This window comes from Bacillus sp. SJZ110 (assembly GCF_006715455.1).
GTDB lineage: Bacteria > Bacillota > Bacilli > Bacillales > Bacillaceae > Bacillus > Bacillus subtilis.
This window is the reverse complement of record NZ_VFNF01000003.1, coordinates 229,492-344,834: the sequence shown is the minus strand read 5'-3', so window position 1 is coordinate 344,834 and position 115,343 is coordinate 229,492. Positions and strand designations below refer to the sequence as shown.

100 protein-coding genes and 1 pseudogene (2 of these 101 only partly in view) are annotated in these 115,343 nt (G+C 45.9%); 67 read left to right on the top strand and 34 right to left on the bottom strand.

Annotation, left to right across the window (positions count from 1 at the left end; genetic code table 11):
- Both FB592_RS11750 and FB592_RS11745 read left to right on the top strand, forming a co-directional pair.
- Nucleotides 1-529, top strand: partial view of an ABC transporter ATP-binding protein gene (locus FB592_RS11750; protein ID WP_103803525.1) — the 3' portion only. 395 nt of this gene lie to the left of the window's left edge; 529 of the gene's 924 nt are visible here — the last part of the coding sequence; the start codon falls outside the window, past its left edge; its stop codon occupies nt 527-529.
- Nucleotides 530-547: 18 nt separating this feature from the next.
- Nucleotides 548-1,234: an ABC transporter permease gene (locus tag FB592_RS11745; RefSeq protein WP_072173741.1), complete on the top strand. Its 687-nt coding sequence runs from the start codon at nt 548-550 to the stop codon at nt 1,232-1,234.
- Here FB592_RS11745 and FB592_RS11740 read toward each other — a convergent pair.
- Together FB592_RS11740 and FB592_RS11735 are read right to left on the bottom strand one after the other, a co-directional pair.
- Complete coding sequence (locus FB592_RS11740; protein WP_119122840.1) at nt 1,195-1,329, bottom strand: hypothetical protein; 135 nt, start codon at nt 1,327-1,329, stop codon at nt 1,195-1,197. The two genes, FB592_RS11745 and FB592_RS11740, sit on opposite strands and share 40 nt — an antisense overlap.
- Nucleotides 1,289-1,675, bottom strand: coding sequence for a YndM family protein (locus FB592_RS11735; RefSeq protein ID WP_003246313.1), 387 nt, complete (start codon nt 1,673-1,675; stop codon nt 1,289-1,291). The genes FB592_RS11740 and FB592_RS11735 overlap by 41 nt, the downstream gene beginning before the upstream one ends.
- A gap of 313 nt (nt 1,676-1,988) precedes the next feature.
- Between FB592_RS11735 and cwlJ the strand changes: the two genes are divergently transcribed.
- The 6 genes from cwlJ (at nt 1,989) to tatC (ending at nt 6,295) form a co-directional block, all read left to right on the top strand.
- Complete coding sequence (cwlJ, locus tag FB592_RS11730) at nt 1,989-2,417, top strand: cell wall hydrolase CwlJ (RefSeq protein ID WP_015715185.1); 429 nt, start codon at nt 1,989-1,991, stop codon at nt 2,415-2,417.
- Nucleotides 2,418-2,522: 105 nt separating this feature from the next.
- Nucleotides 2,523-3,254 (top strand): vWA domain-containing protein, encoded by a 732-nt coding sequence (locus FB592_RS11725; RefSeq protein ID WP_031315684.1) that lies wholly within the window; start codon nt 2,523-2,525, stop codon nt 3,252-3,254.
- A 79-nt stretch (nt 3,255-3,333) separates the two neighbouring features.
- Nucleotides 3,334-3,510, top strand: coding sequence for a hypothetical protein (locus tag FB592_RS11720; protein ID WP_003234785.1), 177 nt, complete (start codon nt 3,334-3,336; stop codon nt 3,508-3,510).
- An 18-nt stretch (nt 3,511-3,528) separates the two neighbouring features.
- Entirely contained in the window at nt 3,529-5,280 is a 1,752-nt protein-coding gene (phoD, locus tag FB592_RS11715) for an alkaline phosphatase PhoD (RefSeq protein ID WP_032724845.1), read from the top strand.
- 13 nt (nt 5,281-5,293) lie between these two features.
- Nucleotides 5,294-5,506, top strand: coding sequence for a sec-independent protein translocase protein TatAD (gene tatAD, locus FB592_RS11710; RefSeq protein ID WP_003223835.1), 213 nt, complete (start codon nt 5,294-5,296; stop codon nt 5,504-5,506).
- A 60-nt stretch (nt 5,507-5,566) separates the two neighbouring features.
- The gene (tatC, locus tag FB592_RS11705) at nt 5,567-6,295 is read left to right on the top strand and encodes a twin-arginine translocase subunit TatC (RefSeq protein ID WP_014475692.1); all 729 of its coding nucleotides are present in this window, start codon (nt 5,567-5,569) and stop codon (nt 6,293-6,295) included.
- Here tatC and pcp read toward each other — a convergent pair.
- Nucleotides 6,292-6,939 (bottom strand): pyroglutamyl-peptidase I, encoded by a 648-nt coding sequence (pcp, locus tag FB592_RS11700; protein ID WP_070548470.1) that lies wholly within the window; start codon nt 6,937-6,939, stop codon nt 6,292-6,294. The two genes, tatC and pcp, sit on opposite strands and share 4 nt — an antisense overlap.
- Nucleotides 6,940-7,017: 78 nt before the next feature.
- On the opposite strand from pcp, the gene FB592_RS11695 reads away from it, so the two are divergent.
- Complete coding sequence (locus FB592_RS11695; protein WP_141949528.1) at nt 7,018-8,130, top strand: aminotransferase class V-fold PLP-dependent enzyme; 1,113 nt, start codon at nt 7,018-7,020, stop codon at nt 8,128-8,130.
- A 41-nt stretch (nt 8,131-8,171) separates the two neighbouring features.
- Here the strand turns inward: FB592_RS11695 and lmr(B) are convergent, their stop codons facing one another.
- Together lmr(B) and lmrA are read right to left on the bottom strand one after the other, a co-directional pair.
- Nucleotides 8,172-9,611 carry a lincomycin efflux MFS transporter Lmr(B) gene (gene lmr(B) / locus FB592_RS11690; protein WP_141949527.1) on the bottom strand — a complete coding sequence of 480 codons (1,440 nt, stop codon included), beginning with the start codon at nt 9,609-9,611 and terminating at the stop codon, nt 8,172-8,174.
- A 38-nt stretch (nt 9,612-9,649) separates the two neighbouring features.
- The gene (lmrA, locus tag FB592_RS11685) at nt 9,650-10,216 is read right to left on the bottom strand and encodes a transcriptional regulator LmrA (protein ID WP_141949526.1); all 567 of its coding nucleotides are present in this window, start codon (nt 10,214-10,216) and stop codon (nt 9,650-9,652) included.
- Nucleotides 10,217-10,432: 216 nt separating this feature from the next.
- On the opposite strand from lmrA, the gene ansZ reads away from it, so the two are divergent.
- Entirely contained in the window at nt 10,433-11,560 is a 1,128-nt protein-coding gene (ansZ, locus tag FB592_RS11680; RefSeq protein ID WP_003234769.1) for an asparaginase AnsZ, read from the top strand.
- A gap of 161 nt (nt 11,561-11,721) precedes the next feature.
- Nucleotides 11,722-12,360, top strand: a complete 639-nt coding sequence (gene estA, locus FB592_RS11675; RefSeq protein ID WP_015715191.1) for a lipase EstA — start codon at nt 11,722-11,724, stop codon at nt 12,358-12,360.
- Nucleotides 12,361-12,397: 37 nt separating this feature from the next.
- On the opposite strand, the gene FB592_RS11670 is transcribed toward estA, so the two are convergent.
- The gene (locus tag FB592_RS11670; protein WP_103803522.1) at nt 12,398-12,781 is read right to left on the bottom strand and encodes an RDD family protein; all 384 of its coding nucleotides are present in this window, start codon (nt 12,779-12,781) and stop codon (nt 12,398-12,400) included.
- Nucleotides 12,782-13,015: 234 nt separating this feature from the next.
- Here FB592_RS11670 and FB592_RS11665 point away from each other — a divergent pair, with 234 nt between their 5' ends.
- On the top strand, nt 13,016-14,092 hold the full coding sequence (locus FB592_RS11665) for a helix-turn-helix domain-containing protein (RefSeq protein WP_003234762.1): 1,077 nt from the start codon (nt 13,016-13,018) through the stop codon (nt 14,090-14,092).
- Between the two features lie 38 nt (nt 14,093-14,130).
- Here FB592_RS11665 and natK read toward each other — a convergent pair whose 3' ends face one another.
- On the bottom strand, nt 14,131-15,087 hold the full coding sequence (gene natK, locus FB592_RS11660; RefSeq protein WP_141949525.1) for a two-component system sensor histidine kinase NatK: 957 nt from the start codon (nt 15,085-15,087) through the stop codon (nt 14,131-14,133).
- A gap of 12 nt (nt 15,088-15,099) precedes the next feature.
- Nucleotides 15,100-15,801: a two-component system response regulator NatR gene (gene natR, locus FB592_RS11655; protein ID WP_038828543.1), complete on the bottom strand. Its 702-nt coding sequence runs from the start codon at nt 15,799-15,801 to the stop codon at nt 15,100-15,102.
- A gap of 143 nt (nt 15,802-15,944) precedes the next feature.
- On the opposite strand from natR, the gene natA reads away from it, so the two are divergent.
- From natA to FB592_RS11640, 3 genes are all read left to right on the top strand, one after another.
- Nucleotides 15,945-16,685, top strand: a complete 741-nt coding sequence (gene natA / locus FB592_RS11650; RefSeq protein ID WP_103803520.1) for a sodium ABC transporter ATP-binding protein NatA — start codon at nt 15,945-15,947, stop codon at nt 16,683-16,685.
- Nucleotides 16,686-17,846, top strand: coding sequence for a sodium ABC transporter permease NatB (natB, locus tag FB592_RS11645; RefSeq protein ID WP_038828542.1), 1,161 nt, complete (start codon nt 16,686-16,688; stop codon nt 17,844-17,846).
- Nucleotides 17,847-17,981: 135 nt separating this feature from the next.
- Nucleotides 17,982-18,914 carry an aldo/keto reductase gene (locus FB592_RS11640; protein WP_021481866.1) on the top strand — a complete coding sequence of 311 codons (933 nt, stop codon included), beginning with the start codon at nt 17,982-17,984 and terminating at the stop codon, nt 18,912-18,914.
- A gap of 39 nt (nt 18,915-18,953) precedes the next feature.
- Here the strand turns inward: FB592_RS11640 and FB592_RS11635 are convergent, their stop codons facing one another.
- Nucleotides 18,954-20,018, bottom strand: coding sequence for a DUF4352 domain-containing protein (locus FB592_RS11635; protein ID WP_003234750.1), 1,065 nt, complete (start codon nt 20,016-20,018; stop codon nt 18,954-18,956).
- Nucleotides 20,019-20,171: a hypothetical protein gene (locus FB592_RS11630; RefSeq protein WP_021481864.1), complete on the bottom strand. Its 153-nt coding sequence runs from the start codon at nt 20,169-20,171 to the stop codon at nt 20,019-20,021.
- 173 nt (nt 20,172-20,344) lie between these two features.
- Between FB592_RS11630 and FB592_RS11625 the strand changes: the two genes are divergently transcribed.
- Nucleotides 20,345-21,766, top strand: a complete 1,422-nt coding sequence (locus tag FB592_RS11625) for a YcdB/YcdC domain-containing protein (protein ID WP_103803519.1) — start codon at nt 20,345-20,347, stop codon at nt 21,764-21,766.
- Between the two features lie 186 nt (nt 21,767-21,952).
- Nucleotides 21,953-23,314, top strand: coding sequence for a YcdB/YcdC domain-containing protein (locus tag FB592_RS11620; protein WP_077671232.1), 1,362 nt, complete (start codon nt 21,953-21,955; stop codon nt 23,312-23,314).
- A gap of 7 nt (nt 23,315-23,321) precedes the next feature.
- Here the strand turns inward: FB592_RS11620 and cwlK are convergent, their stop codons facing one another.
- Nucleotides 23,322-23,825: a peptidoglycan L-alanyl-D-glutamate endopeptidase CwlK gene (gene cwlK, locus FB592_RS11615; RefSeq protein WP_041053078.1), complete on the bottom strand. Its 504-nt coding sequence runs from the start codon at nt 23,823-23,825 to the stop codon at nt 23,322-23,324.
- A gap of 122 nt (nt 23,826-23,947) precedes the next feature.
- Here cwlK and rapJ point away from each other — a divergent pair, with 122 nt between their 5' ends.
- From rapJ to znuB, 6 genes are all read left to right on the top strand, one after another.
- Entirely contained in the window at nt 23,948-25,069 is a 1,122-nt protein-coding gene (gene rapJ, locus FB592_RS11610; protein ID WP_049140271.1) for a response regulator aspartate phosphatase RapJ, read from the top strand.
- A gap of 108 nt (nt 25,070-25,177) precedes the next feature.
- The gene (locus tag FB592_RS11605; RefSeq protein ID WP_049140269.1) at nt 25,178-25,954 is read left to right on the top strand and encodes an SDR family oxidoreductase; all 777 of its coding nucleotides are present in this window, start codon (nt 25,178-25,180) and stop codon (nt 25,952-25,954) included.
- 24 nt (nt 25,955-25,978) lie between these two features.
- On the top strand, nt 25,979-27,664 hold the full coding sequence (locus FB592_RS11600; protein ID WP_046160023.1) for a glycoside hydrolase family 13 protein: 1,686 nt from the start codon (nt 25,979-25,981) through the stop codon (nt 27,662-27,664).
- 187 nt (nt 27,665-27,851) lie between these two features.
- Nucleotides 27,852-28,811 (top strand): metal ABC transporter substrate-binding protein, encoded by a 960-nt coding sequence (locus FB592_RS11595; protein WP_003234733.1) that lies wholly within the window; start codon nt 27,852-27,854, stop codon nt 28,809-28,811.
- Between the two features lie 54 nt (nt 28,812-28,865).
- Nucleotides 28,866-29,561: a zinc ABC transporter ATP-binding protein ZnuC gene (gene znuC / locus FB592_RS11590; RefSeq protein WP_014475714.1), complete on the top strand. Its 696-nt coding sequence runs from the start codon at nt 28,866-28,868 to the stop codon at nt 29,559-29,561.
- Nucleotides 29,519-30,361, top strand: a complete 843-nt coding sequence (gene znuB / locus FB592_RS11585; RefSeq protein WP_003246340.1) for a zinc ABC transporter permease ZnuB — start codon at nt 29,519-29,521, stop codon at nt 30,359-30,361. The genes znuC and znuB overlap by 43 nt, the downstream gene beginning before the upstream one ends.
- 37 nt (nt 30,362-30,398) lie before the next feature.
- Here the strand turns inward: znuB and FB592_RS11580 are convergent, their stop codons facing one another.
- Nucleotides 30,399-31,394, bottom strand: a complete 996-nt coding sequence (locus FB592_RS11580) for an LLM class flavin-dependent oxidoreductase (RefSeq protein WP_124048549.1) — start codon at nt 31,392-31,394, stop codon at nt 30,399-30,401.
- Nucleotides 31,395-31,677: 283 nt separating this feature from the next.
- On the opposite strand from FB592_RS11580, the gene FB592_RS11575 reads away from it, so the two are divergent.
- The 7 genes from FB592_RS11575 (at nt 31,678) to niaP (ending at nt 38,445) form a co-directional block, all read left to right on the top strand.
- On the top strand, nt 31,678-32,277 hold the full coding sequence (locus FB592_RS11575) for a TerD family protein (protein WP_003234725.1): 600 nt from the start codon (nt 31,678-31,680) through the stop codon (nt 32,275-32,277).
- A 21-nt stretch (nt 32,278-32,298) separates the two neighbouring features.
- The gene (locus FB592_RS11570) at nt 32,299-32,880 is read left to right on the top strand and encodes a TerD family protein (RefSeq protein ID WP_003234723.1); all 582 of its coding nucleotides are present in this window, start codon (nt 32,299-32,301) and stop codon (nt 32,878-32,880) included.
- Nucleotides 32,881-32,914: 34 nt separating this feature from the next.
- Nucleotides 32,915-33,493 carry a TerD family protein gene (locus tag FB592_RS11565; RefSeq protein WP_003241242.1) on the top strand — a complete coding sequence of 193 codons (579 nt, stop codon included), beginning with the start codon at nt 32,915-32,917 and terminating at the stop codon, nt 33,491-33,493.
- Nucleotides 33,494-33,543: 50 nt separating this feature from the next.
- Nucleotides 33,544-34,317 carry a TerC family protein gene (locus FB592_RS11560; RefSeq protein ID WP_003246458.1) on the top strand — a complete coding sequence of 258 codons (774 nt, stop codon included), beginning with the start codon at nt 33,544-33,546 and terminating at the stop codon, nt 34,315-34,317.
- A gap of 83 nt (nt 34,318-34,400) precedes the next feature.
- Nucleotides 34,401-36,014: a YceG family protein gene (locus FB592_RS11555; RefSeq protein ID WP_043858180.1), complete on the top strand. Its 1,614-nt coding sequence runs from the start codon at nt 34,401-34,403 to the stop codon at nt 36,012-36,014.
- 15 nt (nt 36,015-36,029) lie between these two features.
- Nucleotides 36,030-37,121, top strand: coding sequence for a toxic anion resistance protein (locus FB592_RS11550; protein ID WP_141949524.1), 1,092 nt, complete (start codon nt 36,030-36,032; stop codon nt 37,119-37,121).
- A gap of 121 nt (nt 37,122-37,242) precedes the next feature.
- The gene (niaP, locus tag FB592_RS11545) at nt 37,243-38,445 is read left to right on the top strand and encodes a niacin permease NiaP (protein WP_015715206.1); all 1,203 of its coding nucleotides are present in this window, start codon (nt 37,243-37,245) and stop codon (nt 38,443-38,445) included.
- 286 nt (nt 38,446-38,731) lie between these two features.
- Here the strand turns inward: niaP and FB592_RS11535 are convergent, their stop codons facing one another.
- Entirely contained in the window at nt 38,732-39,904 is a 1,173-nt protein-coding gene (locus FB592_RS11535) for an MFS transporter (protein WP_141949523.1), read from the bottom strand.
- A 68-nt stretch (nt 39,905-39,972) separates the two neighbouring features.
- On the bottom strand, nt 39,973-40,275 hold the full coding sequence (locus FB592_RS11530; RefSeq protein ID WP_010886398.1) for an ArsR/SmtB family transcription factor: 303 nt from the start codon (nt 40,273-40,275) through the stop codon (nt 39,973-39,975).
- Nucleotides 40,276-40,564: 289 nt separating this feature from the next.
- Here FB592_RS11530 and opuAA point away from each other — a divergent pair, with 289 nt between their 5' ends.
- Genes opuAA through opuAC form a run of 3 tightly spaced genes read left to right on the top strand, consistent with a single transcriptional unit; the run spans nt 40,565 to nt 43,552 of the window.
- Nucleotides 40,565-41,821, top strand: a complete 1,257-nt coding sequence (gene opuAA, locus FB592_RS11525) for a glycine/proline betaine ABC transporter ATP-binding protein OpuAA (RefSeq protein ID WP_003246301.1) — start codon at nt 40,565-40,567, stop codon at nt 41,819-41,821.
- A 1-nt stretch (nt 41,822) separates the two neighbouring features.
- Nucleotides 41,823-42,671 (top strand): glycine/proline betaine ABC transporter permease subunit OpuAB, encoded by an 849-nt coding sequence (opuAB, locus tag FB592_RS11520; RefSeq protein WP_003234703.1) that lies wholly within the window; start codon nt 41,823-41,825, stop codon nt 42,669-42,671.
- The gene (gene opuAC / locus FB592_RS11515) at nt 42,671-43,552 is read left to right on the top strand and encodes a glycine/proline betaine ABC transporter substrate-binding protein OpuAC (RefSeq protein ID WP_003246462.1); all 882 of its coding nucleotides are present in this window, start codon (nt 42,671-42,673) and stop codon (nt 43,550-43,552) included. The genes opuAB and opuAC overlap by 1 nt, the downstream gene beginning before the upstream one ends.
- 38 nt (nt 43,553-43,590) lie before the next feature.
- Here the strand turns inward: opuAC and FB592_RS11510 are convergent, their stop codons facing one another.
- A complete protein-coding gene (locus FB592_RS11510) occupies nt 43,591-44,742 on the bottom strand; it encodes a M20 peptidase aminoacylase family protein (RefSeq protein WP_041850665.1) in 1,152 nt (383 codons plus the stop codon).
- 148 nt (nt 44,743-44,890) lie between these two features.
- Here FB592_RS11510 and FB592_RS11505 point away from each other — a divergent pair, with 148 nt between their 5' ends.
- The 5 genes and pseudogenes from FB592_RS11505 to FB592_RS11485 all read left to right on the top strand — a co-directional run bounded on the left by FB592_RS11505 (nt 44,891) and on the right by FB592_RS11485 (nt 51,967).
- The gene (locus FB592_RS11505; protein ID WP_021481852.1) at nt 44,891-46,324 is read left to right on the top strand and encodes a YfcC family protein; all 1,434 of its coding nucleotides are present in this window, start codon (nt 44,891-44,893) and stop codon (nt 46,322-46,324) included.
- A 115-nt stretch (nt 46,325-46,439) separates the two neighbouring features.
- Nucleotides 46,440-47,041: pseudogene (locus tag FB592_RS11500) on the top strand (DUF6773 family protein).
- A gap of 148 nt (nt 47,042-47,189) precedes the next feature.
- Nucleotides 47,190-49,169, top strand: a complete 1,980-nt coding sequence (gene amyE, locus FB592_RS11495; protein WP_141949522.1) for an alpha-amylase — start codon at nt 47,190-47,192, stop codon at nt 49,167-49,169.
- A 175-nt stretch (nt 49,170-49,344) separates the two neighbouring features.
- Nucleotides 49,345-50,310 (top strand): L-lactate dehydrogenase, encoded by a 966-nt coding sequence (locus FB592_RS11490; RefSeq protein WP_072173905.1) that lies wholly within the window; start codon nt 49,345-49,347, stop codon nt 50,308-50,310.
- Between the two features lie 31 nt (nt 50,311-50,341).
- Nucleotides 50,342-51,967: an L-lactate permease gene (locus FB592_RS11485; RefSeq protein WP_101501840.1), complete on the top strand. Its 1,626-nt coding sequence runs from the start codon at nt 50,342-50,344 to the stop codon at nt 51,965-51,967.
- Between the two features lie 43 nt (nt 51,968-52,010).
- Here FB592_RS11485 and bmr3 read toward each other — a convergent pair whose 3' ends face one another.
- A complete protein-coding gene (gene bmr3, locus FB592_RS11480; protein WP_003234681.1) occupies nt 52,011-53,549 on the bottom strand; it encodes a multidrug efflux MFS transporter Bmr3 in 1,539 nt (512 codons plus the stop codon).
- A 112-nt stretch (nt 53,550-53,661) separates the two neighbouring features.
- On the opposite strand from bmr3, the gene FB592_RS11475 reads away from it, so the two are divergent.
- The 3 genes from FB592_RS11475 (at nt 53,662) to FB592_RS11465 (ending at nt 55,658) form a co-directional block, all read left to right on the top strand.
- Nucleotides 53,662-54,126 (top strand): MarR family transcriptional regulator, encoded by a 465-nt coding sequence (locus FB592_RS11475; protein WP_003246360.1) that lies wholly within the window; start codon nt 53,662-53,664, stop codon nt 54,124-54,126.
- A 71-nt stretch (nt 54,127-54,197) separates the two neighbouring features.
- Nucleotides 54,198-54,827, top strand: coding sequence for a LysE family translocator (locus FB592_RS11470; protein ID WP_003246469.1), 630 nt, complete (start codon nt 54,198-54,200; stop codon nt 54,825-54,827).
- 69 nt (nt 54,828-54,896) lie between these two features.
- Nucleotides 54,897-55,658, top strand: coding sequence for a YqcI/YcgG family protein (locus tag FB592_RS11465; RefSeq protein ID WP_038828520.1), 762 nt, complete (start codon nt 54,897-54,899; stop codon nt 55,656-55,658).
- A 1-nt stretch (nt 55,659) separates the two neighbouring features.
- Here FB592_RS11465 and FB592_RS11460 read toward each other — a convergent pair whose 3' ends face one another.
- The gene (locus FB592_RS11460; protein ID WP_003246486.1) at nt 55,660-57,000 is read right to left on the bottom strand and encodes an amino acid permease; all 1,341 of its coding nucleotides are present in this window, start codon (nt 56,998-57,000) and stop codon (nt 55,660-55,662) included.
- 129 nt (nt 57,001-57,129) lie between these two features.
- On the opposite strand from FB592_RS11460, the gene FB592_RS11455 reads away from it, so the two are divergent.
- Nucleotides 57,130-57,726 (top strand): DUF1989 domain-containing protein, encoded by a 597-nt coding sequence (locus FB592_RS11455; RefSeq protein ID WP_003246345.1) that lies wholly within the window; start codon nt 57,130-57,132, stop codon nt 57,724-57,726.
- Nucleotides 57,727-57,855: 129 nt separating this feature from the next.
- Nucleotides 57,856-58,674, top strand: coding sequence for an ammonia-dependent NAD(+) synthetase (gene nadE / locus FB592_RS11450; RefSeq protein WP_049140243.1), 819 nt, complete (start codon nt 57,856-57,858; stop codon nt 58,672-58,674).
- A 49-nt stretch (nt 58,675-58,723) separates the two neighbouring features.
- On the opposite strand, the gene tmrB is transcribed toward nadE, so the two are convergent.
- Entirely contained in the window at nt 58,724-59,317 is a 594-nt protein-coding gene (gene tmrB, locus FB592_RS11445) for a tunicamycin resistance ATP-binding TmrB (RefSeq protein ID WP_124073433.1), read from the bottom strand.
- Between the two features lie 277 nt (nt 59,318-59,594).
- Here tmrB and FB592_RS11440 point away from each other — a divergent pair, with 277 nt between their 5' ends.
- On the top strand, nt 59,595-60,155 hold the full coding sequence (locus FB592_RS11440) for a shikimate kinase (protein ID WP_003246473.1): 561 nt from the start codon (nt 59,595-59,597) through the stop codon (nt 60,153-60,155).
- Between the two features lie 27 nt (nt 60,156-60,182).
- Here FB592_RS11440 and FB592_RS11435 read toward each other — a convergent pair whose 3' ends face one another.
- On the bottom strand, nt 60,183-60,944 hold the full coding sequence (locus FB592_RS11435; RefSeq protein WP_021481844.1) for a class I SAM-dependent methyltransferase: 762 nt from the start codon (nt 60,942-60,944) through the stop codon (nt 60,183-60,185).
- Between the two features lie 117 nt (nt 60,945-61,061).
- On the opposite strand from FB592_RS11435, the gene FB592_RS11430 reads away from it, so the two are divergent.
- From FB592_RS11430 to putR, 7 genes are all read left to right on the top strand, one after another.
- Nucleotides 61,062-62,036, top strand: coding sequence for a LysR family transcriptional regulator (locus FB592_RS11430; RefSeq protein WP_021481843.1), 975 nt, complete (start codon nt 61,062-61,064; stop codon nt 62,034-62,036).
- Between the two features lie 71 nt (nt 62,037-62,107).
- The gene (cah, locus tag FB592_RS11425; protein ID WP_021481842.1) at nt 62,108-63,064 is read left to right on the top strand and encodes a cephalosporin C deacetylase; all 957 of its coding nucleotides are present in this window, start codon (nt 62,108-62,110) and stop codon (nt 63,062-63,064) included.
- Between the two features lie 85 nt (nt 63,065-63,149).
- Nucleotides 63,150-63,932 (top strand): nucleotidyltransferase domain-containing protein, encoded by a 783-nt coding sequence (locus FB592_RS11420; protein WP_031315677.1) that lies wholly within the window; start codon nt 63,150-63,152, stop codon nt 63,930-63,932.
- 189 nt (nt 63,933-64,121) lie between these two features.
- Nucleotides 64,122-65,033, top strand: a complete 912-nt coding sequence (putB, locus tag FB592_RS11415) for a proline dehydrogenase PutB (protein WP_003246421.1) — start codon at nt 64,122-64,124, stop codon at nt 65,031-65,033.
- Between the two features lie 16 nt (nt 65,034-65,049).
- Nucleotides 65,050-66,597, top strand: a complete 1,548-nt coding sequence (pruA, locus tag FB592_RS11410; RefSeq protein ID WP_003234655.1) for an L-glutamate gamma-semialdehyde dehydrogenase — start codon at nt 65,050-65,052, stop codon at nt 66,595-66,597.
- Between the two features lie 90 nt (nt 66,598-66,687).
- Nucleotides 66,688-68,142 (top strand): sodium/proline symporter PutP, encoded by a 1,455-nt coding sequence (gene putP, locus FB592_RS11405; protein WP_072175235.1) that lies wholly within the window; start codon nt 66,688-66,690, stop codon nt 68,140-68,142.
- 152 nt (nt 68,143-68,294) lie between these two features.
- Nucleotides 68,295-69,530, top strand: a complete 1,236-nt coding sequence (gene putR / locus FB592_RS11400) for a proline utilization transcriptional regulator PutR (protein ID WP_003234651.1) — start codon at nt 68,295-68,297, stop codon at nt 69,528-69,530.
- A 36-nt stretch (nt 69,531-69,566) separates the two neighbouring features.
- On the opposite strand, the gene FB592_RS11395 is transcribed toward putR, so the two are convergent.
- The 3 genes from FB592_RS11395 to FB592_RS11385 all read right to left on the bottom strand — a co-directional run bounded on the left by FB592_RS11395 (nt 69,567) and on the right by FB592_RS11385 (nt 72,267).
- Nucleotides 69,567-70,424: a TIGR03943 family putative permease subunit gene (locus FB592_RS11395; RefSeq protein ID WP_003234649.1), complete on the bottom strand. Its 858-nt coding sequence runs from the start codon at nt 70,422-70,424 to the stop codon at nt 69,567-69,569.
- A gap of 4 nt (nt 70,425-70,428) precedes the next feature.
- Entirely contained in the window at nt 70,429-71,313 is an 885-nt protein-coding gene (locus tag FB592_RS11390; protein ID WP_072175269.1) for a permease, read from the bottom strand.
- A 99-nt stretch (nt 71,314-71,412) separates the two neighbouring features.
- The gene (locus FB592_RS11385) at nt 71,413-72,267 is read right to left on the bottom strand and encodes an alpha/beta fold hydrolase (protein ID WP_015715216.1); all 855 of its coding nucleotides are present in this window, start codon (nt 72,265-72,267) and stop codon (nt 71,413-71,415) included.
- Between the two features lie 160 nt (nt 72,268-72,427).
- On the opposite strand from FB592_RS11385, the gene ffoR reads away from it, so the two are divergent.
- Nucleotides 72,428-73,438, top strand: a complete 1,011-nt coding sequence (ffoR, locus tag FB592_RS11380; RefSeq protein ID WP_141949521.1) for a ferredoxin--NADP(+) reductase — start codon at nt 72,428-72,430, stop codon at nt 73,436-73,438.
- 31 nt (nt 73,439-73,469) lie between these two features.
- On the opposite strand, the gene cobA is transcribed toward ffoR, so the two are convergent.
- The 5 genes from cobA to nasB form a co-directional block, all read right to left on the bottom strand.
- Nucleotides 73,470-74,921, bottom strand: a complete 1,452-nt coding sequence (cobA, locus tag FB592_RS11375) for a uroporphyrinogen-III C-methyltransferase (protein WP_101501848.1) — start codon at nt 74,919-74,921, stop codon at nt 73,470-73,472.
- Between the two features lie 60 nt (nt 74,922-74,981).
- Nucleotides 74,982-75,302 carry a nitrite reductase small subunit NirD gene (gene nirD / locus FB592_RS11370; RefSeq protein ID WP_003246252.1) on the bottom strand — a complete coding sequence of 107 codons (321 nt, stop codon included), beginning with the start codon at nt 75,300-75,302 and terminating at the stop codon, nt 74,982-74,984.
- 31 nt (nt 75,303-75,333) lie between these two features.
- Nucleotides 75,334-77,751 (bottom strand): NADPH-nitrite reductase, encoded by a 2,418-nt coding sequence (gene nasD, locus FB592_RS11365; protein ID WP_049140227.1) that lies wholly within the window; start codon nt 77,749-77,751, stop codon nt 75,334-75,336.
- 120 nt (nt 77,752-77,871) lie between these two features.
- On the bottom strand, nt 77,872-80,004 hold the full coding sequence (gene nasC / locus FB592_RS11360) for an assimilatory nitrate reductase catalytic subunit NasC (protein ID WP_141949520.1): 2,133 nt from the start codon (nt 80,002-80,004) through the stop codon (nt 77,872-77,874).
- A gap of 6 nt (nt 80,005-80,010) precedes the next feature.
- Complete coding sequence (nasB, locus tag FB592_RS11355) at nt 80,011-82,326, bottom strand: assimilatory nitrate reductase electron transfer subunit NasB (RefSeq protein WP_049140220.1); 2,316 nt, start codon at nt 82,324-82,326, stop codon at nt 80,011-80,013.
- Nucleotides 82,327-82,505: 179 nt separating this feature from the next.
- On the opposite strand from nasB, the gene FB592_RS11350 reads away from it, so the two are divergent.
- The 5 genes from FB592_RS11350 (at nt 82,506) to zinU (ending at nt 86,948) form a co-directional block, all read left to right on the top strand.
- Nucleotides 82,506-83,711, top strand: coding sequence for an MFS transporter (locus FB592_RS11350; protein WP_015252853.1), 1,206 nt, complete (start codon nt 82,506-82,508; stop codon nt 83,709-83,711).
- A 116-nt stretch (nt 83,712-83,827) separates the two neighbouring features.
- A complete protein-coding gene (gene folE2, locus FB592_RS11345; RefSeq protein ID WP_032724902.1) occupies nt 83,828-84,742 on the top strand; it encodes a GTP cyclohydrolase FolE2 in 915 nt (304 codons plus the stop codon).
- Complete coding sequence (locus FB592_RS11340; protein ID WP_049140217.1) at nt 84,739-85,323, top strand: L,D-transpeptidase; 585 nt, start codon at nt 84,739-84,741, stop codon at nt 85,321-85,323. The genes folE2 and FB592_RS11340 overlap by 4 nt, the downstream gene beginning before the upstream one ends.
- 230 nt (nt 85,324-85,553) lie before the next feature.
- Nucleotides 85,554-85,727 (top strand): hypothetical protein, encoded by a 174-nt coding sequence (locus FB592_RS21105; protein ID WP_249849597.1) that lies wholly within the window; start codon nt 85,554-85,556, stop codon nt 85,725-85,727.
- A 27-nt stretch (nt 85,728-85,754) separates the two neighbouring features.
- Nucleotides 85,755-86,948, top strand: coding sequence for a zinc metallochaperone ZinU (gene zinU / locus FB592_RS11335; protein ID WP_032724904.1), 1,194 nt, complete (start codon nt 85,755-85,757; stop codon nt 86,946-86,948).
- A 48-nt stretch (nt 86,949-86,996) separates the two neighbouring features.
- Here zinU and FB592_RS11330 read toward each other — a convergent pair whose 3' ends face one another.
- Nucleotides 86,997-87,677: an amino acid ABC transporter permease gene (locus tag FB592_RS11330; RefSeq protein WP_003234624.1), complete on the bottom strand. Its 681-nt coding sequence runs from the start codon at nt 87,675-87,677 to the stop codon at nt 86,997-86,999.
- Between the two features lie 9 nt (nt 87,678-87,686).
- Nucleotides 87,687-88,550, bottom strand: a complete 864-nt coding sequence (locus FB592_RS11325; RefSeq protein ID WP_072173917.1) for a transporter substrate-binding domain-containing protein — start codon at nt 88,548-88,550, stop codon at nt 87,687-87,689.
- Between the two features lie 161 nt (nt 88,551-88,711).
- Between FB592_RS11325 and FB592_RS11320 the strand changes: the two genes are divergently transcribed.
- From FB592_RS11320 to bglC, 7 genes are all read left to right on the top strand, one after another.
- A complete protein-coding gene (locus FB592_RS11320; RefSeq protein WP_122060560.1) occupies nt 88,712-88,909 on the top strand; it encodes a hypothetical protein in 198 nt (65 codons plus the stop codon).
- 19 nt (nt 88,910-88,928) lie between these two features.
- Entirely contained in the window at nt 88,929-89,384 is a 456-nt protein-coding gene (locus FB592_RS11315) for an RDD family protein (protein ID WP_049140212.1), read from the top strand.
- A gap of 80 nt (nt 89,385-89,464) precedes the next feature.
- Nucleotides 89,465-89,797 (top strand): YckD family protein, encoded by a 333-nt coding sequence (locus FB592_RS11310; RefSeq protein ID WP_032724908.1) that lies wholly within the window; start codon nt 89,465-89,467, stop codon nt 89,795-89,797.
- A 127-nt stretch (nt 89,798-89,924) separates the two neighbouring features.
- Nucleotides 89,925-90,347: a MarR family winged helix-turn-helix transcriptional regulator gene (locus tag FB592_RS11305; protein ID WP_170939093.1), complete on the top strand. Its 423-nt coding sequence runs from the start codon at nt 89,925-89,927 to the stop codon at nt 90,345-90,347.
- Complete coding sequence (locus FB592_RS11300; RefSeq protein ID WP_032724911.1) at nt 90,335-90,676, top strand: DUF3147 family protein; 342 nt, start codon at nt 90,335-90,337, stop codon at nt 90,674-90,676. Before FB592_RS11305 ends, FB592_RS11300 begins: the two co-directional genes overlap by 13 nt.
- A gap of 18 nt (nt 90,677-90,694) precedes the next feature.
- Nucleotides 90,695-91,423, top strand: coding sequence for an AAA family ATPase (locus FB592_RS11295; RefSeq protein WP_021481826.1), 729 nt, complete (start codon nt 90,695-90,697; stop codon nt 91,421-91,423).
- A gap of 72 nt (nt 91,424-91,495) precedes the next feature.
- Complete coding sequence (gene bglC / locus FB592_RS11290; RefSeq protein WP_072175231.1) at nt 91,496-92,929, top strand: 6-phospho-beta-glucosidase; 1,434 nt, start codon at nt 91,496-91,498, stop codon at nt 92,927-92,929.
- Between the two features lie 36 nt (nt 92,930-92,965).
- Here bglC and nin read toward each other — a convergent pair whose 3' ends face one another.
- The 5 genes from nin to hxlA all read right to left on the bottom strand — a co-directional run bounded on the left by nin (nt 92,966) and on the right by hxlA (nt 97,034).
- A complete protein-coding gene (gene nin, locus FB592_RS11285) occupies nt 92,966-93,364 on the bottom strand; it encodes a DNA-entry nuclease inhibitor (protein WP_021481824.1) in 399 nt (132 codons plus the stop codon).
- A 26-nt stretch (nt 93,365-93,390) separates the two neighbouring features.
- Nucleotides 93,391-93,840, bottom strand: coding sequence for a DNA-entry nuclease (gene nucA / locus FB592_RS11280; RefSeq protein WP_014475770.1), 450 nt, complete (start codon nt 93,838-93,840; stop codon nt 93,391-93,393).
- Nucleotides 93,841-94,007: 167 nt separating this feature from the next.
- Nucleotides 94,008-95,729: a methyl-accepting chemotaxis protein TlpC gene (tlpC, locus tag FB592_RS11275; RefSeq protein WP_021481821.1), complete on the bottom strand. Its 1,722-nt coding sequence runs from the start codon at nt 95,727-95,729 to the stop codon at nt 94,008-94,010.
- A 109-nt stretch (nt 95,730-95,838) separates the two neighbouring features.
- Nucleotides 95,839-96,396, bottom strand: coding sequence for a 6-phospho-3-hexuloisomerase (gene hxlB / locus FB592_RS11270; protein WP_021481820.1), 558 nt, complete (start codon nt 96,394-96,396; stop codon nt 95,839-95,841).
- Between the two features lie 5 nt (nt 96,397-96,401).
- Nucleotides 96,402-97,034, bottom strand: a complete 633-nt coding sequence (gene hxlA / locus FB592_RS11265; protein WP_021481819.1) for a 3-hexulose-6-phosphate synthase — start codon at nt 97,032-97,034, stop codon at nt 96,402-96,404.
- A gap of 231 nt (nt 97,035-97,265) precedes the next feature.
- On the opposite strand from hxlA, the gene hxlR reads away from it, so the two are divergent.
- The 3 genes from hxlR to srfAB all read left to right on the top strand — a co-directional run.
- A complete protein-coding gene (hxlR, locus tag FB592_RS11260; protein ID WP_003246265.1) occupies nt 97,266-97,628 on the top strand; it encodes a transcriptional activator HxlR in 363 nt (120 codons plus the stop codon).
- 575 nt (nt 97,629-98,203) lie between these two features.
- Nucleotides 98,204-108,967 (top strand): surfactin non-ribosomal peptide synthetase SrfAA, encoded by a 10,764-nt coding sequence (gene srfAA / locus FB592_RS11255; RefSeq protein WP_141949519.1) that lies wholly within the window; start codon nt 98,204-98,206, stop codon nt 108,965-108,967.
- A gap of 12 nt (nt 108,968-108,979) precedes the next feature.
- Nucleotides 108,980-115,343 carry the 5' portion of a surfactin non-ribosomal peptide synthetase SrfAB gene (gene srfAB, locus FB592_RS21315; RefSeq protein WP_141949518.1) on the top strand. Its footprint extends 4,391 nt past the window's final position, so only the first 6,364 of its 10,755 coding nucleotides appear in the window; the start codon lies at nt 108,980-108,982; its stop codon lies off the right edge, out of view.

Sequence of the window (115,343 nt, the reverse complement as noted above, 5' to 3'; positions counted from 1 at the left end):
CTTTTCCCTCGGGATGAAGCAGCGCCTTGGAATTGCGCGTGCCATCCTCACGAAGCCGGACCTGCTCATTCTGGATGAGCCGGTGAATGGTCTTGACCCTCTCGGCATTAAAAAGATCAGGCAATTGTTTCAAGTGCTGAGCAAAGAGTACGGGATGACACTGCTGATCTCAAGCCACCTGCTGGGTGAAATCGAACAAATCGCGGACACAATCGGCGTCATTCGGGACGGCAGGCTGCTTGAAGAGGTATCAATGGAGGATGTCAGGGGCCAGAACACTGAATACATCGAGCTTGTTACATCGAATCAGACAAAGGCCTGCTTTGTTCTTGAGAAAGAGCTGCAATTAACCAACTTTAAAATTTTAAATGAGAAAACAATCCGAATTTACGAAGCCGAAGCCTCACAGGCTGCTATATCCAAAGCGCTGATTTTAAATGATGTAGACATTGAATCAATGAACAAAAAGTATACGTCGCTGGAGGATTATTTTATCAAATTGATCAACGGCAATAGCATCAGTGCGTAAAGGAGGAGAGAAACGTTGATGAATTTGATCAGAATCGAATTAAGAAAAATGAAAATAGGCTGGTATGTCAGAGGCGCCATCATTGCCAACGTGATCATTATGGGTTTTATGTGGCTGATCAGTTATTCCGAAAAAGCCGATGGCGGGGTTTCGTTCCAAAGTACGGATGAAGCATTCCTCATCATCGGTACCTTCGTCAGAGCGGTATTTATCGTATTTGGCGCTGTGCTGATCGTAAAATTGGTGATTTCGGAATATAAAAACAAAACCATTCTTGTGATGTTCACGTACCCGATCAGCCGTAAAAAGCTGCTCACCGCTAAGCTCATGATCGCGGGCGGACTGACGTTTATCACGATTTTACTTTCAAATATACTCATAGCCGCCGGTTTCTTTTGGCTGAACTCGATCTACCATTTCATACCGGGAGAGCTTACTTCCGAGATCATTTCTCAACAGGCGGTCAAAATGGCGGTTTTCGCTTTTGGCGCCGCTGGAACCAGTTTAGTTCCCATCTTTTTTGGGATGCGTAGACACTCGGTTCCGGCGACCATCATTTCATCTGTAGTAATTGTGATGCTCATCAGCTCAACAAGTCCGGGCTTCTCGATTTCATCTGTTGTGTATATCCCGTTATCGTTAGCGGCATTCGGATTGTTCTTTTCCTACATGGCGATCAGGAATGCGGACAAGCAGGATGCGTAAACAAAGGCGCCCAATATGTATAAAAGGCCGATGCTGTCAGCACCGGCCTTTCCATTATGAGTCTGTTCTTGTTTCAAGATAATGCTTCTTGCCAATCTCTTTGCTCATCATATAGAAATGGAAGCAATATTCACCGATTGCCATGACAATCGCGCCGAATAAAGCCGCCAATGCAACTTCACCGCCAGTCATCCCCATAGAAAGCGGCATGCCCATCAGCCAGATCACGAGAAAGGCCAAACCAAAATCAGCCAAAGTTGCAATCATATTATTCCATTTCGGCAATACATAAAGATCGCCCAGTAAATAAGAAATAACCCCTAACACAATCGTCATTAGCAGCGTATCACCAAACGTGAACCCAAAGCCCAGACCAAGCACCAGATACAACACAATAATCGTCATAATACCTTTAATAGCGAGCGCTTTCACATGTGTCATTACAATTCCTCCTTTTGTCATTTGATTTGTTATGTATAATTCCTCAAATGTAAAAAGTTAAACCTTATTTTTTTTCGGAGGCGGGTGCAAATCTGCTGGGGAGGGGTCAATGATGTGAATCCAGGAATTGAGGCTGCGGCGCTTCGACAGCGGAAATGTGAAGCTTGTACTGCACCGGACGCTGCTTTGATGCCCAACAGCCCATTATGTTTGCTGTTTTTAGATGAATAAATTTAAAAACTTCTCCTGTCCCTCCGTCATCACTTCAGAAGTAATGAAATATGATGAAAAGAGATCAAGGGGAGGTGACGTGATGGCGGTCGTGAGAGCAACGAGTGCGGATGTCGATTTGATGGCAAGGCTGCTCAGAGCGGAAGCGGAAGGTGAAGGCAAGCAGGGGATGCTGCTTGTCGGCAACGTTGGAATTAATCGGCTGCGGGCGAATTGCTCAGATTTTAAAGGCCTCCGCACCATCAGGCAGATGATTTATCAGCCACACGCGTTTGAGGCTGTGACTCATGGATATTTTTATCAAAGAGCGCGGGATAGCGAGCGTGCCCTTGCACGCCGGTCGATTAATGGTGAAAGGCGCTGGCCTGCAAAATTTAGTTTATGGTATTTCAGGCCGGAGGGGGACTGTCCAGCCCAGTGGTATAACCAGCCGTTTGTGGCCAGATTTAAGTCACACTGCTTTTATCAGCCGACGGCGGAGACGTGTGAAAATGTATATAACACATTTTAGAGACAGGACACCGTTCAAGTTGAACGGTGTTTTTCTTTGAAAAGATGCAATGGAAAATATTCCTGTGAGATAATCGAAGAAAAAAGAGCTGACGGAGATGACAGAATGGCAACAATTGACCTGCAAAAGAAAAGTGTAAAGATCGTACTGGAGAAAAAGCAGTTAACGAAGGTGACGGCTCGTGTCGGACTGGTTCTTGATATTACGGGATCGATGAGACCGCTCTACAAAAACGGGACGGTTCAAAATGTGGTGGAGCGGATTTTGGCAGTGGCTGATCAGTTTGATGATAACGGTTTGCTGGATGTATGGGTGTATGATAATGAATTTTCCCGATTAAAGCCAGTTTCAGAAAAGGATTTTTCGGGCTATGTCGATCGTGAAATTTTAAATAATGACCGCTTGCATAAATTCGGCAGAAATGATGAGCCGCCAGTCATGAAGGACGTGCTGCGCAAATATGTTGCGGAGGAACCGAGCTCGTATCCTGCTTTCATTGTTTTTATCAATGACGGGGGCTGTAAAAAGTCAATCAAACCGATAATTGAAGCTTCTTCTGATAAACCGGTGTTCTGGCAGTTTGTCGGCATCGGAAACGGAAACTTTGATTTTCTCAATAAACTGGATACGTTAGAAGGGCGTGTCATTGATAACACGAATTTCCTGCATATCGAAGAGATTGACCGCATTTCTGATGATGAGCTTTATGATGCTCTGCTTGCTGAATTTCCATTTTGGCTGAAAGAAGCGAAGGAAAAAGGGATTGTAAGAGAACAAGAGCCTCCTGCTGAAAAGCCGAAAAAGAAGGGCTTTTTCAGCAGATTGTTTTCGAAATAACTGATAAGGCACTGAGCCATTCTGCGAAATGGCTCGGTGTTTTTGTTTTTTTAAGATCATGTGAAGAAAAATAGTCCGAATGGGCGGCTTGCAAACGACAGGATATGCAGAAAACGCGTCATTCAGCCAGCTTTCGGCATGTTTCAGCGGCAGGCTTGTGAGGGAAGACCTGTTTTTAATGTTCAGCGCTTACAATCGGTTCACACTTCTTCACAGTCGTTTAACAATGATTTCCTATAATGGAGACGATCAATGAGGAGAGAGGGGATCTTGAATGGCATACGACAGTCGTTTTGATGAATGGGTACAGAAACTGAAAGAGGAAAGCTTTCAAAACAATACGTTTGACCGCCGTAAATTTATTCAAGGAGCGGGGAAGATTGCAGGACTTTCTCTTGGATTAACGATTGCCCAGTCGGTTGGGGCCTTTGAAGTAAATGCTGCGCCTAAATTCTCAAGCTATCCGTTTACATTAGGGGTAGCGTCAGGTGATCCGCTTTCTGACAGTGTCGTGCTTTGGACGCGCCTGGCACCAGATCCGCTGAACGGCGGAGGAATGCCGAAGCAAGCGGTGCCTGTCAAATGGGAGGTCGCAAAGGATGAGCATTTCCGCAAAATCGTAAGAAAAGGCACTGAAATGGCTAAACCGAGTCTTGCCCATTCCGTTCATGTGGAAGCGGACGGGCTTGAGCCAAACAAAGTGTACTATTACCGTTTCAAAACCGGCCATGAACTAAGCCCTGTCGGAAAAACAAAAACACTGCCTGCCCCTGGCGCCAATGTGCCGCAAATGACCTTTGCATTTGCTTCCTGCCAGCAATATGAGCACGGATATTATACGGCCTACAAGCATATGGCAAAGGAAAAGCTTGATCTTGTTTTCCATCTCGGTGATTACATATATGAATACGGCCCAAATGAATATGTATCAAAAACAGGCAATGTCCGCACGCACAACAGTGCGGAAATCATTACGCTGCAAGACTATCGGAACCGTCACGCTCAATACCGTTCTGACGCCAATCTTAAAGCTGCACATGCGGCATTCCCTTGGGTTGTAACTTGGGATGACCATGAAGTTGAAAACAACTATGCCAATAAAATACCTGAAAAAGGACAGTCGGTTGAAGCATTCGTGCTCCGCCGCGCGGCAGCATACCAGGCATACTATGAACATATGCCGCTCCGCATTTCCTCTTTGCCGAATGGCCCAGATATGCAGCTGTACCGGCACTTTACGTACGGAAACCTAGCGTCCTTCAATGTGCTTGATACCCGCCAGTACAGGGACGACCAAGCCAATAACGACGGCAATAAGCCGCCTTCTGATGAATCGCGCAATCCGAATCGGACCCTGCTTGGAAAAGAACAGGAGCAGTGGCTCTTCAACAATTTGGGCAGTTCGACAGCCCACTGGAATGTGCTGGCGCAGCAGATTTTCTTTGCCAAGTGGAATTTCGGGACAAGCGCAAGCCCGATCTACAGCATGGATTCGTGGGACGGCTACCCGGCTCAGCGCGAACGGGTTATCAATTTCATTAAAAGCAAAAATCTGAATAATATTGTCGTACTGACAGGTGATGTACACGCAAGCTGGGCATCGAATTTGCATGTCGATTTCGAGAAGACAAGTTCAAAAATATTCGGAGCCGAATTTGTCGGAACCTCGATCACTTCCGGAGGAAACGGAGCCGATAAGCGAGCGGATACGGACCAAATTTTAAAAGAAAATCCGCACATCAAGTTCTTTAACGACTATCGCGGATATGTCCGCTGTACAGTGACGCCTCACCAGTGGAAAGCCGATTATCGGGTGATGCCGTTTGTGACCGAGCCGGGCGCAGCCATTTCCACGAGGGCTTCATTCGTTTACCAGAAAGACCAAACTGGGTTGAGAAAGGTATCATCCACAACAATCCAAGGCGGGGTGAAGCAATCCGATGAGGTCGAAGAGGATCGTTTCTTTGCGCACAACAAAGCCCACGAAAAACAAATGATTAAGAAGCGGGCAAAAATCACGAATTAAGGAGTGAAAAAACATGTTTTCAAACATTGGTATACCGGGCTTGATTCTGATCTTTGTCATCGCCCTCATTATTTTTGGCCCTTCCAAGCTGCCGGAAATCGGGCGTGCTGCCGGACGGACACTGCTGGAATTTAAAAGCGCCACAAAATCACTTGTGTCTGGTGATGAAAAAGAAGAGAAATCAGCTGAGCTGACAGCGGTAAAGCAGGACAAAAACGCGGGCTGAATGCTGATGAGGCAGACACCGGGTCTGCCTCTTTTTTTATGAAAGGGAGGGCTTTTTTGAATGGATAAAAAAGAAACCCATCTGATCGGGCATTTAGAAGAGCTTCGCCGCCGGATTATCGTCACCCTTGCGGCATTTTTTCTATTTCTCATCACGGCTTTTTTGTTCGTACAGGACATTTATGACTGGCTGATCAGGGATTTGGATGGAAAGCTGGCTGTGCTTGGGCCGAGTGAAATCCTCTGGGTGTATATGATGCTTTCCGGCATTTGTGCCATTGCGGCTTCTATCCCTGTTGCCGCGTACCAGCTGTGGCGTTTCGTTGCACCGGCGCTGACGAAAACGGAGCGCAAGGTGACGCTCATGTACATACCAGGTTTATTTGCGTTGTTTTTGGCGGGCATCTCCTTCGGATACTTTGTCTTGTTTCCGATCGTGCTCAGCTTTTTGACTCATTTATCCTCCGGCCACTTTGAAACGATGTTTACGGCTGACCGCTACTTTAGGTTTATGGTGAATTTGAGCCTGCCGTTCGGCTTCTTGTTTGAGATGCCCTTGGTGGTGATGTTTTTAACAAGGCTGGGCATCTTAAATCCTTACAGATTGGCCAAAGCGAGAAAGCTGTCCTATTTTCTGCTGATTGTCGTGTCCATATTGATTACACCGCCTGATTTTATTTCTGATTTTCTCGTGATGATCCCGCTTCTTGTCCTGTTTGAAGTGAGTGTCACCCTATCGGCGTTTGTCTATAAAAAGAGGCTGAGGGAAGAAACAGCGGCGGCCGCTTAGTGCAGTGTACCGCCCGGTGACTTCACATCCTCATCATATTGTGCGGCCGTAACAGCGGCGATTCTCAATGCCCGGACAATCGTGTCCAGGCTGAGGCTCGGCGCTGTTTTGTCGATTGTTTGCTGCGGAATGTAAGGAATATGAATAAAACCGCCGCGAATGTGCGGGGATGTCCGGCTAATGTGATCCATTAACCCGTAGAACAAATAGTTGCATACAAAGGTCCCCGCTGTGTAGGAAACCGCAGCTGGAATGCCGTGTTCCTTCATCTTAGCAGTCATTCGTTTCACGGGAAGCCCTGTCCAGTAAGCGGCGGGCCCATCTGGAGAAATCTCTTCATCAATCGGCTGATGTCCTTCGTTATCGGGGATTCGCGCATCTGCAAGGTTGATCGCCACCCGTTCCGGTGTAATCTGCATCCGTCCTCCTGCTTGGCCGACACAAATTACGATATCCGGCTGATGTGTTTGAATGGCTTGGCGCAGAGTGCCCAGAGCGGATCTAAAGACGGTTGGAATTTGTTCCGCTGTAATTATGGCTTCTTCCGTCTCGAAGCCATTAAGCCGTTTCGCCGCTTCCCATGATGGATTGACGGTTTCTTTGTCAAAAGGGTCAAAGCCAGTGATCAGCACTTTTTTTCTCATTCTCCCATCTCCTTTTTCTTTTATTCTATTGTTTATTTATGGGTTTTTCATCAAAATAATGTAAAGGAGTGAATCATAATGGAGCATTTGCCGCAGCAGTATCGTCATTTATTCCCAACCTTGCAGACGCATACGATGCTTGCCAGCTGTTCTCAGAGCGCATTGGCAGAGCCTGTATCAAGGGCGATCCAGGATTATCATGATAGCCTGCTGTATATGGGGACGAACTGGAAAGAAGCGATCGAAAAAACAGAGTTTGCGAGAAACGAGTTTGCAAAGCTGATCGGGGCTGAACCGGATGAAGTGGCGATTGTGCCGTCAGTTTCTGATGCACTGGTTTCTGTAGCATCGTCCTTAACTGCATTTGGAAAGAAGCACGTTGTATATACAGATATGGATTTTCCGGCGGTGCCTCATGTTTGGCAGGCACACTCCGATTATACCGTATCCGTCATTCCATCAATAGACGGCGTGCTGCCGCTTGAACAATATGAAACGCATATTTCGGATGAAACAGTACTGACGTGTGTTCCTCACGTTCATTATCGTGACGGCTATGTTCAGGATATAAAAGCGATTGCCGAGATTTCTCAGAGAAAGAGCTCTTTATTGTTTGTAGATGCTTATCAATCAGCCGGGCATATTCCCATTGATGTGAAGGAATGGGGCGTAGATATGCTGGCAGCAGGCACCCGGAAGTATTTGCTCGGCATACCGGGTGTGGCTTTTCTTTATGTGAGAAAGGAGCTGGCTGACGCACTGAAACCGAAAGCATCAGCTTGGTTCGGCAGAGAGAACGGATTTGATGGGGCTTATGCGAAAGGCGCGCGTCGTTTTCAAACGGGCACCCCAGCTTTTATCAGCGTATACGCAGCTGCAGCGGCTTTATCGCTGCTGAATCATATTGGGGTTTCTCATATCAGGGATCATGTGAAAACGATCTGTGCCGATGCAGTTCAATATGCCGCTGAAAAAGGCCTGAAGCTGGCGGCGGGACAAGAGGGGATTCAGCCGGGCATGGTTGCGATCCGGGATGAGCGGGCATCGGAAACGGCGGCGTTGCTGAAGAAGAAAAAAGTGATTTGCGCGCCGCGGGAAAAAGTTATCCGTCTCGCTCCCCATTTTTATAATACGAAGGAGGAAATGCGGCACGCGATTGATGAAATCGCGGCGAAAACGATCCACAAGTAAACATGAAAAATCCCCTGAACATTAGTCAGGGGCTTTTCATATTAATGATCTACCTTCACGCGCTTCATAAAGAAAGCGCCAATCAAACCGATAATGGCAACAATCATTGCAAACACAAATGCGTGCTGTACACCCGCTGTCAAAGCTTGTGGGATGACTGCCGGATCGGTAGGGTTTTTAACTGTACTCATATAATCATGCTGGCCTGCAGCCATAATGCTGACCGCAACCGCTGTTCCGATAGCGCCAGCCATTTGCTGCAGCGTGTTCATAATGGCGGTGCCGTCTGGATAAAATTCACGCGGCAGTTGGTTTAAACCGTTTGTCTGTGCAGGCATCATGATCATAGAAATCCCGATCATCAAGCAGGTGTGCAGGATGATAATCAGCACAGCTGTTGAAGTGGTCGTTACATTTGAGAAGAACCATAGTACAACTGTGACAATCACAAATCCCGGAATGACAAGCCATTTCGGCCCGTATTTATCGAACAAGCGGCCTGTAACAGGGGACATAAATCCATTTAAAATACCGCCCGGCAAGAGAACAAGACCAGATGCAAATGCAGTCAGGACTAAGCCGCCTTGCAGATACATCGGCAGAAGCAGCATAGATGACAGAATGACCATCATACAAATGAACACCATGATCACACCCAAAATAAACATCGGGTATTTGAACGCACGGAGGTTCATCATCGGCTGCTTCATTGTCAGCTGGCGGATTGAAAATAGGATAAGGCCGACAACGCCGACAATCAGTGACACGATAACAGTCGGGCTGGACCATCCCCCGGAGCCTTCACCCGCGTTGCTGAATCCGAACACAATGCCGCCGAAGCCAATCGTCGACAGGATGATAGACAATACATCGATTTTCGGCTTTGTCGTTTCAGATACATTCTGCATATATGCGATACCGAACACAAGCGCCAGCACAAGGAATGGAAGAGAGATCCAGAAAATCCAGTGCCAGTTGAGGTGCTCCAGAACCAATCCTGAGAAAGTTGGGCCGATGGCGGGCGCGAACATAATGACAAGACCGATCGTTCCCATTGCGGCGCCCCGTTTATGAGGCGGGAAAATCACCAAGATTGTGTTAAACATTAGGGGCAGTAAAAGACCGGTTCCAAGTGCCTGAACGATCCTTGCCGCCAATAAAAACGAGAAGCTCGGCGCAAGCGCCGCGATCAAGGTTCCTATAATTGAAAAGATTAGTGACACGGTAAAAAGCTGTCTTGTTGTGAACCACTGTAACAGCAGTCCTGAAACAGGAACAAGGATACCGAGTACAAGCAGGTAGCCCGTCGTTAACCATTGGACGGTTGCCGCTGTAATGTTCAATTCCTTCATAAGGTCGGTTAACGCAATATTCAGTGCTGTTTCACTGAACATGCCGATAAAACCGGCCAACAGCAAGGAAATCATAATCGGCATCACTTTGTATTGCTGAGATGCTTTAGCTGTTGTTTCCAAAATCATTTCCCCTCTCTATCAACTGCATGTAGGATGTCGTTTTTTTATCTCTTCAGCAGGTCAGGAATGCAGCTGGAGATATGATGGAGCGGCGTACTGTTTTTTGCCGTCAAAGATAAAAGAATACCGCCTTCAATCATCGCGTTAACCACAGTGCTGGCTTCTTTTGCACGGCTCTCGCTGCAGCCAGTCTGCCGCAGTTTTTCCTCATATACAGAGGCCCATTCTTTGTAGGCTTCATGACAGGCTTCGCGCAACGGTTCGCTTTTCAATGACGTCTCAGCCGCTAGCAAGCCCACAGGCAAGCCTTCAATGTCTTCCGTACATGAAAACTGGCAGGAGAGCTCCTTCAAAAAGGCTTGAATGCCTTCCGCTGGATCGGTGCAGGCTTCCATGCAGTCCGCGATTTTCTGACGGATATACTCCTTCATCTCATTCACGGCTTCGATCGCAAGCTGTTCTTTACCCCCGGGAAAGTGGTAGTAAAGAGAGCCTTTAGGCGCGCCGCTTTCCTTTATAATCTGGTTCAGCCCCGTGCCGTAATACCCTTGCAGCTGAAAAAGCCGGGTAGCTGCCGAAAGGATTTTCTCACGGGAATCTCCATAACTCATAACATTCCCACCTTACTGAATTGCAATCAAAAATATAGTGACTGGTCTATTATCTTGATTCAATCATCAATTGTCAAGAAAAATTCATTGTATGAAAAGACAAAAAAAGAAGGATATGACAACAAAAAATACTGAGAGAAAAGCTGACTGATCTTTTGACTGAATAGATAAAATGTTCAATGATTAATCATCATATGGATGTAAGGAGAGAAATAGATGAAAAAACAACGAATGCTCGTACTTTTTACCGCACTATTGTTTGTTTTTACCGGATGTTCACATTCTCCTGAAACAAAAGAATCCCCGAAAGAAAAAACGCAGACACAAAAAGTCTCTTCGGCTTCTGCCTCTGAAAAAAAAGGTCTGCCAAACATTAGAATTTTAGCGACAGGAGGCACGATAGCTGGTGCCGATCAATCGAAAACCTCAACGACTGAATATAAAGCAGGTGTTGTCGGCGTTGAATCACTGATCGAGGCAGTTCCAGAAATGAAAGACATTGCAAACGTCAGCGGCGAGCAGATTGTTAACGTCGGCAGCACAAATATTGATAATAAAATATTGCTGAAGCTGGCGAAACGCATCAACCACTTGCTCGCTTCAGATGATGTAGACGGAATCGTCGTGACTCATGGAACAGATACATTGGAGGAAACCGCTTATTTTTTGAATCTTACCGTGAAAAGTGATAAACCGGTTGTTATTGTCGGTTCGATGAGACCTTCCACAGCCATCAGCGCTGATGGGCCTTCTAACCTGTACAATGCAGTGAAAGTGGCAGGTGCCCCTGAGGCAAAAGGGAAAGGGACGCTTGTTGTTCTTAACGACCGGATTGCCTCAGCCCGATATGTCACCAAAACAAACACAACCACAACAGATACATTTAAATCAGAAGAAATGGGCTTCGTCGGAACAATTGCAGATGATATCTATTTTAATAATGAGATTACCCGTAAGCATACGAAGGACACGGATTTCTCGGTTTCTAATCTTGATGAGCTGCCGCAGGTTGACATTATCTATGGATACCAAAATGACGGAAGCTACCTGTTTGACGCTGCTGTAAAAGCCGGAGCAAAGGGGATTGTATTTGCCGGTTCTGGGAACGGGTCTTTATCTGATGCAGCCGAAAAAGGGGCGGACAGCGCAGTCAAAAAAGGCGTTACAGTGGTGCGCTCTACCCGCACGGGAAATGGTGTCGTCACACCAAACCAAGACTATGCGGAAAAGGACTTGCTGGCATCGAACTCTTTAAACCCCCAAAAAGCACGGATGTTGCTGATGCTTGCGCTTACCAAAACAAATGATCCTCAAAAAATCCAAGCTTATTTCAATGAGTATTGAAGAAAAGAAGGCAATAAGCCTTCTTTTTTTTGGCTTTTTAGGACCAATAATGACCTCTGAATCTTAAAATTTCTTTAAAAATAAGCCAAAATTACCCTTTACTTAATTAATTTGGTAACGTAATATAATTGGAGAATTTGTTACAAAAAAAGGAGGATATTATGAAATTTGTAAAAAGAAGGATCATTGCACTTGTAACAATTTTGATGCTGTCTGTTACATCGCTGTTTGCGTTGCAGCCGTCAGCAAAAGCCGCTGAACACAATCCAGTCGTTATGGTTCACGGCATTGGAGGGGCATCATTCAATTTTGCGGGAATTAAGAGCTATCTCGTATCTCAGGGCTGGTCGCGGGACAAGCTGTATGCAGTTGATTTTTGGGACAAGACAGGCACAAATTATAACAATGGCCCGGTATTATCACGATTTGTGCAAAAGGTTTTAGATGAAACGGGTGCGAAAAAAGTGGATATTGTCGCTCACAGCATGGGGGGCGCGAACACACTTTACTACATAAAAAATCTGGACGGCGGAAATAAAGTTGAAAACGTCGTGACGCTTGGCGGCGCCAACCGTTTGACGACAGGCAAGGCGCTTCCGGGAACAGATCCAAATCAAAAGATTTTATACACATCCATTTACAGCAGTGCCGATATGATTGTCATGAATTATTTATCAAGATTAGACGGTGCGAGAAACGTTCAAATCCATGGCGTTGGACACATCGGCCTTCTGTACAGCAGCCAAGTCAACAGCCTGATTAAAGAAGGGCTGAACGGCGGGGGCCAGAATACAAACTAATGAGATAAATAACCTTGAAGAGTCCTATTCTTCAAGGTTATTCTACTTTTAGCACAATGGTTTTCGCCGCCATATCATGAACGGTTTGTTTTTTCTTCGTAAATGCGGCTGTCAAATAGATCAGGCGGGAGAATACATGCACCCACGCTATGATGTAACGGACAATCGCCTGTAGGAAAGAAATTTTCTCGTGTGTTTCGTCCCTCACGATTTGCAGCCCGATGATTTTTTTGCCCAGTGTGCCCTTCCAATTTGTCAGCGGCATCAGCAAAGGATACACAATCAGCATCAATATGGCGACAATAATGACACCGGCGGACCCATCGCCAAACGTAAATCCGGCTGCCAAAATCACTGCTGCGGCAATGATTACATCAAGTACAAGCGCGCAGGCGCGCAGCATGAAACCAGCTAGTTCCAATAGAAACACTCCTTAAAATGTTAAATAAATACCTAATGATTGTAAAAAAGAAGGGCCTAAAGTGGGAATAGGTGATAAGCCTTAAATCACAAAAGTTGGTGAAAATGTCATAGGTAAATTGGCATAATCAGCCAGCTTATCACATTACCAAATTCTTTTTTAGCCCGAAACCAAGCCCTCAGAAGTTATTTTTGTTAAAATAGAAAAGTTACAACAGAATTCGGAGGGTTTATTGTGGGAAAAGTGAAACGAAATGCCCCTTGCCCATGCGGCAGCGGCAAGAAATATAAAAAATGCTGCGGAAGTAAAGTTGTCGACTTCCCGGCGGAACTAGCGGCAAAAGAAGCGAAACAAATTCAGGAAGACTTAGTGGAGTATGCCTTCACAGTACATAGAGAAAGCATTTCAGGCTTTATCAACCAGCATGATTTTCTTTCTGCTATGGACAGACAGACGAAAGACATCAGCGTATTTAACTTAGGAATCTGGGGAATCTTCTTCCACCCGCTTGCTGGTGAGAAGACAATCTTCGAAGAGTACCTTCAGAAAAAAGGCGATTCGATCACTCGTCCGAAAACGCGTGAGATCGTAGAATCATGGCAGAGCATGACGCCTGCTTTATTGCTGCTGAAGGACCTGAAGGAAGGCATCATTCACTTTGAAGATGTCATTACGGCAAAACAATTCGAAGTGGAAATGGACGCCAGCAATCAAGACCTTCCTCCAGTGGGAAGCCTGATTCTTGGATACCCAATCCACGAAGCGGAAAAAGCAGAATTCTTCATGCAGTTCACGATCTTCCCGGTGAAGAGAACAGAAGCGCTGATCAGCAAGGTGAAGAAATATGCGGATGCCGCTGTGAAGGAAGGCAAAACGCCGGAGGACTTCATGAAGCAGGAATTCAACAACGTTCTGTTCGCGTTGTTAGCTGAGAAAGATGAAGAGCCACAAGCAGAGAAAGCGGAAGTAAGCACTGTTGAGTGGGCAAACGACTTGGAGAAAGAAACCGCTGCGGCTATTGAAGAAGGCATGAGCGGGGAAGAGTATCCGACTGAATTGATCCCAGCTGTTATTGACATCTGGAAAACATTCTGCGAGAAAAAATCACCTGTCATCAGAAAGCCGGAAGCTTTTGCTGCGGCAGTTGAATATTATGTAAACGCGATTTCTCTTAACGGCGCGTCCGTTTCTCAAGCTAAACTGGCGAAAAAATACGGCGTCAGTGCATCAACGATTTCCAGCCGTTACAAAGAAATTGAAAGCACGCTGCAAGATGAAGCAGATCGTTTTGCCCAAGCGTTATCCTCATAATGAAAAAAACCTTGAAAAGCCTGGCTTTTCAAGGTTTTTTATTTCTGAAACGGAATTTTGATTTCTAACCGGAAGACGGGGTGGCGGTAGGTAAAATCCAGCCTGCCAAAAGCGCTCTTCACCAGTTTTTGAATGATATATGTGCCCATGCCTTCATGAGCGCCGTTTTTCGTTGAGCGGCCAAACGATTGATAGATTGTATCGAGCACTTTTGGGTCCATCCCGGGAGTGCTGTTTTCACAAGTCAGTACATAAAGTCCGCTGCGCAGTGAAGTCTCGAGTTTAATCTCTGCTTTTTCTCGGGCCTCCTCCGCGCTGTCGAGCGCATTTTCTAATATGTTGCCGACCAAGCTGACCTGATCAGCAGGCGAAAACGGAAGGGAAGAAAGCGGTGTATGCATATGCAGCGAAACACTCACATTCGAGGCGCGGGCTTTTTCTAAAAAATCATAAAGCACCCCTGCAACGTACGCGTTCTCTCCCTTCAAAAATCGGTCATATTGACTGTATTGATCCGCCCAGTTTTGAATATATGCTTGTGTATCTGCCTTGGGCTGAGCTGATTTGATTGCAGTGATATGTTTCATTGTGTCATGATTCCGGCTTCTCACATCAATCAGCATTTGATTGGCGTGCTGTTCAGCTTGAGTCAGCTTATCAATTTGATCAGAAAGCCTTGCCTGCAAAGCAGACTGTCCGATACGGAGCCCTTCACACCCTGCAAATATTACGATTACACATAATGCCTGCATGATGTCTGTGCCGATCAGCACCACTCCCGCCGACATCACTTGAATCACGGCAATCCATGCACAAAGCCCTGAGGAACAGTGTTTCCACACCCGCTTCGTATTCCAAATGTACAATCCTGCAGCAGCTGCGCCTAAAACAGCGGTGAGCCAAGAGACTGCTGTGCTGTGTGAAAGAGCAGCAGCTCCCTGATAACATATGAAACTAAATAAAACCAGATAAAGACATTGAAAAAGGGTAATCACGTTCCGAACTCCTCAAAAATAGTAGTTTTGAAAATAATCAAGCTGCTGCTTAGTGATCATCGCTTTTTTAGACGTTCCCTCAAAGGAAACAGTGAATGAATGCTTGGTATAAGCGGAAAAATGCTTTATGTAATGAATGTTGATAATAAAGGAACGATGCGAACGAAGAAAATCCTTTTCGGGCAGGTCGCCTTTAATATCATTTAATGTTTGATACGTTTGCACCTCTTCGGCGGTTGTCACAATCGTCGTCGAACGTCCCGTCCGTTCTGCGAAAATAATATCCTTCTTTTGCAGGACGTGCATTTCAGACTTTTGCTTTATCAATATACGCCCATTCAAACTCGTTTCCGTTTTCTTTTTCAAGTACCGGTCGAAGGAAGCGGCCAGACGGTCGGCATAGTACGGCTTCATAATATAATCATGGACGTTCAGGTCAAAGGCGTGAACCGCATAACCGCCGTGGCCGGTAACAAAAATCACATCCACATCAAGTGAATGGGATTTGATCAAATCAGCAAGCTCGTAGCCAGATATATGGGGCATCTCGATATCGGCAAGCAGCAGATCAATGTCTCCATTCTTTACCCGCCTGTAGGCTTCCTCCGCTGAATCGGTGGAAAAGACAATTTCGACGTCCTGCATTCTGGTCACGATCGCTTCCAGCTTCTCTAAATCTACTCGATAATCATCTACAAGTCCGACTTTTACCATTATCATTCCCCTAGTTACATAGAATCATCTTTATTCTATCCCATTTCGCGACATAAAAAGAACTCTTCGCGACAACTTTATCCAACTAATCCAGCTTTTCTTATATAGTCATTACTAGAAATAAAGATAAGGGAGATTGTGACATGATTACACTGACCGATTGCAGCCGCAGGTTTCAGGATAAGAAAAAAGTAGTTAAAGCGGTGCGAGATGTAAGCTTAACAATTGAAAAAGGAGAAGTCGTCGGCATTCTCGGAGAAAACGGTGCCGGCAAAACCACGATGCTGAGAATGATTGCTTCCTTGCTTGAACCATCACAGGGTGTAATCACAGTAGACGGCTTTGACACGGTCAAGCAGCCGGCTGAGGTCAAAAAAAGAATCGGTGTCTTATTCGGAGGAGAAACCGGGCTTTACGACAGGATGACCGCTAAAGAAAATCTCCAATACTTCGGCAGGCTGTATGGGCTGAACCGCCACGAGATCAAAGCAAGAATAGAAGATTTATCGCAACGGTTCGGCATGCGCGATTATATGAACCGGAGAGTGGGCGGGTTTTCGAAAGGCATGAGGCAGAAAGTCGCCATTGCCAGAGCGCTGATTCACGATCCGGACATCATTTTATTTGATGAGCCGACAACTGGGCTTGATATTACGTCAAGCAACATCTTCCGCGAATTTATACAGCAGCTGAAAAGAGAACAAAAAACGATTCTTTTCTCCAGCCACATTATGGAGGAAGTGCAGGCGCTCTGTGACAGTGTCATCATGATTCACAGCGGAGAGGTGATTTACCGGGGGGCGCTTGAATCACTATACGAGAGCGAGCGCAGTGAGGATTTGAATTACATCTTTATGTCTAAGCTTGTCAGGGGGATTTCTTAAATGCTGAGCCATATTTATAAAAAAGAAATGATCGACGCTTTGCGCGACAGAAAAACGATTTTACTCACAATCTTAGTGCCGATGATTATGATGCTTGGACTTGTCTTCTTTTATGAAAGCATGCTGTCCGACAAAGGGGAGCAGTACACGCTGGCTGTCGGCCATTCGCTTCCGCCCGCACTGGAAAGCAAGCTTAATGAGATTGACGAAATCAGCGTAAAAACATTTGCAAAGCCTGAAGAGGCAGTTGATGAAGGAAAAGCAGATGCCTATCTGAACGTCCCGAAAGAGTTCGACTCATATGTCAACAGCATGACACCTTTTAAGATTGATGTTTACGGTAATTCAATCGATCAAGGGTCGTCAAATGCCATGCAGCTTGTGCAGTCTGCCTTAGATCAGTACAAAAATGAAATTGTGCAGCAACGTTTAACAAATAAGCATATTGATCAATCGGTGATCCAGCCGTTTACGATTCAGCAAAAGGAAGCGGATGAGGAGAAAGGGACTTCCGCTATTATGCTTTCCGCCATTCTGCCCATGCTGATTCTGACTTCCATTGTTTCCGGCGCAATGCCGATCGCTCTTGATATCATGGCCGGTGAAAAGGACCGGAAGTCAATCGAGGCGCTGCTATTAACGCCAGTCAGCAGAAACAAAGTGCTGGTCGGCAAGTGGCTTGCGGTTTCCACTTTTGCCGTGGCTTCAGGTGTATTGGCTTTGGTGTTTTTGATTTTGTCCACCGTGTTATTTACCGAAAATTTAAAAACGGCCTTCCAGCTGGGAGATCATATGTGGAGTGTAATCGGCGCTTCAGCCTTAATCATTGTGCTCTCTGCATTGCTGATATCTGCGATGGAGCTTTTCATCAGCATCATGTCCAGCTCGGTAAAAGAAGCGCAAAGCTATATGTCTCTCGTCGTCTTTCTGCCTGTGTTTCCGATGTTTTTCATCTTCAGCAAGGCACCGAACCAATTTGACTTATCATACTTTCTCATCCCGTTTCTGAACCTGCATGCGTTATTTAAACAGCTTTTATTCGGGATGGTTGACCCGGCTGCCATTTTGTATACGGCGGGAACCATCGCCGTGCTCATCGCCATCTTCTTTTTACTAGCCAGAGCCTGCTTCCTGAAAGACAAATGGGTTCTTCCAAAATAAACTTGCAAAAGGAGAAATACACTTTCTCCTTTTTGTATATCCTGAAAAAAGAAGGAAAATAGAAAAAGGATATCTAATACAAAAAGTGACCCTGCACTATTTTTCATCAAAATTGGTTTCAAAGGAGAAGGAACAATGGATCAAACACGTACACTCGGCAAAACGAAGCTGAAGGTGAAGCGGATCGGATTCGGCGCGAATGCGGTCGGCGGGCATAATCTATTTCCAAATCTAAATGATGAAACAGGGAAGGATTTAGTGCGCACGGCATTGGATGGCGGCGTCAACTTTATCGATACCGCCTTTATATATGGATTGGGGCGATCTGAAGAATTAATCGGCGAAGTCGTACAGGAACGCGGCGTACGGAATGAGCTCATCATCGCCACCAAAGGAGCTCATAAAGAAGTGAACGGCAGCATTGAATTAGACAATAGCCGGGAGTTTCTTCGCAGCGAGGTGGAGAAGAGCCTGAAGCGGCTGAAAACAGATTACATTGATTTGTATTATGTTCACTTTCCGGATGGAAAAACACCTCTCGCTGAAGTGGCGGGCACTTTGAAAGAGCTGAAGGATGAGGGGAAAATCAAAGCGATCGGCGCTTCGAACCTCGATTATCAGCAATTGCAGGATTTTAATGCTGACGGCTATTTGGAGGTCTTCCAGGCCGAATATTCTCTCATACAGCGTGATGCCGAGAAAGAGCTTCTTCCATACTGTGAAAAACAAGGCATCTCCTTTATTCCTTACTTTCCGCTTGCGTCCGGACTGCTGACAGGAAAATTCACGCAAGACACAGTCTTTGATGATTTCAGAAAGGATAAACCTCAATTTCAGGGTGAAACGTTTATCCACAATCTCAAAAAAGTAAATAAGCTGAAAGCAGTAGCGGAGGAAAAACAAGCGGATACGGCACATGTCGCCTTGGCGTGGCTGTTAACGAGACCGGCGATTGATGCCATTATTCCAGGAGCTAAACGACCTGAGCAATTACAGGATAACCTGAAAACCTTGAACATTGAACTGACCGAAGATGAAGTGAATTTCATCAGCGACATTTTCAAATAAAAAAGGAAATAGCCTCCGAGGCTATTTCCTTTTGGTGTTTTATTCTTTGATGAATGCTTCGACTAATTCTGCTGCTCTGTAATCATCCATATCAAGCTGCCATTGGTCGATGTCATTTTTCTTCATTTTTACTTCAACTGTTTTTTCAGATGAAGCAGGTCCAAGCTTTTTAAATTCCTCAGGGTAGACTTGAAGCGCGTATTTCACTGCCTCTTCATAGCTGGCACTAGAGTTTTTACTGTAGTAGTCTTTCACTTTGTCTTCGATACGGTCTGAAAGAGAAGATGCATCTACAGGTTTAACTGTGGCTTCAACAATTGCTTCGTCTTTAGAGATTGAAGTCGTTTTTGCTTGAATGGAAGAGTTTTTGCTTAATCCCTCTTTAATGCCGTTCACGATATTATCAAGCGCTTTGCTGTCCGCATATGTGCTGGAAAGGCCGGAAGCTGAGAGATAACCGTCTTTGGCTGATTCATTGAAATCATTTACAATTTCATTTTTGTTAGCGCCGGTGATTTTTTCGAAATCGGCGTTATCTTTGCCGAAAAGAAGGACATCAACATAAGCTGATAACGCTTTTGCAGAATCTTGGAGCTTATCTGCCGTCGCCAGGATTTTTTTGTCTTTTCCGTCAATTTTAAAAGTAACTGATTTTGGCTTTTTATCACCGTAAGATTCCGGCGTATAGTTGAGCTCGTATTGCTTGCCTTTATCTACAACGAAGAAAAGATTTCCTTCAACGGATTTGTCAGCGTTAATCGTGCTGCCTTGAAGCTTTTCGCTATAGTCTTCAGGGTCTGTGTCAGACATTTTGGTATCACCTTGATACAATGTGAAATCCATACTGTCTACATTCAACGGGTCTTTTCCTGTGTTTTTAACCGCGACATTGACTTTTAACACAAGCTGGTCATCTGAAGTGGACTTATCATATTTAGACGGAAGTGTGTAAGAGACATCCTTGATTTTGACTTGAGCTATATCTGAGCTTTTTTCTGTTTCTGATTCTTTCTTCTCCGCGCTTGTTTTGCTGCCGGAACAAGCAGCTGTAAACATCATCAGCAAAAGAATTAGGAAAACAGCGTACGTTTTTTTCTGAAACATTCATTTTTCCTCCTCAAATGGTTTAGGAAAGGGAGTCTTTTGTCTTTGAGAAATGGATCTTTTTGAATGGATTAGCATCATATAACCAAAAAAATCAGTTCTTTTCTCACGGTTTTCACCGGATTTTCTGGAAACTCCGCCCTCCTTTGTCATGAATGGACCTATAAAAAGTTACAACGGAATTAATTTTAAGATTATTAGCTTTTATATTGAATAGGTTCATCATCCTATTTTTGGTGAAAAATGTTCTGGTAAAACTGGTAAACTCAGAAAACTGTGTATTTTAGACTATTACTTTTTGATTAGTTGAAGGGAACATAAGAAGGATGAAAGGGGCTGCCTTTGTGAAGAAAGAGGAACTGAAACAAAAAGCATTGGAAATCGGCCGGGTGCCGACACACTTAAAACTGGAAATTGAAGATTATGGCGGTGATGATAAAAGAGCTCATTTTTGTTGGGCAGATCCTCAGGATGAGAATATCGGCATTATCGTGGAACTTGGACCGGACGGGGAGCTGGAATCCCTTTCCCGTGATATTGAGCCTGAAAGCGGAGAAAGGCTGTCTGAGGAGAAACTAGAGGATATCATTTGCCAATTTGTCGAGACTCATCATCCGGGGGCACTCTCTGCCTTTGTTCGTGAAGAAAATGACCGTGCATACGGCGATAAAGTGAGATTTTCATATGTTCAAATGGAGGCTGGGCTTCCTCTCCCCATGAGCGGATTTATGGCTGATGTTTCCTTATCAGGTGAGATCGTTTACTTCCGCTATTACGGCAAAGCGGGCAGCATCATCAAGCCAAAGAGGGTCGCGGATGTTGAAGAGGCATTTGCCTTTATCAAGAAGGACGTGGAGTTCGACCTTTTGTTTGAGGTTCTCCATCGTTCTGTTTACAAAAACGGAGATGATCAGCCGCATTTGGTGTATGAGCCTGAATGTAGGGCCATTACCGTACCTGCGGATTTGGTTCAAGAAGAACAAGGAGGAGTTGATGATGACGATAATTACAGGGAGCCTGAGAGCTTTCCTCTCCCTTTATTCGAGGGCATCCGCGAAAAGGCCGATCCTGACAGCATGATTGGTATTGAAAATGGGTTTGTCAAAGAGCGGGAAGCGGATTTGGGAGATGGGAGAATCGGAATCGTTTGGCGGAATCCGGATGACCCTGTGTATCAGCCGGCGGATAAAAGCATGGACAGCTGGTTTAAGGGACGGACTCATCAAGTGCTGAAAACCATCTATAACAAAGAAACCGGAAAACTCGAAGGCGTCATGTCATTTATGGAGGAAAAAGGGCCGCTGACAGTAACTGAGGCAGAGTCCGAAAAAATCGCGCTTCGCTTTCTGTTTGCTTTATTTCCGAATGCCGATCAATATTTTAGGATCAGATACGATGAAAAGGATGAAGAAGAAAACGCAGTCGCTGTTTTTACATTTGAAGCGCATTGTCACGGAGTTCCGATCCGATTTGGGCAGATCAGAATTTGTGTCAGCCGCCAGACAGGGTATATCACCGTTTATATGGGACCGGATATTGACCCAAATAAGCTGGCAACCATTGATCCTGTGCCGGCTATTTCAGTTGAACAAGCCAAGTCTATCTTTTGGCAGCATTTTAAAGTTGAGCTTGGCTGGGAAAGAGAGTACGGGGATGATGAAGAACACAGCTACCGGCTCGTCTATAAGCCGGTGTATCCGCGTTTTATCGATGCACATACAGGAGAGCCTGTCTTCAGCATATGGTGAAACAGCCAAAAGTCACGCAATTGCCTCAGATATAGAAGAGAGTATGTGATGAAAGTAACAGAAAGAATCTCGAAAAACAATGACAATAATAGAAAAGGACCTTTCTTCACTTTAAAAGAAGAAAGGTCTTTTTATATAATAAACAGGATTCTCTTTGTCGTAGACTCTTTGAAAGGGATGACTTCATTGGTTAATAAACAGCTGAAAAAGAAGGCGCAGGAGATCGGAAATGTACCGACGCATTATGAGCTTGAGATAGAAGATTACGACCAAAAGCAAAAGAAGAACGGGCAGGCATATTTTATCTGGAAGGACCCTAAAGATCCGGAAAAGCACATTACAGTTGAACTTAGAAATGACGGCGCTTTGCTCACCTTTTCAACAACTGTCCGCTCCGAGACAGACAAACAACTTCCAGATGCCGAGCTGAAGCTGACGGCTCTTCAGTTTGCCGCTGCCAATCATCCCGGCACATTTATGAATTTTCATTTTCAAGGCAAGGAAGAACGGGGGCAGCACATCCGGTTTGTCTATACCAAAATGGAGCTGGGGCTTCCGATTCCCAATTCAGGTTTTTTAATTGATATGACACGCAGCGGTCAGATTGTCCACTTTCTATATTACGGGGAAGGGTATAAAGCCGAAGTTCCGACGGAATTTGTAGCAAAAGAGAAGGTTGTGTCCCATTACTTAAACACAATGTCTTTTGAGCTGATGTACGATGTCATTGATGGCGAACAGGAACCAAGGCTTGTTTATGAACCGATTCTCCCGGGATACAGCTATCCCGCAGATGTAGACGAAATTGTGCCCGACCAGCATATCGCAGATGAAAGAATAGAAAACACGGCGCCACTGCCGCCGCTTCAGAACAAGGAAGAAGTTGATATATTTGCCTTGCTGGGTTTTACCTCTGATATGCAGAAAGTCAGTGAAAGAGACTTTGGAGAACAAATTGGAAGCACATGGCGCAGGGGCGCTGCGCCGGAGCGTAAGGATTTAAGCATAGGAAGCTATTTTGAAACGAGAAATAAAAACACAATCAAAATGAAGACGGATAAAAGAACCGGAAAATTAAAAGCAGCTCTTTCTTTTATGGAGCGGCAGAACAACCGCCAATGCTCCACGGAAGAATGCCAAGAGATAGCGCTTCAATTTTTGTATGCCCTCTATCCGAGAGCGGCTGAGTTTTTCAGGGTGAATCCCGTCCGAATTGATGAAAGAGGGAGAGTCCGCAACCATTTTTCTGTCTGGTATAAAGGAGTGCCGCTGCGGTTCGGCGCTGCCCGCATCATTGTCAATCCGGAAACTGGGTTGATTGACGCTTTTATGGCGCCTGATATTGAACCTGAACAATTGGAAGCGATAAATCACAGGCCGGATGTTTCCGCTGAAGAAGCGAGAGAAGCATTTTTAGCCGCTTTTGATGTGAAGCTGGAATGGCAGCCCGATTTTACAGCAGGCAGTGACCAGCACTACAAACTTGTCTATAAGCCGGTTTACCCTTCCTATATTGATGCGCACAAAAGGAAAAAGAAAAGGCTGTGAGGGGTGTCTAGTTAGGAATCATCTCCAAGTGGGGATAGTCCTTGAATCGTTTCCAATCCCCGCCCCATTCGAAACCGAGTGTCTTAGCGATCTCGACAACCTCCAGCCAATCTGATTTTTCGTTTTGATTGCCGTCATATTCCATATCCCATATGATGCTGCCATCCTTTTTTTGAAGGGCGAAATCAATCGCTAAACCATAGTTATGATACGATTCCCCTCCTCTTGCATAGGTGACAATATTCCCTTTTTTTGTACGTCCCTGTTTATATAATTCATCTTGTTCCTTAAAGGACCTGAATCCTTCAGTAATGACGACGGTAATGCCTTTATTCGCTGCAGCGGCTTTGAGTGCATCGGCATTCTGCTTCACAATCGGATGAAGATCCGAGGGGACAGGCATGTCCTGCAAGGCGTTTTGAGAATGCCATTCATGCCGAATATAACTAAAACAAAGATCTAGAAGAAATAGAATACATAAGATAACAAATGTTTTTGCGGGTAACTTCATATCGGTCTCACTTTCTCAAGATGTGCTGAATGTTAACGCTTTTAAGTGATTGACTCTCTCTAAAAGCGAACAGCTATGATAAAATATAACATAAATAGTAGCAGGAGGAAGGAGGCAGACCGATGAGAGCAAAGATTCCATCAGAAGAAGTAGCAGTAAAGCTGAATGAATGGTACAAGCTCATTCGCGCATTTGAAGCAGATCAAGCAGAAGCGTTAAAGCAGGAGATTGAATACGATTTAGAAGATATGGAAGAGAACCAGGACTTGCTTTTATATTTTTCTTTGATGGAATTCCGGCATCGAATCATGCTTGATAAGCTGATGCCGGTGAAAGACAGCGACACCAAGCCTCCGTTCTCTGATATGCTGAACGAAATTGAAAGCAATCAGCAAAAACTCACGGGCTTACTGGAATACTACTTTTATTATTTCAGAGGAATGTACGAATTCAAGCAGAAAAATTTCATATTAGCGATTGACCATTATAAACATGCCGAGGAAAAGCTCGAGTATGTCGAGGATGAGATCGAAAAAGCTGAGTTTCTTTTTAAAGTCGCAGAAGTGTATTATCACATTAAACAAACGTATTTTTCCATGAATTATGCGAGCCAGGCGCTTGATATCTATACGAAATATGAACTGTACGGTCGCCGCCGGGTTCAGTGTGAATTTATCATCGCCGGAAATTTGACCGATGTGTATCATCATGAAAAAGCACTGACCCACTTGTGCAGCGCTTTAGATCATGCCAGGCAGCTTGAAGAAGCGTACATGATCGCCGCTGCCTATTATAATGTCGGACACTGTAAGTACAGTCTGGGTGATTACAAAGAAGCGGAGGGCTATTTCAAAACAGCCGCCGCCATTTTTGAGGAGCACAACTTTCAGCAAGCTGTTCAAGCTGTATTTTCACTGACCCATATCTACTGTAAAGAGGGAAAATACGACAAGGCAGTAGAGGCGTATGACCGCGGGATAAAGAGCGCGGCTGAATGGGAGGATGACATGTACTTGACGAAATTCCGCCTCATTCATGAGCTGTATCTTGGAAGCGGCGACCTGAACGTGCTTACAGAATGCATTGACCTGCTGGAATCCAGGCAGCTTCTTGCAGACGCCGAAGATCTGCTGCATGATACAGCGGAACGTTTCAATCAGCTGGAACATTACGAGTCCGCCGCTTTCTTTTACCGCAGGCTGATGAATATTAAAAAGAAGCTTGCCGAGCAGCGTTTTCAATAGGAAATGGCAGAGAACTACAGGTTCTCTGCTTTTTTTTGTGCTGTTTTCAACTCGGAAAAACAGGGTATTTTCCACTGCATAGTGAGAAATCAGAGGAGGATATCAAGTATGTACAAAGATTTAACCGGAAAAACAGCGATTGTGACAGGGTCTTCAAAAGGAATCGGGAAAGCCATTGCGGAACGGTTCGGACAGGAGAAAATGAATGTTGTTGTAAACTACCACAGCGACCCGTCTGGAGCCGATGAAACCCTGAAAATTATTAAGCAGAACGGAGGGAAAGCCGTCGCAGTTGAGGCGGACGTGTCAAAAGAAGAGGGGATTCAGGCGCTCTTGGACACAGCTTTAGAGCATTTCGGCACGCTCGATGTGATGGTAAACAACTCTGGTTTTAACGGCGTTGAGGCGATGCCGCATGAGATGAGTCTTGAAGATTGGCAGAGAGTGATTGATGTCAATGTTACCGGAACCTTTCTGGGAGCGAAAGCAGCACTTAACCACATGATGAAAAACAATATCAAGGGCAATGTGCTGAATATCTCAAGTGTTCATCAGCAGATTCCGCGCCCTGTCAACGTTCAGTATTCCACATCCAAAGGCGGCATCAAGATGATGACGGAAACGCTGGCGCTCAATTATGCGGATAAGGGAATCCGCGTCAATGCGATAGCGCCCGGCACCATTGCCACAGAATCAAATGTTGATATGAAAAAGGAAGAGAGCAGGCAAAAACAATTGAAAAAAATCCCGATGAAGGCCTTCGGAAAGCCTGAAGAAGTGGCGGCAGCAGCAGCTTGGCTCGTATCTGAGGAAGCAAGCTATGTGACCGGCGCAACACTTTTCGTCGACGGCGGAATGACACTTTATCCATCTCAGCTTGAATAGAAGACAAAACAGGGGGATTGCGGGATGAAAACGGACTGGTGGAAGGATGCAGTGGTGTACCAAATTTACCCGAGAAGCTTTCAGGACAGCAATGGAGACGGAATTGGGGACTTGCGGGGGATTATTTCCCGTCTTGACTACATAAAGGAACTCGGGGCAGATGTGATTTGGATTTGCCCGATCTATCCTTCTCCGAATGTTGATTACGGGTATGATGTGACAAACCATAAGGCGATTATGGATTCTTACGGAACAATGGACGATTTTCACGAGCTGTTGGACCAGGTGCATCAGCGGGGATTAAAGCTGGTGATGGACTTTGTGTTAAATCACACCTCGGTCGAGCATCCGTGGTTTAAAGAAGCGGAGCTGGACAAAAACAGCAAATACCGCAGCTATTATTATTGGCGTCCCGGCACAAAGAACGGCCCGCCGACAGACTGGCTCTCAGACTATGGCTGCCCGGTCTGGCAATACGAGGAGCACACCGGAGAATACTATCTCCATATGAATGCCGTCAAACAAGCTGATTTAAACTGGGAAAATCCTGAAGTTCGCCAGGCGGTGTATGACATGATGAAATTTTGGCTCGATAAAGGGGTCGACGGTTTGCGAATTGATCAGCTCCATCTCATTTCTAAGAAAGAATATCTTCCTTCGTATGAGGACTATATCAATCAGCAGGCAGAGCCGAAGCCCTTTCAGCCAAATGGCGAACGAATCCATGACTATTTAAAAGAAATGACAGATGAAGTGTTTTCCCAATATGATGTCATGTCTGTCGGAGAGGTCGGCAGTGTCACACCGGAAGAAGGCCTGAAATATACGGGAACAGATAAGCATGAGCTGAATATGATTTTTCACTTTCAGCATATGGAGCTTGATCAGCAGCCCGGAAAAGAACATTGGGATTTGAAGCCCCTTGAGCTTTCTGATTTAAAATCGGTTTTGACAAAATGGCAAAAGAAGCTTGAGCATCAAGGCTGGAATACATTGTTTTGGTGCAACCATGACCAGCCCCGGATTGTGTCCAGATTCGGAGACGATGGGGAATACCGCAAAGCATCAGCGAAAATGCTGGCAGCCGTACTTTATTTTATGAAGGGCACGCCGTATATTTATCAGGGAGAAGAAATCGGGATGACAAACGCGCCGTTCACCCGGATTGAAGACTACAAAGATATCCAAACGATCAATATGTATCATAAACGGGTGTTTGAAAAAGGCTATGATCCAAATGATGTGATGAGATCGATCTTAGCCAAAAGCCGGGATCACGCCCGGACCCCGATGCAGTGGAACAGCGGCAAAAATGCCGGATTTACTGACGGCACGCCTTGGCTGAAGGTCAATCCGAACTTCACCGCAATCAATGTGGAGGAAGCGCAGGGAGATCCTGATTCTGTCTTAAACTATTACAAAAAGCTGATCAGCCTGAGAAAGCAGTACGCTGACCTCATGAAAGGGAGCTTTGATCTTTTGCTTCCGGACGATCCGCAGTTGTTTGTATACATGAGAGAAAACAGTAAACAGCAGCTTTTGTCGGTCAATAATTTTTCAAAAGAGCAGGCTGTTTTTCAGTGGCCTAAGAACTGCGGCAAAGCTCAGGCCTCACTGCTTCTCAGCAATTATAACAACGATGATCTTGCTGACGAAATGGTGTTCCGGCCTTATGAGAGCAGGGTCTATCTTCTGGACAAAACAAACTAATGATTGAAGTAGCCCGGCATTCTTAGCCGGGTTTTTTTAGTACATATATTCGCTCTGCAGGCGGGAAGAATAAATGAAAATGAAATTTATTCTTGCAAAACGTAATGACTTCGGTTTATTATGATATAGGATTACAAAATCGTTATCATTTTGATTTAAAGTTACTGAAAAAGAGGGGATATACGATATGTTTAAAAAATGGAGCGGTTTGTTTGTGATTGCAGCGTGCTTTTTATTGGTTGCAGCATGCGGCAACTCATCAACAAAAGGGTCGGCGGATTCAAAGGGTGATAAACTGCACGTTGTCACAACGTTCTATCCGATGTATGAATTCACAAAACAAATTGTAAAAGACAAAGGCGATGTGGATCTGTTAATCCCATCTTCCGTTGAACCGCATGATTGGGAACCGACGCCGAAAGACATTGCTAACATTCAGGATGCTGATTTGTTCGTTTATAATAGTGAATACATGGAGACATGGGTTCCGTCAGCTGAAAAAAGCATGGGCCAAGGCCATGCCGTTTTCGTTAATGCAAGCAAAGGTATTGATTTAATGGAAGGCTCTGAAGAAGAACACGAAGAGCATGATCATGGGGAGCATGAGCACAGTCATGCAATGGATCCTCACGTATGGCTCAGCCCTGTTCTGGCACAGAAGGAAGTTAAAAATATTACGGCGCAAATCGTGAAGCAGGACCCGGATAACAAAGAATACTATGAGAAAAATAGTAAAGAATATATTGCAAAACTGCAGGATCTTGATAAACTATATCGTACAACCGCAAAAAAAGCGGAGAAAAAAGAATTTATCACGCAGCATACAGCTTTTGGCTATCTGGCAAAAGAATACGGCTTGAAGCAGGTTCCGATTGCAGGGCTGTCACCTGACCAAGAACCGAGTGCAGCCAGCTTGGCAAAGCTGAAAACATATGCCAAAGAACATAATGTAAAAGTCATTTACTTTGAAGAAATTGCATCCTCAAAGGTCGCAGATACGCTCGCCAGTGAAATCGGCGCGAAGACAGAAGTGCTGAATACACTGGAAGGCTTGAGCAAAGAAGAACAGGATAAAGGTTTAGGGTATATCGACATTATGAAACAAAACCTCGATGCCCTGAAAGATTCACTATTGGTTAAATCATAAGATAGTGTGCGCCGGAGGGTGCACACTATTTCTTTGTGAGAAAGGAAGATTAACATGAATCTCGTCTCATTGAAAGATATCGTTTTCGGCTATTCCCATACGCCTGTTTTAGATAAAGTATCACTTGATATTGAAAGCGGTGAGTTCGTCGGCATCACTGGACCAAACGGCGCCTCTAAATCGACGCTCATAAAGGTAATGCTCGGCATGCTGAAACCGTGGGAAGGCACAGTGACGATCAGTAAAAGGAATACAGAAGGGAAACGCCTGACCATAGGGTACGTCCCGCAGCAAATTTCTTCATTTAATGCCGGCTTTCCGAGCACGGTGCTGGAGCTTGTTCAGTCAGGCCGCTATACAAAAGGGAAATGGTTTAAACGTTTAAATGAAGAAGATCATCTTGAAGTAGAAAAAGCACTGAAAATGGTGGAAATGTGGGAGCTCCGCCATCGTAAAATCGGTGATTTATCAGGCGGACAGAAACAGAAAATCTGTATCGCCAGAATGCTCGCCAGCAACCCGGATCTGCTGATGCTGGACGAACCGACGACAGCTGTTGATTACGACAGCAGAAAAGGATTTTACGAATTTATGCATCACCTCGTGAAAAATCACAATCGCACAGTTGTGATGGTTACTCACGAACAAAACGAAGTACAGCAATTTTTAGATAAAGTGATTCGATTAGAGAGAGGAGAAAAAGGCGGATGGAAATGTTTGACTTGGAATTCATGCGACGAGCTTTTCTAGCAGGCGGCATGATCGCCGTCATGGCTCCGATACTAGGAGTGTATCTCGTTCTCAGAAGACAGGCCTTAATGGCTGACACACTTTCACATATCTCATTGTCAGGTGTTGCCATCGGCTTTTTTCTCAGCACCAATATAACCGCAGCAAGCATAGTCGTCGTGACCATCGGCGCGATCGGAATTGAATACATGCGGCGGGCGTATCGGACTTATTCAGAAGTGTCCATTGCCATCTTAATGGCAGCTGGTTTGTCCTTCGCGATGTTTTTAATCAGCCTTTCCAAAGGCACAGCCAATATGAGCATCGATCAATACCTATTTGGATCGCTTGTGACAGTAAACCAGCAGCAGGTCTATATTATCAGTATTATCACACTGCTGATCCTGCTTTATTTTATCGTACTGAGAAGGCCGCTCTACCTGCTGACGTTTGATGAAGCAACAGCCAAAACATCGGGAATCAATACAAACGTTCTCTCGTTGTCATTCAGTATTGTCACAGGCCTTGCGATTTCAGTCATTATTCCGATCATCGGGGTCCTTCTTGTATCGGCCCTGCTCGTATTGCCGGCAGCCTTCGCCATCAGAATTGCAAAAGGCTTTAACATGGTTTTCATTACAGCCATACTCATTTCATTATTCAGCGTATTTACGGGACTGACATCATCCTATCAGCTCGGGACGCCGCCAGGTCCGTCTATTACCCTTCTATTGATCGTTTTGCTATTAATCGGATTTGCAGTTCAGGGAGTTTGGACGTTTATCAAAAAAGAAGCTCAGCGCAAAAAAAGAAGCCGATAACATGAAAAGCAGTTTTCCCTAGGGAAAACTGCTTTTTTTATAGAAACAATCCGGCAAGGCGCTCATACGATTCTTTTTTCGCCTCAAAATCAAACACATTGCACAGAACCATGATTTCATTTGTTTCGTAGCGGCCTGTGAGGTCTAACAGCTGTTGTTTGACAGTGGTTGGAGAACCGATCACCATCCGCTTTCTGTTTTCTTCTATGAGTTTTTTATCGGACGCTGTATAGGGATGAACTTTCGCTTCCTCGATGCTTGGCACGCGGCTGTCCAAGCCTTTTCCGACGCGAAGAAGCCACAAATCCTGGCTTAATGCGAGTTCTTCTGCCTCTTCATCTGTTTTTGCGCAAATGACAAAAATCGTAAACAGTGCGGATGGATTCGAAAAATGGGCTGAGGGCCGAAAGCTTTCCCGGTAGATGCGGAATGCATTTTCTCCTCGCTCGGGATTAATGAAATGCCCAAATACATATCCAATCCCCTGGTGCGCCGCGCGTCTTGCGCTGTTTTCACCAAGACCGAGCACCCATAGCTCGGGTGCCGTACCAATAAGGGGCGCCGCTTTGATTCCGGCATACGGATGGTCGGGAGGAAGGGAATCTGTTAGAAAATAAGAGACATCCTGCAGCTGTCTGTTAAATTCGGTTAAGCTTTTTTTCACCCCGTCCGTTAATGCAAGCCTGGTTTTTGTCGTGCCGCCGGGGGAACGACCGACGCCGAGGTCAATCCGGTTTGGATACAGGGCCTCAAGCTGGCGAAAGGTTTCAGCCACTTTAAATGGGCTGTATTGGGGCAGAAGCACGCCGCCTGATCCGACACGAATGGTGTTTGTCTGTGCTGCGATGCGGGCGATCATGATTTCAGGCGCTGTGCTTGCCAGTCCTTTCGTGCTGTGATGCTCGGCAAACCAATAACGCTTATAGCCCCACTCTTCGCTAAATCGAGCAAGCTCAACCGAATGCTGAAGAGTTGTCACAGGGCTCTCTCCTTTAGAAACAGGTGCCTGATCAAGTATGCTTAAATGAATCAAAAGGCCGCTTCCTTTCTGTCTGTTTTTAGATGGTGACACCAGAATAGGCAAAATGACTTGCCCGCGTCAAATGGTTTGTTTAAGAAGCGCACTTTATAGCATTTGCAAATCATATATCAAATATGGAAGTTTTTTTTCGAGGTTTTTCGTCAATTATTCTTAACTTTTACGAAACTTTGATATAATAACAAACGTATATATTAGTAATTTACGGCTTATTTTCCTTGTGAGCGTAAAAATAAATGTGACTATCTTCACATTTCGATGAGTAGGAGTGAATCGTGTGGCAATTTCTTTAGAAAAAGGTCAACGAATTGATTTAACAAAAGGAAAAGCCGGTCTGTCAAAATTGATGGTCGGTCTCGGCTGGGACCCAGTGTCCTCAGGCGGAGGATTCTTCAGCAAACTGCTTGGCGGAGGCGGTCCGAATATCGACTGTGACGCTTCAGTGCTGATGCTGGAAAACGGAAAATTCACCGATAAGAAAAACCTGATTTATTTCGGCAACCTGAAAAGCCGCTGCGGCGGTGTACAGCATACAGGCGACAACCTGACGGGTGACGGTGCGGGCGATGATGAGCAAATTATGATAGATTTAGATAAAGTGCCTGGAAACATCGATAAGCTTGTATTTGTAGTGAACATTTACGATTGTGTCAGAAGAAAACAAGATTTCGGCATGATTCAAAATGCGTTTATCCGCGTAGTTGATCAATCTAATCACGAGGAAATGCTCAAGTACAATTTGAGAGACAATTACGCCGGCAGAACAAGCCTGATTACAGCAGAAATCTACCGCAGCGGCAGTGAGTGGAAGTTTGCGGCGATCGGTGAAGGCACAAACGATACGAGATTAGAAGATATTATCAGCCGATACGTATAAAAGAAAAGGAGTGGATGAAACATGACAATTTCATTGGCAAAAGGACAAAAAGTAGATTTAACAAAAACAAATCCGGGTCTTTCAAAGGTTGTTGTCGGTTTAGGCTGGGATACGAACAAGTATGACGGCGGACACGACTTTGATCTTGACTCAAGTGTGTTTCTGTTAGACGCTGCAGGCAAATGCGCGTCACCAAACGACTTTATTTTCTACAACCAGCTTGAAGGCGGCAACGGTTCAGTCGTTCATTCAGGCGACAACCTGACTGGTGCTGGCGAAGGCGACGATGAGAATGTAAAAGTAAATCTCAGCGCTGTACCGGCAAACATTGATAAAATCTCATTTGTTATTACCATTCACGATGCAGAAGCGCGCAGCCAAAACTTTGGACAAGTATCAAACGCGTTTGTCCGCATCGTAAATGAAGAAACAAATGAAGAGCTCATCCGTTACGATCTTGCAGAAGATTTCTCTATTGAAACGGCAATCATTGCAGGGGAGCTTTACAGACATAACGGCGAGTGGAAATTCTCAGCAATCGGCTCAGGCTACCAAGGCGGCCTTGCCCGCATTGCAACAGACTACGGTTTGCAAGTCGGTTAAGACAAATACGAAGAGCAGAAAGGAGAGAGGCAGTATGGCCATTCAATTATCAAAAGGACAGCGCATTGATTTAACGAAAACAAATCCGGGACTGACAAAAGCGGTGATCGGCTTAGGCTGGGATACAAACAAGTATTCCGGCGGACACGATTTTGACCTGGATGCTTCGGCCTTTTTAGTTGATGCGCATGATAACTGCGTAAATGATCTCGATTTCGTCTTCTATAATAACCTTGAACATCCGAGCGGCGGTGTCATCCATACGGGTGACAACCGCACGGGTGAGGGCGACGGAGATGATGAGCAGATTATCGTTGATTTCTCAAAAATCCCGGCTCACATTGAGAAAATCGGCATCACAGTGACCATTCACGACGCTGAAGCACGCAGCCAAAACTTTGGACAAGTTTCCAATGCATTTGTCCGCGTTGTGGATGAAGAAACGCAGAATGAGCTTCTTCGCTTCGATTTGGGAGAAGACTTCTCCATTGAAACAGCTGTTGTCGTTTGTGAGCTTTACAGACACGGCGGCGAGTGGAAATTCAATGCGATCGGCAGCGGATTTTCCGGCGGGCTGGCTGCATTGTGCCGGAATTACGGTTTGCAAGTGTAAGCGAGTGACAAATAGAGAAGTCACCGTTTCAAATTATAGGAGGAAAAAACTTGGACTTTTTACATCATATTTTGTCTACGTATGCTTCATTTTTCGATTGGAAAATGTGGGGGGAAGTTCTGACTGATCCTGTTTCCTGGGGTTTGATCGGTTCCCTTGTTGTTCTGGAAGGCCTTTTATCGGCCGATAACGCGCTTGTTCTTGCGGTCATGGTTAAACACCTGCCGGAAAAACAGCGAAAAAAAGCGTTAACGTATGGTTTGTTTGGAGCTTATATTTTCAGGTTTATTTTCATCGGGCTCGGTATGCTTCTCATTAAATTCTGGTGGATCAAGGTGCTTGGCGCGCTTTACCTGGCTTGGCTCGTCATTAAGCACTTCTGGATAGGCGAAAAAGAAGAGGAAGCGGACGGCATGAAGAAAAACTCTTGGATGGTCCGCACGTTCGGGATCTTCTGGGCGACTGTCATTTCAGTAGAATTAATGGATCTTGCCTTCTCTGTGGACAGCATCCTAGCCGCGTTTGCAGTATCTGAAAAAGTATGGGTGCTTCTGATCGGCGGTATGCTTGGTATTTTAATGATGCGTACAGTGGCAAAAGTGTTCCTTGTGCTGATTGATAAAATTCCTGAGCTGGAAAACACAGCATTCGTGTTAATCGGCATTATCGCGCTGAAAATGGCGGGGAGCGCTTTCCATTACGAAATGCCGCACTCTGTATTCTTCATTATCATTATCGCTGCATTTGCGGTAACATTGATCATTCACTACATCAATAAACAAAAGCAGGTGCGCGAACAAACAGCCGCTTCAAAAGAAGAATAAAACAAAACAAGGAGGGAGGTTCAATGTCCTTCCTTTTTTGTTACCGAAATATCGTTCAATGACAAACCGGAAAGGAGGATATGATGAGACAAGAAGAACTAACCATTCATAAAGCACTTCCGGCTGATGGCGATTGGAAAAGCCTGCTGTTTCAGCCATTGCCGGAGCGGGATCACTATGAAACTGCACAAGGCCTTTCTTTTTCTCGTCTTGCCGGTCAGATATTGGGCACGCCTATTGATGAGACAGACTACTATAACGAGCTATATGAGCTGTCTGTAAACGACCGCATAACGATTTTGAGTGAAACGCTCGATAAAACAATCGAACCGGAAACATTTCAAAAGCTTCAGCATATTCATTCCATCAATCAGAAAGAAAAAGGGCTGTCAGTCAGCCGCTTTGTTGCCTTTCTGGACGGGGAAAAGCTGATTGCGAAGCACTCAAATCCCCTGATGCACCGCCATTTAAGAAAAGCGCTGATGACGCTTTTACATACCTTTGCGGACAGTCATGAAAAGGGGCTGAATCATCCTGATTTTCGCAGAGTGCTGCTTGATGTCTCGAAGTTTTCCTTAAACCATCTGAATCCTTGGCTGGAAAAAACCGATATAGAGCGGGAGATGCCGAAGATTGTTTGGTATGGAGATGCGACGAAAAGCCAGCTCTATTTCTTATATTATCTGATGCTGGTCGGCTGTGATGTACTGCTGTTCCATCCGGCGGGAATCGATCAGCTGGCGCTTGTCGACCCGAAGCAGGAGCTCAGTTTTACGGAAAAGCTCCCGGATGTTTCGGAGCTTCAGCCGTTTCCGAAAGAAAAACCAGACCGGAAATCAACAGTGGCTTACCGCTCAACAAAGGAAATTGAACATGTGCTGAATCACGAGGAATCCATGCTGTATAAGCCGTGGCAGTTCAGAGATCACACACCGGTGTCCGTTACGCTGAAAACGACCTATGATGAATTGTTTTTAATCACGAAAGAACGCGCCTTTATTCGGCCGAATTTCAAAGCTGATAAACATTCCATTGAGATTCCGAATGTATTCGCCAAAATTATGGGCGTGTCGAAAGACAATAAGGAATATTGGAACAGGCTTCATACTCTAGCGGATTATCAGGAAACAGAAATGGTCAGAAGCTTTCCATTTACAGAAGAAATAAAGTCGAACTATCAATTTCACTACAGCCACGCACTTGATCAAGAAGGGAACATTGATCCGGACAAGCTGATGGCAAGCAATGTGTGGCAGTACAAACAGCTGCCGGCGGGCGTTCAGACTGCCATTGCCAAAACGATTTCGAGAATGTGCAGGCACCCGCGGCTTAAAGCTTTGCATCAGGAACAAGTCAAGGATGTTCAAATCTATTTGTTTAAACAAACAACAAACCTGCCTGCTAATCTGCTGAAATTGATTCAAATGTTCGACTATGCGCAAACCGTTCCGAAACTCGTTTTATATCATACGGAAATGAGCGGCGGACTCACGCGTTCGGATGCTGCTGCCCTGCTGTTCCTGAATGAAATCGGAATCGATATCATCATTTATAATCCGCCCGGACACCAGGATATTGAGCAGTTTATTGAAGAGGACCAGTATGATATCCACTGGCTGGATGACATGGTGTTTCAGCAGGACTACAAAGAGCCTTCGCTTGTGAAAAGGCTCTTCAGAACCATTACCCAAAAATAAGGAGAGAAGAAAAGCATGACAACAGAAAATCAAAATCCGCTTGTTCTCGATAAAAATGAAGAGATTTCCCAGCAAAAAGCTGACGATATCCGTCTTCAGCTCCGTCAGGAACCAGAAGTGAAGCGGCTTGCTCAACAAATTGACGTCAAAAACCAAATGGAGCTGCTTGAGTACGGCAAGGAGCCGGCCGTTGAAATATCCAAGTTCTCTGACCGCATCTTGGGGATGATGAAAACAACAAGCGTGACAGACTCCGGCACAATGCTGACTCAGCTTGGGAAAATCATGGACCGCTTCGACAAAAATGATTTTGATGAGCCAAAGGGATTAATGGCGAAAATTTTCAAACGCGGCGGCAGCATGATTGAAAAAATCTTTAAAAAGTATCAGACGCTTGGCGGAGAGATTGAAAAAATCCACGTTGAGATTTCAAAATACAAAGATGAGATGACGAAGACGAACTACACGCTCGATGAAATGTATGAAAACAATATCAAATACTATATGGAGCTTGAAAAATACGTCGTTGCCGGGCAGATGAAACTGGAAGAGATGCAGTCGATCCTTCCTTCATATGAGGAAAAAGCGGCAAGCGGGAACCAGCTGGCGCAAATGCAGCTCGATACGTTGCGCAACGGCATTCAGGCGCTTGAGGAACGGGTGTATGATCTGGACATGGCACGGATGGTGGCGCTTCAAACCGCACCTCAAATCCGTCTCCTGCAGCGAGGAAATGCAAAGCTGATCGGGAAAATCAACTCCGCGTTTATCATTACCATTCCGATTTTCAAAAACGGCATTATTCAGGCTGTTACGGTAAAGCGGCAAAAGCTTGTGGCTGATTCCATGAGCGAGCTTGACCGCCGGACAAACGAGATGCTGAAACGAAATGCTGAAAACATCTCAAGCCAAAGTGTTGAAATTGCCAGAATGGCCGGCAGACCGAGCATAGATATTGAAACGATCGAATCGTCTTGGAACACGATTGTCAGCGGCATGCAGGAAACAAAACAAATCGAGGAAGAAAACAAACGCCTCCGCGAAGACGGCGCGAGACGAATTGCACAGCTTCAGGATAATATTAAAAAAGTAGCATTGCAGCAATAATAAAAACCCCGCTTGTGGAACATAAGCGGGGTTTTTCAATTACATCATTTAGTTAATGACAATGTGTAAAGACAGGTGTAAACTTAAACGGTAATCATTTTGCATATCAGAGGTGTTGGCAATGGGAAAACAACAGCCTATATCCCAGCGTAAACTGCTGGGCGTCGCCGGTTTGGGGTGGCTGTTTGATGCAATGGATGTCGGAATATTATCGTTTATTATCGCCGCGCTCCATGTAGAGTGGAATCTGTCGCCCGAAGAAATGAAATGGATCGGAAGCGTCAATTCCATCGGCATGGCTGCGGGTGCGTTTTTGTTTGGTTTGCTTGCTGATCGAATCGGCCGCAAAAAAGTGTTCATCATCACCCTTTTATGCTTTTCCATCGGAAGCGGCATTTCCGCTTTTGTGACGAGCTTATCGGCATTTCTAATCCTTCGTTTCGTGATTGGTATGGGACTTGGCGGCGAGCTTCCAGTCGCTTCAACACTCGTTTCGGAAGCGGTTGTGCCTGAAAAGCGGGGCAGAGTGATTGTGCTTTTGGAAAGCTTTTGGGCCGTTGGCTGGCTCGCAGCGGCCTTGATTTCTTACTTTGTGATACCAAGCTTCGGCTGGCAGGCTGCCCTTCTGTTAACTGCGCTGACTGCTTTTTATGCGCTGTACCTGCGGACGAGTCTGCCTGATTCGCCGAAATATGAATCGCTTTCTGCCAAAAAGAGGTCGGTGTGGGAGAATGTAAAAAGCGTCTGGGCAAGACAGTATATACGGCCGACGGTGATGCTGTCGATCGTTTGGTTCTGTGTGGTGTTTTCTTATTACGGCATGTTCCTATGGCTCCCGAGTGTCATGCTGCTGAAAGGCTTCAGCATGATTCAAAGCTTTGAATATGTCCTGCTGATGACGCTTGCTCAGCTACCTGGCTATTTCTCTGCCGCATGGCTGATTGAAAAAGCGGGCCGGAAGTGGATACTCGTCGTTTACTTGATTGGCACAGCAGGAAGCGCCTATTTCTTCGGAACGGCGGATTCCTTAAGTCTTCTGCTTACGGCTGGAATGCTGTTATCGTTTTTCAATCTCGGTGCATGGGGCGTGTTGTATGCTTATACCCCGGAGCAATACCCGACTGCGATTCGAGCAACAGGTTCAGGAACGACAGCAGCGTTTGGAAGAATCGGCGGCATCTTCGGGCCTTTGCTCGTCGGAACGCTCGCAGCCCGTCATATTTCGTTTTCGGTCATCTTTTCAATCTTTTGCATTGCAATCTTACTCGCGGTTGCTTGTATTTTGATTATGGGGAAAGAAACGAAACAAACTGAGCTAGAATAGGAAAAGCACCTCTTAAAAGAGGTGCTTTCAGCGTGTCGACAAACCCTCGCATTCGTTGTCAGGACTGCGCTTCGGTGCTCAATGCGAAGTGGATCAACGGCTAAATTCTCAGGCGTCCTGCCTAAACGCCGTCGTCATCACATCCTGTGAATGTCCGCTCCTATGCTCGTCCTTCCTAGACTTCAAGGGTTTTCAATCACGCTGAAAAGATGACAAAATCCTAAAATGAAAACCATTTTAGGATTTTGTCAACAATCTGAGGCACCTCTTGAATGAGGTGCTTTTTTTACAATTGCGCCCGGGCTGCGGATTGGCGTTTCCCGGTTTTACTGATTTTCTGGTAGAGCGTCATAGAAAGTATGAACAAAATGGCAGTAAATCCTGTGACAGCTCCGAAATGCTGTGTGCTTTGATATAAAAAACCTGCAATACTTGTACCGACAGTGGTTCCGGCATACATAGCGGCATTGGAAAGGGAAGCGATGGTGCCTCGCGCATTTGGTGCAATGGATTGAAAGACACCCATCATTAACGGAAAGATGATGCCAGCTGTAAAAAACGTGAGAAAAAAGCTGGCTTCTACTAAAAACAAGTTTGGAAAGAACGGAAGAGCGAAATAGAGAGCGCCCATTAGCAGCATCCCGCTGATCAGTGTTTTAAACATGCCCAGCTTTTCTGAAACCCGGCTGCCGATAAGGCTCCCGAGCATATTTCCCAGTCCGAGTACAAGCATAGCTGCGCCAATTTGTGACACGGTTAAATGATAATCCGCGGAAAGCCAAGTACCCAGAAAGCTGAACGATGCGAAGTTTCCGGTTTGAAACAGAAAATAGGCAAGCAGAATAACCGATGTTTTCGGCAATGAAAAAAGCTCCCGATAGGGGTTGACAATTGATGGGCACGCCAATGGTTCAGAAGGCCGGATATCAGGCATGACAACCGCCAGGATCAATAGTAGAATAAGCGAGCACGCTGACAAAACGAAAAATGGCGTATGCCATGTAAAGGAAGCGAGAAACCCTCCAATAGGAAGTCCGAGCATTTGTGAAGCGGCCAAACCTGCTGTCGCAATCCCCATGCCTTTTATGATCTGAGAAGGCCGGACAATGACTGGGATGGATGCCCAAATTTGAGGCGTCACAAACGCAGCGCTAACGCCTGCGGCAAAACGGAACAGGCACATGGCGGCAAAAGAGGGAGCGATGCCGCATAAAAACGTGGATAGGATAAAGCCTGCAAGTCCCCACAGCATGACTGTTTTCCTGTTCAGCCGGTCTGAGATTGGGCCTGCAATGAAAGCGAAGAGCGCATAACCGAGTGCATAAGCGCTGACCATCCAGCCTGACAAATCAGTAGAGACATGAAACTGATTCTGTAAAAGGGGGAGAAGCGGCGAAAGCAAAAAGGTATCCGTGCCAATGACAAACATGACACTGAAGAAAAGCCAAATGCGATTCAAATTTTATCACTCCTATTGTTTTATAACTTTGAAACTATGAAACAGATATGTATAGAGAAAACCCTTTGTTAGAGGGTTTCCAAAAAGCCAGGCAGGTAAGTTTGAAATGTGTCTTCACGCAGACTGACGTATTTTGTCCGCGAATCTTTCCGGGTTGCCGTCAATCCCGCTTCACGCAGCGTTTTAAAATGATAAGATGCCGTGGTTTTGACAATATTGCACTTTTCACCTACTTCACCGCAGCTGAGTTCTTTTCCGCTGACATAAAGCGTACGAATAATGGCAAGCCTTGATTCATCAGACAGTGCTTTAAAAATTTGCGCTCTGATTTGATCATCTGATTGTTTCATAGTCATGAAACTATAATACATAATGGGTGTTGGAAAAGCAACTTATTTTTCCAGTAAAGGAGCAGGAAGTCATAAGAGGAAGGAGGAATTCAATTCCAATAAAAGCGTTTTCAAATAAAGATAGGAGAAAAATCACCCGTAAAATACAATCATATAGGAGGATTACAGAGCATTTAGAAGCATAAATAAGATCATGTGGTCACATGGATGTTTATAAAGAAATGGTACAGAATAAAAGAGAATATGCTGTTTGTGTGGGAAGTTACATAAATGTTACGGTAATAAAGATTGCTTAATATGGAGGGAAAATATGAGTGTAGATGAGAAACCAATTAAGATAAAAGTCGAGAAAGTCTCTAAGATTTTTGGGAAACAAACAAAGAAGGCAGTTCAAATGCTTGCCAACGGAAAGACAAAAAAAGAGATCCTGAAAGCAACCGGATCAACCGTTGGTGTTAATCAGGCAGATTTTGAAGTATATGATGGTGAGATATTTGTCATCATGGGTCTATCAGGGAGCGGTAAATCAACTTTAGTACGGATGTTAAACCGGCTTATTGAACCGACTGCCGGAAATATTTACATTGATGGTGACATGATAACAAATATGTCTAAAGACCAGCTCCGGGAAGTCCGCCGGAAGAAAATCAGCATGGTCTTCCAAAAGTTCGCTCTGTTCCCGCACAGAACGATACTTGAAAACACAGAATACGGACTGGAACTTCAAGGTGTAGACAAACAAGAGCGGCAGCAAAAAGCGCTTGAGTCTCTTAAGCTCGTTGGACTGGAAGGATTTGAACACCAATATCCAGACCAGCTTTCCGGCGGGATGCAGCAGCGTGTCGGCCTTGCCCGCGCGTTGACAAATGATCCGGACATCCTTCTGATGGACGAAGCGTTCAGTGCGCTCGATCCACTGATTCGTAAAGATATGCAGGATGAGCTTCTTGATCTTCACGATAATGTCGGAAAAACAATTATCTTTATTACGCATGACTTGGACGAAGCGTTGCGGATCGGCGACAGGATTGTCCTAATGAAGGACGGCAACATCGTTCAAATCGGCACGCCTGAAGAAATCCTGATGAATCCATCTAACGAATATGTTGAGAAATTCGTCGAAGATGTTGATTTGTCTAAAGTCCTCACAGCAGGCCACATTATGAAACGCGCTGAAACAGTGCGGATTGATAAAGGGCCTCGCGTAGCATTGACACTGATGAAAAACCTTGGAATTTCTTCAATTTATGCAGTGGATAAACAAAAGAAATTGTTAGGTGTTATCTATGCGTCTGATGCGAAAAAAGCGGCTGAGTCTGATTTGTCACTTCAAGACATCTTGAATACAGAATTTACGACTGTACCAGAGAATACGTATCTGACTGAGATTTTTGACGTTGTGTCCGATGCGAATATTCCAATTGCGGTTGTGGATGAGAAGCAAAGAATGAAAGGAATTGTCGTAAGAGGCGCGCTGATTGGCGCACTTGCCGGCAATAACGAGTATATCAATGCTGAAGGCACTAACGAACAAACACAAGATCCTTCTGCACAGGAGGTGAAATAAGATGGATAGACTGCCTAGAATACCTTTAGCAGATATTATTGACCGTTTTGTTGACTGGATTACGATGACGTTTGGCGGATTCTTCGACGGAATCGCTAACGGATTGGCCGCTTTTGTAAATGGAATTGTCACGGGTCTTGGATTTATTCCATCTATTTTGTTAACGATTATTTTCGCCGCACTTGCGTGGTGGATCAGTACAAGGGGAATTGCGTTATTTACGTTGATTGGATTCCTCCTGATCGATTATTTAGGATATTGGGACCCAATGCTGCAAACATTGGCGCTTGTTTTGACATCTGTGATTATTTCGATTGTGGTCGGGGTTCCGATCGGAATTTGGGCGTCTCAGAAAGAAACGGTTCGCCGTATTGTAACGCCAATTCTTGATTTAATGCAGACAATGCCTGCTTTCGTATATCTATTGCCGGCGATTTTCTTCTTTAACATCGGTGTTGTGCCGGGTGTTGTTGCATCTGTTATCTTCGCGATGCCGCCGACAATCCGCATGACTGTTCTCGGTATTAAACAAGTGCCGGCGGATTTGATTGAAGCGACTGAGGCATTCGGTTCTACAACAGCTCAGCGTTTGTTTAAAGTTCAGCTTCCGCTTGCGACAAAAACGATTTTGGCCGGAATTAACCAGAGCATCATGCTTGCGTTATCAATGGTTGTTATCGCCGCAATGGTCGGTGCACCGGGACTTGGTTCTGAAGTATACAGTGCCGTTACACAGCTGAAAACCGGGGTCGGAGTAGAGGCCGGTATCGCCATCGTTATCGTTGCCATTACCCTGGACCGTATTACTCAAAATATTAAAGTGAAGAAGAAAAGCAGGGGGAATGCCTGATGCTTAAAAAAATCATCGGCATCGGCGTTTCCGCCATGCTGGCGCTCTCACTTGCGGCTTGCGGTTCAGAAAACGATGAAAATGCATCCGCAGCAGAACAAGTGAATAAGACCATCATCGGGATTGACCCCGGTTCAGGGATTATGTCCCTGACTGACAAAGCGATGAAGGATTATGACCTGAATGACTGGACATTGATTTCAGCGTCAAGTGCTGCGATGACCGCTACGCTTAAAAAGTCATACGACCGTAAGAAACCGATTATCATTACAGGATGGACACCGCACTGGATGTTCTCCAGATATAAGCTGAAATATCTCGATGATCCGAAACAATCTTATGGCAGCGCAGAGGAAATCCATACGATCACACGCAAAGGCTTCAGCAAAGAGCAGCCGAATGCCGCAAAGCTTCTGAGCCAGTTTAAATGGACGCAGGACGAAATGGGCGAAATCATGATCAAGGTGGAAGAAGGCGAGAAACCTGCCAAAGTTGCTGCTGAGTACGTCAATAAACACAAGGATCAGATTGCCGAATGGACAAAAGGCGTTCAAAAGGTGAAGGGAGACAAAATCAACCTCGCCTATGTGGCGTGGGACAGTGAGATTGCAAGTACAAACGTCATAGGCAAAGTCTTAGAAGACTTGGGCTATGAGGTAACACTTACTCAGGTAGAGGCTGGGCCGATGTGGACTGCAATTGCGACGGGAAGTGCGGATGCATCCCTTTCCGCATGGCTGCCGAATACCCATAAAGCATACGCCGCTAAATATAAAGGCAAATATGATGATATTGGCACCAGTATGACTGGTGTGAAGATGGGGCTTGTTGTTCCTCAATATATGAAAAATGTCAACTCAATTGAAGATTTGAAGAAGTAATGAAAAAAGCAGCCTGGCTACAGGCTGCTTTTTTTGCGTTAAGAAGCGTTAGCGGCAGCAAGTGATTCCGCCTTCTGAAATGTTTTGAGCACGGCGTTCGCTAAAATATGAATGCCGGTAAACATCGCGTTTCTGTCAAAGGTCATGTGCGGATGATGGAGCCCCGGCTGGAGCCCGCAGCCTAGTCCGAGCATCGTTGTTTTCAGATTCGGCACCTTCACGGCGTAAAAATGGAAATCCTCTCCGCCGGTGGTGACAAGCGGGTCATCAAGCCGCTCAGCCCCGATGATATCTGTAATGGCTTCTGCCATGATCGCTTCAGCTTCTTTGTTTTGTGTTGCCGCAGGAAGGCTGTGTTCTTTTTGCAGCTCGATTTTGGCGCTGAATGCGGCGGCGGCCGCTTCACAGGCTCTTTCTGTTTCGGCGATTAACGCCTCCATGGCTTCATTGGTCTGTGCGCGCAAATCAAGGCTGAACGATGCTTTTCCTGGAATGATGTTAGAGCTTTCACCGCCGGCTTGAAGTTTTGTCATTTTGACGGTATGCGGGATTTGCGGGTCAATATGAATGAGTCCGAGCTTATGTACAAGAAATGCCGCAATTTCAATGCTGTTTTTCCCGAGGTGCGGACGGGCGCCATGAGCCTCTTCCCCGATGATCGTTCCCTCAATGTGCTGGCTTGATCCGTGCAGAATAGACGGAGCGCAGCGGCCGTTCTGTGTTTCCTGAATCGGACGGACGTGAACGCCATACAAATAGTCGATATCATCAAGCACGCCTTCTTCTATCATTTTCAAGGCGCCGCCGCCTTTTTCTTCTGCCGGCTGAAAGATAAAACGGATTGTGCCCTTCGGAAGCTCAGGTTGTTTTTTGAGCAGCATTAACGTGCCCAATGCCATTGTCATATGTGAATCGTGTCCGCAGGAATGGTTGGCGCGAAATGTGCCGTTAACCTCCTGCCACAGCGCGTCAATATCAGCGCGTACCGCTACAACAGGTGAGCCTGAGCCGATTTCACCGACAACCCCGGTGCAGTCTGAAAACGTGCGCGTCCGGCACCCTAAATCCTCAAGCTTTTGTTTCAAAAATGAAGTTGTCTCATATTCCTTCCAGCTGACTTCAGGGTTCGCGTGCAGATGCTCGAAGATGTCCATAATGGTTTGTTTCATGTCTTCTGAAAGCTTTTGCATGGTTAGAAATACCTCCTTCTATCAGAATGAATTTTTACCTTCTTTACTTTATTTATATTGAAACAGGAAGATAGGCTGTATATAATATAGCACATATTGCTACTTTTCAGAATAATGAATATATTCAAACAGAGGGGATGGATCGAACATGAGTATGCCAGCAGCCGAAACACAGCCTAAGAAAAAACGAACGACATTTAAAATGCCTGACGCCTATGTCCTCTTATTTATGATTGCTTTCATTTGCGCAATCGCTTCATATATTGTGCCGGCAGGTGAATTTGACCGCGTGACAAAGGGGGATGTCACGACCGCTGTTCCAGGAAGCTATCATTCAATTGAACAGTCTCCGGTCAGCTTGATCAGCTTTTTTACTTCTCTACAGGATGGAATGATTGGATCAGCACCCATCATCTTTCTGATTTTATTCACAGGCGGCACCATTGCTATTCTAGAAAAAACCGGTGCCATCAATGGCCTGATTTACAATGTCATCAGCAAATTCCGCACAAAGCAATTATTATTTATTTGTATTGTCGGCGCATTGTTCTCCATTCTCGGAACAACCGGGATTGTCGTGAATTCAGTTATCGGTTTTATCCCCATCGGCCTCATTGTGGCACGATCCTTAAAATGGGACGCAGTCGCGGGAGCCGCTGTTATTTACATCGGCTGCTACGCTGGATTTAACTCCACCATATTATCACCGTCACCGCTCGGTTTATCACAATCAATCGCGGAGCTCCCTCTTTTTTCTGGAATCGGCCTGCGAGTTGTGATATACATATGCTTTTTGCTGTCTTCTATTATTTATATCTATTTGTATACGAGAAAATTAAAAAAATCAAAAGATGCCAGTGTGTTAGGAACAGATTGGTTCCCTGCGGCAGGAATGGGCGAAGCCGGTAAAGAAGAAGATCAGTCAGTGCCGTTTACCGTTCGCCATAAGCTGATTTTGGCTGTGGCGGGACTCTCACTTGTCGGATTTTTATACGGCGCTTTGAAGCTTGGCTGGTCAGATTCCCAAATGGCTGCGACATTTATTTTTATTTCTGTCCTTGCCGGTTTAATAGGCGGACTTGCGGCGAACGATATTGCCAAAACCTTCATTACGGGCTGCCAAAGTCTTGTATACGGGGCGCTGATTGTCGGGATGGCACGAAGCATTTCCGTTATCCTTGAAAATGGAAAGCTTCTCGATACTGTCGTCAATGCTTTGGCTTCACTTTTGGACGGATTCAGCCCGATTGCCGGGGCAATCGGCATGTATATCGCCAGTGCGCTGCTTCATTTTCTCATCTCTTCAGGTTCTGGCGAAGCCGTTGTATTTATTCCAATCCTGGCGCCGCTCGCTGATTTGATGGGAATCACGAGACAGGTTGCGGTTGAGGCGGTTATGCTTGGAGAAGGGGTCGTCAACTGTGTGAACCCGACATCCGGCGTTCTCATGGCGGTGCTTGCCGCCAGCGGTATTCCGTATGTCAAGTGGCTGCGGTTTATGGTGCCGCTTGCTCTGATTTGGTTCTTGATCGGGCTTGTCTTTATCGTGATCGGCGTCATGATCAATTGGGGGCCGTTTTAACGATTGCTGCCCGCCGGCTTGTACGGCGGGCTTTTGAGTTATTCATTGCAGAAGCGCAGGCTGTTATTGTAACATGTAAGCCATAAGCCATTCGTAAAAGTGCGGGAGGAAGGTCATGAATAATCTGCGTAATAGACTTTCAGGCGTGAATGGGAAAAATAAGAGAGTAAAAGAAAAAGAACAAAAAATCTGGTCGGAGATTGGGATGATAGCGGGAGCATTTGCGCTGCTTGATGTGATCATCCGCGGCATTATGTTTGAATTTCCGTTTAAAGAATGGGCTGCAAGCCTTGTGTTTTTGTTCATCATTATCTTATATTACTGCATCAGGGCTGCGGCATCCGGAATGCTCATGCCGAGAATAGACACCAAAGAAGAACTGCAAAAACGGGTGAAGCAGCAGCGAATAGAATCAATTGCGGTCGCCTTTGCGGTAGTGGTGCTTACGATGTACGACAGGGGGATTCCCCATACATTCTTCGCTTGGCTGAAAATGATTCTTCTTTTTATCGTCTGCGGCGGCGTTCTGTTTCTGCTTCGGTATGTGATTGTGAAGCTGGCTTACAGAAGAGCTGTAAAAGAAGAAGTAAAAAAGAAATCATCTTGAAAAATAGATGGTTTCTTTTTTTGTTTGGAAAGCGAGGGAAGCGTTCACAGTTTCGGGCAGCTTTTTTTATAGGAACATTGATTTGTATTCACTCTGCCAAGTTGTTTTGATAGAGTGATTGTGATAATTTAAAATGTAAGCGTTAACAAAATTATCCAGTCTTCACATCAGTTTGAAAGGAGGAAGCGGAAGAATGAAGTAAGAGGGATTTTTGACTCCGAAGTAAGTCTTCAAAAAATCAAATAAGGAGTGTCAAGAATGTTTGCAAAACGATTCAAAACCTCTTTACTGCCGTTATTCGCTGGATTTTTATTGCTGTTTCATTTGGTTCTGGCAGGACCGGCGGCTGCGAGTGCTGAAACGGCGAACAAATCGAATGAGCTGACAGCACCGTCGATCAAAAGCGGAACCATTCTTCATGCATGGAATTGGTCGTTCAATACGTTAAAACATAATATGAAGGATATTCATGATGCAGGATATACAGCCATTCAGACATCTCCGATTAACCAAGTAAAGGAAGGGAATCAAGGAGATAAAAGCATGTCGAACTGGTACTGGCTGTATCAGCCGACATCGTACCAAATTGGCAACCGTTACTTAGGTACTGAACAAGAATTTAAAGAAATGTGTGCAGCCGCTGAAGAATATGGCATAAAGGTCATTGTTGACGCTGTCATCAATCATACCACCAGTGACTATGCCGCGATTTCCAATGAGATTAAGAGTATTCCAAACTGGACACATGGAAACACACAAATTAAAAACTGGTCGGATCGATGGGATGTCACGCAGAATTCATTGCTCGGGCTCTATGACTGGAATACACAAAATACACAAGTACAGTCCTATCTGAAACGGTTCTTAGAAAGAGCATTGAATGACGGGGCAGACGGTTTTCGCTTTGATGCCGCCAAACATATAGAGCTTCCGGATGATGGGAGTTACGGCAGTCAATTTTGGCCGAATATCACAAATACATCTGCAGAGTTCCAATACGGAGAAATCCTGCAGGATAGTGCCTCCAGAGATGCTTCATATGCGAATTATATGAATGTGACAGCGTCTAACTATGGGCATTCCATAAGGTCCGCTTTAAAGAATCGCAATCTGGGCGTGTCGAATATCTCCCACTATGCATCTGATGTGCCTGCGGACAAGCTAGTGACATGGGTAGAGTCGCATGATACGTATGCCAATGATGATGAAGAGTCGACATGGATGAGCGATGATGATATCCGTTTAGGCTGGGCGGTGATAGCTTCTCGTTCAGGCAGTACGCCTCTTTTCTTTTCCAGACCTGAGGGAGGCGGAAATGGTGTGAGATTCCCGGGGAAAAGCCAAATAGGCGATCGCGGGAGTGCTTTATTTGAAGATCAGGCTATCACTGCGGTCAATAGATTTCACAATGTGATGGCTGGACAGCCTGAGGAACTCTCGAACCCAAATAGAAACAACCAGATATTTATGAATCAGCGCGGCTCACATGGCGTTGTGCTGGCAAATGCAGGTTCATCCTCTGTTTCTATCAATACGCCAACAAAATTGCCTGATGGCAGGTATGACAATAAAGCTGGGGCAGGTTCATTTCAAGTGAATGATGGTAAACTGACAGGCACGATCAATGCCAGGTCTGTGGCTGTGCTTTATCCTGATGATATTGCAAAAGCGCCTCATGTTTTCCTTGAGAATTACAAAACAGGTGTAACACATTCTTTCAATGATCAACTGACGATTACCTTGCGTGCAGATGCGAATACAACAAAAGCCGTTTATCAAATCAATAATGGACCAGAGACGGCGTTTAAGGATGGAGATCAATTCACAATCGGAAAAGGAGATCCATTTGGCAAAACATACACCATCATGTTAAAAGGAACGAACAGTGATGGTGTAACGAGGACCGAGGAATACAGTTTTGTTAAAAGAGATCCAGCTTCGGCCAAAACCATCGGCTATCAAAATCCGAATCATTGGAGCCAGGTAAATGCTTATATCTATAAACATGATGGGAGCCGGGCAATTGAATTGACCGGATCTTGGCCTGGAAAACCAATGACTAAAAATGCAGATGGAATTTACACGCTGACGCTGCCTGCGGACACGGATACAACCAACGCCAAAGTGATTTTTAATAATGGCAGCGCCCAAGTGCCCGGCCAGAATCAGCCTGGCTTTGATTACGTGCAAAATGGTTTATATAATGACTCGGGCTTAAGCGGTTCTCTTCCTCATTGAGGGCAATGCTAGACGGGACTTACCGAAAGAAACCATCTATGATGGTTTCTTTTTTGTTCATAAATCAGACAAAACTTTTCTCTTGCAAAAGTTTGTGAAGTATTGCACAATATAAATGTGAAATACTTCACAAATAAAAGACATCAAAGAGAAACATACCCTGGAAGGATGATTAATGATGAACAAACATGTAAATAAAGTAGCTTTAATCGGAGCGGGTTTTGTTGGAAGCAGTTATGCATTTGCGTTAATTAACCAAGGGATCACAGATGAGCTTGTGGTCATTGATGTAAATAAAGAAAAAGCAATGGGCGATGTGATGGATTTAAACCACGGAAAGGCGTTTGCGCCACAACCGGTCAAAACATCTTACGGAACATATGAAGACTGCAAGGATGCTGATATTGTCTGCATTTGCGCCGGAGCAAACCAAAAACCTGGTGAGACACGCCTTGAATTAGTAGAAAAGAACTTGAAGATTTTCAAAGGCATCGTTAGTGAAGTCATGGCGAGCGGATTTGACGGTATTTTCTTAATCGCGACAAATCCGGTTGATATCCTGACTTACGCAACATGGAAATTCAGCGGCCTGCCAAAAGAGCGGGTGATCGGAAGCGGCACAACACTAGATTCTGCGAGATTCCGTTTCATGCTGAGCGAATACTTTGGCGCAGCGCCTCAAAACGTGCACGCGCATATTATCGGAGAGCACGGCGACACAGAGCTTCCTGTTTGGAGCCACGCGAATGTCGGCGGTGTGCCGGTCAGTGAACTCGTTGAGAAAAACGATGCGTACAAACAAGAGGAGCTGGACCAAATTGTAGATGATGTGAAAAACGCAGCTTACCATATCATTGAGAAAAAAGGCGCGACTTATTATGGGGTTGCGATGAGTCTTGCTCGCATTACAAAAACCATTCTTCATAATGAAAACAGCATATTAACTGTCAGCACATATTTGGACGGGCAATACGGTGCAGATGACGTGTACATCGGTGTGCCGGCTGTCGTGAACCGCGGAGGGATCGCAGGTATCACTGAGCTGAACTTAAATGAGAAAGAAAAAGAACAGTTCCTTCACAGCGCCGGCGTCCTTAAAAACATTTTAAAACCTCATTTTGCAGAACAAAAAGTCAACTAACCGCAACTTTAGAGTAAAGGGCTGATTGTCAATGTGGGAGCAGTTGTATGATCCGTTTGGAAACGAGTATGTGAGCGCACTTGTGGCGCTCACTCCGATTCTCTTTTTTCTTTTGGCTTTAACTGTTTTGAAAATGAAAGGCATTCTTGCGGCATTTCTTACCCTAGCCGTCAGTTTCTTCGTCTCCGTTTTGGCATTTCATATGCCGGTTGAAAAAGCGATTTCTTCTGTTTTGTTAGGAATCGGGAGCGGGCTGTGGCCTATTGGCTACATCGTCCTGATGGCGGTGTGGCTGTATAAAATCGCAGTGAAAACCGGGAAATTTACCATTATTCGGTCCAGCATTGCCGGCATTTCGCCTGACCAACGATTACAGCTATTATTAATTGGTTTTTGTTTTAACGCGTTTTTAGAAGGCGCGGCCGGTTTTGGTGTTCCGATTGCGATTAGTGCGGCGCTGCTCGTCGAACTTGGTTTTAAACCGTTAAAAGCGGCGGCGCTCTGCTTGATTGCAAACGCCGCCTCCGGAGCCTTTGGGGCGATTGGGATTCCTGTCATCACAGGGGCGCAGATTGGTGATTTGTCTGCTCTTGAGCTGTCTCGGACATTAATGTGGACACTGCCGATGATCTCATTTTTAATACCATTCCTGCTTGTATTCTTATTAGACCGAATGAAAGGAATCAAACAGACATGGCCCGCTCTTCTGGTTGTGAGCGGTGGGTATACAGCGGTTCAGACACTGACAATGGCGGTGCTCGGGCCGGAATTAGCAAACATTTTGGCGGCCTTATTCAGCATGGGCGGGCTTGCCCTCTTCCTCCGCAAATGGCAGCCGAAAGAGATTTACCGCGAGGAAGGGGCCGGCGATGCTGGTGAGAAAAAGGCATACCGTGCCGCTGACATTGCGAAAGCGTGGTCTCCTTTCTACATTTTAACTGCGGCGATCACCATCTGGAGCCTTCCTGCCTTCAAAGCGCTTTTCCAAGAAGGCGGGCTGTTATATCAATCAACGCTCCTGTTTAAAATGCCTTTTCTGCATCAGCAAATTATGAAAATGCCGCCGATTGCGCCATCTGCCATGCCGTTAGATGCAGTCTTTAAAGTTGATCTGCTGTCAGCGACTGGTACAGCGATTTTAGCGGCGGTCATCGTGACAGGGCTGTTCAGCAAAAAGTTCTCCTCCCGGGATGCCTTTGCTTCCCTGAAGGAGACAGGAAAAGAGCTGTGGGTGCCGATTATGACGATCTGCTTCGTGATGGGGTTTGCCAATCTGGCCAACTTCGCAGGGCTCAGCTCTTCAATTGGGTTAGCATTGGCGAAAACAGGAGACCTGTTCCCGTTTGTCAGTCCTGTTCTTGGCTGGATTGGCGTGTTCATCACCGGTTCTGTTGTCAGCAATAATGCTTTGTTCGGCCATTTGCAGGTTGTCACCGGAGCGCAGATCGGTGCGGGTTCAGACTTGCTGTTAGCCGCAAATACGGCGGGCGGTGTCATGGCGAAACTTGTTTCTCCTCAATCTATCGCCATCGCTGCCGCAGCGGTAGGCCAAACAGGCAAGGAATCTAAACTGTTTAAAAGGACAGTGGCGTACAGCCTGATTCTGTTATTGATCATTTGTATATGGACGTTTATTCTTGCAAGATTTGGAGTGTAATAGAAAAAAGCAGTACATGCCCAGCATGTACTGCTTTTTTCTGTTAATTTGCTTTCTTTGTCATTTCGGCTGTTGTTTTTACTCTGGCTTTCCCCATAAATAAAATGGTAACCGCCGCGAGGACAATTGGAATCAAAGCGAGCAAAAAGACATACGTAATACTTGATGACATCGCGTCAATAATGCGATTCAGGATCGCATCAGGAATCTGGGAACGTGTTCCCGCTTGGAATATCTCCTGCGGGTCGCCAATATTTTGCGCAGCACCTGATCCCGCTGAGCCTTTCATACCGCTGAAGGCGTCACTCAGCTTGTTCGTGAATACGTTTGTTTGCACCGTTCCGAAAATGGTGACGCCTAAGGTCATGCCAAATGATCGCAAAAATGAATTTGTAGAGTTTGCCGTTCCCCGAAAGCGAGGTTCAAGATCATTCATCGATGCCGCCGGCAGCAGGGAGAAGTTAAAGCCTACACCAAAGCCTGAAATCATCATAAAGACTGTCAGCCATACACGTGCTGTGTCAGGCGTCATATTGGAAAGAAGCAGCATACCGATAAAGAAAGCTATAACAGATATCAGCATCAAATTGCGGAAGCTTGCCTTCGTTTGGAAGATTCCGCCGATCATGCTTCCGATGACTGATCCAATCATCATCGGCGTCAGAATGAAGCCCGCGCTTGTCGCCGAGCTGCCGTAGACCGCCTGAACGAAAATCGGAATAAATACCGCTAAAATAATAAATGTTCCGCCATACAGGAAAGCGAGAATCTGTGCTGTGGCAAACAAGCGGTTCTTAAACATCCAGAAAGAAATAATCGGCTCTTCTGCTTTTCTCTCCACAATAAAAAAGGCAATGAAGAAAACGGCGAATACAATAAACAGCCCGATGATCTGAATGGAATTCCAATCGTATGTTTTGCCGCCAAGCTCAAGGGCGAACATCAGGCATACAATGGATACGACTAAGGTAATCGCGCCGCCCCAGTCTATTTTCTGCTTTCTGTGCTCCAGAGATTCTTTGTAGTAGCGAATAATGAAAAACAATGACAATGCGCCGATCGGCACATTGATGTAAAACACCCAGTGCCAGCTGATCGAATCTGTAATGATCGCGCCTAAGAGCGGACCAAGAACACTGGATAATCCAAATACAGCACCGAACATGCCGGACATTTTTCCGCGTTTTTCCGGCGGAAACAAATCAAAGATAATGGTAAAGGCAATCGGCAGGAGCGCGCCGCCTCCGATCCCTTGAATGGCCCGGAAGATGATCAGCTGATTCATCGTCTGGGCAATCCCGCATAAAGCCGAACCGATTAAGAAAAAAATAAGTCCAAACAGGAAAAAACGTTTTCGGCCGTACATATCGGAAAGCTTGCCGTAAATCGGCATGCCAGCCATAACCGCCACCATATAGGATGCCGTCACCCAGGCAAATTTATCGAAGCTTCCAAGATCGGCTACGATATTGCCCATCGCGGTGGCAACAATCGTATTGTCCATTGCAGACATCAAGATGCCCAGCAGGAGACCGAGGACCACAAATTTGGTGGAAGCCTGTTTTGCTGTTGTTGTGTCCATTTGTTCTACCTCCTCTTACTTTTCTATGTAAGTTCTGATATCATGATAATAGTTTGATCATTGAATATCTCGATTATCAAGATAAACTCGATTTTATAGGGAGGACTGTCAGTTGTCAACAAGAAATTCCAGAAGTGAGTTGGAAAAGACTGCTGTTCAGCTTTTTCGAAAACTGGGCACAAGAACGGTTCTGTTTCATCAGGCAGCCGCTCAAGCTCTCGGTCTGTTTCCTACCGATTTGAAATCAGCTGACATTTTAAATGAAGCAGGTCCGATGACGGCCGGAGAACTGGGGAAAAAAACCGGCCTCAGCACGGGTTCCGTCACGGCGCTTGTTGACCGGCTGGAAAAAGCGGGGTATGTGGCTCGTGAAAAGGACCCGAACGATCGCAGGAGAGTCGTAATCGTCCCTTTGACTGCTTCGAAAAAACATATAAAGGATTTGTTCCGTCCTCTGTCTGAGTCAACGATGGATTTGTGCCGCGAATATACGGAAGAGGAGCTGGAACTCATTTTCAGTTTTGTAGGCAAAGCCGCCGATATTATGGAGGAAGAGCTTGAACGTCTGAAACAGTAAGTGAATTTGTGCATAGCTTGGCCCTTTCCCGAATAAATTGTACAAGATACATAAGAAGGGAGTACGGGCCGGTGAACATTTTTTTGAGCTATATTGTGCTGGGACTGTCCTTGTCTGCGCCTGTGGGGCCAGTGAATGCGGCGCAAATAGACAAAGGAATTAAAAACGGTTTTTGGCATGCATGGATTTTCGGTTTAGGCGCCATGACAGCGGATGGGCTGTACATGCTTTTTATCTATTTCGGGCTGTCACAGTTCTTGACCGCTCCATTTGTAAAAACGTTTTTGTGGCTGTTCGGCTTTTTTGTCCTGACCTATACCGGAATTGAAACGCTGAAAAACGTCAGAGAACCGATGGATGTGCGAAGCTCGCGGGGGAAACCGTCATACAGGAAAACATTCGCATCGGGTTTCCTCATTTCATTGTCAAACCCATTGAGCATCCTTTTTTGGCTTGGAATTTACGGAAGCATTCTTGCGAAAACAGCAGAGGCCTACAATATGAATCAGCTTCTAATCTATAGCTCCGGCATCATGATCGGCATTTTAATCTGGGATTTCTGCATGGCTATCACAGCCAGTACGTTCAGAAACCTGCTTCATGAAAAGCTATTGAGAGGATTGACTGGAATCGCCGGTGTATCCCTCCTTGTGTTTGGCTTTTACTTTGGTTATCAGGGCATCAAACAGTTATTGGGCTGATTCATGAAGGACAGTCACCTGCCGCTTCCAGTTTTAATATAGTATCCAGATGATACTGGAGGTGGATCAATGGTGAATGGGATTTACACCAAAAGTTTTCTGGAACGTATTCAGGAAGAGCTTCCTGAATGGCAAAGAATCGCTTTTGAGCTGCTGGCAGAAACTCTGGGGGACGACGCGGATACATTTCCGTGCATTCCCGGACGCCAGGCGTTTCTGACTGATCAGCTTCGGATTGCTTTTGCCGGAGATCCGCGGGAAAACCGCACAGCGGAGGAACTGGCTCCGTTGCTTGCGGAGTACGGCAAGATATCGCGGGACACGGGAAAATACGCATCCCTCGTTGTGTTGTTTGATACACCGGAAGATTTGGCGGAGCATTATTCGATTGAAGCGTATGAAGAGCTGTTTTGGCGCTTTTTAAATAGACTGAGTCATCAAGACGAAAAAGAATGGCCGGAAGACATTCCGGCCGATCCTGAGCATTATAAATGGGAGTTTTGTTTTGACGGCGAGCCGTATTTCATTCTGTGCGCTACACCGGGGCACGAGGCAAGAAGAAGCCGGAGCTTTCCTTTTTTTATGATCACGTTTCAGCCAAGGTGGGTGTTTGATGACCTAAATGGATCTACTGCATTTGGCCGTAACATGAGCAGGCTGATCCGATCTCGTTTAGAGGCCTATGATCAGGCTCCGATTCACCCGCAATTAGGCTGGTACGGAGGAAAAGATAATCGTGAATGGAAGCAGTATTTCCTCCGTGATGACGAAAAACAGGTATCGAAGTGCCCGTTTTCTTATTTAAAGAACATGTTCAACAAAATGAAATAAATCAAGGACTGGCAGGGCGATCTTTATGACCCTGCTTTTTTTGATAGATCATGGTAACGATGGCGATAATCACGAGAAAACCTATGCTGACGAAAAAACCGGGCCGGCTTGATTTTTCAAACAATGTACCGGACACAGCTGCAGCAATCAGAACCATCGCTAAATAAATTTGCGTTTTTCCCATGCCCTCGGGATCAGTCAGCTTTTTGCTGGAGAACAGGATAAACAGCCAAGTGTATAAAAGCATAAGCCCCGCAGCTGTTGTCATATGCTCATAAATGTTTTTAGGCAGCACTAACGACAGAATAATGGAGAGGACAAGCCCCGCAAACGTCAGCCCAAGTGCCGGCCAGCATATTTTTTTGCCTTCCTTTAGAGTAAAGCATTTCGGCGCGTCGCCGTCATCAGCCATTGTACAAAGCAATGTCGTAACCGCAAATAGCGAAGCGACAAGGGTCGAGAACCCTGCGATGATGAAAATCCCGTTAAATATATCAAGGATGATCTCAAGGTTATATCCTTTTAATGACGTAATGAACGGACTGTCCTGTTCAGTAAACGTGTGTAACGGAACCAAAAGCAGAGCAAGCCCGATTGAAATGATATAAATAATCGCCAGCGTCGCCAGCATCAGTTTCCCTGATTTAGACGCTTCCTCAGGTTTTTTTAAGTGAACCGCCATCAGCCCCATGACCTCAATTCCGCCAAAAGCGTAAAACGCGTAGATTAAACCTGTCCACAGCCCCATGGCGCCGTATGGGAAAAACTCACTCGTCTTATTTGGAACATGTATGCCATGATTTCCGCCGGACAGGATACCGCATAAAGCCAGGATGGCAATGACAATAAACATAAAAATAGCAGCTGTTTTAATGACTGCCAGCACGTTTTCTGTTTTTTCAAAGACGGACAGGCCGGTGAAAATAATAAGGAGCCCCAGTACTGCGTAGATTGAGGCAAACACCCATAGCGGCACTTGAGGAAACCAATGCTTCGTAAAGAGCGAAATGGCTGTCAGCTGGCTTCCGGTAATCAGCATTTCTGATGTCCAGTACACCCAGCCGTTGCTGAAGCCTGCCCATTTGCCGAATGCTTTTCGGGCATACGCACAAAACGAGCCCTTTTCCGGCTGCTTCGCCGACAGCTTGGCGAGCTGTTCAAAGACAAAATACGTACCGATCCCTGCGATCAGAAATGAAAGGAGAACGGAAAAACCGCTTTTTACAATTGCGATGCTGGAACCGAGAAAGAAGCCTGTTCCAATCGTGCAGCCGACTCCGATCAGTGACAGCTGCCACCAAGCCAGATTCCCTTTTGGCTGGTCTTTTTTTGTTTGGCTCATTATTTATTCAACCCCTTTTATCTAAGGTTAGATTGTGATCTGTCCGAAGCTTATATACATCGGATTTTTGCCTCTTTTTACATGGAGAAGGAAGCGGACGCTCATACTAATGAAAAAAGGAGCAAACCAATGACACAGCAATATATTGTGGAGCCGAAAAAAGGGCTAGGGCTGAAGCTGAAAAAGGGGCAGATTTTAAAGGTGGTTGATGTAGAAGGGCAGCAGGTGGCTGATTTTGTCGCATACCATGCCAAGGATTTTTATGAACACCTTGATCAGGGAGCGACGATAGACGCCAATCACTCCATTCATGTGAAGGTCAACGACCATCTCTACTCCAACCTGTATAAGCCGATGTTAACCCTGATTGAAGATACGGTCGGCAAGCATGATCTGCTGCTGCCCGCCTGCCGTCCTGATATGAACAGGCTCTTATATGGGAAGCAAAAGGATGAGTTTCAGGATACGTGCTATGACAATATGAACCGTGCGCTTGAGCAGTTTGGCGTACCGAAGCCTCACATGCATTACCCATTTGCGATTTTTATGAATACTGTCCTTGATGAGAAAGGGAATCTGTCTGTGGAAACGCCGCTTTCGAATGCCGGAGATTATGTAAGGCTCAGGGCGGAGATGGATTTAATTGTCGCGTTTTCTTCCTGCCCGATTGAAAAAGGGAAATGCAATGGCGACAGTGTGACATCCATACGGGTTGAAGTCAGCTGATCTCTCTTGTTCACTGTGAATGAAGACCTGTGCTATATTTAATAGGGATACATAACAGTCATGATTCATTTTCATTGATTTGGGGAAATGATCAGTAACAAGGGAAAATGTACAGGAGGAATGATTGGGATGAGCATGCAGGAAAAGATTATGCGTGAGTTACATGTGAAGCCCTCAATTGATCCAAAGCAAGAAATTGAGGACCGAGTCAATTTTTTAAAACAATATGTAAAGAAAACTGGTGCTAAAGGCTTTGTATTGGGAATCAGCGGCGGCCAGGATTCAACACTTGCGGGAAGACTCGCTCAGATTGCGGTGGAGAGCATTCGCGAGGAGGGCGGAGACGCTCAATTTATCGCGGTCCGTCTTCCGCATGGCACACAGCAGGATGAAGACGATGCCCAGCTTGCTTTGAAGTTTATTAAGCCGGATAAATCATGGAAGTTTGATATTAAATCAACAGTCAGCGCTTTTTCTGATCAGTATCAGCAGGAAACAGGCGATCAGCTGACTGACTTTAATAAAGGAAACGTAAAAGCAAGAACAAGAATGATCGCGCAATACGCGATCGGCGGCCAGGAAGGCCTTCTTGTGTTAGGAACAGACCATGCTGCTGAAGCAGTGACTGGTTTCTTTACGAAGTACGGTGACGGCGGAGCAGACCTCCTGCCGCTGACAGGCTTGACGAAGCGCCAGGGAAGAACCCTGCTGAAAGAGCTGGGTGCACCGGAACGCTTATACTTAAAAGAACCGACTGCCGATCTGCTCGACGAAAAACCGCAGCAGTCGGATGAAACAGAGCTTGGCATTTCCTACGACGAGATTGACGATTATCTCGAAGGAAAAGAAGTATCAGCGAAAGTATCAGAAGCGCTGGAAAAACGCTACAGCATGACTGAACATAAACGCCAGGTTCCGGCGTCTATGTTTGATGACTGGTGGAAATAAGTTGAAGAAAGCCCGCTCTCGGAGCGGGCTTTTGTCGTGTACAGAAGCTTTATTTGATGCGGATATGATTCAGCTTTATCATTAATCTGTCGGTGAACCTTCGGAGGCTGCCTCTCGTATCAGGATCTAATGGGAGTTCGGCTCTCGCGGCAATGTTCTCTGCCACATCCTGAATCGACAGGTTGTCTGTTTGAATGTGGTCCTCAAAAATGGGTGATGATAAACCTTCAACGCAGCGGTCAATTTGTTTGGCGGCCCATGAGTTTTTTCCTTCTGCTCTGGTGCGCAGCCTTTTTAACAAGGTTTCCTTTGAAGCCATTAATGTAAAGTGGTGAACGATCCTTCCTTCCTGTCTGAGCCTGCCGATGATCTCATTGAAGTATTCAGGATGTACAATCGTCATAGGCACAATAATGATGCCGCGGTATGTATCTGTCAGAGAAGCTAGCAAACTGTAATTGAACGCCCGCCATAAAGGATAGCTTTGAAAATCGTCCTTTGCGATCTCCTGCGGCACCATGGAGCGCAGCGCAAAACCCATTTTCTCGGGATCATACACGTAAGATGGGTTCAGCCTTCTGTGCAGTTCGAAGGCTGTTTGTGTTTTTCCGGAACCGAATGCCCCGTTTATCCAAATGATCATCGCCATTTCTCCCTTCCTATTTATCATACAGAAAAAGACCCTTCCATCGAAGAGTCAGCTGGAAAAACAATAAAGGCGGAAGGTTTTAATGCTTTTTTGCGTCGAAGTATTAAAATACCTGGGGAAATGTTGTACAATGAATGTCATTCAGGCAAAAATGGCTAAACAACAAAGCGCACTATAAGCTTGACCGGTAAAGCCGGTATCTATATAAATATTCGCTAAATAAGCATATAATGAATATAAAATTTCATTCCTTAGGAGGATTTCGCCGAAGATGAACGCTAAACGAGCCATCCCAGTAAGAGAAAGAAATATCGTCCTGATCGGATTCATGGGTGTAGGAAAAACAACAATCGGCCAATTGGTCGCTAAAAAATTATATAGAGATTTTATTGATATTGACCAGCAGATCGAAAAGGATTTCAATATGTCAATTCCTGAGATATTTGAGAAAAAGGGAGAAGACTTTTTCCGGAAAACGGAGAAGGAATATATTTTAGACATCTGCCATCATAAACGATTCAAAATCGTATCTCTGGGCGGGGGATCTTTTAAACAAGAAGAAATCAGGAATTGCTGTCTGGAAAACTGTCTCGTGCTTCATCTGGACCTGTCATGGGAGAACTGGAAGCAGCGCGCGGATTTATTGATCGAAAGCCGCCCTGTACTGCATAACCGTTCAATGGATGAAATGGAACAGCTGTTTAACGAAAGAAAAGTCATTTATGACAAGCACAATTCAAAAGTGGCAACAGACAACCTTTCCCCGGAAGAGGTTGCCGATTACATTGTTGAGACATTAAAAATTGGCTGGGATCTTTATCAGCCGATGTAAAAAGCCGTGCGCAGCGCACGGCTTTTTTTATCGTTTTATCCCTTGTATCAAAATCGCTTTTAAACAAAAGGAGATGGGCTGTCCGTTTTGGTTCAATGTAATACAGAACGTGTCGCGTGCTTCGTCTGATGCGTGATTCAAGTGGGTAATGATTTGTTTTTCTCGGTCAGCGGGGGTTCCGCCTCGTTTGATCCAGCTATCGTATTGAATCGGCAAATTCCACTTTTGGATGTCTTGATAGGCCAGTTGATTGGCGCTGAACATCGCCTGCCATTCTGATAATGAGCTTTCACGAACATGGGAAGGGTCTCGAAGCCGGTTCAAATGATTGACAAACTCATCAAGAACGGGATCTTCAGGCGCGTAATGATCAACTAAGAGAAAACGTCCGTCCTGTTTTAGTACGCGTGCAACCTCTCTGACAGCTTTGCGGACATCTGAAAAATGGTGGGCTGCGTATCGGCAGGTGATGATGTCAAATGAATCGTCGGGGAAGGGGAGTGACTCTGCCGTTCCTTGCTGAAAGCGTACGTTTTCAGCTCCTTTTTCTTGCGCGAAGGAGGACGCAACCTCAACCATCTCTTTCGTCGCATCAACACCGATGCACTCCTGTACATAAGGAGAAAATGCCAGGGCCGTATGGCCGGCGCCCGCTCCGATATCCAGCACCCGATGCTCTGCCCGGCATTCCGCTGTTTTGATCATCAACCCCAAATCTTCCCCCTCGGCAAATACCTTTTCATCCCGATACATCTCGGCGTTTTTAGAAAACGGTGTTTCATTTGTCATTTGAACCAGCTCCTTCTTTTCGTAAATGATGATATGGATTATGTTAGCAATTTCTGTTATGATTCGTCCAAGATATAAAAATGATGAAAACGATAGGTTCAACCTATGGAGGCTGAAATGGATATTAAAGTGATGGAATATGCAGCGGAAATTGCCCGGCGCCAAAGCTTTACAAAGGCGGCGGAACATCTTCATATCGCACAGCCGTCTCTCAGCCAGCAAATCAAAAAGCTTGAGGCTGAGCTGGGGCTTACCCTTTTTCACAGATCTCATGGCTCTGTTACACTGACACCCCACGGCAGGCGTTTCATTGAAAAAGCCGAGGACATCATTCGTTCCAGAGATGATTTGCTTCGGGAAATGCAGGAGCGATCACAGGGAATCGGTCATAAATTATCCATCGGGATTCCTGCTGTAACAGGGAGATATCTCTTTCCTCCGCTGCTGAAGCAGTTTTTGGCGCGCTATCCTCATGTGGAGGTTCAGCTTGTTGAAAAAGATCCGGTTTCATTAGAGGAGATGACGGCAAAGGGAGAAGTTGACCTTTCTGTTTTATCCTTGCCGATCGAGGATGAACGGCTCTCCATTATACCCTTGCTCACGGAACCGATTGTTCTCGCGGTGCCGAAGGAAAAACAAAGGTGGATGCCGCCGGAAATGGTCGCGCTGATTGAGAAAGCGCTGGAAGAAGATGAGGGACACCAGCCGTGTGTGCCGCTTGACATGGTAAGGAACGTGCCATTTATTCTGTTAAAAGAAGGCTTCGGCTTTCGCAGGACAGTTCTCGATCTCTGTGCGGAAAGCGGCTTTAAGCCGAATGCCGCCTTTAAGACAAGCCATATTGAAACCGCCCAATCTCTTGTGGCTAACGGATTAGGTGTGACAATGGCGCCGAATATGGTCAGAAGGGATAAAGATCCGGGTGTGATCTATTTATCGATTCAATCCGCGCCATCACGAACCCTCGTCTTCGTCTTTTTAAAGAACCGCTATGTCAGTCTGACCGCCCGGGCCTTTATGGAACTAAGCCGGGAAAGTCTTAAACAAACGTTTGATGAAGGCTGTCTGGGAAACAAAGATGAAAATATTTAGAAAACAAAGCCGAAACGTGGTAGTATAGGAATACAAACTATATCCTATAAAACAAAGGGGAATAATAGGAAATGCAACTATTCGATCTGCCGCTCGACCAATTGCAAACATATAAGCCTGAAAAAACAGCACCGAAAGATTTTTCTGAGTTTTGGAAATTGTCTTTGGAGGAACTTGCAAAAGTCCAAGCAGAACCTGATTTACAGCCGGTTGACTATCCTGCTGACGGAGTAAAAGTGTACCGTCTCACATATAAAAGCTTCGAAAACGCCCGCATTACCGGATGGTACGCGGTGCCTGACAAGGAAGGCCCGCATCCGGCGATCGTGAAATATCATGGCTACAATGCAAGCTATGATGGTGAGATTCATGAAATGGTAAACTGGGCACTCCATGGCTACGCCGCATTCGGCATGCTTGTCCGCGGCCAGCAGAGCAGCGAGGATACGAGTATTTCACCGCACGGTCACGCTTTGGGCTGGATGACGAAAGGAATTCTGGATGAAGATACATACTATTACCGCGGTGTTTATTTGGACGCCGTCCGCGCGCTTGAGGTCATCAGCAGCTTCGACGAGGTTGATGAAACAAGGATCGGTGTGACAGGAGGAAGCCAAGGCGGAGGTTTAACCATTGCCGCAGCAGCGCTGTCAGACATTCCAAAAGCCGCGGTTGCCGATTATCCTTATTTAAGCAACTTCGAACGGGCCATTGATGTGGCGCTTGAACAGCCGTACCTTGAAATCAATTCCTTCTTCAGAAGAAATGGCAGCCCGGAAACAGAAGTGCAGGCGATGAAGACACTTTCATATTTCGATATTATGAATCTCGCTGACCGAGTGAAGGTGCCTGTCCTGATGTCAATCGGCCTGATTGACAAGGTCACGCCGCCGTCCACCGTGTTTGCCGCCTACAATCATTTGGAAACAGAGAAAGAGCTGAAGGTGTACCGCTACTTCGGACATGAGTATATCCCTGCTTTTCAAACGGAAAAACTTGCTTTTTTTAAGCAGCATCTTAAAGGCTGATAAATGTGAAAAGCCGCCGCGCATATCATCAGGCGGTTTTTTTCTGCAAACTGCCGGAATGAGAACAGACTGGAGACGAATAGATATGAAACAAAGAATCATTGATGAATTAAAACGGATCGAGCAGTCATACGGAGTTAAAATCGTGTATGCCGTCGAGTCAGGAAGCCGCGCATGGGGATTTCCCTCGCAGGATAGTGATTACGACGTCCGCTTTATTTATGTGCCGAAAAAGGAGTGGTATTTTTCAATTGAGCAGGAGCGTGATGTCATTGAGGAACCGATTCACGATTTGCTGGATATCAGCGGCTGGGAGCTGAGAAAAACGCTTCGGCTTTTCAAAAAGTCAAACCCTCCGCTCCTCGAATGGCTGTCCTCAGACATTGTGTATTATGAAGCATTTACGACCGCAGAGCAGTTAAGAAAACTGCGGACGGAGGCATTTAAGCCTGAAGCAAGCGTGTATCACTATATCAATATGGCGAGAAGGAACGTCAAGGATTATCTACAAGGACAAGAGGTCAAAATTAAAAAGTACTTCTACGTTCTTCGGCCTATTTTGGCCTGCCAATGGATTGAAAAGCACGGAACCATACCGCCAATGGACTTTACTGTTTTGATGAATGAACTTGTTGCTGAACCCGAACTGAAGGCTGAAATGGAAACCTTGCTTGAACGGAAAAGAAGAGGGGAAGAGCTTGACCTCGAAGCAAGAATCGATGTTATTCACCAATTCATTGAAACGGAAATCGAAAGAATCATGGAAGCGGCAAAAGAACTGAAGGCAGAGAAAAAAGATATGACACCTGAGTTGAACCGTTTGCTTTTGAATACGGTTGAAGAAGTGTGGAAGGATGGAGGAAGCTGATGTTTTTTGTCGCTTCCTTTTCTGCTTTATTCGACAGAATCCCCCCCGACTTTCTAACTATCTGATTGTGGCAAATCCACAAAAATAATCAGAATCTTTGTATTTTGAGAATATTGTGAACGCCTGTTTTGTCCATTTACAATAAACTCATACAAATACTTCTTAGATTGCGGGGTGTTGAGGTTGGAAGTGATCACAAGAGATTTTTTCTTATTTTTATCCAAAAGCGGCTTTCTCAATAAAATGGCGAGGAACTGGGGAAGCCGGGTAGCAGCGGGTAAAATTATCGGCGGGAATGACTTTAACAGTTCAATCCCGACCATTCGACAGCTTAACAGCCAAGGCCTGTCAGTTACTGTCGATCATTTAGGCGAGTTTGTGAACAGCGCCGAGGTCGCACGGGAGCGTACGGAAGAGTGCATTCAAACCATTGCGACCATCGCGGATCAGGAGCTGAACTCACACGTTTCTTTAAAAATGACGTCTTTAGGTTTGGATATAGATATGGATTTGGTGTATGAAAATATGACAAAAATCCTTCAGACGGCCGAGAAACATAAAATCATGGTCACCATTGACATGGAGGACGAAGTCAGATGCCAGAAAACGCTTGATATTTTCAAAGATTTCAGAAAGAAATACGAGCATGTGAGCACAGTGCTGCAAGCCTATCTGTACCGGACGGAAAAAGACATTGACGATTTGGATTCTTTAAACCCGTTCCTTCGCCTTGTAAAAGGAGCTTATAAAGAATCAGAAAAAGTAGCTTTCCCGGAGAAAAGCGATGTCGATGAAAATTACAAAAAAATCATCCGAAAGCAGCTCTTAAACGGTCACTATACAGCGATTGCCACACATGACGACAAAATGATCGACTTTACAAAGCAGCTTGCCAAGGAACATGGCATTGCCAATGACAAGTTTGAATTTCAGATGCTGTACGGCATGCGGTCGCAAACCCAGCTCAGCCTCGTAAAAGAAGGTTATAACATGAGAGTCTACCTGCCATACGGCGAGGATTGGTACGGCTACTTTATGAGACGCCTTGCAGAACGTCCGTCAAACATTGCATTTGCTTTCAAAGGAATGACAAAGAAGTAAAAAAGGAGAGATTATCATGACAACACCTTACAAACACGAGCCATTCACAAATTTCCAAGATCAAAACAACGTGGAAGCGTTTAAAAAAGCGCTTGCGACAGTAAGCGAATATTTAGGAAAAGACTATCCGCTTGTCATTAACGGCGAGAGAGTGGAAACGGAAGCGAAAATCGTTTCAATCAACCCGGCTGATAAAGAAGAAGTCGTCGGCCGAGTGTCAAAAGCTTCTCAAGAGCACGCTGAGCAAGCGATTCAAGCGGCTGCAAAAGCATTTGAAGAGTGGAGATACACGTCTCCAGAAGAGAGAGCGGCTGTCCTGTTCCGCGCTGCTGCCAAAGTCCGCAGAAGAAAACATGAATTCTCAGCTTTGCTTGTGAAAGAAGCAGGAAAGCCTTGGAACGAGGCGGATGCCGATACGGCTGAAGCGATTGACTTCATGGAGTATTATGCACGACAAATGATCGAACTGGCAAAAGGAAAACCGGTCAACAGCCGTGAAGGCGAGAAAAACCAATATGTATATACGCCGACTGGAGTGACAGTCGTTATCCCGCCTTGGAACTTCTTGTTTGCGATCATGGCAGGCACAACAGTGGCGCCGATCGTTACTGGAAACACAGTGGTTCTGAAACCTGCGAGTGCTACACCTGTTATTGCAGCAAAATTTGTTGAGGTGCTTGAAGAGTCCGGATTGCCAAAAGGCGTAGTCAACTTTGTTCCGGGAAGCGGAGCGGAAGTAGGCGACTATCTTGTTGACCATCCGAAAACAAGCCTTATCACATTTACGGGATCAAGAGAAGTTGGTACGAGAATTTTCGAACGCGCGGCGAAGGTTCAGCCAGGCCAGCAGCACTTAAAGCGTGTCATCGCTGAAATGGGCGGTAAAGATACGGTTGTTGTCGATGAGGATGCGGACATTGAATTAGCGGCTCAATCGATCTTTACTTCAGCATTCGGCTTTGCGGGACAAAAATGCTCTGCAGGTTCACGTGCAGTAGTTCATGAAAAAGTGTATGATCAAGTATTAGAGCGTGTCATTGAAATTACGGAATCAAAAGTAACAGCTAAACCTGACAGTGCAGATGTTTATATGGGACCTGTCATTGACCAAGGTTCTTATGATAAAATTATGAGCTATATTGAGATCGGAAAACAGGAAGGGCGTTTAGTAAGCGGCGGTACTGGTGATGATTCGAAAGGATACTTCATCAAACCGACGATCTTCGCTGACCTTGATCCGAAAGCAAGACTCATGCAGGAAGAAATTTTCGGACCTGTCGTTGCATTTTGTAAAGTGTCAGACTTTGATGAAGCTTTAGAAGTGGCAAACAATACTGAATATGGTTTGACAGGCGCGGTTATCACAAACAACCGCAAGCACATCGAGCGTGCGAAACAGGAATTCCATGTCGGAAACCTATACTTCAACCGCAACTGTACAGGTGCTATCGTCGGCTACCATCCGTTTGGCGGCTTCAAAATGTCGGGAACGGATTCAAAAGCAGGCGGGCCGGATTACTTGGCTCTGCATATGCAAGCAAAAACAATCAGTGAAATGTTCTAAGCGGGACTAAATGGGCATCCTCCCTGCGGGGGTGTCCATTTCATCCATATACTATAAAAAAGAGGAGGAAGTGCCATAGAAAACACACAGCTGATTATTTCGATTTGTATTTATATGGCGGGAATGCTGCTAATCGGCTACTTTGCTTACAAGCGTACGTCGAATCTGACGGATTACATGCTGGGAGGACGCTCTTTGGGTCCGGCAGTAACTGCTCTCAGTGCCGGCGCTGCCGATATGAGCGGCTGGCTGCTAATGGGGCTTCCGGGCGCCATGTTTTCTACTGGTCTGAGCGGCGCTTGGATCGTCATCGGACTTTGCCTTGGAGCGTGGGCGAACTGGCTTTACGTCGCACCGCGGCTGAGAACCTATACTGAAAAAGCGGGGAATTCCATTACAATTCCCGGATTCCTGGAAAATCGCTTCGGAGATCAAACAAAGCTTCTCAGACTGTTTTCAGGAATTGTCATTTTAGTCTTTTTCACGTTTTATGTATCGTCCGGAATGGTGTCCGGCGGCGTCTTATTCAACAGCATCTTGGGGATGGATTATCACACCGGCCTGTGGATTGTGACGGGTGTTGTTGTGGCATATACCCTGTTTGGCGGCTTTTTGGCAGTCAGCTGGACAGATTTTGTTCAGGGGATCATTATGTTTGCCGCACTCATTCTTGTGCCGATCGTTACGTTTTTCCACACGGGAGGAGCAGGTGATACAGTTGCTGAAATCCGCTCTGTAGATCCTGATATGTTTAATATTTTCAAAGGAACGAGCGTCCTTGGCATTATTTCTTTGTTTGCCTGGGGGCTGGGATACTTTGGCCAGCCGCATATTATTGTGCGTTTTATGGCGATCACGTCTGTCAAAGAGATCAAAAGAGCGCGCAGAATCGGGATGGGCTGGATGATTTTGTCTGCAGTAGGCGCAGTGCTGACCGGTTTGGGCGGAATCGCTTATTACCATCAGCGCGGCATGACACTGAAGGACCCAGAGACGATTTTTATTCAATTAGGGAATATCTTGTTTCATCCGATTATCACGGGTTTTCTGATTTCAGCGATTTTGGCTGCGATTATGAGTACCATTTCTTCTCAGCTGCTTGTGACATCAAGCTCTCTGGTAGAAGATTTGTATAAGTCGATGTTCAGACGCTCAGCTTCAGATAAAGAGCTGGTGTTTTTAGGCCGTCTGGCTGTTCTGGCTGTTTCAATTGTCGCGTTGGTTCTGGCTTGGGAGAAAAATAACACTATCCTTGGATTGGTCAGCTACGCGTGGGCGGGCTTCGGTGCATCATTCGGGCCGGTTGTACTGCTCAGTCTGTTTTGGAAACGAATGACCAAATGGGGGGCACTCGCCGGCATGATTGTGGGAGCAGCGACTGTAATCATTTGGGCGAATGCCGGTCTTTCGGACTTTCTGTATGAAATGATACCTGGTTTTGCTGCGAGTCTATTATCTGTGTTTTTTGTCAGCATATTGACGCAGGCTCCGTCACAAGCTGTCACAGACCAGTTCAACGACTACCAAGATACAATGTCACAATAAAGATCGAAAGGAGGAGGAAGGGGCTGTCCCTTTTTCCTCTTTTCTCCTTTTAAGCGGCCATTTTTTTCTTTTGGAAACAAACGTATTTTTTTCTATACAAAAAGACCCCGTATGGATATGATTAAAGTAAAAAAAGTATAGGAGAAAAAGGTATGGAAGAGCTTTTAGAGAGAGTTTTTTCATTTTCAGATGTTGATAAACTGATTGATTTTATTAGCTATGAGCTGCAAAAGCCAGTGATACTGGAAAGCGCGGATTTCTTTTTGTTAGCCTATAATTCTTACTATATTAACCATTTTGATTCTGCCAACCAGCAGACTATTTTTTCGAAAAAGTGTCCGGTCCAGATTTTTGAGAGGTTTCTGAAGGACGGAATTATTGAAAAATTGAAAACAGAGCCTGAGCCTTTTCGCGTCAATAAAATTGAAAGCATTGGGTTAAACCAGAGGGTGGTCGTGAGTGCAAAGCACAAAGGGGAAGTCATGGGCTACATCTGGATTCAGGAGCTGGACCAAAATCTGACGGATGAAGAGCTCGACTTTTTGTACGAGACCTCCTTCCATGTCGGGAAAATCATTTATAAAACGAATAAATTGAAACAGGAAAAGGAAGAAAAAGCAGAGGATCTCATCAAACGGGCGATCTATCAGCAATTTACCTCTGAGAAGGAACTCAGACGGGAAGCTGAAAGGATCAACACCGTGCTGCCTTCCATGTTTTCAGTTGTTATCCTGCACGCCGCAAATGGGGATGGGGAAGCGGTAGAGGATTTAAAGGAAAATATCAGGTCGTACCTGAATTTACGGGATAAGGTCAGTCATGTCTTAACGATCGAATCAAACATTGTCATCGTCGTAGCGAGTTTTTCCCAAAAAAGCTCCGTCTCCTCAGCAGCTTCTGAGTTTATTAACAAGCTGTTAACACATTTTCACTTTCAGAAAATACCTACCCCTATTTATATCGGTATCGGAAACGAATATAATCACCTATTAAAACTTGGCAAGAGCTACACAGAAGCACTTGAAGTCATCAAAGCCGCAGAAATCACTGGCAATCAGGAAAATATTCCATATGAATATGCCAAACTCGGCATTTACCGCTATTTAGAAAGCATCGAACAGAAAAATGAATTTTTAGAATACGAGAATAAAGATTTAGCTTTATTAAAAGCGAAAGACGAAGAAAGCAGCACTGAGCTGCTCAAAACCTTGGAAATCTATCTCCTCAACAACTGCAAAACAAAACCAGCGGCAGAACAGCTCTTTATTCACCAAAATACATTGAATTACCGCATCAAACAGATTACTGAGATGACGTCGATCGATTTAAGCGATTTCAGAACGCGGTGCCAGCTCTATCTCGATTTGATGCTGATGAAAAAGAAATAAAAAAGAAACCAGTACTTGTACTGGTTTCGTCTTCACTTAAAATCCTCTGTAAACATACGGATCATCAGGTTTTTTAATGGTATTCCAGTCAGTTACTTTGACGACAGGGAGAGTTGACTTGAATGGCTGGTAATATTCTGAGGCCAGAGTGCCCTTAATGTGAATCCATTCATCATCCTTGATGTCCATGTCCTTCGGAAATTCCACAAGCATCCCGTACACGCCGGAATCAGCGATACAGTGAATGATGCCAAACCTTAATACGAACAACTGATTTTTGTTAATTGCGTTTCCTTTGTAAGCAAATCCATGAAATTCTATCGTCCGTCCGAGAAATTCACCCGGATAGTTATAGATGGTTTCCATTCCTTTTAGGAAATCGTCATCGGTCAGAGAAATCTCTTTTTTGCTGGAATACTTATTAAACAGCTGTTTCATTTGTTTGTCATAGCTGTCTTGCGCGTAATAAAGGCTGGCATCAGGCCGCAAATACTGAGTTTGGGAGTAGTGATCTCCGCTCTCCATCGCCTTAAACGAGAACCCTTTTGTTTTGACTATGGATGAGTCAAGCGTTGCAATCGGGAAGAAGATGCCTGACACCAAAGGAAAAAGAAAAACAACATAAATCAAATAACGCTGATAAAATGGCTTGTTTTGTTCATGGTCATGCTCGTGATCATGGCCGCACCCGCAATCATGGTCATGGTGATGCCCGCTTTTTTCAGGCGACTTGATAAATAGATATGCTTGGACGGCGGTCAGAATGGCCAGCAGGAAAATCGCAATAAAGGAAAGATAGGCATATTTCATATTGATATATTTTGTTAGATTTCCTGAGGCATGCAGATGATAAAAGAAAAACGTAAATCCCATCAGCACCAATAGACGAAACATCCAATCACCCTTTTACCAGTAGTGATCCCGCTAAAACAATCACGACAATGTATGTAATCAGCAGGAAAACAAATCGTTTTTTGAAGGCCGCAAGCATCATCAATAGATTCTTAATATCCACCATTGCGCCAAAGACGAGAAAGGCGATTAACGATCCTAATGAAAATGTGCTGCTGAAGGAAGACGCGATGAACGCATCAACTTCTGAACAAAGCGACAGGACAAACGCCAGACCCATCATCACGAGGGAAGAGGATACATCATTCTGCCCGATCGCAAGCAGAGTGGATGTTTTGACATACGTCTGCATAGCGGCTGCGATAAAGGCGCCGAGGATTAAATATTTCCCCACGGAGAAAAATTCATCAATGGCATGCCGCAAGGTCCCGCCCAGTTTTTGGAGCAAGGTGCCGTGATGATGATGGTGGTGCCCGGGTTCATCAGGCTTTAAAAGCTGGTTATCTTTAAATTGATAGGATAAAATGACCCCGATGATCAGCGAAACGGCGAGAGCCAGTCCGCCTCTGTAAAAGACCACGCTCCATCTATTCCCGAACGCAATATAAGTAGAAAATAAAACGATAGGATTAATGATAGGCGCGGTCAGCATGAAAGCAACGCCCGCATGCAGAGGAACTCCCTTTAACAGAAGCCGCCTCGTAATCGGGATGATGCCGCATTCGCAGGCGGGAAATAAAACGCCGGCCAGCGCACCGAATAAAACGGCGAGAAAACGGTTTTTCGGCATGATTCTTGCAATCATTTCTTCAGAAACAAACATTTGAATGATTCCGGAAAGTATGACGCCAATCAGAATAAACGGAATGGCTTCTATTAAAATGCTGATAAAAATAGAATTCAGCTGAAGAAAAGATGATTGTGCTGTCACAATAAAACCTCCGCTCATGTTAAGCTGCCTTTCTTATGATACCAGAAAAAAAGGCACTGCTTGTTTGACGGAGGAGGGGAAAGGATCGTTTCACTTTGGTTAGGATTCCAAAAAACCGAGTAGGATACTGTCTGTTTCTGCAGCTTCTTTTCCGAGCCAAATCAGGTGTCCCCATGAGTGAAGCAAACAGAGAACAGCGCCACGAATGTGCTCTTTTGCATGATGTGCATGTGACAAGTCAACCAATCCATCATAAACACTTTGCATAATCAGCACGGGACATATGATGGCTTGCAGGTCTTTTAAAGAGACAGCGGCGGTTTGTGACAAGTCAATCAGAAATCCTTCACCCGAGCGCTGCCGGCTGTTCATTTTCCGAAATGCTTCTATGTCTTTTTCATTCATCAAGGACTTGATTCGCTGAAACGGAAGCGTGCTGAATTGGGGGCTCATAGCTCGAAACATCAAACGCGGGAAAGCGTTATTCAAGGAAGAAATCAGCTTCCATATCCACTTTTCCACCGGCGGGCGGAAGAGAATTCTCCCCAATTTATATTCAGTGTCTTTTGGGGTGAGCCACTCTTTGGTGACCGCGGATTGCAGGGTCAATGTATTTACTCTTTCCGGATAATGTGAGGCAAAGCATATGCCGCTCGGCCCTCCTGCTGAGATGGCGATCACATGGACACTGTCGATTTGTAAATGATCTAATAATTTCACATAGAAACGGCAGGCGTTGGCAAGACTTTTTCCAATTTCTTTTGACGTTCGTCCATAGCCGGGCCTTGAAGGCGTAATGATGGAATACCCTTGCTCAATCAACGCTGTGTATCCGAATTCCTCGTAACAATTTGAATGCCCGCCATGCATGACAAGGATGGGGGCACCCTTTCCAGCCACTGAATATTCTAGTGTATGTCCTTCGAAGGTGATCGTTTCGACTCGTCTTTTCATCTGTTACTCCCATTTGTTTTTTGCCTATTATAGGGTTTTCAGCAATTGATCACAAGGTGAAGAAATGAATAAACACAGGCTCGTGAAATATGATATACTTTGTATTGATATTCATTCTCAATTAAAACTTTGATATAGATGTGAACGGGAGGCAGGACGGATGGCTGAGAATCAAGAGGTATATGACGTTACGATTATAGGCGGGGGGCCGATTGGGCTGTTTACTGCTTTTTACTGCGGGATGCGGGAGCTGAAAACAAAGGTAATCGAATTTTTGCCGAAGCTCGGAGGGAAGGTGTCTTTATTCTTTCCTGAGAAAATCATTCGCGATATCGGCGGCATACCGGGGATTGCGGGAAAGCAGCTGATCGAGCAGCTGAAGGAGCAGGCGGCAACGTTTGATCCTGATATCGTATTGAATCAGCGTGTGACCGGGTTTGAACGCCTGGATGACGGCACCATTGTTCTGACGGGTTCTGAAGGCGAAAAGCACTATACAAGAACTGTGATTTTGGCTTGCGGCATGGGTACACTTGAGGTCAATGAGTTTGACAGCGAGGATGCGGCCCGATATGCGGGCAAAAATCTTCATTACGGAGTGGAGAAGCTCGATGCGTTTAAAGATAAGCGCGTGGTGATATCAGGCGGCGGAGATACTGCGGTCGATTGGGCTAATGAGCTTGAACCGATTGCGGCGTCTGTGACTGTCGTTCATCGGCGTGAGGAATTCGGCGGAATGGAAAGCAGCGTGACGAAAATGAAGCAATCATCGGTGCGGGTGCTTACGTCTTATCGTCTGGAGCAGCTGAGCGGCAATGAGGAGCGCATCCAAAAAGTGACGATTTGCCATACGGAGACTGGCCAGAGGGAAGACATAGAAATTGATGAGCTGATCATTAATCATGGGTTCAAAATTGATCTCGGGCCGATGAAGGAGTGGGGACTGGAGATTGAAGAAGGCAGGGTGAAAGCTGACAGACATATGCGAACGAATCTTCCGGGCGTGTTTGTGGCGGGCGACGCGGCTTTTTATGAAAGCAAGCTGAGATTAATTGCCGGCGGTTTTACCGAAGGCCCGACAGCAGTCAACAGCGCTAAGGCTTATTTGGATCCTAAGGCCGAGAATATGGCGATGTATTCAACCCATCACAAAAAATTGGTACATAAATAAAACAGCCCTTGGGGGAAAGGGCTGCCAGCCATCAGCTGTGAAGGAGCTTTTTTTGCGTCTGTTGATTCTGAATGAAAGCTAGCAATTCATCCTGTTCTTGTACGGCTGTGAATCCATAAGCCCCGGCAGCTGAGTCATCGCCTATACAGACGATAGGAGGCCTGCTTGCTGACAATTCCGGCGAAATGCCAATTTGTTCGCCACCATTGATCAATTGCTGAACGGACAGCTTGTTCGGGCAAATGACCATGTGCAGAGGGGATTCACTGATGGTACGCTGAATCATGTGGGTGAACCGGTCATCTATGACGTTTTCATGAGTGATATAAAACGAACAGGATTCATGCTTTTGCATGAATTCCACTGCATGGCGGCTCCCGACAACAAGACATTTCTCTGAATCAGGCTGAATGGCGGTGACAAGAAACCCCCGTTTTTCAAGCTCCGTCTTTGCTTGTTCAGATGCTGTACTCAGTTTGGCTGTCAGCTGGCGGATGTCGATTTTCTGAGAAGCCAGTGCTCTGAAAAATTCACAAACTGCCCGGCGCGATGTGAAAAAAACGTCTTCAAAGGTGCCAATCTTTCGAAGAATGTCTTCATTGACAGGCATGTTTTCGGTCCGCCATTTCGGCCACTCGATGACATCGGCGCCGGAATCGCGCAGCTTGTCTGCAAGCGGGTCTTCATCTTCGCCATGAGTCACAACCATCAAATGCCGTCCGATGAGCGGTTTGCTTTCAAACCAGCTGTGTGTTTGAAAGTTGACGATGTCTCCGATGACGATAATCGCAGGGTTTGTAATCTGGTGTTCCTGCACTTTTTGCTGGATGTTCTCAAGCGTTCCTTTCACACTCCGCTGGCGGCCCCACGTTCCCCATTGGATGACAATGACAGGGACAGAAGGTGATTTCCCGTATGAAATAAGCTGCTGGCAAATATAAGACAAGTTCTTGACACCCATGTAAAAAACAAGGGTTTGTACGCTTCGTGCAAGCCCTTCCCAGTCAAGGTTCGGCGTGCCTTTTAATGATTTATCATGCGCTGTAATCATGGCAAAAGACGATGCGAAATCCCGATGCGTGACGGGGATGCCCGCATATAGCGGCGCTGCAATTCCAGAGGTGATTCCCGGCACCATTTCATAGCGAATGCCGTGCTCATGAAGAGCATCTGCTTCCTCGCCGACTCTGCCGAATACGCTCGGATCTCCGCCCTTCAAGCGAACGACGGTTAACCCATTTAATGCTTTTTCAACCAGCAGGGCGTTAATTTCTTTTTGTTTCATAAAATGGCGGTTTGGCAGTTTTCCGCAATAAATAAACTGGCAGTCCGGTGATGCAAATTCGAGCAGCTTCGGGTTGGCGAGCCGGTCATATAAAATCACATCTGCTTCCTCGAGCGCCTGTTTTCCTTTGATGGTGAGCAGGCCTGGGTCGCCGGGTCCGGCTCCCACGAAATATACGATTCCGTTCTTCATGATCATGTCATCCTTCCGTCACTGTAAAAAATGAAGGACCACTAGAAAAGTGATCCGGTCTTTTGATCAATATACGAGATAAACATGTTCTCCTTCGATCAGCGTTTCATATGTTTTGACGCATCCGTGGTCAGGTTCTTGGACGATTCCGTCTTCTAAGGAAATTTTCCAGTCGTGCATCGGGCAGAAAACATATTGACCGCTGACGATGCCTTCTGCCAGGACGCCGCCTTTATGCGGACAGCGGTTTTCGATGGCGCGGATGCTTCCGTCTGAAAGCTTGAAAACCGCGAGCTCCTTATCTTCAATATACACTGTTTTGCCTAATTGTTCAGGCAATTCTTCAATTTTTCCGATACATACTTTTGTTACGTCTTTGTTTACCATGCCCATTCCTCCTCAATGATTGTTTTTGTCATTATGATGTGGTCACGACATTTTCAAATAATTCTTTCGAGGTTTGTTTATCCTCTAAAAAGTCTTTCCACGGATCCTTGTGGACAGAGAGTGTTTCATTCATTCGGTCGTTCAGCTCCTGCCGCTTTTCCGGATCGTTTAACACGGATTGGACATGGGATAAACCGACGCGCTCAAGCCATGCGGACGTACGCTCCAGATAGTTTGCGGTTTCCCTGTAATATTGCAGGTAAGCGCCTGCGTATTCTAAGACTTCTTCATTTGTTTTCACCTTCATCAGCAAATCGCCGGCACGCAAGTGGGTTCCGCCGTTTCCACCGACATAAAGCTCCCAGCCTCCGTCGATGCCGACAACGCCAAGGTCCTTAATGCCGGATTCCGCACAGTTTCGCGGGCAGGCAGACACGGCCATTTTGACTTTGTGCGGCGTGTTCAGCCCTTCGAATTTTTTCTCAAGCGCAATGCCCAGTGCCATGGAGTCTTGTGTGCCGAAGCGGCAGAATTGCTCGCCTACACAAGTTTTCACTGTGCGGAGTGTTTTTCCGTACGCGTAGCCCGACGGCATATCAAGATCTTCCCATACCTTCGGAAGGTCTTCTTTTTTCACGCCGATAAGATCAATTCGCTGGCCGCCTGTCATTTTCACGAGCGGGATCTCATATTTGTCAACGACATCGGCGATCTTGCGCAAATCTGTGGAGTTGGTCACGCCGCCGTACATCCGAGGAACGACTGAGTATGTTCCGTCTTTTTGAATATTGGCGTGCATTCGTTCATTAACAAAGCGGGATGTCCGGTCATCCTCGTATTTGGTTGGATTGATCATGCCTAAGTAGTAGTTCAGAGCGGGCCGGCATTTGGAACAGCCTTCTGGCGTTTTCCAGCCGAGCACATTCATGACTTCTCTTGTATGTGACAGCCCTTTGGCTTTGATTTCTTCTACGACTTCATCTCTCGACAATGTGGTGCAGCCGCAAATGGATTCTTTTTGCGCTGACGCATCAAAGTCTGATCCGAGCGTATGCTGGAGGATTTCTTCTACGAGTGGCTTACAGCCTCCGCATGAGCGGGATGCGCCGGTGCATGCTTTGATCTCGTCCGTTGACGAGCAGCCCTTTTCCTGTATGGCTTGAATAATCGCACCTTTTGACACGCCGTTACAGCCGCAGATGATTTCATCGTCGCTCATCGCTGCGGTTATGCTTGTGCCTGCTTGTTGGTCGAGAGGCTGTAAGATTGATATTTTTGAGGTTTCAGAGATATCGGCTTCTTTTTGAATCATAGAAAACAGGCGGTTGCCTTCGCTGCTGTCGCCGAATAAAACAGCACCGACTATTTGATTGCCTCTCAGGACGATTTTTTTATAGATGCCGTCCTGCTCATCGAAGACTTTAATCGCTTTTTTCTCTTCTGATTCGTTAAAGTCACCGGCAGAGAAAACCTCGACGCCTGATACCTTTAACTGTGTGGAGAGAACGGAGCCCTCATACGGTTTTGTTTCGATGCCGCAAATATGCTTCGCCAGCACTTTAGCCTGTTCATAGAGCGGTGCCACAAGCCCGTAGGCGATTCCTCGGTGCTCGGCACATTCGCCGACCGCGTAAATGTGCGGGATTTCAGTCTGCATATAATCGTTGACGATGATGCCGCGGTTAACCGGAATGCCGCTCTCGGCGCCGAGTGTTGTATTCGGACGGATGCCGACAGCCATGACGACTAAATCAGCTTCAATGCTTGTGCCATCTTTGAAGCGAAGGCCTTCGACACGGTCATCACCGACAATTTCTTCTGTTTGCTTTTCAAGTAAAAAGGTCATACCTTGTTTTTCTAACTCGTTTTGCAGCAGGCGTCCTGCCGTTGCATCAAGCTGGCGCTCCATCAGGAATGGGGCAAGGTGGATGACGGACACGTCCATGCCAAGATTCAGCAGTCCGCGAGCTGCTTCCAAACCAAGAAGTCCTCCGCCGATGACGGCAGCTTTTTTATATTGTTTTGACGCGGCGAGCATTGTGTCTGTATCTTTTATGTCCCGGAAAGCTGTGACGCCTTTTTTGTCTGCGCCCGGAATCGGAAGGATAAAAGGGACCGAGCCTGTCGCCAGGATCAATTCATCGTAAGGCTGGATTCTGTCTGCATCTGTGATGACTGTTTTGTTTTCCGTGTCCACTTTGATGACTGTTTCATTTGTATACAATTGAATGTTGTTTTCTTCGTACCAGTCCCAATCGTTTAACGTAATATCTTTAATATCTGTATCGCCTTGAAGCACTTTTGACAAAAGGATTCGGTTGTAATTGGGATGCGGTTCGGCACCGAAAATTGTGATCTGAAACTCGTCTTTAGCAACACTCAGTATCTCTTCAATGGCCCTTACCCCGGCCATTCCATTACCAACAAGAACTAGCTGTTTTTTTCCCATCAGATGATCCGCTCCTTATCAATGTTTTTTCCAGCGTAGCACAGCAAAAAGGAATATTTAAGATACATGTTATAAAATGTAACAAAATATACGAAAAGTTCTGAAAATTTTATGAAAAATTTAAATAGGTCTGATTCGGACGGCGCATACCTTAAAACCGGGCATTTTACAGGCTGGATCTAAGGCTTCCCCGATTAAATCATTCACATTTTGAGCGTCTGCCCAATGGATGGGAACAAAAACAGTATCTTTTCTGATTTGTTCTGATAATTTGCTGCGGACGGTGATGCTTCCCCGCGGCGATTCTATTTTTACCAGTACACGGTCCTCGATATTGTAGGTCGCTGCTGTTTGCGGATGGATTTCCATAAACGATTCAAAATGTCTCGCGGCAAGGGCGGCGCTTTTTCTTGTTTGGACGCCTGTTAAGTAGTGAGACATGACTCTGCCTGTCGTTAAATAAAGCGGATAATCGGCTGTCGGCTTCTCTTTTGGAACAGGTGGTTCGTTTGGAATCACACTTAATGCCGCTTTTTGATCCGGATGAGCAAATGATTCTGTAAACAAGCGCCCAGTTCCGGGATGATCAGATTCCGGACACGGCCAATGAATGCCGCCTTCACGTCTGAGCCTGCCGTATGAGATGCCTGAATAATCGGCAATCCCGCCTCGGCTCGCTTCTCTCAATTCATTAAAAATATCCTCCGCTGACGTATAAGAAAAGTAGCGGCCCTTGCCGAGAGCGGATGCGAGATCACAAATGATCTGCCAATCATGCTTTGCTTCGCCGGGGCATGGCCGGCTTGCTTCTCTTAATGTCACGCGTCCTTCTACATTTGTCATGGTGCCTTCATCTTCTAAGTAAGAGGAGGCAGGTAAAATCACATCTGCGTATTTCGCAGTCTCAGAAATAAACAAATCGATTGCAACAAAGAATGTCAGTTTCCTTAAAGCCTTTTCCACGAGATTCGCATTTGGGCTGGAGACAGCAGGATTGGAGCACATGAGGAACAATCCTTTGATGTCGCCGTCGTTGATTTTTTCCATCATTTCATAGGCTGAGACACCTTTTCGCGGCAGATCATCCTGATGGATTCCCCACACTTTCGCAACATGTGCCCGGTGTTGTTCGTTTTCAATAGATCGATAGCCCGGAAGCTGATCGGCTTTTTGGCCATGCTCTCTTGCACCTTGCCCGTTGCCTTGTCCGGTGATCGCCCCGTAACCTGAGTAAGGCTTGCCGATTTTTCCTGTGATCAGCACCATGTTTAAGAAGCCTTTCACAGCCGCTGTTCCATCGGTTTGCTGTTCAATCCCGCGGGCTGTAAACAGCATGCCGGACGTTTCCTTGGCAAACTTTACAGCCGCTTTTCTTATATCCACCAGGGGGACACTCGTCTGTTCGGCGATGTCATTCAGGTCCAACGAGTCAGTATACTGCTTCAGCTCTTCGAATCCATTTGTTCGTGATTGAATGAAATCCTCGTTTATAAGCTGTTCGTCGATGATGATTTTGACGAGACCGTTGGCAAGAGCGGCGTCTGTGCCGGGTTTGATTTTCAAATGAAGATCGGCGATTTTTGTTGTCGCTGTTTCACGCGGATCAATGGCAATGATGTAAGCTCCGTTTTCTTTCGCTTTTTCAAAATATGGCATAATCGTAGGCTGGCACTCCGCGATATTGGTGCCGGCCAGAATGATCACACGGGTGTGGGGAATGTCTGATAAGGGATTCGTTAAGCCTCTGTCCGCGCCGAATATTTGGTTGGCTGCGGTTGCTGCGGCGGACATACAAAGCCTCCCGTTGTAGTCGATGTATTTTGTCTGTAAGCCCACCCGTGCGAATTTCCCTAACAAATACGCCTCTTCATTTGTAATCGAGGCGCTTCCGTATACCGCCATAGCGTCATGGCCGTGTTCTACTTGGATCATTGTCACTTGGTCTTTAATGTAATTCAGTGCTTCTTCCCAGGAAACAGGCATAAACTCGCCGTTTTTCTTCAGCAGCGGCCGGGTGATGCGGGAGGAGTTCAGGGCATGCTGGTGGGCGTTCATGCCCTTCATGCATAGCCGACCCTGTGTTGTAGGATTATCAATCCCGATCGCAGTGTACTTTTTGCGCGTGACGATGGTTTGTTCCACGAGCTGCATTTTGCACTGCATGCTGCAAAACGGGCATTGAGTGTCATATGTTTTTTCTGATTGGACGTCTTGCTGTTTATCACGGAAATATCTAAGCAGTCGTTCAGTCAAAATGCCTCATCCTTTCTTATATGCACCCGTCTCTACAGTCGGGTTTTGAATCAGTGACAGATCTGTTTGGAGGCTTTCCAGCAGCTGGGCCCTTAGGTCTTCTTCGAATAGCACTTCTCTGATATGAACGATCCCGAGACGGTCTATCCACTGATGAACACCTTCTAAGTAATGAGCCGTTTCCCGATAATACTGGATCAGTCCTTTGATCATGCCGGCAGTGCTGTCTTCGTTCTCAGTCACGCAAAACAAAGCTCCTGAACGGGCATGAGTTCCCCGGACGCCGCCGATGTGAATGTCCCAGCCAGCTTGTGTCCGAATTGCGCCGACATCTTGCAGGGCGGCATCGGTGCAGTCTGTTTCACATGATAAGCTGATAGAAATGGGAGCGGGTAAGGGAAGCATCTCAAGTTGTCTTTCGATTTGGGCTGCCAGCTGCTGAATTGATCGATTTTGCCCGCATGTACATGCTTTGATGCTTTGCAGCGCGTGTCGGTGTTCATTAGTGTAAACGGGCATCTTCAGGTCTTTTTTTATGTTCGGGAGATCCGCAGGCTTGATCCCGGAAAGCTTCAGCCTTTGGCCGTGAGTGATGGATACGTCGGGAATGCTGTATGCCTCAATGATGTTGGCGATGGTTCTTAGCTGCTCCGCGTTTGTCCGCCCGCCGTACATTTGCGGAATCAGGATGCATGTCTCTTCAGTGGCTGGCTCAGGCTGGACAAACCCGGGGTACAGCATTTCCAGATAGTATTGAATCGCAGGAACACAAGTACTGCATCCTTTTTTTGTTCTCCAGTCAAGCTGGTCCATCACTTCTGCCGGATTAGTGAATGGCCTGCGCTGAAGCTCAGCGATGATGTCGTCTTCTGTAAAATCAGTACAGCTGCAAAACGAAGGTGTGCCGGCGGGCTTCGTATATTCGCTGTTGGTCATGTATCTCAAAAGGTCTTCAACGAGCGGTTTGCATCCTCCGCAGGACCCAGTGGCTTTGGTGCAGTGCTTGACTTCCTCAACAGTTGTTAAGCTATTCGTGTGCACCGCGTCTTCAATCGCGCCTTTCGTCACTGTGTTGCATTGGCAAATCGTTTCACTGGAAGGCATGGATTCTAATAAAGGGCCGCTTGTCTCCGGTTCGATGATCTGCTTTTTGACAATGGAGATGTCTCGTTGTTTAAGCAGGCTGTCGAGAAGCCGCTGCTTGTCACGAGTGTCTCCGAATAAAATAACACCGGCCAGTTTGTCATCTACAAAAAGCGCTTTTTTATAAACGCCTGCTTGTTCGTCGTAGATTTTGATGCTCGTCGTGCGTTCATCCTCTTGGATCTTTCCTGCTGACCACACATCGATTCCAGCTATTTTTAAAGCCGCAGATGGTGCTGAGCCTTGATATTCCTCACATGGAACGCCGCAAATATGACTGGCGAGAGCTTTTCCCTGCTCATAAAGCGGTGCCACCAATCCGTACACCGTCCCGTTATGTTCGGCGCATTCACCAACGGCGTAGATATTCGGTTCGCTTGTCTGCATGAAGTCATTCACGATGATCCCGCGGTTCACTTTGATTCCAGCGGATACAGCTAATTCAATATTCGGTCTGACGCCGGCCGCCATCACAATCAAGTCTGCTTTTAATGAAGAGCCATCTTTAAAATGGATTCGGTCTGCCTTGGTGGCGCCGGAAATGGAGACGGTGTCTTTCTCCAGAAGAAAGGTTAGGCCTTTTTGTTCCAGCTCTGTTTGCAGCAGCCGCGCCGCTGTTTGATCGAGCTGTTTTTGCATGATGCCGGCGGAGTGGTGAATGACGCTGACATCCATACCGAGATGCTGTAAACCGACTGCAGCTTCCAGTCCTAATAAGCCGGCTCCGATTACCGCAGCCTTTTGAAAGTGCTGAGCCATCTTCATCAGCGCTTGGCAGTCTTCTATTGTCCGAAATCCATAGACACCTTTTTTGTCTGCCCCGGGGATAGGGAGAATATGAGGGGAGGAGCCTGTTGCCACAATGAATTTGTCATAAGACAGGATGCGCTTGCGATCCGTTATGACCTGCTGCTGATCTGTATCAATCTGAATAACCGTTTCGCCTGTGTAAAGCGTGATCCCGTGCTTGTCGTACCAATCCTTGCTGTTCAGTGTAATATCATCGAGTGACGCTTCACCCTGCAATACAGAGGATAAGAGAATGCGATTGTAATTGGGATGCGGCTCGGTTCCGAAAATGACAATCTCAAACATGTGATGATTCAGCTTTAATACTTCTTCAATACAGCGGATTCCGGCCATGCCGTTTCCCGCTAACACCAATCTTTGTTTCTTCATGTATCAGACCTCCTTTGGCGAAGCTCGTAAGTTTTCTCCTATTAAAAATTATGTCACAATGCACTGTTAACGCATTAAACGTGTCACAAAAACTTACACATGTCTTTTCCAGAAAATAATGGTCCTATATCCTTGATTCAGAAAATGTAAAATAATGAGGGTCTAGAAAGGGGAATCTTATGAAGCTGTCGGAACTGAAAACTAGCGGTCATCCACTCACTTTGCTCTGTTCCTTTTTATACTTTGATGTCAGTTTTATGATATGGGTTATGCTAGGGGCGCTGGGTGTTTATATTTCTCAGGATTTTGGCCTGTCTCCTTTTGAGAAAGGGCTTGTCGTAGCTGTGCCGATTTTATCTGGATCAGTGTTTCGTATCATTCTTGGTATTTTAACGGACAGAATCGGACCGAAAAAAACGGCAGTGATCGGGATGCTGGTGACGATGATTCCGCTGCTTTGGGGGACATTCGGCGGCCGTTCCCTGACTGAGCTGTATGCCATCGGGATTCTGCTTGGCGTGGCGGGGGCAAGCTTTGCTGTAGCGCTGCCTATGGCCAGCCGCTGGTATCCGCCTCATTTGCAGGGACTTGCGATGGGGATTGCCGGAGCGGGGAACAGCGGCACGTTGTTTGCAACCCTGTTTGGCCCTCGTCTGGCAGAGCAGTTCGGCTGGCACATTGTCATGGGAATTGCGCTAATTCCATTATTGATCGTCTTTATTCTTTTTGTATCCATGGCAAAGGATTCTCCTGCACAGCCGGCTCCGCAGCCGCTCAAAAGCTATCTGCATGTGTTCGGGCAAAAGGAAACATGGTTTTTCTGCCTGCTGTACAGCGTCACATTTGGCGGATTTGTCGGGCTCTCAAGCTTTTTATCTATTTTCTTTGTTGATCAATACCAGCTGTCAAAAATTCACGCGGGCGACTTCGTTACATTATGTGTAGCGGCGGGGAGCTTTTTCCGGCCTGTCGGGGGCTTGATTTCGGATCGTGTCGGCGGCACGAAAGTTCTTTCTGTACTGTTTGTCATCGTGGCACTGTGTATGGCCGGAGTCAGCAGCCTGCCATCTCTCTCAATGGTTATTGTTCTATTGTTTGTCGGAATGATGGGGCTCGGAATGGGTAACGGCGCAGTATTCCAGCTCGTGCCGCAGCGTTTTCGCAAAGAAATTGGCATGGTGACGGGAATCGTCGGTGCGGCCGGAGGAATCGGAGGGTTTTTCCTGCCGAACATCTTAGGATCTCTCAAACAGATGACAGGCACATATGCTATCGGTTTTATCACGTTTTCCTGTATCGCGCTGCTGGCGTTTGCACTTGTGCTTGCCGCAGGCTATTACTGGCGGAAAAGCTGGAGCGCGGAAAGCAGTCCGGCGGATGTTTAGGATTTTGACGGACACGCGTTTGTGCGTGTCTTTTTTATTTTCTCTTGATTTTCAACAGTGAACCGATCAAAATAAATAGTAATTATTACGATTTGTTAGCGAGAGGAGTTTTCTGAATGAATCAACATACGCTGCTCCCGAAAAAAACGGAGCGTCTTCAATACTTTGGATCGGTCAGTCCGATCAAAGGCGAGAAACCAGTGGAAAAAGAGAAAATGACGGACCTGCAAAATATCAGGAAGGATTATTTTTTTGACATTCAGCATGTAGGTGTCGCTAATGTGTCCCATCCAGTGACAATCACTTCTGCCATGATGCCTGCCGAGCAAACAACGGCTGCGAACTTTACAATGACTTGTGATTTGCCGAGAAATCAGAAGGGGATTAATATGAGCCGGTTAACAGAGCTGTTGCAAGTCTATCATCAAAACGGCTGGGTTCTCTCATTTTCCTCTCTTCAGCAATTTACGAAAGAGCTTGCAGAAAACATGGACACATCATCTGCCTCAGTTGAAGTGAGGTTTCCGTGGTTTTTCGAACGGAAAAGCCCGAAGCTTGAGAAAGCGGGTTTGATGCATGCTGATATATTCATGTCTGTCACCTATCGCAAAGATCAGCCGTTTAAACAGCGTGCCGGCATCTCAGCAAAAGTAACGACTCTGTGCCCTTGCTCCAAGGAAATCAGCGAATATAGTGCCCATAATCAGAGGGGAACGGTCAGCGTTTGGGCGGATATTCATCCGGCCGCATCGCTGCCAAGTGATGTTAAAGCTGATTTGCTTCACGCCGCAGAATCAAATGCTTCTGCGAGACTGCATCCGGTATTGAAGCGGCCTGATGAAAAAGCCGTGACAGAAACGGCCTATGAAAATCCGAGGTTTGTTGAGGATCTCGCTCGGCTGATTGCTGCAGATTTGTTTGAGCTTGAATGGGTGTCAGCCTTTGAGATTGAATGCCGCAATGAAGAATCGATCCATCCCCACGATGCCTATGCGAAGCTGTGTTTTTCGAAGGAAGTGGATAAAATATGAAACTCTCATTATTCATTGTTGCAGTTCTTATGCCAGTCAGCCTGCTGTCAGCCTGCTCCGATCATGCAGAAGAACACGCAAGTATCAATTTAAAGAAAACGGTCGAAAACATAACGGACGTTCGAAAAACAGCAAAAACAAGCATTGATTGGACGAAGCCTTCGGGCGGAGAATATCCGGATATTAAACAGAAGCATGTCTGGATTGATGTGAATGTGAAGGAGCAGAAGGCTTACATCAAGGAAGGAAGCAACACCATCTATACAATGATGATCTCTTCTGGTCTTGATCAAACAAAAGATGATGCTACTCCAAAGGGCACCTTTTATGTAGAGCCTGAACGGGGAGAATGGTTTTTTTCCGAAGGATACCGGGAAGGCGCAGAATACTGGGTATCATGGAAAAATCACGGTGAATTTCTATTTCATAGTGTGCCAATGACAAAGGATCAAAAAGTCATCAAAACGGAAGCAGAAAAACTAGGAACAAAAGCATCTCACGGTTGTATCAGGCTGACCATTCCAGATGCGAAATGGATATATGAAAATATCCCTGAACATACAAAAGTGGTGATCAGCTGAATTGAAAACCGTTGACAAAAAGGAAAAAAGACCATACAATTTAAATCGTAACAATTACGTTTTGAGATAAATGGCTTATCATTGTCTGTATCTGTGAAAAGCGGAAAGGCTAAGGATCTTGCTGTCATTGATCCCCATGAAGCGTCTCTTGAAAACTGGAGACGATACACAAGCCGCATTCTGATGAGATATTTGCGCTCTCCATCGGTTCAGCATTTCAAGTAGATCAATTGCTTTATGCAAGCTGCGGTTTTCCGAATGTCGGCAAGGATTTGCGATGGGGAAAAGGATTAAACGCGGTTGGAGCCTTTACTGATTTAGAAATCGGGCGGCAGCGAGAAATAAGCGCGAATAGCTGCTCTACACCATTGTACATACGGCGAAGTATTCAATTTAAATCGTAATCATTCTATTTTAATGGAGGCACTATTATGAAAAAAATTCCGGTTACCGTACTGAGCGGTTATCTAGGTGCGGGAAAAACAACATTGCTGAACAGCATTCTGCAAAATCGCGAAGGCTTGAAAATAGCGGTTATCGTAAACGATATGAGCGAGGTGAACATTGACGCGGGCTTGGTCAAGCAGGAAGGGGGTCTTTCCAGAACAGATGAAAAGCTTGTGGAAATGTCAAACGGCTGCATTTGCTGCACGCTTCGCGAAGACTTATTAATTGAAGTTGAGAAGCTGGCAAAAGACGGACGGTTTGATTATATCGTCATCGAATCAACAGGAATCAGCGAACCGATCCCGGTGGCCCAGACTTTCTCTTATATCGATGAAGAGATGGGAATCGATCTTACAAAATTTTGTCAGCTGGATACGATGGTGACAGTGGTTGATGCCAACCGTTTTTGGCATGATTATCAGTCAGGTGAAAGCCTTCTGGACCGCAAAGAAGCATTGGGGGAAGAGGATGGAAGAGAAATCGCCGACCTCTTGATCGATCAAATTGAGTTTTGCGATGTACTGATCTTAAATAAATGTGATTTGGTCAGCGAGCAAGAGCTCGAACAGCTTGAAAACGTTCTTCGTAAACTGCAGCCAAGAGCCAGGTTCATTCGTTCCGTCAAAGGAAATGTAAAACCGCAGGAGATTTTGCATACAGGGTTATTTAACTTCGAGGAAGCGAGCGGATCGGCCGGCTGGATTCAAGAGCTGACGGCAGGCCATGCGGAACACACCCCGGAAACAGAAGAATACGGTATCTCTTCATTTGTATATAAGAGACGTTTGCCGTTTCATTCTACACGATTTTACCGTTGGTTGGATCAAATGCCAAAGAACGTGGTACGTGCCAAAGGAATCGTCTGGTGCGCATCTCATAACAACCTTGCTTTGCTGATGTCGCAAGCAGGTCCGTCGGTTACGATTGAGCCTGTATCTTATTGGGTGGCGGCGCTGCCGAAGCTTGAGCAGGAGCAAGTCAAGCAGCAGGAGCCGGAAATCCTGGAGGAGTGGGACCCGGAGTTCGGTGACCGCCTAACGCAGCTAGTTTTTATCGGAACTGACCTGGATGAAGAAGCGATTACGAAAGAGCTTGATCAATGCCTGCTGACTGAATATGAATTTGATTCCGACTGGTCGCTGTTTGAGGACCCGTTTAAATGGAAGCTGAATCAATAGAAAAAAAGCCGTCCCATGGGGAACGGCTTTTTTTAATGAAACGTTTGTTTAAACATAATGAGCGTATTTTTTCTCAAGGATATTCTGAAAGACCGCGGCAATGGAGCAGATGGCCCAATAAATGAGAGCGGTCAGAATATACATGGTCATATAATCAAACTCTCTGCCCCCGATGATTTTCGCATGCTGGAGCAATTCCGGCACTGTAATCATCGCAGCGAGAGAGGACGCCTTGATTAAGTCGAGCAATACATTGGCAAGCGGAGGCAGCGCAATACGTATCGATTGCGGCAAAATGATGCCCCTCATCGTCTGCCAATAGGAAAGACCCAGCGAGGATGCGGCTTCCCACTGTCCTTTTTCGACGGATGAAATGGCTGAACGGTTAATTTCCGCAATGTAGGCGGCGCTGTTTAGGCTAAAGCCGATTAAAGCAGCCGTGACAGCGGAAAATTCAATGCCGATATAAGGAAACCCGAAATAAAGGATAAACAAAATCACCAAAATCGGAACGCCCCGCATAAATGAGATATAGAGCTTCGCCGGCCATCTTAACAAAGCAAGCTTTGACATTCTGGCGAGTGATATGAACAGGCCGATCACTGTTCCCGCAAACATGCTTACAAAAGAGATGAGCAGTGTATACCCAATGCCTTTTATGACATAAGGGAACGATTCAATAGCCAGCTTCGTGTTGAAAATATATTCCCATTGAATGCTATTGATCATGGCGTCCGATTACAAATCAACGTCCTGAACGTCGGCATCAATTTTTTTTGATACATCTGCTTTATTGAAGAATTGTTTCGACAGTTTAGTCAAAGAGCCATCCTTGCTCATCTCTTTCAATGTTTCGTTCATCTTTTTCTGAAGTGCCGCATTGCTTTTTTTCATGACAAGGGCCTGTTTGTTCGGCATGTACTTGATGTCAGGATGAATTGTAATGTTGAGATCCGGGAATGCCGCGAGCGCAAGTGTCTGCAGGTAATAGTCGTTTAAAATGACGTCAGTGCGTCCGTTGGCAACATCTTTTAAATATTGCTCATTCGTCGCATTATCATAAATCACTTCTTTGGCGCCGTATTTTCTCGCGACCTCCATGTAGACGGTTGTAGCCGCGCCAGCCGCTTTCTTCCCTTTTAAATCCTTAAGCGTTTTAATCCCTGATAAATCGTCTTTTCGGACAATTGCCGTACCGTATGAATATTTATATGGAGTAGAAAATGCGAACTTCTTCTCGCGGTCCTTCGTCACATCGATGTCATTCGCGGCTGCGTCAACCTGTCCGCTGTTCACCGCTGTCAGCATCCCGTCAATGCCCATCTCCTTGAACTCAACCTTCAGTCCCAGGCGTTTTGCCGCTTCACGAACGACTTCAACCTCGTAGCCCGTCAGCTTATCGGAGCCAGAGTCGGTATCATGATAAGAAGTGGGATAAAGCGTACCTGATGTAGCGACTACGATTTTCCCTTTGTCCTTGATTTGCTCCCAGCCTGTATCCTTGGAATCGGCTTCATTTTTGCCGGAACAGGCTGCCAATATAAGAAAGAAAGCCATTGTGAAACTGAATATAACGGCTTTGGAATGCATGAATGATTTCACCTATAGTTCCCCCAATCTGTTAATCAACTAAAAAGATAGCATTGAACATAAGGGGTTGCAATATGTTGATGACGTTTTCAAAAAGTTCGAATTGTGTATACAAAAAGCATAGGTGGGTGTTTAAAAGCGTCTATGAAGGGAAGAGGTGATGAAAAAAGGAGTTGTCCAAGGATGAATGCCAGACGTACCAAGGAAACACATGTGGACGTGATGGATGCAGAAGATCAGTTATTCCTCTATGCCAATACCGTAAGAAATGGTCAAGAAGCATGAAATCGATCTTCAGAATAAATTTAAGTCTTGCTGATGCCCCTAAGGCATATGATATATTCGATGAGAAAGAAAATGGAAACATTTAAACCATAATGGGGGAGTCAAATGAACATTTACAAACCAGCCGGATTTTGGATCAGACTTGGAGCTGCATTGTTAGACTACATTATAGTCTCCGTGCCTCTTTTGCTGATCTATTGGCTGATTACAGGAAAAGACCCGAATGACAGCATGTTCATCAGTTTGGTTGTTCTGCTGTACTCTATTTTGCTGCCGGTGTTTTGGCGCGGCTACCTTATCGGAAAAAGAATCTGCGGAATCAGAATCGTAAAAAAAGACGGATCACAAGTCAGCTTGTTAACAATGTTTTTACGGGTTATGGTAGCCGGCCTGGTTTACGTTATAACCTTCGGACTCGGCTTGATCGCCAGCCTGATTCTGATTGCCGTACGAGAAGACAAACGGACCCTGCATGATTTAATCGCGGGAACGTATGTCACTTATGCGACGCCAGGTGAAGAAGAACTTAATGCTGACGAAGAGATTAGAAAGAGCGAATAATGGTTCGCTCTTTTTAGTTTTATGCATAAAAAATACAAGGCAGCAAAACATATGAAAAATAGATTGGAGGAATAAACTGGATGAAACGAATAACCATCAACATCATCACAATGTTCATTGCAGCGGCTGTCATTTCTCTGACCGGTACAGCTGAGGCCGTTGAAAAACAGCAGCAGCCTCCCGCAAATGTTACACTGACAGATCAGCAAAAGAAAGAGATTGAACAACTGGAAGCAGAGATTCTTAAAAAGCGCAAAGACGTGATCTCAAAGTATGTACAATATGGTGTCCTGCCTAAAGAAAGAGGAGAACACATCAAAAATCACTTGGACAAACACTTTGAAATGATGAAACAAAACGGCTTTGTTCCAAAGCACCATCCTCATCCGCATAAATTTGAAAAAAGACATTAAAATGGTAAGCATCCAATGGGAATTGGGTGCTTTTTTATTGTTAAAAGTTACTGAATGAATTTTCCAAAAAAATATATCGCTTTAGTTGATTATATCTTATAATAAGATGTAAATGGGGTGTATAATGATGGAAATGGATTTAATCTCTAAACTTAATCAGCAGTGGACAGATATTTATTATTTATTACATTATCAACATAAAGATAATATTTCTCACCAGGCAATACGGATTATGCAGCATATTGAAAAGCAAGGTGAGGCGACAATAGGAGCTTTGGCTGAATACTTGTCTGTCTCTCACAATACAGCGTCAGAGCATACTAAACGTTTGATTCAAAAGGGATTTATAGCTAAACGGCGAAGTCAACAGGATGAACGAAAAGTTTTAGTTTTCTTAACACAAGAAGGAAGATCTGTTCTTGAACAGCATACACAGCTAGATAAAGAGAAATTAAAAGAAATAATTGAACGAATGAGCACATCAGAAAAGAAATTACTTGAACAGGCATTTGAACTTTTAAGTAGGGAAGCTAAACAATGGCAGTTTTAAGTAAAGTAATCATCTCTGCGTTGATTATCGGTTTTGTTACTGAAATATCAAAAAGACATCCGACCTATGGCGGCATCATTGCTGCTTTGCCCTTGGTCAGTTTATTAAGCCTTTTTTGGATGCAAATACAAGGTGAAAAAACAGCTCAATTAAGTCAATTTGCATCTGGTGTGCTTACAGGAATCCCAGCTACAGTTTGTTTACTAGCTATTTTGGCTTTTTTGCTGAAAATTCATGTGCCGTTTTGGTTTGCATTATGTGTTGGAATACTAGGATGGGCTATGTTTTTATGGATGCAGAAGATCTTTCTCAATATATTATTTAACTGAGTATAGAAAGGAGATGCTATGTTTTTAAAAAAGGTTACTCTTCTTCGAGATAAGATTTTGGACTTTGACAGATTTCCTTTTACTATCCCGGCTATAAGTCAATTAAATGACATCTTATTTACTAGCCAAGTGACTTTTTTTGTGGGGGAAAATGGATCTGGAAAATCTACTTTGCTTGAAGCGATAGCAGATAAGTGTGAATTCAATACAGCGGGCGGAAGCCGAAATAATGTCTATGAATTACGGGAGTCAGATTCCCATTTAGGAGATTATATACGTTTATCTTGGCTTCCAAAGGTAACAAATGGCTTCTTCTTAAGGGCTGAATCGTTTTATCATCTTTCTCTTCATCTGGATGAGATGGAACTAGATGCTCCTCAGCCATACCGTTCCTATGGAGGGAGGCCGCTACACAATCAATCACATGGAGAGTCCTTTATGTCTCTATTCCGTCATCGTTTTAAAGAGAAAGCGATTTACCTTTTAGATGAGCCAGAAGCAGCACTTTCTCCAGCTAGACAATTAGCTTTTTTGAGAGTTATACATGATTTGGTGAAGGGCGGAAATGTACAGATGATCATTGCGACTCACTCCCCAATCCTACTGGGCTATCCCAATGCTAATATTTTAAGCTTTGATGGTGGAAGAATACATCATATTGAATATGAGAATACAGAGCATGTTCAATTAACACGATATTTTCTTGGACAAAGAGAAAAAATATTAGCTGAGCTGTTCCGCGACTAACATCGAGTTGATCTGAAACGCGTTTCATAGCCTATGATAGGTTTATCAAATAATTCAGGAGTGATAAACACTATGATCCACCAGCATCCAGAATCTTTTCCGAAACATTTTTTGTGGGGCTCTGCTTCTGCAGCGTACCAGATTGAAGGCGCTTGGAATGAAGATGGCAAAGGCCCTTCTGTTTGGGATGTGTTTACGAAAATACCGGGCAAAACGTTTAAAGGAACCAATGGCGACATTGCGGTTGACCATTATCACCGATTTAAAGAAGATGTCGCTCTGATGGCTGAGATGGGGTTAAAAGCGTATCGATTTTCCGTCAGCTGGCCACGGATTTTTCCAAAAGGAAAAGGAGAGATCAATGAAGCAGGTCTAGCGTTTTACGATAGACTGATTGATGAATTGCTTTCTCATCACATCGAGCCGGTTCTGACTTTATATCACTGGGATTTGCCTCAAGCGCTTATGGACGAATACGGCGGGTTTGAATCCAGAAACATCATAGAGGATTTTAATCACTACTGTATTACTCTTTATAAACGTTTTGGAGACAGGGTGAAATATTGGGTTACGTTAAACGAACAGAACTACAATTTTAATCACGGATTTATTACAGCCATGCATCCGCCTGGAGTGAAAGACAGAAAACGATTTTACGAAGCAAACCATATTGCGTTTCTGGCTAATGCAAAAGCCATCGAATCATTTAGAGAATATGTGCCTGAAGGCAAAATAGGTCCTAGCTTTGCTTATTCTCCGGCTTACCCTTTATCAAGCCATCCAGAGGATATACTGGCATTTGAAAACGCCGAAGAATTTACGAACAATTGGTGGCTTGACATGTATTGCTGGGGAACCTACCCGCAAATTCCATTCCGCTACTTGGAAAAACAGGGATGGGCGCCGACAATTGAAGCAGGAGATATGGACCTGCTCGCCAAAGGGAAGCCTGATTTTGTAGGTGTCAATTATTATCAGACGATCACCTATGAACGAAATCCGCTTGATGGTGTGTCAGAAGGGAAAATGAATACGACAGGCCAAAAAGGAACCAATCAGGAGACGGGGATACCCGGAGTGTTCAAAACGAAAAAAAATCCGCATCTGACAACGAGCAACTGGGATTGGACAATTGACCCAATTGGGCTGCGTATCGGTCTTCGCCGAATTACAAGCCGCTATCAGCTTCCAGTGTTTATAACAGAGAACGGTTTGGGTGAATTTGATAAAGTTGAAGACGGCACTGTACAGGATGATTATCGAATTGATTATTTGCGTTCGCATCTTGAGCAATGCAGACAAGCCATCAGTGACGGTGTCGATTTAATCGGCTATTGCAGCTGGTCGTTTACTGATCTGTTAAGCTGGCTGAACGGCTACCAAAAAAGATACGGATTTGTATATGTCAATCGTGATGAAGAAAGCACATCCGATTTAAAACGCTTGAAGAAAAAAAGCTTTTATTGGTATCAAGATGTCATCAAGACAAACGGAGAAAGTTTATAAAGAGTCCCTGAGAGTTATTCTCTCAGGGGTTTTTCATTACACAGAAACAGCATCAATAATATAAGTGTCGGCGTGCAAATCTGACATTTCAGCCGGCACAGTCCAGCATGTCAATTGATAGTCTCCTTTAGGCAGATCAAAGGACAGTCTTTTAGACATGATGCTTTCAATATGAATTCCGTTTTCTGTGACATGAAAAGGAACAGTCACTTTTTTTTCGTAGGAGTTTACTGTTTCTGAACTGTTCAGGCGCAAAAGAATAAAGGCCTTTGTATTTCGCTGTGCCTCAAAGGAAATGGCTCCGTCTGCCGCAGCATATCCTTTTTCAATCGCTTCGTCAGTCCAATCCATTACAGGAGGTGTAGAATCCTTTTGAAATACAGTAAATTGATGATATGAAATCGAAAGTTCTTGCGGCTTCCATGATTTGATCAATGTGCTGTTCCTCCTCTATGTACTGTTTACTGAATTGTGAATAAAACCTTTGTGCCATCTGGGTAATCGGTAAGCTGATGCCCGACCCAAGAGCCTGCTCCGCGGTTGTCAGCGGGAGAAATGTATTCTACAGAAGCTCCCTCACCGCCTTCTTTGCACATGGCCATTGGCCATTCATCTCTGTCATACCCCTTTTTGGAAGGTACGTCCTTTAATGATTGCTCGCGGCGTTCCTCAGCTCCGTCTCTGTCGATAGTGCACACCTCTGAGTGCCCCTCATTTATCGCATCCTTAATATGCTTGGCCGTTTCGGGATAACGGTCAGAAGGGAAGGCGATTGTTTCATCATATTCTTTCGTTTGAGACGTTTTTTGATCAGCTGAGAAAAAGTCTCCTTTTATCAGGCCGACAGCTGCAGCTGCTATGATGACGATGACGAGAAGTATTGTTTTTATGATGTCCGTCGTGATGTTCACCTCCCGCTTTTAAAACTGACACAAGAGTAATCCAGAAAGCATTTGGTGTAAAGGTTTAAATTTTATGTTTTACGCTCAGTTTATTGCAGAAATCGTAATTTTAGCAGATCGAAATATTTGTTTTCAGCAAAATACGATTGCCAATTTACAATAATGATAGTAAGTCATCAGCCGTTTTCGGCTTGATTAATCATTTTAAATTGGCTTATGATACCGGTAAGCTCCTCAGCTAATTGAGAAAGTGTTTCAGAAGCTGCGGTAATCTCCTCCATTGCAGCAAATTGCTCCTCTGTTAATGCAGCCGCTTGCCGGGTATTTTTAGTAGATTCTTTAATGTCGGCCGTATTGGCTGCAAAGGAATCATTTATTTGATGTGCACTGGCTGAAATGTTTGTTACAGATGCTGATAAATCACTAATCTCGGCGCTGATTTCACCTGTTGCAGCTGCAATTTCCTTAAATGCATCTCTGGTGCGCTGGATCATGGTGACTCCTTCTGCAGCTTCTGTTTTCACATGCTCAACAGATCTTGCAGACCGGTTCATATCCTTTTGTATTTCTATGATCAGTTTTGAAATCTGCCCTGCAGATTGTTGAGACTCTTCTGCTAATTTCCGTACTTCATCAGCAACAACAGCAAAGCCTTTTCCTTGTTCACCGGCTCTGGCAGCTTCAATCGCTGCATTCAGCGCAAGCAGGTTTGTCTGATCGGCAATTTGGGTGATGACCGATAAAATTTGCTCAATTTGTTTAGAGCGGCCGTCTAACTGGTGTATGATTTCTCCGCTTTTCTGAATTGACTGGTGAATCGCATCCATTTGCGCCTGTACATTTGCAATTTCCTTTTGTCCAATGTCTGCTTTTGATTGCGCGAGCTGCCCTTTGTCAGCGATAGCGGCAGTATTTGCAGAAATATCCCGGATGTCTGCTGAAGCTTGTTTTAATGAGCTTTCACTGTTTTCAATTCGGGTGATCTGATCTTGGGCTCCATTTGCAATCTGCTGTACAGCTTCTGTGATTTTTTCTGAAGCTTGATTTGTTTCCTCTGCTCCGGCTGAGAGCTGCTGAGAGGCTGACGCAAGCTGAAGGGCTGATTGTTGTACGGTTTGTATGGTATCGTTCAGCTTCATTCTCATCTTATTATAATAGACGCTTAGTTCTGAAAGCTCGTCACCGGTTTTGTCTGACACCTCTATTGTCATATCTCCGTTTCCGGCACTTTCAAAGGCGCTTTTTAAAGCGTTCAGCCGCTTGTTGATTTTTCTGGTGAAAACCAAAACAAGGATGACTGATACTATAATGACGATAACAAGAACGATAGCGAATTGAGTGAAAAGTGATTGTGTAAGTGATGCTAAAATACTTTGATTAGCTCCGGTATACAGCATGCCGATGATGTTCCCATTTTGATCTTTTAACGGCATGTATGCAGTCTGATAAGAAGAACCTGCTACATCTGCTTGTCCGTAAAAACGCTTTCCTTTCTTTAAAACAGCGGCAATAACTTCAGAAGAAGCCTGGGTGCCGACAGCTCTTTCGCCATTCTTCATGACATTGGTTGCAACACGAGTATCGCCTTGGAAAATGGTAATGGTATCACCTGTTTTTTCACCAAGCAGATCAACAATATCTTCATTTCCATTGATTTGTGTTTGCCCTTTATAGAGCTTATTGTTTTTCACCTGCCAGTCGCCTGACATGACATCATCAATATATGTGCTGCTTAAAGCGAGATCACCTTTCGCTTTTTCAGTTGCCATTTGTTTCATGCTTTCTGTAATTTCTTTAAGCATCACAGTGCCAACTGATGCCGAAAACAAAAGAATCACCACGAAAACGAGGCAAAGAATTTTAGTTCCTAGCTTCATCTTAAATCGTTTTATCAACATAATTCCTCCTTTTATGATTTATAGGTCATATTACTTATCGGGTTTTTGGGTTTAAAGTTTTATTTTTAAAAAATAAAACCGGCCTGATTTTCAGGCCGGTTGTGTGATGCTATTCAAGGTTTGCGTGGTGAGTGAACATAGTTTCAGAATCGAGTGCTTTTTTCTCCATGAGTTTTAAAATCACTGCATCATAGAAGAGCAGCAAAGTTTGTTCAAATAATGATCCCATTGGCTGAATGGTTTTATAGCTTCCGTTTGACTGGTCTTTAGGAGAACCAGGCATTCTGATGATGAGGTCCGCTTGTTTTCCGATGCTTGATTCCGGATTGATGGTTAAAGCTGCAACAATTCCGTGTAAGCTTTTTGCTTTTGCTGCGGTATGAATCAAGCTCTTTGTCTCGCCTGATCCTGAGCCGATAATAACTAGATCTCCTTCGGCGAGCGGCGGAGTGAGAATCTCACCTACTATATGGGCGTTGAAGCCCATGTGCATCAATCTCATCGCGAAGGATTTTGCCATCAGGCCAGACCGCCCCGCACCCGCAGTGAAAATTTGGTGGGATGAAAGAATGTGATCGGCAAGCTGGTCAGCCTCTTCATTAGAAATATAAGCTGCTGAACGGTGTAACTCATTGAGAATTTCCGCTACGTATTCAGTCGTTTTCATCGGAGTTATCCTTGGGCAATCAGCTGCTTCATTTTTGAAGCTGTTTCCGCCTTATCAGCTGCGCTTGTAATTCCGCCCCCGACAATGACAAGGTCAGGCTTTTGCTGGATCACTTCTGGTAGTGTATCAAGTTTGATGCCGCCCGCGATTGCGGTTTTTGCGTTTTTTACGGTGTTTTTGATTGTCGTTAATTCTTCGAAAGAGTTCTTGCCCTCTGCTTGAAGATCATAGCCAGTGTGGACGCAGATGTAGTCAACACCGAGTGCGTCAATTTCTTGCGCACGGGACTCGATATCTTTCACGTTAATCATGTCCACTAAAATTTTCTTCTTTTGTTTTTTGGCTTCTTCTACTGCGCCTTTAATCGTTGCGTCGTCTGTAGCCCCTAAAACGGTGATGATGTCAGCGCCTGCTTCCGACGCTTTCATAATTTCGTAGCCTCCGGCATCCATGATTTTCAGGTCTGCAAGAACCTTCAATTGAGGAAATGCTTCTTTTATTTCTTTAACGGCTCTTAGGCCTTCATTAATGACGACCGGTGTTCCGATTTCAACTACGTCGATGTATTGTTCTACCTCTTTGACAAGCTCAATGGCTTCTGGAATGTTGACGAGGTCTAATGCAAGCTGTAATTCCATTGTTGATCCACTCCCTTTTTCGAATTATTGTTCATTCTATAGGTTCCCTCTTTTGTTGAGAAGTAGGCACTTTGAAGTCAACAAGTTACTTGGAGGATACTGTGAGGAGAGGCAATCAGATTTCTTTCGCTTGATTTTATGAGTGAGTATAATGAAAAAAGAGTCTGCAAAAAAGTAAGTAAGTGATGATACGTATCTAACATACAAAAAGGTTACTAAGGGGGGATTCTATTGAGCCGGATGGACGACAAAAGGTTTAATTGTGAGAAGGAATTAACGCTTGCAGTGATTGGCGGTAAATGGAAAATGCTCATTTTATGGCATTTAGGAAAAGAAGGCACAAAACGGTTCAATGAATTAAAAACATTGATTCCTGATATTACGCAGAAGATCCTCGTGAATCAGCTGAGAGAGCTTGAGCAGGATATGATTGTTCACAGGGAAGTGTATCCGGTTGTCCCGCCGAAGGTTGAATATTCTCTGACCCCGCACGGAGAAAGCCTCATGCCTATTCTTGAAGCCATGTATGAGTGGGGGAAAGGCTATATGGAATTGATTGATATCGACAAAAATGTCATGAAAGAATCGTTGTAAGACGCTCTTCGCAAGGGTGTCTTTTTTTTGCCTTTTTTTCGGTTTTTGCGCGGTACACATAGTCATGTAAAGATTGTAAATTGCAGTCAGCAATAAAAAAAGATTGAACGCAGCAGTTCGGTTTAAAAATTTTTATTTTTCTGTAAATAATGTTTAGTGGAAATGATTGCGGCATCCCGCAAAAATATCCCTGTAAATAAACTGGAATCTTTCGGCATCCCGCATGAAACTTTTCACCCATTTTTCGGTGATAAAAACATTTTTTTCATTTAAAGTGAACGGTAGTAAGATAAAAAATATTGAAAACAATGAATAAATAGCCAAAATTGTTTCCTATTAGGATAGGGGATCTTGCGGTCTTTATCCGCTTATGTTAAACGCCGCAATGCTGACTGACGGCTGCCCGTTTTTATAGCGGCAATCTGTTTTTTTGTTTGGAAGTACTGCTTTTTAAGTGTAGTACTTTGGGCTATTTCGGCTGTTAGTTCATAAGAATTAAAAGCTGATATGGATAAGAAAGAGAAAATGCGTTGCACATGTTCACTGCTTATAAAGATTAGGGGAGGTATGACAATATGGAAATAACTTTTTACCCTTTAACGGATGCACAAAAACGAATTTGGTACACAGAAAAATTTTATCCTCACACGAGCATTTCAAATCTTGCGGGGATTGGTAAGCTGGTTTCAGCTGATGCGATTGATTATGTGCTTGTTGAGCAGGCGATTCAAGAGTTTATTCGCAGAAATGACGCCATGCGCCTTCGTTTGCGGCTAGATGAAAACGGGGAGCCTGTTCAATATATTAGCGAGTATCGGCCTGTTGATATAAAACATACTGACACTACTGAAGATCCGAATGCGATAGAGTTTATTTCACAATGGAGCCGGGAGGAAACGAAGAAACCTTTGCCGCTATACGATTGTGATTTGTTCCGTTTTTCCTTGTTCACCATAAAGGAAAATGAAGTGTGGTTTTACGCAAATGTTCATCACGTGATTTCTGATGGTATCTCCATGAATATTCTCGGGAATGCGATCATGCACATTTATTTAGAATTAGCCAGCGGCTCAGAGACAAAAGAAGGAATCTCGCATTCATTTATCGATCATGTTTTATCTGAACAGGAATATGCTCAATCGAAGCGGTTTGAAAAGGACAAGGCGTTTTGGAACAAGCAATTTGAATCGGTGCCTGAACTTGTTTCCCTGAAACGGAATGCATCCGCAGGGGGAAGTTTAGATGCTGAGAGGTTCTCTAAAGATGTGCCTGAAGCGCTTCATAAGCAGATTCTGTCGTTTTGTGAGGCGAATAAAGTCAGTGTTCTTTCGGTATTTCAATCGCTGCTCGCCGCCTATTTGTACAGGGTCAGCGGCCAGAATGATGTTGTGACGGGAACCTTTATGGGCAACCGGACAAATGCGAAAGAGAAGCAGATGCTTGGCATGTTTGTTTCTACGGTTCCGCTTCGGACAAACATTGACGGCGGGCAGGCTTTTTCAGAATTTGTCAAAGACCGGATGAAGGATCTCATGAAGACACTCCGCCACCAAAAGTACCCGTATAATCTCCTGATCAACGATTTGCGTGAAACAAAGAGCTCTCTGACCAAGCTGTTTACTGTTTCTCTTGAATATCAGGTGATGCAGTGGCAAAAAGAAGAGGACCTTGCCTTTTTGACTGAGCCGATTTTCAGCGGCAGCGGATTAAATGATGTCTCGATCCATGTGAAGGATCGATGGGATATTGGGAAACTCACCATCGATTTTGATTACCGCACTGATTTATTTTCACGTGAAGAAATCAACATGATTTGTGAGCGCATGATTACGATGCTGGAGAACGCGTTAACGCATCCAGAACATACAATTGATGAATTAACGATGATTTCTGATGCGGAGAAAGAGAAGCTGCTTGCGAGGGCCGGCGGTGAATCTGTGAGCTACCGTAAGGACATGACGATCCCGGAACTGTTCCAAGAAAAGGCTGAGCAGCTTTCAGATCATCCAGCGGTTGTATTTGAAGGTCGTACATTGTCCTATCGAATGTTACATGAACAATCCGCACACATCGCCAATGTGCTGAAACAGAAAGGGGTTGGCCCGGACAGTCCTGTTGCGGTTTTGATTGAACGTTCTGAACGGATGATTACAGCTATCATGGGGATTTTAAAAGCCGGCGGAGCCTATGTGCCGATTGATCCGGGTTTTCCTGCTGAGCGCATTCAATATATTTTGGAGGACTGCGGGGCGGACTTCATCCTGACTGAATCGAAGGTTGCGGCGCCTGAAGCCGATGCTGAGCTGGTTGACTTAGATCAGGCGATTGCGGAAGGTGCAGAGGAAAGCCTGAATGCAGATGTGAACGCACGGAACCTTGCCTACATTATTTACACATCGGGAACAACCGGACGCCCGAAAGGCGTTATGATCGAGCATCGCCAGGTTCATCATTTGGTTGAATCTCTGCAGCAGACGATTTATCAAAGCGGCAGCCAAACCCTGCGGATGGCATTGCTTGCGCCGTTCCACTTCGATGCGTCAGTGAAGCAGATCTTCGCGTCGCTTCTTTTGGGACAAACCCTTTATATCGTACCGAAGAAAACAGTGACGAACGGGGCCGCCCTTACTGCATATTATCGGAAGAACAGCATTGAGGCGACGGACGGAACACCGGCTCATTTGCAAATGCTGGCAGCAGCAGGCGATTTTGAAGGCCTAAAACTGAAGCACATGCTGATCGGAGGAGAAGGCCTGTCATCTGTTGTTGCGGACAAGCTGCTGAAGCTGTTTAAAGAAGCAGGCACAGCGCCGCGTTTGACCAATGTATACGGGCCGACTGAAACGTGCGTTGACGCGTCTGTTCATCCGGTTATCCCTGAGAGTGCAGTTCAATCAGCGTATGTGCCGATCGGGAAAGCGCTGGGGAACAATCGCTTATATATTTTGGATCAAAAAGGCCGGCTACAGCCTGAAGGCGTGGCGGGCGAGCTTTATATCGCGGGAGACGGTGTGGGCCGAGGCTATTTGCATTTGCCTGAATTAACGGAAGAAAAGTTTTTACAAGATCCATTCGTGCCGGGCGATCGCATGTACCGGACCGGGGATGTGGTGCGCTGGCTTCCAGATGGAACAATCGAATATTTAGGCAGAGAGGACGACCAGGTCAAAGTCCGCGGATACCGGATTGAGCTTGGGGAAATTGAAGCCGTGATTCAGCAGGCGCCAGACGTTGCAAAAGCCGTTGTTTTGGCACGCCCTGACGAACAGGGAAATCTTGAGGTTTGCGCATATGTTGTGCAGAAGCCTGGAAGCGAATTTGCGCCAGCCGGTTTGAGGGAGCATGCGGCCAGACAGCTTCCTGACTATATGGTGCCGGCTTACTTTACAGAAGTGACAGAAATTCCGCTTACGCCAAGCGGCAAAGTCGACCGCCGCAAGCTGTTTGCACTAGAGGTGAAGGCTGTCAGCGGCACTGCCTATACAGCGCCGCGAAATGAGACTGAAAAAGCAATCGCAGCCATTTGGCAGGACGTGCTGAACGTTGAGAAGGCGGGGATTTTTGACAATTTCTTTGAAACGGGCGGGCATTCATTGAAGGCCATGACCCTTTTAACAAAGATTCATAAGGAAACAGGCATCGAGATTCCGCTTCAATTTTTGTTTGAGCATCCGACGATTGCGGCTCTTGCAGAGGAAGCTGATCACAGAGAAAGCAAAGCTTTTGCGGTGATTGAACCTGCTGAAAAACAGGAGCATTACCCGCTTTCCCTGGCACAGCAGCGAACATATATCGTCAGCCAGTTCGAGGATGCGGGAGTCGGCTACAACATGCCGGCAGCAGCAATTCTGGAAGGGCCTTTAGATATTCAAAAGCTGGAGCGCGCATTTCAGGGATTAATCCGACGCCACGAGTCATTGAGAACATCATTTGTTCTTGAAAACAGCACGCCGAGACAGAACATTCACGATAGCGTTGATTTCAACATCGAAATGATTGAAAGAGGCGGCCGCTCAGATGAGGCAATTATGGCTTCATTCGTTCGGACATTTGATTTGGCGAAAGCTCCGCTGTTCAGAATCGGTTTGCTGGGGCTTGAAGAGAACCGTCATATGCTGCTGTTTGACATGCACCATTTGATTTCTGACGGTGTATCCATTGGCATTATGCTGGAGGAGTTAGCACGCATTTATAAAGGCGAACAGCTTCCTGAGCTTCGTCTCCAGTATAAGGACTACGCTGTATGGCAAAGCAGACAGGCTGCTGAAGGGTACAAGAAGGACCAGGCTTATTGGAAGGAAGTCTTTGCAGGCGAGATACCGGTGCTTCAGCTTCTGTCCGATTATCCAAGACCGCCTGTCCAAAGCTTTGAAGGGGATCGGGTGTCAATCAAGCTGGATGCGGGGGTAAAGGATCGCCTCAATCGTTTGGCTGAACAAAACGGCGCCACTTTGTATATGGTGATGCTTTCCGCTTACTATACGCTTTTGTCAAAGTATACGGGACAGGATGACATCATTGTCGGGACGCCGTCAGCGGGCAGAAATCACTCCGATACAGAGGGCATTATCGGGATGTTCGTCAATACGCTTGCGCTTCGCAGTGAGGTGAAGCAGGATGAGACGTTTACCCAATTGATCTCGCGTGTCCGCAAACGGGTGCTGAATGCCTTTTCTCATCAGGACTATCCGTTTGAGTGGCTTGTTGAAGAATTGAACATCCCGCGTGATGTTAGCAGGCATCCGCTGTTTGACACGATGTTCAGCCTTCAAAACGCGACAGAGGGCATTCCGGCTGTCGGCGATCTGTCCTTGTCTGTTCATGAGACCAATTTCAAGATTGCCAAATTTGATTTGACGGTGCAGGCGAGAGAAACCGATGAAGGCATTGAGCTTGATTTGGATTACAGCACGAAGCTGTTTAAACAAAGCACGGCAGACAGGCTGCTTACGCATTTTGCGCGTTTGCTTGAAGATGCTGCGGCTGATCCAGAGAAGCCGATTTCCGAGTATAAGCTTCTTTCTGAAGAGGAGGCCGCTTCGCAAATTCAGCAGTTTAACCCGGGCAGAACACCTTATCCGAAAGATAAAACAATTGTTCAGCTGTTTGAGGAGCAAGCGGCGAATACGCCAGACCACACTGCGCTTCAATATGAAGGCGAATCACTCACTTATCGTGAACTGAATGAACGGGCCAATCGTTTAGCCCGCGGCATTCTTTCTCTTGGAGCTGGCGAAGGCAGAACTGCGGCTGTCTTATGCGAGCGGTCAATGGATATGATTGTGTCGATCTTGGCAGTATTAAAATCAGGTTCGGCTTATGTTCCGATCGATCCGGAACATCCGATTCAGCGGATGCAGCATTTCTTCCGTGACAGCGGAGCAAAGGTGCTTCTCACTCAGAGGAAATTAAAGGCTTTGGCGGAAGAAGCGGAATTTAAGGGCGTTATCGTGCTAGCCGATGAGGAAGAAAGCTATCATGCCGATGCGCGAAATCTCGCACTGCCTCTTGATTCTGCAGCAATGGCCAACCTGACGTATACTTCCGGAACGACTGGAACACCTAAGGGGAATATCGTGACACATGCCAATATCCTCCGCACGGTGAAGGAAACGAATTATCTCAGCATTACAGAACAGGATACGATTCTCGGTCTTTCCAATTACGTGTTTGACGCGTTTATGTTCGATATGTTCGGCTCTTTGTTAAACGGAGCCAAGCTGGTGCTGATACCGAAGGAAACCGTTTTGGACATGGCTCGCCTGTCCCGCGTCATTGAACGGGAGAACATCAGCATTCTCATGATTACAACCGCTTTGTTCCACTTGCTTGTGGACTTGAATCCGGCATGCTTGTCAACGCTTCGCAAGATTATGTTTGGCGGGGAACGGGCCTCGGTTGAGCATGTCAGAAAAGCTTTGCAAACGGTTGGAAAGGGCAAGCTCCTTCACATGTATGGACCGTCTGAAAGCACGGTTTTCGCGACGTATCATCCGGTTGATGAATTGGAGGAGCACACGCTGTCTGTTCCGATTGGAAAACCGGTCAGCAATACGGAAGTATACATTCTTGACCGTACGGGACACGTGCAGCCTGCCGGGATTGCCGGAGAGCTTTGCGTCAGCGGCGAAGGACTCGTGAAAGGCTATTACAACCGTCCAGAACTGACTGAGGAGAAATTTGTTCCCCATCCGTTTACATCCGGCGAACGCATGTATAAAACGGGAGACCTTGCGAGATGGCTGCCGAATGGCGACATCGAATTTATCGGGCGAATCGACCATCAGGTGAAGATTCGCGGACAGCGCATCGAGCTTGGAGAAATCGAACATCAGCTGCAAACCCATGATCGTGTTCAGGAAAGTGTTGTGCTTGCCGTTGATCAAGGAGCGGGAGATAAACTGTTGTGTGCTTACTATGTCGGAGAGGGAGACATCTCATCACAAGAGATGAGAGAGCATGCTGCGAAGGACTTGCCGGCATATATGGTTCCTGCGGTGTTTATCCAAATGGACGAGCTGCCGCTGACAGGGAACGGAAAAATTGACCGGAGAGCGCTGCCGATTCCTGATGCCAACGTTTCAAGAGGTGTTTCATATGTTGCGCCACGCAATGGAACGGAACAAAAAGTCGCAGACATTTGGGCACAGGTGCTTCAGGCAGAACAAGTCGGCGTTTATGACCACTTCTTTGACATTGGCGGACATTCATTAGCAGGCATGAAGATGCTTGCCTTGGTTCATCAGGAACTGGGCGTTGAGCTGTCACTCAAGGATCTCTTCCAATCACCGACGGTTGAGGGCTTGGCACAGGTGATTGCCTCTGCTGAAAAAGGGACAGCCGCAAGTATCAGCCCGGCAGAGAAACAAGATACGTATCCTGTTTCTTCACCGCAAAAACGGATGTACGTGCTTCAGCAGCTTGAGGATGCGCAAACGAGCTATAACATGCCGGCGGTTCTGCGCCTGACAGGTGAGCTTGATGTTGAAAGGCTTAACAGCGTCATGCAGCAGTTAATGCAGCGTCATGAAGCCTTGAGAACCACGTTTGAAATAAAAGATGGAGAAACGGTGCAGCGGATCTGGGAAGAGGCTGAGTGCGAGATAGCCTATTTCGAAGCCCCGGAAGAAGAGACAGAGCGGATCGTTTCTGAGTTTATTAAGCCTTTCAAAATCGACCAACTTCCACTGTTCAGAATAGGGCTTATCAAGCATTCAGACACTGAGCATGTGCTGCTGTTCGATATGCATCATATTATTTCTGATGGTGCATCTGTCGGTGTGCTGATTGAGGAGCTTTCAAAGCTGTACGACGGAGAAACCCTTGAGCCGCTCCGTATTCAATATAAGGATTATGCCGTGTGGCAGCAGCAGTTCATTCAGTCTGAGCTTTACAAGAAGCAAGAAGAGCATTGGCTGAAGGAGCTGGACGGAGAGCTGCCGGTGCTGACGCTTCCGACTGATTACAGTCGGCCTGCCGTTCAAACATTTGAGGGAGACCGCATTGCATTTTCATTAGAAGCAGGCAAAGCTGATGCTCTGCGCAGGCTTGCAAAAGAAACGGATTCCACGCTTTACATGGTGCTTCTGGCTTCATACAGTGCATTTTTATCAAAACTTAGCGGGCAAGACGATATCATCGTCGGTTCACCTGTGGCCGGACGATCTCAAGCGGACGTCAGCCGCGTCATCGGAATGTTCGTCAATACATTGGCGCTTCGCACGTATCCGAAGGGTGAAAAGACCTTTGCTGACTATCTTAACGAAGTGAAAGAAACGGCACTCAGCGCTTTTGATGCGCAGGATTACCCGCTTGAGGATTTGATCGGAAATGTTCAAGTTCAGCGTGACACAAGCAGAAACCCGTTATTCGATGCAGTTTTTTCAATGCAAAATGCGAATATAAAGGATTTAACAATGAAAGGGATTCAGCTTGAGCCGCATCCGTTTGAACGGAAAACAGCCAAGTTTGACCTCACGCTGACGGTTGACGAAACCGACGGAGGGCTTACATTCGTACTCGAATACAATACAGCTCTGTTTAAGCAGGAAACGATTGAACGATGGAAGCAATATTGGATGGAGCTTTTAGATGCAGTTACTGGGAACCCGAACCAGCCGCTTTCCAGCCTGTCACTGGTCACAGAGACAGAAAAGCAAGCGCTTCTTGAGGCATGGAAGGGCAAGGCGCTGCCTGTGCCGACAGACAAAACAGTTCATCAGCTATTCGAAGAGACTGTCCAGCGCCACAAAGACCGCCCGGCTGTCACATACAACGGCCAGTCTTGGACGTACGGCGAGCTGAATGCGAAGGCAAACCGTCTCGCGCGGATTCTGATGGACTGCGGCATCAGCCCGGATGACCGCGTCGGCATTCTCACGAAGCCGTCGCTTGAAATGTCCGCCGCGGTGCTCGGCGTCTTGAAAGCCGGAGCGGCGTTTGTGCCGATTGATCCTGACTACCCGGATCAGCGGATTGAGTATATTTTACAGGACAGCGGCGCGAAGCTCCTCTTGAAACAGGAAGGCATTTCAGTGCCGGACAGCTATACGGGAGATGTCATTCTTCTCGACGGAAGCCGCACGATTCTAAGCCTGCCGCTTGATGAAAACGACGAGGGAAATCCAGAGACGGCTGTAACCGCGGAGAACTTGGCGTACATGATTTACACGTCTGGAACGACCGGACAGCCGAAGGGTGTCATGGTCGAGCACCATGCGCTTGTGAACCTGTGCTTCTGGCACCACGACGCGTTCAGCATGACAGCGGAGGACCGCAGTGCGAAGTACGCGGGCTTTGGATTCGACGCTTCCATTTGGGAGATGTTCCCGACTTGGACGATCGGCGCTGAGCTTCACGTCATTGATGAAGCGATCCGCCTCGATATCGTCCGCCTGAACAATTACTTCGAAACGAACGGCGTAACGATCACGTTCCTGCCGACACAGCTTGCGGAACAGTTCATGGAGCTTGAGAACACATCACTTCGCGTATTGCTCACTGGAGGAGACAAGCTGAAGCGCGCAGTGAAAAAGCCGTACACACTCGTCAATAACTACGGGCCGACAGAGAATACGGTCGTTGCCACGAGTACAGAAATCCATCCGGAGGAAGGCTCACTTTCCATCGGAAAGGCCATTGCCAATACGAGAGTATACATTCTCGGCGAGGGCAATCAGGTGCAGCCGGAAGGCGTAGCCGGAGAGCTTTGCGTGGCGGGGCGCGGACTGGCACGAGGCTATCTGAATCGAGAAGACGAAACCGCGAAGCGGTTTGTCGCTGATCCGTTTGTGCCGGGTGAGCGCATGTACCGCACCGGCGATTTGGTGAAATGGACGGGCGGCGGCATCGAATACATCGGCCGGATCGACCAGCAGGTCAAGGTCCGCGGCTACCGGATCGAGCTTTCAGAAATTGAAGTCCAGCTCGCCCAGCTTTCTGAGGTGCAGGATGCGGCGGTGACAGCTGTCAAGGATAAAGGCGGCAATACAGCGATCGCGGCGTATGTCACCCCGGAAACAGCTGACATAGAAGCACTGAAATCAGCACTGAAGGAAACCCTGCCGGATTACATGATCCCGGCGTTCTGGGTGACGCTGGACGAGCTTCCGGTTACGGCAAACGGCAAAGTGGACCGCAAAGCCTTGCCTGAGCCGGACATCGAAGCGGGAAGCGGAGAATACAAAGCGCCGACGACCGACATGGAAGAACTGCTTGCCGGCATCTGGCAGGACGTGCTTGGAATGTCTGAAGTCGGTGTCACCGACAATTTCTTCTCGCTTGGCGGAGATTCCATCAAAGGAATTCAAATGGCGAGCCGCTTGAACCAGCACGGCTGGAAGCTGGAAATGAAAGATCTTTTCCAGCACCCGACGATCGAAGAGCTTACCCAGTACGTAGAGCGTGCCGAAGGCAAACAGGCAGACCAAGGCCCGGTGGAGGGCGAAGTCATCCTGACGCCGATCCAGCGCTGGTTCTTTGAAAAGAACTTCACGAACAAGCACCACTGGAACCAATCGGTGATGCTTTACGCCGCGAAGGGCTTTGATCCTGAACGGGTGGAGAAAACGTTGCAGGCGCTGATCGAGCATCATGACGCGCTCCGTATGGTCTACCGTGAGGGACAGGAAGACGTCATTCAATACAACAGAGGTCTTGAAGCTGCTTCAGCTCAATTGGAGGTCATCCAGATTGAGGGCCAAGCTGCAGATTACGAAGACCGTATAGAGAGAGAAGCGGAGCGTTTACAAAGCAGCATCGACTTGCAGGAAGGCGGCTTGTTAAAAGCAGGCTTGTTCCAAGCGGAAGACGGAGACCACTTGCTTCTTGCCATTCACCATTTAGTGGTTGACGGCGTGTCGTGGCGGATTTTACTGGAGGATTTCGCCGCAGTATATACACAGCTTGAGCAAGGCAATGAACCGGTTCTCCCGCAGAAAACACATTCATTTGCAGAGTATGCAGAGAGATTGCAAGACTTCGCGAACTCCAAAGCCTTTTTGAAAGAAAAAGAGTATTGGAGACAGCTTGAAGAACAAGTAGTCGCAGCAAAGCTTCCGAAAGACCGCGAATCTGGTGATCAGCGAATGAAACATACAAAGACAATTGAATTCTCGCTGACTGCTGAAGAGACAGAACAGCTCACCACAAAGGTGCATGAGGCATATCACACAGAAATGAATGATATTTTGCTGACGGCATTCGGATTGGCAATGAAGGAGTGGACGGGTCAGGATCGAGTAAGTGTTCATTTAGAGGGGCATGGACGTGAAGAAATCATAGAAGATCTGACCATTTCCCGCACAGTCGGCTGGTTTACAAGTATGTACCCAATGGTGCTCGATATGAAGCATGCGGATGATCTGGGCTACCAGCTGAAGCAAATGAAAGAAGATATCAGACATGTGCCGAATAAGGGAGTCGGATACGGCATTCTGCGCTATCTGACGGCACCGGAACATAAAGAAGATGTGGCGTTCTCGATTCAGCCGGATGTCAGCTTCAACTATTTAGGTCAGTTTGACGAAATGTCGGATGCAGGTTTGTTTACGAGATCAGAGCTGCCATCAGGACAGTCATTAAGCCCTGAAACAGAAAAACCGAATGCGCTGGATGTTGTTGGATATATCGAAAACGGAAAACTGACGATGTCACTGGCCTATCATTCTCTTGAATTTCATGAAAAAACAGTACAAACATTCAGTGACAGCTTTAAAGCGCATCTTCTCAGAATCATTGAACATTGCCTATCTCAAGACGGTACGGAACTGACCCCGAGTGATCTTGGTGACGACGATTTGACGCTGGATGAGCTGGATAAATTAATGGAAATTTTCTAATAGAGGTGGCATATGAGCAAAAAATCGATTCAAAAGGTGTACGCACTGACACCAATGCAGGAGGGAATGCTGTATCATGCGATGCTTGATCCGCATTCTTCCTCGTACTTCACACAAATAGAGCTTGGGATTCACGGCGCTTTTGATCTTGAAATCTTTGAGAAAAGCGTCAATGAACTGATTCGGTCATACGATATTCTCCGTACGGTATTTGTGCATCAGCAGCTGCAAAAACCGCGTCAGGTCGTGTTAGCGGAACGCAAAACAAAGGTGCATTATGAGGATATCAGTCATGCAGACGAGAACCGCCAGAAGGAGCACATTGAGCGTTACAAACAAGACGTTCAGCGCCAAGGCTTTAACCTGGCAAAAGACATATTGTTCAAGGTAGCGGTTTTCCGCCTTGCTGCAGATCAGCTGTATCTTGTCTGGAGCAATCATCATATTATGATGGACGGCTGGAGCATGGGCGTCCTCATGAAAAGCCTGTTCCAAAACTATGAAGCGCTCAGAGCAGGCAGGACACCGGCAAACAGTCAGGGCAAGCCTTATTCCGATTACATCAAGTGGCTTGGAAAACAGGACAATGAAGAAGCGGAGAGCTACTGGAGCGAGCGCTTGGCGGGTTTTGAACAGCCAAGCGTGCTCCCGGGCCGCCTGCCTGTGAAAAAAGACGAATACGTCAATAAAGAATATTCATTTACATGGGACGAAACACTGGTTGCCCGTATTCAGCAAACCGCAAATCTCCATCAAGTGACAGGGCCTAACCTATTTCAGGCCGTTTGGGGCATTGTTCTCAGCAAATACAACTTTACGGATGATGTGGTCTTCGGAACGGTCGTCTCGGGACGACCGTCTGAAATCAACGGAATCGAAACGATGGCGGGGCTGTTTATCAACACCATTCCAGTGCGGGTGAAAGTTGAACGAGATGCTGCATTCGCTGATATTTTCACAGCTGTTCAGCAGCATGCAGTAGAGGCAGAGCGTTACGATTACGTGCCGCTCTATGAGATTCAAAAACGCTCAGCTCTTGATGGCAATCTCTTAAACCATCTGGTCGCGTTTGAAAATTATCCGCTTGATCAAGAGCTTGAAAACGGCAGCATGGAAGACCGCCTCGGGTTTTCGATTAAGGTAGAAAGCGCATTTGAACAAACGAGCTTCGATTTCAACCTGATTGTGTATCCGGGCAAAACGTGGACCGTCAAAATTAAATATAACGGAGCCGCCTTTGATTCCGCTTTTATCGAACGGACAGCGGAGCACCTTACCCGCATGATGGAAGCAGCTGTCGATCAGCCGGCCGCTTTTGTGCGTGAGTACGGGCTTGTGGGAGACGAAGAGCAGCGGCAAATTGTCGAGGTGTTTAACAGCACGAAAGCCGAACTCCCTGAAGGAATGGCTGTTCACCAAGTGTTTGAAGAGCAAGCGAAACGGACGCCGGCGAGCACTGCCGTCGTATATGAAGGAACCGAGCTGACGTACCGCGAGCTGAATGCAGCCGCTAACCGTCTGGCGAGAAAGCTTGTCGAACAAGGCCTTCAAAAAGGGGAAACAGCAGCGATTATGAACGATCGCTCAGTAGAAACCGTTGTCGGCATCCTGGCTGTGTTAAAAGCAGGCGCCGCATATGTGCCGCTTGATCCAGCGCTTCCGGGGGATCGTCTTCGTTTCATGGCAGAGGACAGCTCCGTTCGAATGGTTTTGACCGGAAATTCTTATACAGGGCAGGCACATCAGCTGCAAGTGCCGGTTCTTACACTGGACATAGGCTTTGAAGAGAGTGAAGCGGCTGACAATCTCAACCTGCCATCCGCCCCGTCTGATTTGGCGTACATCATGTACACATCCGGTTCAACGGGCAAACCGAAAGGCGTCATGATCGAACATAAAAGCATTCTGCGCCTCGTCAAAAATGCCGGGTACGTTCCTGTTACTGAAGAGGACCGCATGGCGCAAACGGGAGCTGTCAGCTTTGATGCCGGAACGTTTGAGGTATTCGGCGCACTGCTGAATGGCGCAGCGCTTTATCCAGTCAAAAAAGAAACGCTGCTTGATGCAAAACAATTTGCTGCATTCCTGCGTGAGCAAAGCATCACAACCATGTGGCTGACATCACCTTTATTCAACCAGCTTGCTGCAAAGGATGCGGGTATGTTCGGCACACTGCGCCATTTAATCATCGGCGGAGATGCCCTTGTCCCGCATATTGTCAGCAAAGTAAAACAGGCATCGCCGTCGCTTTCATTGTGGAACGGATACGGCCCGACAGAAAACACGACATTTTCAACCAGTTTTCTGATCGACCGCGAGTATGGCGGCTCTATCCCAATCGGGAAGCCGATCGGTAATTCCACTGCCTACATCCTGGATGAGCAGCAATGCCTGCAGCCAATCGGCGCGCCTGGTGAGCTTTGCGTAGGCGGAATCGGTGTAGCGCGTGGGTATGTCAATCTCCCTGAGCTGACAGAGAAGCAATTTCTCGAAGATCCGTTCAGACCGGGTGAGAGAATTTATCGCACTGGTGACTTGGCAAGATGGCTGCCGGACGGCAATATCGAATTTTTAGGCAGAATCGACAACCAAGTGAAGGTGCGCGGCTTCCGAATTGAGCTTGGCGAAATTGAAACAAAACTGAACATGGCTGCGCATGTGACAGAGGCTGCGGTGATCATCCGCAAGAACAAAGCGGATGAAAATGAAATTTGCGCGTACTTTACGGCGGACCGTGAAGTGGCTGTGAGCGAGCTGAGAAAAACACTGTCTCAGTCTTTGCCTGACTATATGGTCCCTGCCCACCTGATTCAAATGGACAGCCTGCCGCTCACGCCAAACGGGAAAATCAACAAAAAAGAACTGCCTGCACCGCAATCAGAAGCCGTGCAGCCGGAATACGCAGCACCAGAAACAGAGAGTGAAAAGAAATTAGCGGAGATCTGGGAAGGAATACTCGGCGTCAGAGCAGGCGTTACCGATAACTTCTTTATGATCGGCGGCCATTCTTTGAAAGCGATGATGATGACGGCGAAAATTCAAGAGCATTTTCATAAGGAAGTTCCGATAAAAGTGCTTTTTGAAAAGCCGACTATTCAAGAACTGGCACTGTATTTGGAAGAGAACGAAAGCAAGGAGGAGCAGACGTTTGAACCGATCAGGCAAGCATCTTATCAGCAGCATTATCCTGTATCCCCGGCCCAGCGGAGAATGTATATCCTCAATCAGCTTGGACAAGCAAACACAAGCTACAACGTCCCCGCTGTACTTCTGCTGGAGGGAGAAGTAGATAAAGACCGGCTTGAAAACGCGATTCAGCAATTAATCAACCGGCACGAAATCCTCCGTACATCGTTTGACATGATCGACGGAGAGGTTGTGCAAACCGTTCATAAAAACATATCGTTCCAGCTGGCGGCTGCCAAGGGACGGGAAGAAGACGCGGAAGAGATAATCAAAGCATTTGTTCAGCCGTTTGAATTAAACCGCGCGCCGCTCGTCCGTTCGAAGCTTGTCCAGCTGGAAGAAAAACGCCACCTGCTGCTCATTGATATGCATCATATTATTACTGACGGAAGTTCAACAGGCATTCTAATCGGTGATCTTGCCAAAATATATCAAGGCGCAGATCTGGAACTGCCACAAATTCACTATAAAGATTACGCAGTTTGGCACAAAGAACAAACTAATTATCAAAAAGATGAGGAATACTGGCTCGATGTCTTTAAAGGCGAACTGCCAATACTGGATCTTCCCGCGGATTTCGAGCGGCCAGCTGAACGGAGCTTTGCGGGAGAGCGCGTGATGTTTGGGCTTGATAAGCAAATCACGGCTCAAATCAAATCGCTCATGGCAGAAACAGATACGACAATGTACATGTTTTTGCTGGCGGCGTTCAATGTACTCCTTTCCAAGTACGCGTCACAGGATGATATCATTGTTGGCTCGCCGACAGCTGGCAGAACACATCCTGATCTGCAAGGTGTGCCGGGTATGTTTGTCAACACGGTGGCACTCAGAACGGCACCAGCGGGAGATAAAACCTTCGCGCAATTTCTTGAAGAGGTCAAAACAGCCAGCCTTCAAGCATTCGAGCACCAGAGCTATCCGCTTGAGGAGTTGATTGAAAAGCTTCCGCTTACAAGGGATACAAGCAGAAGTCCGCTGTTCAGCGTGATGTTCAACATGCAGAATATGGAGATTCCTTCATTAAGATTAGGAGATTTGAAGATTTCCTCGTATTCCATGCTTCATCATGTTGCGAAATTTGATCTTTCCTTGGAGGCGGTCGAGCGTGAAGAGGATATCGGCCTAAGCTTTGACTATGCGACTGCCTTGTTTAAGGACGAGACGATCCGCCGCTGGAGCCGCCACTTTGTCAATATCATCAAAGCGGCCGCGGCTAATCCGAACGTTCGGCTGTCTGATGTAGATCTGCTTTCATCTGCAGAAACGGCTGCTTTGCTAGAAGAAAGACATATGACTCAAATTACCGAAGCAACCTTTGCCGCTCTTTTTGAAAAACAGGCCCAGCAAACACCTGACCATCCTGCGGTGAAGGCTGGCGGAAATCTGCTGACCTATCGCGAGCTTGATGAACAGGCGAACCAGCTGGCGCATCATCTTCGTGCCCAAGGGGCCGGAAATGAAGACATCGTCGCGATTGTTATGGACCGGTCAGCTGAAGTCATGGTATCGATTCTCGGTGTCATGAAGGCGGGGGCAGCTTTCCTTCCGATTGATCCTGATACACCTGAAGAACGAATCCGTTATTCATTAGAGGACAGCGGAGCAAAAATTGCGGTCGTGAATGAAAGAAACATGACGGCTATTGGGCAATATGAAGGGACAATCGTCAGCCTTGATGACGGTAAATGGAGAAATGAAAGCAAGGAGCGCCCATCATCCATTTCCGGGTCTCGCAATCTTGCATACGTCATTTATACGTCCGGTACGACCGGAAAGCCAAAGGGCGTGCAGATTGAGCATCGTAATCTGACAAACTATGTCTCTTGGTTTAGTGAAGAGGCGAGCCTGACGGAAAATGATAAGACTGTATTGCTTTCATCTTACGCATTTGACCTTGGCTATACGAGCATGTTCCCTGTACTTCTGGGCGGGGGCGAGCTCCATATCGTCCAGAAGGAAACCTATACGGCGCCGGATGAAATAGCGCACTATATCAAGGAGCATGGGATCACATATATCAAGCTGACACCGTCTCTGTTCCATACAATAGTGAACACCGCCAGTTTTGCGAAAGATGCGAACTTTGAATCCTTGCGCTTGATCGTCTTGGGAGGAGAAAAAATCATCCCGACTGATGTTCTCGCCTTCCGTAAGATGTATGGACATACCGAATTTATCAATCACTACGGCCCGACAGAAGCAACGATCGGCGCCATTGCCGGGCGGGTTGATCTGTCTGAGCCGGATGCATTTGCGAAACGCCCGACAATCGGACGCCCGATTGCGAATGCCGGCGCGCTTGTCTTAAATGAAGCATTGAAGCTTGTGCCGCCGGGAGCGAGCGGACAGCTCTATATCACGGGACAGGGGCTTGCGAGAGGGTATCTCAACAGGCCTCAGCTGACAGCCGAGAGATTTGTAGAAAATCCATATTCGCCGGGAAGCCTCATGTACAAAACCGGAGATGTCGTACGAAGACTTTCTGACGGTACGCTTGCATTTATCGGCCGGGCTGATGATCAGGTGAAAATCCGAGGCTACCGCATTGAGCCGAAAGAAATTGAAACGGTCATGCTCAGCCTCAGCGGAATTCAAGAAGCGGTTGTACTAGCGGTTTCCGAGGGCGGTCTTCAAGAGCTTTGCGCGTATTATACGTCGGATCAAGATATTGAAAAAGCAGAGCTCCGGTACCAGCTTTCCCTAACACTGCCGTCTCATATGATCCCTGCTTTCTTTGTGCAGGTTGACGCGATTCCGCTGACGGCAAACGGAAAAACCGACAGAAACGCTCTGCCGAAGCCTAACGCGGCACAATCCGGAGGCAAGGCCTTGGCCGCACCGGAGACAGCGCTTGAAGAAAGTTTATGCCGCATTTGGCAGAAAACACTTGGCATAGAAGCCATCGGCATTGATGACAATTTTTTCGATTTAGGCGGCCATTCATTAAAAGGGATGATGCTGATTGCCAACATTCAGGCGGAATTGGAGAAAAGCGTACCGCTTAAAGCACTGTTCGAGCAGCCGACTGTTCGCCAGCTGGCGGCTTATATGGAGGCGTCTGCCGTTTCAGGCGGCCATCAAGTCCTCAAACCGGCTGACAAGCAGGCTATATATCCATTGTCATCCGCACAGAAACGGATGTACGTGCTCAATCAGCTTGACCGCCAGACGATAAGCTACAACATGC

Bases quoted from the DNA above. Each gene is read 5' to 3' on its own strand.
- FB592_RS11460 (WP_003246486.1), bottom strand. From the start codon at position 57,000: ATGAGCCAAACAAAAAAAGACCAGCCAAAAGGGAATCTGGCTTGGTGG.
- tatC (WP_014475692.1), top strand. From the start codon at position 5,567: ATGGATAAAAAAGAAACCCATCTGATCGGGCATTTAGAAGAGCTTCGC.
- FB592_RS11725 (WP_031315684.1), top strand. From the start codon at position 2,523: ATGGCAACAATTGACCTGCAAAAGAAAAGTGTAAAGATCGTACTGGAG.
- FB592_RS11565 (WP_003241242.1), top strand. From the start codon at position 32,915: ATGGCCATTCAATTATCAAAAGGACAGCGCATTGATTTAACGAAAACA.
- opuAC (WP_003246462.1), top strand. From the start codon at position 42,671: ATGCTTAAAAAAATCATCGGCATCGGCGTTTCCGCCATGCTGGCGCTC.
- bmr3 (WP_003234681.1), bottom strand. From the start codon at position 53,549: ATGGACACAACAACAGCAAAACAGGCTTCCACCAAATTTGTGGTCCTC.
- znuC (WP_014475714.1), top strand. From the start codon at position 28,866: ATGAATCTCGTCTCATTGAAAGATATCGTTTTCGGCTATTCCCATACG.
- FB592_RS11605 (WP_049140269.1), top strand. From the start codon at position 25,178: ATGTACAAAGATTTAACCGGAAAAACAGCGATTGTGACAGGGTCTTCA.
- FB592_RS11510 (WP_041850665.1), bottom strand. From the start codon at position 44,742: ATGCAAAAGCTTTCAGAAGACATGAAACAAACCATTATGGACATCTTC.
- FB592_RS11745 (WP_072173741.1), top strand. From the start codon at position 548: ATGAATTTGATCAGAATCGAATTAAGAAAAATGAAAATAGGCTGGTAT.
- nirD (WP_003246252.1), bottom strand. From the start codon at position 75,302: ATGGTAAACAAAGACGTAACAAAAGTATGTATCGGAAAAATTGAAGAA.
- FB592_RS11630 (WP_021481864.1), bottom strand. From the start codon at position 20,171: ATGACAAAGGAGGGCGGAGTTTCCAGAAAATCCGGTGAAAACCGTGAG.
- opuAA (WP_003246301.1), top strand. From the start codon at position 40,565: ATGAGTGTAGATGAGAAACCAATTAAGATAAAAGTCGAGAAAGTCTCT.
- FB592_RS11310 (WP_032724908.1), top strand. From the start codon at position 89,465: ATGAAACGAATAACCATCAACATCATCACAATGTTCATTGCAGCGGCT.
- FB592_RS11625 (WP_103803519.1), top strand. From the start codon at position 20,345: ATGAAAGGGGCTGCCTTTGTGAAGAAAGAGGAACTGAAACAAAAAGCA.
- hxlB (WP_021481820.1), bottom strand. From the start codon at position 96,396: ATGAAAACGACTGAATACGTAGCGGAAATTCTCAATGAGTTACACCGT.
- FB592_RS11330 (WP_003234624.1), bottom strand. From the start codon at position 87,677: ATGATCAATAGCATTCAATGGGAATATATTTTCAACACGAAGCTGGCT.
- FB592_RS11640 (WP_021481866.1), top strand. From the start codon at position 17,982: ATGGATCAAACACGTACACTCGGCAAAACGAAGCTGAAGGTGAAGCGG.
- FB592_RS11315 (WP_049140212.1), top strand. From the start codon at position 88,929: ATGAACATTTACAAACCAGCCGGATTTTGGATCAGACTTGGAGCTGCA.
- hxlA (WP_021481819.1), bottom strand. From the start codon at position 97,034: ATGGAATTACAGCTTGCATTAGACCTCGTCAACATTCCAGAAGCCATT.
- FB592_RS11430 (WP_021481843.1), top strand. From the start codon at position 61,062: ATGGATATTAAAGTGATGGAATATGCAGCGGAAATTGCCCGGCGCCAA.
- natA (WP_103803520.1), top strand. From the start codon at position 15,945: ATGATTACACTGACCGATTGCAGCCGCAGGTTTCAGGATAAGAAAAAA.
- FB592_RS11305 (WP_170939093.1), top strand. From the start codon at position 89,925: ATGGAAATGGATTTAATCTCTAAACTTAATCAGCAGTGGACAGATATT.
- FB592_RS11420 (WP_031315677.1), top strand. From the start codon at position 63,150: ATGAAACAAAGAATCATTGATGAATTAAAACGGATCGAGCAGTCATAC.
- FB592_RS11440 (WP_003246473.1), top strand. From the start codon at position 59,595: ATGAACGCTAAACGAGCCATCCCAGTAAGAGAAAGAAATATCGTCCTG.
- znuB (WP_003246340.1), top strand. From the start codon at position 29,519: ATGGAAATGTTTGACTTGGAATTCATGCGACGAGCTTTTCTAGCAGGC.
- cobA (WP_101501848.1), bottom strand. From the start codon at position 74,921: ATGATCATGAAGAACGGAATCGTATATTTCGTGGGAGCCGGACCCGGC.
- zinU (WP_032724904.1), top strand. From the start codon at position 85,755: ATGAAAAAAATTCCGGTTACCGTACTGAGCGGTTATCTAGGTGCGGGA.
- tatAD (WP_003223835.1), top strand. From the start codon at position 5,294: ATGTTTTCAAACATTGGTATACCGGGCTTGATTCTGATCTTTGTCATC.
- FB592_RS11350 (WP_015252853.1), top strand. From the start codon at position 82,506: ATGAAGCTGTCGGAACTGAAAACTAGCGGTCATCCACTCACTTTGCTC.
- cwlJ (WP_015715185.1), top strand. From the start codon at position 1,989: ATGGCGGTCGTGAGAGCAACGAGTGCGGATGTCGATTTGATGGCAAGG.
- opuAB (WP_003234703.1), top strand. From the start codon at position 41,823: ATGGATAGACTGCCTAGAATACCTTTAGCAGATATTATTGACCGTTTT.
- FB592_RS11300 (WP_032724911.1), top strand. From the start codon at position 90,335: ATGGCAGTTTTAAGTAAAGTAATCATCTCTGCGTTGATTATCGGTTTT.
- FB592_RS11600 (WP_046160023.1), top strand. From the start codon at position 25,979: ATGAAAACGGACTGGTGGAAGGATGCAGTGGTGTACCAAATTTACCCG.
- ansZ (WP_003234769.1), top strand. From the start codon at position 10,433: ATGAAAAAACAACGAATGCTCGTACTTTTTACCGCACTATTGTTTGTT.
- tlpC (WP_021481821.1), bottom strand. From the start codon at position 95,729: ATGTTGATAAAACGATTTAAGATGAAGCTAGGAACTAAAATTCTTTGC.
- FB592_RS11720 (WP_003234785.1), top strand. From the start codon at position 3,334: ATGGGCGGCTTGCAAACGACAGGATATGCAGAAAACGCGTCATTCAGC.
- FB592_RS11485 (WP_101501840.1), top strand. From the start codon at position 50,342: ATGTGGGAGCAGTTGTATGATCCGTTTGGAAACGAGTATGTGAGCGCA.
- niaP (WP_015715206.1), top strand. From the start codon at position 37,243: ATGGGAAAACAACAGCCTATATCCCAGCGTAAACTGCTGGGCGTCGCC.
- FB592_RS11395 (WP_003234649.1), bottom strand. From the start codon at position 70,424: ATGTTTCGTCTATTGGTGCTGATGGGATTTACGTTTTTCTTTTATCAT.
- lmrA (WP_141949526.1), bottom strand. From the start codon at position 10,216: ATGAGTTATGGAGATTCCCGTGAGAAAATCCTTTCGGCAGCTACCCGG.
- FB592_RS11695 (WP_141949528.1), top strand. From the start codon at position 7,018: ATGGAGCATTTGCCGCAGCAGTATCGTCATTTATTCCCAACCTTGCAG.
- tmrB (WP_124073433.1), bottom strand. From the start codon at position 59,317: ATGATCATTTGGATAAACGGGGCATTCGGTTCCGGAAAAACACAAACA.
- natR (WP_038828543.1), bottom strand. From the start codon at position 15,801: ATGGTAAAAGTCGGACTTGTAGATGATTATCGAGTAGATTTAGAGAAG.
- FB592_RS11595 (WP_003234733.1), top strand. From the start codon at position 27,852: ATGTTTAAAAAATGGAGCGGTTTGTTTGTGATTGCAGCGTGCTTTTTA.
- FB592_RS11385 (WP_015715216.1), bottom strand. From the start codon at position 72,267: ATGAAAAGACGAGTCGAAACGATCACCTTCGAAGGACATACACTAGAA.
- FB592_RS11490 (WP_072173905.1), top strand. From the start codon at position 49,345: ATGATGAACAAACATGTAAATAAAGTAGCTTTAATCGGAGCGGGTTTT.
- nasD (WP_049140227.1), bottom strand. From the start codon at position 77,751: ATGGGAAAAAAACAGCTAGTTCTTGTTGGTAATGGAATGGCCGGGGTA.
- FB592_RS11505 (WP_021481852.1), top strand. From the start codon at position 44,891: ATGAGTATGCCAGCAGCCGAAACACAGCCTAAGAAAAAACGAACGACA.
- nadE (WP_049140243.1), top strand. From the start codon at position 57,856: ATGAGCATGCAGGAAAAGATTATGCGTGAGTTACATGTGAAGCCCTCA.
- bglC (WP_072175231.1), top strand. From the start codon at position 91,496: ATGATCCACCAGCATCCAGAATCTTTTCCGAAACATTTTTTGTGGGGC.
- ffoR (WP_141949521.1), top strand. From the start codon at position 72,428: ATGGCTGAGAATCAAGAGGTATATGACGTTACGATTATAGGCGGGGGG.
- phoD (WP_032724845.1), top strand. From the start codon at position 3,529: ATGGCATACGACAGTCGTTTTGATGAATGGGTACAGAAACTGAAAGAG.
- amyE (WP_141949522.1), top strand. From the start codon at position 47,190: ATGTTTGCAAAACGATTCAAAACCTCTTTACTGCCGTTATTCGCTGGA.
- srfAA (WP_141949519.1), top strand. From the start codon at position 98,204: ATGGAAATAACTTTTTACCCTTTAACGGATGCACAAAAACGAATTTGG.
- FB592_RS11295 (WP_021481826.1), top strand. From the start codon at position 90,695: ATGTTTTTAAAAAAGGTTACTCTTCTTCGAGATAAGATTTTGGACTTT.
- FB592_RS11735 (WP_003246313.1), bottom strand. From the start codon at position 1,675: ATGACACATGTGAAAGCGCTCGCTATTAAAGGTATTATGACGATTATT.
- FB592_RS11435 (WP_021481844.1), bottom strand. From the start codon at position 60,944: ATGACAAATGAAACACCGTTTTCTAAAAACGCCGAGATGTATCGGGAT.
- FB592_RS11455 (WP_003246345.1), top strand. From the start codon at position 57,130: ATGACACAGCAATATATTGTGGAGCCGAAAAAAGGGCTAGGGCTGAAG.
- rapJ (WP_049140271.1), top strand. From the start codon at position 23,948: ATGAGAGCAAAGATTCCATCAGAAGAAGTAGCAGTAAAGCTGAATGAA.
- natB (WP_038828542.1), top strand. From the start codon at position 16,686: ATGCTGAGCCATATTTATAAAAAAGAAATGATCGACGCTTTGCGCGAC.
- estA (WP_015715191.1), top strand. From the start codon at position 11,722: ATGAAATTTGTAAAAAGAAGGATCATTGCACTTGTAACAATTTTGATG.
- folE2 (WP_032724902.1), top strand. From the start codon at position 83,828: ATGAATCAACATACGCTGCTCCCGAAAAAAACGGAGCGTCTTCAATAC.
- FB592_RS11465 (WP_038828520.1), top strand. From the start codon at position 54,897: ATGGTGAATGGGATTTACACCAAAAGTTTTCTGGAACGTATTCAGGAA.
- FB592_RS11530 (WP_010886398.1), bottom strand. From the start codon at position 40,275: ATGTATTATAGTTTCATGACTATGAAACAATCAGATGATCAAATCAGA.
- pruA (WP_003234655.1), top strand. From the start codon at position 65,050: ATGACAACACCTTACAAACACGAGCCATTCACAAATTTCCAAGATCAA.
- FB592_RS11635 (WP_003234750.1), bottom strand. From the start codon at position 20,018: ATGTTTCAGAAAAAAACGTACGCTGTTTTCCTAATTCTTTTGCTGATG.
- cwlK (WP_041053078.1), bottom strand. From the start codon at position 23,825: ATGAAGTTACCCGCAAAAACATTTGTTATCTTATGTATTCTATTTCTT.
- putR (WP_003234651.1), top strand. From the start codon at position 68,295: ATGGAAGAGCTTTTAGAGAGAGTTTTTTCATTTTCAGATGTTGATAAA.
- FB592_RS11340 (WP_049140217.1), top strand. From the start codon at position 84,739: ATGAAACTCTCATTATTCATTGTTGCAGTTCTTATGCCAGTCAGCCTG.
- cah (WP_021481842.1), top strand. From the start codon at position 62,108: ATGCAACTATTCGATCTGCCGCTCGACCAATTGCAAACATATAAGCCT.
- FB592_RS11555 (WP_043858180.1), top strand. From the start codon at position 34,401: ATGAGACAAGAAGAACTAACCATTCATAAAGCACTTCCGGCTGATGGC.
- nasB (WP_049140220.1), bottom strand. From the start codon at position 82,326: ATGAAGAAACAAAGATTGGTGTTAGCGGGAAACGGCATGGCCGGAATC.
- pcp (WP_070548470.1), bottom strand. From the start codon at position 6,939: ATGAGAAAAAAAGTGCTGATCACTGGCTTTGACCCTTTTGACAAAGAA.
- FB592_RS11570 (WP_003234723.1), top strand. From the start codon at position 32,299: ATGACAATTTCATTGGCAAAAGGACAAAAAGTAGATTTAACAAAAACA.
- FB592_RS11550 (WP_141949524.1), top strand. From the start codon at position 36,030: ATGACAACAGAAAATCAAAATCCGCTTGTTCTCGATAAAAATGAAGAG.